The sequence below is a fragment of the Streptomyces sp. MCA2 genome (assembly GCF_023544705.1).
GTDB lineage: Bacteria > Actinomycetota > Actinomycetes > Streptomycetales > Streptomycetaceae > Streptomyces > Streptomyces decoyicus.
In genome coordinates this window covers 1-115,343 of sequence record NZ_JAMJFM010000015.1, presented here as the reverse complement: position 1 = coordinate 115,343, position 115,343 = coordinate 1, and the positions used below count along the sequence as shown (strand labels likewise).

Here is a 115,343-nt window from a genome sequence, read left to right as displayed (position 1 = left end):
GCTTGACGTCGATCCGCTCGAAGACGGCCTCGACGACGATATCGGCGTCGGCGGCGGCCTCCAGGTCGGTCGTGGTGGTGATCCGGGCCAGCGACTGCTCGGCGTCGGCCGCCGACAGCTTGCCCTTGGCGACGAACTTCTCGAACGACGCCTCGATGCCACCCTTGCCCCGGGCCAGCGCCCCCTCCGTCACATCGCGAAGAACCACGTCCCAGCCCGCCTGGGCCGAGACCTGCGCGATACCGGACCCCATGAGTCCGGCCCCGATGACGGCGAGCTTCTTTGCCACTGCTTGTCCCCTCACACCCTGTGCATTTGACGGTCCTGGGTGACGTTAGCGGTCGTGAGCGATCGTTTGGAGGGTAAGAGATGCGCGTCACGTCTCACATGACGGACGTCACACCGACGGGGCGCCCGGGGCGGGCCGCGATCCGGACAGCCCGCCGTCAGTCGGTCGTCCGTACGGCGTAGTTGAGGACCTTTTCGCCGAGCAGCTCTTCCATCTCGTCGAGGAGGACGAGGGCATCCCGCGAGGCCTCGGCGGGCTTGCGGCCGGCGAGCATCTCGTGCGCGATCCAGCCCATCAGGCTCTGGTGCACCCAGCCGATCTGTCCGGCCATCAGGCCCGGCATCGGGTCGTCGGCCGCCGCGCCGGTCTCCTCCCGGAGCGTTTCCTCCAGGTTGAGGTGGATCTCCTGCTGCATGTACCAGAGGCGGGCCTTGAGGGTGGGCGCCCCGTGCACCACGCGCATGAACTGGTCGTAACCCTCCATCAGTCCGACCCGCGGGGAGACCGCCTCGACCTCCTCGCGCAGCTCCCGCAGCACGGCGGCGGCCGCGGACTCCCCGGCCGGCCGGCCACGCACGAAGCGCGAGAGCCGGTCCACGACGCCCTTGCTCCGGTCGAAGAAGAGGTCCTCCTTGGCCGGGAAGTAGTTGTAGACGGTGTTGACGGAGACATCCGCGGCCTCGGCGACCTCCGCGATGGTCACCGCATCGAAGCCGCGCGCCATGAACAGGCCGGTGGCCACGTCCGAGATGTACTGCCGGGTCTGCCGCTTCTTCCGCTCCCTGAGCCCCTCTGCCATGCCCTCACCCTACCTTTCATTGGGCTCAGTGAAATTTTGGGGGCATTGCAATTTTTCATTCGCTCTGTTTTTCTGTGGGCATGCCAGTCCTCCACGCGTCCGGACTCGCCCGGACCTTCACCACCGAACGCGGCACCGTCGAGGCCGTACGGGGCATCGATCTCACCGCCGAGCGCGGCGAGATCCTCGGCTTCCTCGGGCCCAACGGCGCCGGGAAGACCACCACCCTGCGGATGCTCACGACCCTGCTGGCGCCCACCGGCGGCACCGCGACCGTCGCCGGCTGCGACCTCGTCCGCGACCCGGCAGGCGTACGCCGCGCCTCCGGTTACGTCGCCCAGTCCGGCGGCATCGACCCCCATGTCCCGGTACGCGAGGAGCTGGTCACCCAGGCCCGCCTCTACCGCCTCGGCAGGGCCGAAGCCCTCGCCCGTGCCGAGGAGTTGGCCGACGGGCTGGGCCTGGACGGGCTGCTCGACCGCAGGACCGCCACGCTCTCCGGCGGCCAGCGGCGCCGGCTGGACCTCGCGATGGGCCTCACCCACCGCCCCCAGGTGCTGTTCCTCGACGAGCCGACCACCGGGCTCGACCCGGGCAGCCGCGCCGGTCTGTGGGAGCTGATCCGCCGCATCCGCGCCGAGCACGGCACCACCGTCTTCCTGACCACGCACTACCTCGACGAGGCCGATGCGCTGGCCGACCGGCTGGTGATCATCGACAAGGGCGTGGTGGTCGCGGAGGGCACACCGGAGGCCCTCAAGCGCGCCCATGCCGGCTCCCCCGGCGCGTCCCTCCAGGACGCCTTCCTCGCCCTCACCGGGAGCACCCCCGCGCCGCGGGACCCGTCCCCCCTCGCCATTCACAACAGGCCCTAGGAGCCCTCCTTGTCCCCGTTCCTCTCCGACACCGCGCTGGTCTTCGGGCGGTACGCCCGCCAGACGCTGCGCTCCAGGCTCCAGATGCTGTTCGGCGTGCTGATGCCGCTGCTGTACCTGCTCTTCTTCGGCCCGCTGCTGACCGATCTGCCGCTGTCCTCGTCCGGCAGCTCCTGGCAGGTGCTGGTGCCCGGTCTGCTGCTCCAACTCGGCCTGTTCGGGGCCTCGTTCTGCGGTTTCGGCATCATCGTCGAGAAGCAGTACGGGGTGGTGGAGCGGATGCGGGTGACGCCGGTGAGCCGGCTGGCGCTGCTGCTGGGGCGGGTGCTGCGGGACGCCGTGCTGTTCGTGTTCCAGGCGGTGCTGCTGGTGCTGGCCGCGCTGGTGATGGGGCTGCGCGCACCGCTGCCCGGCATCCTCATCGGCCTGGCGTTCGTCGCCGTGCTGACCGTGGCACTGGCCTCGCTGTCGTACGCGCTGGCGCTGAGGGTCGGTACTCCGCAGGAGTTCGGCCCGGTCATCAACGCCGTCACCATGCCCTCGATGCTGCTGTCCGGGCTGATGCTGCCGATGGCACTGGGGCCCAAGTGGCTCGATGTGCTCTCGCACTTCATGCCGTTCCGCTACCTCGTGGACGCGGTGCGCGCGGCGTTCGTCGGCGCCTACGCCTCCTCGGCCATGCTCTACGGCGTGCTGGTGGCGGTCGCGTTCGCCGCGCTGTCCGTGACCTATTGCACCCGGGCCTTCCGCAGGTCCGCGGCGTAGGCTCGCCCATATGGTGAATCTGACGCGCATCTACACCCGCACCGGCGACAAGGGCACCACCGCCCTCGGCGACATGAGCCGCACCGCCAAGACCGACCCGCGGATCTCGGCGTACGCGGACGCCAACGAGGCCAATGCGGCGATCGGCGTGGCCCTGGCGCTCGGCTCGCTCCCCGAGGACGTCGCCGCGGTGCTGCTGCGGGTGCAGAACGACCTGTTCGATGTCGGCGCGGACCTGTCGACGCCGGTGGCGGAGAACCCGGAATTCCCGCCGCTGCGCGTCGAGCAGAGCTATATCGACAAGCTGGAGGCGGACTGCGACCGCTTCCTGGCGGAGCTGGAGAAGCTGCGCAGCTTCATCCTCCCCGGTGGTACGGCCGGCGCCGCGCTGCTGCACCAGGCGTGCACGGTCGTCCGCCGTGCGGAGCGCTCGACCTGGGCCGCCTTCGAGGAGCACGGCGAGACCATGAACCCGCTGACCGCCACCTACCTCAACCGCCTCTCCGACCTCCTGTTCATCCTGGCCCGTACGGCCAACAAGGAGGTCGGGGACGTGCTGTGGGTGCCGGGCGGAGAGCGCTGACCTGCCGCCGGGCCGGGGGCGCTCCGAAAGACCGGCCCTCGCCGCCGTCGCCCTAGCGCAGCGTCTTCTGCTCCGGCCGGGCCGCTTCCTCGGGGGCGGCGGCGGTCCGGCCCGGGTCCTTCTTCTGCCAGATGAGGTAGGTCAGCGCGATCACCGCGTGGATGCTGACGATCTTCAGCGCGGTGCCCTGCCACTCGTGCAGCGACGTGGTGTCGCCGCCGTCACCGACGTACCAGATCGCGGCCTGGAGCAGCCCGCACGCGACCACCGCCATCAGCACCGTGCGCACCCACAGCTTCCCCTCGTGCTTGGCACGGGCCAGGCCGTAGTGCTTGACCGGGGGCGGGCCGCCCGCGAAGCGGTGCGCGAAGTGCCCGTCGACCCACTTGATCGTGTAGTGGCCATAGGCGACCGTGAAGCCGATATAGACGGCGGCCAGGCCGTGTTTCCAGTCCGCCGCGGCCCCGTTCTTCAGGTCGACCGCCGTGACGATCAACAAGATCAGCTCCAGCAACGGCTCCATCAGGAGCACCGCCGCTCCGGTACGCGGCATCTTGGCCAGGTAGCGCAGCGCCAGACCGGCGACCAGCAGCACCCAGAAACCGACCTCACAGGCGATGATCAGGGCGACGATCACGGCTGTCTCCTTTCAGGTCTCTCCACCGAACACCTCAAGCCTTCCAGCGGCCGCCGCCCGGCACGTCGTCGCACGCGATGATCCGGCACTGCATCTTTCGATGTAGCACGCGCCGTACGGGGATGACCCGGACGTGGAGGCAGCGGGCCCCGGCGCCGTGTTTGATGGAGGGGTGACCGCCAGATCCCTCGCCGCCCCCGGCCGGCCGCACCGCCTCGATGTGCTCATCGCGGGCGGCGGGCTGCTCGGCGGGCTGCTGCTCTGGGCGCTGAATCTGCACGGCGGTCCCTCGCTCCTGGGGCTGCCCCCCTCCCTCACCCTGGTCGCGCTCGCCGCCATGTCGGTGGCCGAACTGATGCGCCGTACGGCCCCGATGGCGGCGCTGGGCCTCGCGGTGCCGGCCCTGGCACTGGACATCTCCGCCGGCACCCTGGTCGCCACCGTCCTGATGTTCACGGACGTGGTCTACGCGGCGGTGCTCTACGGCCCGCCCGGCGCGGCCCGCCGGATCCCGCTGCACTCCGTCCTGGTGACGGTCCTGGCGGCCATCGCACTGACCGCGGTCTGGCAGACCCCGCAGGTCGTCATGGCCATCATCGGCATCGCGCTGGTCACCATCACCCCCGCCTGGACCGGCATCATCCTCCGCAACCACCGCGACGCCGCGCAGGCCGCCCAGCTGCGGGCCGAGCAGATCGCGCTGCTGGCCGAGATCGACCGGACGCAGGCGGTGGCCGGCGAGCGGGCACGGATGGCACGGGAGCTGCACGACATGGTCGCCAACCACCTGTCCGCCATCGCGATCCATTCGACCGCGGCCCAGTCCATCGACGACCCCGCGGCGACCCGCGAGGCGCTCGGGGTGATCCGGGAGAACAGCGTGCAAGGTCTGGCCGAAATGCGCCGTCTCATCGGGCTGTTGCGGAGCCCGAAGGCGGACGACGAGGACGAGGAGCCCGCCGCGACCCCCACGCTCGACGGACTGGACGCGCTGATCGACCAGGCCCGTACGAGCGGCCGGAGCAGCGGACTGACCTTCGTGCTGGACGACGCCCGGAACCCGGACGGCCCGGGGGCGGGGCCGGAACCGGCGGCCCCCGTGGAACTGGCCGCCTACCGCATCGTCCAGGAGTCGCTGACCAACGCCCTCAAGCACGCCGCGCCCGGCGAGGTGCTGGTGCGCCTGGCCCATGACCGCGGCGGGGCGCTCACCGTCGCCGTCCGCAGTCCGTTCGCCGCCCGCCCCGGCCCCCGTGCGCCCGGCTCCGGCACGGGGCTGGTCGGGATGCGTGAGCGGATCGCCCTGCTGGGCGGAGCATTCGAGGCCGGCCCGGAGAGCGGGCCGGCCGGCACAGTCTGGCTGGTGCGGGCAGCATTGCCCGCCGCCGAGGAGGAAGAGCAACGATGACAGGCGCCGACGCGCAGCCGATCCGGGTTCTCGTCGCCGAGGACCAGTCCGCCGTACGGGCCGGGCTGGTCCTCATCCTGCGCTCCGCCCCCGACATCGAGGTCGTCGGGGAGGCGGAGGACGGTGAGGAGGCGGTACGGCTCGCCCGCGAGCTGCGACCCGCCCTCGTCCTCATGGACATCCAGATGCCCCGCCTCGACGGGGTCTCCGCCACCCGGCAGGTGGTCTCCGAGAAGCTGGCGGATGTGCTGGTGCTGACCACCTTCGACCTGGACGAATACGTCTTCGGGGCGCTACGGGCGGGAGCGGCAGGTTTTCTCCTCAAGGACAGCGACGCGGCCGCGCTGCTGACCGCGGTGCGCACCGTGGCGTCCGGCGAGGGGCTGATCGCTCCGGCGGTGACCCGGCGGCTGATCGCGGAGTTCGCGAGCCCGCGCACGCCGGTGCGGCGTTCTGCCCGGGAGGGCGAGGCGCCGGATCCGGCGGTCCTGGACGCGCTGACGCCACGCGAGCGGGAGGTACTGGGGTGTCTGGGGCGGGGGCTGTCGAACGCCGATATCGCGCTCCGCCTGGCCATGGCGGAGGCCACCGTGAAAACACACGTCAGCAGGCTGCTGGCGAAGCTGGACCTGCGCAGCCGGGTGCAAGCGGCCGTGCTGGCACAGGAGTTGGGGGTGGACGGGCCTTAGGGGGCGGGGGCGTGGGCGGGAGCCGTAGTCCTTGAACCGCCCGTAGGACGTGGACCGCCCGTAGGACATGGACCGGCCGTAGGACGTGGACGGCCCCGTAGGGCGTCGTCGAACACGTCCCGTAGGGGGTGGACAGCCCCCCTGCGGGGCCAGAACGCAATGGGCTCGGGGGTTGTTCCCCCGGGCCGCGCGATCAGGCCACGTTCACCCGCTGTCCGGGCGGAGCCGCCTCCAGCCAGGCGAGGAAGCCGGTGAGCGCGTCCTCGCTCATCGCCAGTTCCAGGTGGGTGCCACGGTGCCGGCAGGCCAGCACGATGGAGTCGGAGAGCAGCGCCAGCTCCTCCTCGCCCTGAGGGGTGCGGCGCTCCAGGACCTCGATGGCGGAGCGCTCCAGGAGACGGCGTGGCCGGGGCGCGTACGAGAACACCCGGAACCATTCGATCCGGTCGCCGTTGTAGCGGGCCACACCGTAGATCCAGCCCTTGCCGCCGGTCTCGTTCTCCGGCACGTTCCAGCGCAGGCTGCAATCGAAGGTGCCACCGGACCGCTGGATCAGCCGCCGCCTCAGTCCGAAGACGAACAGCCCCAGCAGCACCAGTACCACGACCGCGCCGCTCACAAGCAGAGCGAGGACCATCTCGACCGACCTCCTCGCCTCGGTGGGGGTGCCCCCGCGTCGTTCCGGCGTGGGGGAGGGAAACGCACCTGCATTGCCTCAGCCGCGGGCCGCTCCGGACAACTCCGGGCAGCCCGCGGCTGAGGATCGATCTCGTCGGTGACGGGGCTCAGTGAACGCCCGTCACCGCACGCAGCCGGACATCGGCGCGACGCTCGGCGGCCGCGTCAGCGTCCGACTTCGCTCGCTCCAGGGCCCGCTCCGCGCGCTGGACATCGATCTCGTCCGACAGTTCGGCCACCTCTGCGAGCAGAGACAGCTTGTTGTCGGCGAAAGAGATGAAGCCGCCGTGCACTGCGGCGACGACGGTGCCGTCCCCGCTCTCGCCGGTCGTACGAATCGTCACCGGGCCCGACTGCAGCACGCCGAGCAGCGGCTGGTGTCCGGGCATGACTCCGATGTCGCCCGACGAGGTGCGCGCGACGACCAGGCTGGCCTCGCCGGACCAGACCTGACGGTCCGCGGCGACCAACTCGACGTGCAGCTCAGCCACGATGGCTCCTCGGGTCTCCACCTGCCTGGCTCGGCAGATGTTGGGTCAAATACTAGTGGTCGTACGGGCCGGGGGCGGCCAGGGCCGCCCCCGGGACCGGTACCGGGGTCAGGAGACGCCCAGCTCCTTGGCATTGGCCTTCAGGTCCTCGATGCCACCGCACATGAAGAACGCCTGCTCGGGGAAGTGGTCGTAGTCGCCGTCCGCGATCGCGTTGAACGCGGTGATCGACTCGTCGAGCGGCACGTCCGAGCCGTCGACACCGGTGAACTGCTTCGCCACGTGGGTGTTCTGCGACAGGAACCGCTCGATACGACGGGCGCGGTGGACGGTGAGCTTGTCCTCCTCGCCGAGCTCGTCGATACCCAGAATCGCGATGATGTCCTGGAGGTCCTTGTACTTCTGCAGGATCGTCTTGACGCGCGAGGCGCAGTCGTAGTGCTCCTGCGTGATGTAGCGGGGGTCCAGGATCCGGGACGTCGAGTCCAGCGGGTCGACCGCCGGGTAGATGCCCTTCTCCGAGATCGGACGCGACAGAACGGTCGTCGCGTCCAGGTGGGCGAAGGTGGTGGCCGGCGCCGGGTCGGTCAGGTCGTCCGCGGGGACGTAGATCGCCTGCATCGAGGTGATCGAGTGACCACGGGTCGAGGTGATGCGCTCCTGGAGGAGACCCATCTCGTCGGCCAGGTTCGGCTGGTAACCCACCGCGGAGGGCATACGGCCGAGCAGGGTCGACACCTCGGAACCCGCCTGGGTGTACCGGAAGATGTTGTCGATGAAGAAGAGGACGTCCTGCTTCTGCACATCGCGGAAGTACTCCGCCATGGTCAGACCGGCCAGGGCGACGCGCAGACGGGTGCCCGGGGGCTCGTCCATCTGACCGAAGACCAGTGCGGTCTTGTCGATGACGCCGGACTCCGTCATTTCCTCGATGAGGTCGTTGCCCTCACGGGTGCGCTCGCCGACACCGGCGAACACCGACACACCGTCGTGGTTGTTGGCCACGCGGTAGATCATTTCCTGGATCAGAACGGTCTTGCCGACACCGGCACCACCGAACAGACCGATCTTGCCGCCCTTGACGTACGGGGTCAGCAGGTCGATGACCTTGACGCCGGTCTCGAACATCTCGGTCTTGGACTCGAGCTGGTCGAAGGTCGGGGCCTTGCGGTGGATGGGCCAGCGCTCGGTGACCTCGACCGTGGACGGGTCCACGTTCAGGATCTCGCCGAGGGTGTTGAACACCTTGCCCTTGGTGACGTCGCCGACCGGGACGGTGATCCCGGCGCCGGTGTCGGTCACCGCGGCCTGGCGGACCAGACCGTCGGTGGGCTGCATGGAGATCGCACGGACCAGGCCTTCGCCCAGGTGCTGGGCGACCTCGAGGGTCAGCGTCTTGAGCTTGCCCTGCTCGGCCGGGTCGGCGACCTCGACGGTCAGCGCGTTGTAGATCTCCGGCATGGCGTCGACGGGGAACTCCACGTCGACGACCGGGCCGATGACCCGGGCGACGCGGCCCGTTGCCGTGGCCGTTTCAACAGTGGTGGTCATAGTGGTCAGTCACTCCCCGCGGTCGCGTCGGCCAGAGCACTGGCACCACCGACGATCTCGCTGATTTCCTGGGTGATTTCGGCCTGTCGGGCCGCGTTGGCAAGCCGCGAGAGCGACTTGATGAGGTCTTCCGCATTGTCGGTCGCCGACTTCATCGCACGACGCGTGGCGGCGTGCTTGGAGGCGGCGGCCTGCAGAAGCGCGTTGTAGATCCGCGACTCGACATACCGCGGAAGCAGGGCGTCGAGGACGTCCTCGGCCGACGGCTCGAACTCGAAGAGCGGAAGGATCTCGCCCTTGGACGGCTCCTCCGACTCCTCCGCCTTGCCGAGGCTGAGCGGCAGCAGCCGGTCGTCGATCGCCGTCTGCGTCATCATCGAGAGGAACTCGGTGGTGACGATGTGGAGTTCGTCCACCCCGCCCTCGGCCGTGTCCCGCTGGACGGCCTCGATCAGCGGTGCGGCGACCGCCTTGGCGTCCGCGTACGTCGGGCTGTCGGTGAAACCGGTCCACGACTCCACGACCTTGCGCTCGCGGAAGCTGTAGTACGACACACCCTTGCGCCCGACGATGTAGGCGTCGACCTCCTTGCCCTCGGCCTTGAGCCGCTCGGTGAGCTGCTCCGCGGCCTTGATGACATTGGAGGAGTAGCCGCCGGCCAGACCGCGGTCGCTCGTGATGAGCAGCAGCGCGGCCCGGGTGGGCTGCTCCACCTCGGTCGTCAGCGGGTGCTTGGTGTTCGAGCCCGTGGCAACCGCCGTCACCGCGCGGGTCAGTTCACTCGCGTACGGCGTCGACGCCGCCACCTGGCGCTGCGCCTTGACGACGCGCGAGGCGGCGATCATCTCCATCGCCTTGGTGATCTTCTTGGTCGCGGTGACGGAGCGGATGCGACGCTTGTAGACCCGGAGCTTGGCTCCCATGGATCAGGTCCCTTCCGTCGTCACTTGCTGGTGCCGGCCGGGGCGTCCTCGCCGAGCAGCTTGCCGTCCGAGGTCTCGAACTGCCGCTTGAAGCCTTCGACGGCCTCGGCGATCGCACCGATGGTGTCGTCGGACATCTTGCCGCCCTCGACGATGCTGGTCAGCAGGTCCTTCTTCTCCCGGTGGAGGTGGTCCAGGAGCTCCCGCTCGAAGCGGCGGATGTCCTCGACCGGCACGTCGTCCATCTTGCCGTTGGTACCGGCCCAGATGGAGATGACCTGGTCCTCGGTGGAGTACGGGGCGTACTGACCCTGCTTGAGCAGCTCGGTCATCCGCTTACCGCGCTCCAGCTGCGCCTTGGAGGCCGCGTCCAGGTCGGAACCGAAGGCGGCGAACGCCTCCAGCTCGCGGTACTGGGCGAGGTCCACGCGAAGCCGGCCGGAGACCTGCTTCATGGCCTTGTGCTGGGCGGAGCCACCGACACGGGAGACGGAGATACCGACGTTCAGCGCCGGGCGCTGGCCCGCGTTGAACAGGTCGGACTCCAGGAAGCACTGGCCGTCGGTGATGGAGATGACGTTGGTCGGAATGAAGGCCGACACGTCGTTCGCCTTGGTCTCGACGATCGGGAGACCGGTCATCGAGCCGGCGCCCATGTCGTCGGAGAGCTTGGCGCAGCGCTCCAGCAGACGCGAGTGCAGGTAGAAGACGTCGCCCGGGTAGGCCTCACGGCCCGGCGGACGGCGCAGCAGCAGCGACACGGCGCGGTAGGCGTCGGCCTGCTTCGAGAGGTCATCGAAGATGATCAGGACGTGCTTGCCCTGGTACATCCAGTGCTGGCCGATGGCCGAGCCGGTGTAGGGCGCCAGGTACTTGAAGCCCGCCGGGTCGGACGCCGGGGCGGCGACGATGGTGGTGTACTCCAGGGCGCCGGCCTCCTCCAGCGCACCGCGCACGGACGCGATGGTGGAGCCCTTCTGGCCGATGGCGACGTAGATGCAGCGGACCTGCTTCTTCGGGTCGCCGGTGCGCCAGTTGTCGCGCTGGTTGATGATCGTGTCGACGGCCAGGGCGGTCTTGCCGGTCTGGCGGTCACCGATGATCAGCTGACGCTGGCCACGGCCGATCGGCACCATGGAGTCGACGGCCTTGTAGCCGGTCTCCATGGGCTCGTGGACCGACTTACGGACCATGACGCCCGGAGCCTGAAGCTCCAGGGCGCGGCGGCCCTCGGACTCGATCTCGCCGAGGCCGTCGATCGGGTTGCCCAGCGGGTCGACGACGCGGCCGAGGTAGCCCTCGCCCACGGCGACCGAGAGCACCTCACCGGTGCGCTGCACCGGCTGGCCCTCCTCGATGCCGCTGAACTCGCCGAGGACGACCGCACCGATCTCGCGCTCTTCCAGGTTCAGCGCAAGACCGAGGGTGCCGTCCTCGAACTTCAGCAGTTCGTTCGCCATCGCCGAGGGAAGGCCCTCGACATGCGCGATGCCGTCTCCGGCATCGCTGACCGTGCCGACCTCCTCGCGCGAGGCCGCGTCCGGCTTGTACGCCTGGACGAAGTTCTCCAGCGCGTCCCGGATCTCCTCCGGCCGGATCGTGAGCTCCGCCATCTGGGTTCCCTGCTCTCCTTGTTGGGCCCGAAGTTACTTGCGGGTGTCCGGGGGTCTGTCCCCCGGGGGGTTTCCGCTTACGGCCCAACTCGGGCCGCCGTCGTGCTTGTGCTGGTCCCCGGGGCTTCTTCCGGACCGCAGCCGGACCTCTCGGTCCGGCCGGCTGGTCCGGCGCCTGACCGCCGGTTGTGCAGCTCTTGAGTTGGTGGCTGGGTCAGCCGGCCATCCGCCGGGCCGCCTCGTCGAGGCGCTCCGCGATGGTCCCGTTGATGACCTCGTCGCCGATCCGGACCTGCACTCCGCCGAGGACCTCGGGGTCCACGTCGAGGTTCAGGTGGATCTGCCGTCCGTACAGCTGCGCCAGGGAAGCGCCCAGGCGCTGCCGCTGCCCTTCGCTGAGGGGCACCGCGGAGGTGACCACCGCGACCATCCGGTCCCGGCGGCTCGCCGCCAGCTTGGAGAGGGCATCGAGCCCCGCCTCCAGGCTACGACCCCGCGGCTGTACGACAAGGCGGATCACGACGCGCTCGGTGACCGGGTTCGCCCGGCCGCCCAGCAGCGTGTGCAACAGCTCCGTCTTCGCCGCGACCGTCGCGTTCCGGTCGGTCAGCGCACGCCGCAGCTCGCCGTTGGAGCTGACGATCCGGCCGAACCGGAACAGCTCGTCCTCGACGTCGTCGAGCTGGCCGGCCCGCTGCGCGGCGACGAGGTCGGCGCTGTAGGCCAGCTCCTCGAGCGCGTCCGTGAGGTCGCGCGAGCGCGACCAGCGGGACCGGACCATGCCGCGCACCAGGTCGACGGCGGGGCCGCCGACCTGGCTGCCCAGCAGCCGCCCGGCCAGTTCGGCCCGCGCCTCGCCGGGCTGCGCCGGGTCGGTCAGAACCCGACGCAGCGACACCTCGCGGTCGAGCAGAGCGGTGACGGCAGCCAGCTCCTCGGCGAGCTTCGCCGCGTCGACGGAGGTGTCGTCCGTCAGCGCGTCGAAACGCTCGCGTGTGGAGGCGAGTGCCTCGCGGCTCGCTCCGTTCATCGGCCGGCCTCAGCCTTCGTCGAGCCCGCGGCCGCCTTGCCCTCGACCTCGTCGAGGAAGCGGTCGATGGTCCGGCTCTGCCGGGCGTGCTCCTCGAGGGACTCGCCGACGATCTTGCCGGCCAGGTCGACGGCGAGCGTGCCGACGTCCCGGCGCAGCGCCTGCGCGGCCTGCTTACGGTCCGCCTCGATCTGGGCGTGACCGGCAGCGATGATCTCCTCGCGCTGCCGCTGACCCTCGGCGCGCATCTCAGCAATGAGAGTCGCGCCCTGCTCCTGCGCCTCCTGGCGCAGTCGCGCGGCCTCGTGGCGGGCGTCGGCCAGCTGCGCGCGGTAGTCCGCGAGCACCTGCTGGGCCTCGGCCTGAGTCGCCTCGGCGTCCTCCATCCGGCCTTCGATCAGCTTCCGACGCTCGTCCAGAACCTTGTTGATGTTCGGGAGGAGCTTCTTGGCCAGGAAGCCGAAAACGATGAAGAAAGCGATCAGGCCGATGACCAGCTCTGGAATCGGCGGGATCAGGGGGTTCTCAGGAACCTCCGCCGCCATGTTGAAGCCCAGGGCGTTCACATCAATGCCTTCCGTCTGTCGGTGATTGCAGCAGTCCGTCAGGCCTTGAAGAGGAAGCCCATGACGATGCCGATCAGGGCGAGCGCCTCACAGAAGGCGAAACCCATGATCTGGTTGGTGCGGATCAGGCCGGCAGCCTCGGGCTGGCGGGCGAGGGCCTGGGTGCCGTTACCGAAGATGATGCCGACGCCGACGCCGGGGCCGATCGCGGCGAGGCCGTAACCGATCGAGCCGAGGTTGCCGGTGACGCCGGCGGCGAGGTTGACAGTCTCGAGAGCAGCGGACATGCCGTTACTTCCTTCTCTTTCACGGACCGGTGGGGGTTGGCCACCGGGCGTCTATAGGGGCTGGGGAAACAGGGGCTCAGTGGTGCTCGGCGAGCGCGCCCTGGAGGTAGTTCGCGGTCAGGAGCACGAAGACGTACGCCTGCACGGCCTGGATGAACAGCTCGAACGCGGTCAGCAGGATGGTCATGACGAACGAGGCGCCGGCGTAGACCACGCCGAATCCGTTCAGCAGGTACCAGGTGGCGATCGTGAACATCAGCAGCAGGAGGTGACCGGCGAACATGTTCGCGAAGAGCCGGACCGCGTGGGTGAAGGGCCGGATGATCAGGTTCGAGAGGAGCTCGATGACGATCAGCATCGGCAGGACCGCGCCGAGCGACTTGTCGTAGCCGCTGAAGTTCTTCAGCGCGCCGACGAAGCCGTGCCTCTTGAAGGTCAGGGTGACCCACGTGACGTAGACGATCGCGGCGAGGCCGGCGGGGAACGCGATGATCGAGGTCACCGGGAACTGGGCGATCGGCACGATCGACCACAGATTCATGATCCAGACGAAGAAGAACAGCGAGACCATGAAGGGGACGTACTTCTCGCCCTCCTTCTTGCCGAGCGCGTCGTAGACAATCCCGCGGCGCACGAAGTCATAACCCGCTTCGCCGATCATCTGCAGCTTGCCCGGGACCACCTTGGCCTTGCCGAACGCCGCCCAGAAGAACCACACGACCACGACGGTGCTGAGCAGCGCCAGCAGCATGACCTTGTTGAACTCGAAGCCGTTGATGGTGAACAGCGGCTTGAAGACGAACGAATGAAGCCCGGGAGCAGGGAAGCCGCACCCGGAAAAGATGTGGCAGTCGGTCTCGAAGGCGAGCATCGTTTCAGCACTCACCGCGAGCTCCTTCAGCGTGGCGCATGGGTACGGCAACCTCGTTGTGTCGGCGCGGCGTTGAGCCACGGAGCGGCACTGGACTGGTCTTACGGATTAGGGGGCGGCTGGCGGGCGCTGGGCCCGGCCACATCACAGGCATCGGCCGCGAGAACCGCCGGTTCCATCGAGTGGAACCTGGGAGTTCAGCCGCCTGCGCCAACTGTGCCGCAGTTGGCACCGGACGATAGCAGGCCCGCAAGTGGGCTTTTATCTCGGCCCTACGTGTCACGTCGGCGACCCCGCCGTCTCCGCCTTCTTCGTCTCGGCGGAGTCGGGGTCCACGTACAGAATCTTCGCCTTCATATGACCGCGGGTCTGTGCCGCGATCCATACGAGGGTGGCGCCGAGCAAGGTGAACGCAAATGCCTTGGTGTCGAAAAACGTTGTGTCCTTGAACGCGATCAGGAAGACCGCCACGAAGAGGATCTGCACCGTGTACAGCAGCAGTCCCATCATCTGGAACAGCTGCGGGTGGTTCTTCGCGGTCTTCTGTAGGACCACCAGACCTGCACCCATGACGAGCAGCACCAGCACGGTGCCGACGACAGCGCCGAGCGCTCCTGTCGCGCCGGCGACCGCAGCGCTCACGGCAACGGCGATGGCGCCGATGGCGAGCGTGGGCACAACGGCGTGCAGAAGTAGTCGGGCGTCATTCGACTGCATGGCGGCGCTCCGGCAAAAGGTGGGGGTTGTGTCGTCAGGGACGAGCGTAGACCCGGCCTGAGGCGGAACCTGAGGCAGAAGAAGCGTCGCACTACGCTCCCTCGGCTCTATCGCCGGGTTTCGTGAACGGTATCACAAACTATTTGATGAGGTCTTTACCTGGTTCGTGTGGACCCTGTCACACCTGAGCGTGAACGTGCGCGTTGGTGCACTGACGGCCAGCTTTTTGTCTGGTATGGGGTCAACCGACCCGATTCGTGTCCCGCGTTCGGGCGATCAAGACGGCGGATCAGCGGTGACTGCCCGCCCTCCGGTGTTCCACGAAGCGTGAGCGGTCGCCGATCGCGGTGGCCCCGTTGATGCCCGCCGGGACCGGTTCGCGCTCCTCCTCCGGCTCGGCGGCGCTCTCGCCGTCCGTCTCCGCGGCCGGCGCCGTCGCATGGGCGGCCCGGCGGTAGCGAGGCGGCACCATCCACTCCGCCCAGCGCGGCGTGCGCGGCGTGAAGCGCGGCAGCAGGAGCAGCACCAGTCCCACCGCGCTCAGCAGCACGATGCCCAGCACGATCCACATGCTGGCGTTGTTCACCGAGTACGCGACCGCACCGAACGCGATCAGGGCCGACCAGAAGTACATGATCAGCACGGCCCGGCTGTGCGAGTGCCCGATCTCCAGCAGCCGGTGGTGCAGATGCCCGCGGTCGGCCGCGAACGGCGACTGGCCCTGCCACGTACGCCGCACGATCGCCAGGACCAGGTCGGCGACCGGCACCGCGATGACCGTCAGCGGCAGCAGCAGCGGGATGTAGACGGGCACCATCGCGTGGGTCGCCTCACGCAGACCGCCCGCCTTCACGTTGAGCAGGTCCGGGTCCACCTGGCCGGTCACCGAGACCGCGCCCGCGGCCATCACCAGACCGATCAGCATCGAGCCCGAGTCGCCCATGAAGATCCGCGCCGGGTGCATGTTGTGCGGCAGGAAGCCCAGGCACATGCCCATCAGAACGACCGAGAACAGCGTGGCCGGCGCGGCCGCTTCGATGCCGTAGCCGAACCACATCCGGTACGCGTACATGAAGAACGCCGCGGCGGCGATGCACACCATGCCGGAGGCGAGGCCGTCCAGGCCGTCGACGAAGTTCACCGCGTTGATGGTGATCACGACGAGGGCGACGGTCAGCAGGGTGCCCTGCATCGGGGTCAGCGAGACCGTGCCGACGCCGGGGATCGGGATCCAGAGGATCGTCAGGCCCTGAAGGACCATCACGCCCGCGGCGATCATCTGACCGCCGAGCTTGACCAGCGCGTCCACGCCCCACTTGTCGTCCAGGACGCCGAGGATCCAGATCAGGGCGGCGCCGGACAGCAGCGCCCTGGGCTCGTTGGAGTTCTCGAAGACGCTCTTGAGGTTGGTCAGATGCGAGGCGACCAGCAGACCGGCGCACAGCCCGCCGAACATCGCGATACCGCCGAGCCGTGGCGTCGGCTCGCGGTGCACATCACGCGCGCGGATCTCCGGCATCGCCCCGGCCGCGATGGCGAACTTCCGCACCGGGCCGGTCAGCAGGTAGGTCACCGCGGCCGTGACGCACAGCGTCAGCAGGTATTCACGCACGGGCTGCCCCATTGGTATAGCTGGCCATCACAGCCCCACACCCTATGCGTGTCTGCCCCCTGGCCGTGAATACAGGAGTAGACGCCTCGTGTCAGCGGGTGGTTCCCGCCCTCATCCGTGATCGGGATAAGGCGGAAAGCCGCGGACCAAAGCGACGGCCCGGGAGCGGGTCGAGCTGTCCTCCTCCAGCGCCGCCACGATCAGCTCGGCGACCGCCTTCATCTCGGCCTCGCCCATCCCCTGCGTCGTCACCGCGGCGGTGCCCAGCCGGACGCCGGTCCGGCGGGCCGCGAGGTCGTCGGGGGCCTCGACGCACGGCAGTGCGCAGGTGTCCAGCACGATCCCGGCGGCGGCCAGCCGGCCCCGCGCGGTGCGTGCGTCCAGGCCGAGCGGGGCGGTATCGGCGGTGATCAGATGGGTGTCGGTGCCGCCGGTGGTGATCGTCAGCCCGTGTCCGGCCAGTGCCCCGGCGAGCGCGCGGGCATTGGCGACGACCTGGTGCGCGTACGCGCCGAAGGCGGGCGTGGCGGCCTCCCCGAAGGCGACGGCCTTGGCCGCGACGGCGTTCATCTGGGCACCGCCCTGGGTGAAGGGGAACACCGCCCGGTCGATGCGCTCGGCCAGCTTCGCGCCGCACAGGATCAGCCCGCCGCGCGGCCCGCGCAGCACCTTGTGTGTGGTTCCGCACACCACATGGGCGTACGGGACGGGGCTGGGCGCCGCTCCCCCGGCGATCAGGCCGAGCGGATGCGCGACATCCGCGATCAGATAGGCGCCGGTCTCGTCGGCGATGTCGCGGAAGGCGGCGTAGTCGATGTGCCGGGGGTAGGAGATCGAGCCACAGACGATGGCCTTGGGCCGGCGGGCGCGGGCCAGCTCGCGGATCGCGTCGTAGTCCAGCAGCCCGGTCTGCTCGTCGACCCCGTAGCCGACGAAGTCGAACCAGCGGCCGGAGAAGTTGGCGGGCGATCCGTGGGTGAGGTGTCCGCCGTGCGGGAGGGACATGGCCAGGACGGTGTCACCGGGGCGCAGCAGGGCGGCGTAGGCGGCCAGAACGGCCGAAGACCCGGAGTGTGCCTGGACGTTGGCGTGTTCGGCGCCGAACAGGGCCTTGGCGCGTTCCACCGCGATCCGCTCGGCGAGGTCGACGATCTCGCAGCCGCCGTGGTGCCGGGCGCCCGGATAGCCCTCGGCGTATTTGTTGCCCAGCAGGGAGCCGAGGGTGGCGAGGACGGCCGGTGAGGTGAAGTTCTCCGCGGCGATCAGCTGGAGCCCGTCGCTCTGCCGGGTGCTCTCACCGAACAGCACGCCGGCGATCTCGGGGTCCTGGCGCAGCAGGGCGTCGAAGTCCGGGGCGCCGGCCGGCCGGGTGACGGCGTCACGGGCGGCGGCCCGTGCGGGGTCCGCCGCGCTCTCGGCGGGCCCGGCCGGCGCGGGCTCCGCGGCCCGGGAAGGGGCGGCCGGGGTCTCGTTACGGGGTGACGCGGTGGTGGCAGGCATCGCTTGCTCCGGGCCTCGTACGGGGACGTAGTCCCAATGTAGGCGCGGCGGGGCGATCGGGCGCGGTGTGCGGGCCGACAGGGTCCACACCCCCGCACAGGGGCCCTCAGGGGGCCTGTCTCCCCGGTCTGGGGGAGACAGGCCTCAGGCTCGCGCCGGGACCCCTGTGAGGGCGGTGACGACCGGGTCGAGCGCCTGGTTGATCTCGTCGCCGATGGAGCGGAAGAAGGTGATGGGGGCCCCGTAGGGGTCGTAGACCTCGTCGGACTCCGGGTTGGGCGCCAGCAGCCAGCCGCGCAGCGCGGCGGCGGCGCCGACCAGTGCGCGGGCGCGCTCGACCAGCCCGCCGTCCGGCCGGTCCGGGTCGGGCTCGGGCAGCGTGGCGGGGTCTATGGCCCGCACCAGCCGGTTGAACTCCTTGAGCGTGAACGTGCGCAGCCCCGCGGAGTGGCCCATCGAGATGACCTGGGCGCGGTGGTCACGGGTGGCGGTGAGCACCAGGTCGGCGCGGATGACGTGCTCGTCGAGCAGCTCACGGCCGATGAAGCCGGCCGGGTCGGCGCCGTAGTCGGTGAGCACCGTCGCGGCGTGGGTCTCCATCGGGGCGCCCTCATGGCCCCAGGTGCCGGCGCTCTCCACGAGCAGCCCGCCGCTGCGGGCCTCGCCCAGGCGCAGCTCCAGGGCATGGCGGTGCAGCCGCTCGGTGATCGGCGAGCGGCAGACGTTGCCGGTGCTGACGTGGAGAATCCGAAAAGGGGGTGAGGGGGGTACAGGGGGGTGGGTGCCTGGTCCCGCTATGCCACGCCCCAGGGGCGCCATCAATTGGCCACCTCGAGCTCGGGTACCACCTTGCGCAGCTCCTCCGCGGTGATCGCGCCTTCGCGCAGCAGCACCGGGGTCTTGCCGGTGACATCGACGATCGAGGAGGGCACGGCGGCGGGCGTGGGGCCGCCGTCGAGGTAGACGGAGACCGAGTCGCCCAGCATTTCCTGTGCGGCGTCGCAGTCCTGCGGGGACGGGTGGCCGGTGAGGTTGGCGCTGGAGACCGCCATCGGGCCGAAGTCGGTGAGCAGCTCGATCGCGACGGGGTGCAGCGGCATCCGCACCGCGACCGTGCCACGGGTCTCGCCCAGGTCCCAGGTCAGCGACGGCTGGTGCTTGGCGACGAGGGTGAGCGCACCGGGCCAGAAGGCGTCGACCAGCTCCCAGGCCTGCTCGGAGAAGTCGGTGACCAGGCCGTGCAGGGTGTTGGGGGACCCGACGAGGACCGGGGAGGGCATACCGCGGCCGCGGCCCTTGGCCTCCAGCAGGTCGCCGACGGCCTCGGCGCTGAAGGCGTCCGCGCCGATGCCGTAGACGGTGTCGGTCGGCAGCACGACCAGCTCACCGCGGCGGACGGCCGAGGCGGCCTCGCGCAGACCGGTGGTGCGGTCGGTCGCGTCGCTGCAGTCGTATCGCCGTGCCATTACGGGACCTCCTCGTGCGAAACGAATACTTCGGATGCATCGGCTGCATCAGGCGCCGAAGCGGGACGCGTCATGGCGTCGCCCGGCGCGCGGTGGCGAAACGGGGCCTGTTGTTGAGGTCCGGGTGGTCGGCCGCATCGGCCCAGCCCCGCTCCTCGGTGAAGATCCACGGCACCTGCCCGCCCTGGGTGTCGGCATGCTCGATGACGACGACACCGCCGGGGCGCAGCAGTCGGTGTGCGGTCCGCTCGATGCCCCGGATCGTGTCCAGGCCGTCCTGCCCCGAGAACAGCGCGAGCTCGGGGTCGTGGTCGCGGGCCTCGGGTGCGACGTACTCCCACTCGGTCAGCGGGATGTACGGCGGGTTGGAGACGACCAGGTCGACCTGCCCGTCCAGTTCGGGAAGCGCGGTCAGCGCGTCGCCGTGATGGAGAACGACGCGGGACCCCTCGACGTTCTTGCGGGCGTAGTCAAGGGCTTCTTCGGACAGCTCCACGGCGTGCACCCGCGAGCGGGGCACCTCCTGCGCGAGGGCGAGGGCGATGGCCCCCGAGCCGGTGCACAGGTCGACGATCAGCGGCTCGACGACGTCCATGGCCCGTACGGCGTCTATCGCCCAGCCGACCACCGACTCGGTCTCCGGGCGGGGCACGAACACCCCTGGCCCGACGGCGAGTTCGAGGTAGCGGAAGAACGCCCGGCCGGTGATGTGCTGGAGCGGCTCGCGCGCCTCGCGGCGGGCGACGGCCTCCCAGTAGCGGGCGTCGAAGTCCGCGTCCTTGACGTGGTGCAGCTCACCCCGTTTGACGCCGTGCACGAACGAGGCGAGTTCCTCGGCGTCGAAGCGCGGCGAGGGCACACCGGCGTCGGCCAGCCGCTGGGTGGCCTGGGCCACCTCGGCGAGCAGAAGGTTCACGGGGCCTTCCTCCTAGTGCGCTGCGTCTTCATTGGTGCGGGTCCGCCGTCGGTCGGCCGGGGTCCGGGGGCTGTCCCCGGGAAGTGCGGTCCCGGTCCGGTACGTACCGGACCGTGCGGGCTTACTGGGCGGCGGCGAGCTTGGCGGCCGAGTCGGCATCGACACACGCCTGGATGACCGGGTCGAGTTCGCCGTCGAGCACCTGGTCCAAGTTGTACGCCTTGAAGCCGACCCGGTGGTCCGAGATGCGGTTTTCCGGGAAGTTGTACGTACGGATGCGCTCCGAGCGGTCAACCGTACGAACCTGGCTGCGCCGGGCGTCCGACGCCTCCCGCTCGGCCTCTTCCTGCGCGGCGGCCAGCAGCCGGGAGCGCAGGATGCGCATCGCCTGCTCCTTGTTCTGGAGCTGGCTCTTCTCGTTCTGGCAGGAGACGACGATGCCGGTGGGCAGGTGCGTGATGCGCACCGCGGAGTCGGTGGTGTTGACGGACTGGCCGCCGGGCCCGGAGGAGCGGTAGACGTCGATCCGCAGGTCGTTGGGGCCGATCTCGACCTCGACCTCCTCGGCCTCGGGCGTGACCAGCACGCCGGCCGCGGAGGTGTGGATCCGGCCCTGCGATTCGGTGGCGGGCACGCGCTGTACGCGGTGCACTCCGCCTTCGTACTTCAGCCGCGCCCAGACGCCCTGTCCCGGCTCGGTGGCACCGTTCCCGCCCTTGGTCTTCACGGCGACCTGGACGTCCTTGTAGCCGCCGAGGTCGGACTCGTTGGCCTCCAGGATCTCGGTCTTCCAGCCGGCCCGCTCGGCGTAGCGCAGATACATCCGCAGCAGGTCGCCGGCGAACAGCGCGGACTCCTCGCCGCCCTCGCCGGCCTTGACCTCGAGGATGACGTCCTTGTCGTCGCTGGGGTCCCGCGGGACGAGCAGCAGCCGCAGCTTTTCGGTCAGCTCATCGCGCCGGGCGTCGAGCTCCTTGACCTCGTCGGCGAAGTCCGGGTCGTCCGCGGCGAATTCGCGCGCGGTCTCCATGTCCTCGCCGGTCTGCTTCCAGTCGCGGTACGTCGCGATGATCGGGGTCAGTTCGGCGTAGCGCTTGTTGAGCCGCATGGCCTCGCGCTGGTCGGCGTGGACCGCGGGGTCGGCCAGCCGCTTCTCGAGATCGGCGTGCTCGCCGATCAGTTCCTCGACCGCCTCGAACATCGTGGGGTTCCTCTACTGGCTGCTGTGGTGACCCGGGTACCGGGGCGCTGGCACATCTGCGGCTGCGCCGCGGGCCCCGGCCCCGAACGGGAGCCAAGGGCCAGGACGACAAAACGCCGGTCCGGTCACCCCTGGGCAGGGGCGACCGGAGACCGGCGCCTTGCGGGTCGCTACTTCTTGGCGGCGGCAGCGCCCTTGCCGAAGCGGGCCTCGAAGCGGGCCACGCGGCCGCCCGTGTCCATGATCTTCTGCTTGCCGGTGTAGAACGGGTGGCACTCGGAGCAGACGTCGGCGCGGATGTTTCCGCCGGCGACCGTGCTACGGGTGGTGAAGGACGCGCCACAGGTGCAGCTGACCTGGGTCTCGACGTACTCCGGGTGGATGTCGCGCTTCAAGGGATTCTCCTAGGTTCGGGAGTGCACCGGGTCGTGTCGCGGATTGCGTCACGTGAACCGGGGCCGACGGTCCAGTCTGCCAGGACTAGGCGTATCTCCCAAAACCGGGGTGGGGCCGCATCTATTCCCGGCCGGTTCCGGGGCCGCCGGACCCCGGAACCCTGCCGTCCGGCTACTTCACGTATTTGTCCGTGCCGCCCTGGTCACCGGCCGAGCCCTTGATCGCGGACTTGGGGATCTCCTTGTCCTGGCGCAGCGCGTCCCAGACCTGCCCGCTCTTCTTCTCCAGCGGCACCACACGGTCCGGGTTGGCCGGGTCGTACGTCACCGGCAGCGTCACCATGTCGATGTTCTCCGATCCGATGCCGCCCAGGCTCTTGGCCAGGCCGGCCAGCTCGCTGACCGAGTTGAGGTCGGTGTCGGTGGTGATGGCCTTGGTGGCCGTGTCGGCGATGTCGTAGAGCTTGGTGGGGTTGGTGAACACCCCGACGTTCTTGACCTGGTTCATCAGGGCCTTGATGAACGTCTGCTGCAACTGGATGCGGCCCAGGTCGCTGCCGTCGCCGCCGGGCACGCCGTGCCGGGTCCGGACGAGGCCGAGCGACTGCTCGCCGTTGAGGGTGTGCTTGCCGGGCTGGAGATGCAGATGGCTGTGGTCGTCGTCGATCGCCTTGCTGGTGGTGACGTCCACCCCGCCCAGCGCGTCGATGAGCTTCTTGAAGCCGGTGAAGTCGACCTCGACGAAGTGGTTCATACGGACATTGCTGATCGACTCGACGGTCCTGACCGCGCAGGTCGGCCCGCCGACCTCGAACGCCGTGTTGAACATCGCCCGCTGCGCGCCGGGGACGTTCTTGCCGTTCTTGGTGGTGCAGTCGGGGCGCTTGATCATGGTGTCCCGGGGGACGCTGACCACGCTGGCCTTCTTGTGGCCCTTGTACACGTGCACGATCATCGCCGTGTCGGACCGCGCGGCACCCTCGTCCTTGCCGTACTCCCCGTTCTTGCCGGCGCGGGAGTCGGACCCCATCACGAGGATGTTCATCGAGCCGTCGTCGACCGCCTTCGGCCGGTCATGTCCGAGGGCGGCGTTGATGTCGACGCCCTTCAGATTGCCGTTGAGCTTGAAGTAGACGTAGCCGAGTCCGGCCCCACCCAGGAGTACGACGCTGGTCAGCGTGCACAGGGTGATGGTCAGCGCTCGGCGCCGTCGGGTCGGGCCCTTGCGCCGGCGGCCCGTGGCACGTATGCCGCGGGCACGGCTTTCGGCCGTCTTCGCGGTCCCGTTGCTGTCCGCCATCTGCTCCTCAGTCCTCGTTCGCTCGGCTGCCCCTCGCCGCCGCCGTGCCGTGCTGTGCGCCGCCACGGCCCGTTGCTCCTTGTCAGACGGGAGGTCGACGGGAAGGGTTGCACAGCGAGTCATGAGCGATTTCTTAGAAATCTGCGGCGGCCCGGCCCACCGGCTCGGGACCTTGGTCCTCCCCACCTGGGCTTTCGGCCCTTTTCCCGGCATGGCTGGAACCATGCGGGTTGCACTGATCTGTGCGGAACGTCTCAAGCGCGTCGTGTGTACCGCCCGCGGAACGCGGACCGGCTCACACGACGCCGTCCGCGGACCCCGCCCGTAACGGACAACGCAGTGCAAAGCCCCCCTCGCCTACAGCGGCGAGGGGGGCTCTGCGGTACGGCGCCAGGACGCGCCCGACGGGCGTCAGTCGTTGCCGTTGCCCGCGGTCGGCGTCGTCTTCTGGATCTGGAGCAGGAACTCCGCGTTGGACTTCGTCTGCTTCATCTTGTCCAGCAGCAGCTCGATGGCCTGCTGCTGGTCCAGGGCGTGCAGCACCCGGCGCAGCTTCCAGACGACCGCGAGCTCGTCGCTGCCCATCAGGATCTCTTCCTTACGGGTGCTGGACGCGTCCACGTCCACCGCCGGGAAGATGCGCTTGTCCGAGAGCTTGCGGTCGAGCTTGAGCTCCAGGTTGCCGGTGCCCTTGAACTCCTCGAAGATCACCTCGTCCATCCGCGAGCCGGTCTCGACCAGCGCGGTGGCCAGGATGGTCAGCGAGCCGCCGTCCTCGATGTTGCGCGCCGCACCGAAGAAGCGCTTCGGCGGGTAGAGCGCGGTCGAGTCGACACCACCGGACAGGATGCGGCCGGAGGCCGGGGCGGCGAGGTTGTACGCACGTCCCAGACGGGTGATCGAGTCCAGCAGGACGACCACGTCGTGACCCAGCTCGACGAGGCGCTTGGCACGCTCGATGGCCAGCTCGGCGACGGTGGTGTGGTCCTCGGCCGGGCGGTCGAAGGTCGAGGAGATGACCTCGCCCTTGACCGACCGCTGCATGTCGGTGACCTCTTCCGGACGCTCGTCGACCAGGACGACCATCAGGTGGCACTCGGGGTTGTTGCGGGTGATCGAGTTGGCGACCGCCTGCATGATCATGGTCTTGCCGGTCTTCGGCGGGGCCACGATCAGGCCACGCTGGCCCTTGCCGATCGGCGTGACCAGGTCGATGATCCGGGTCGTCAGGCCGCCCGACTCACCCTCCAGGCGCAGTCGCTCCTGCGGGTAAAGGGGCGTCAGCTTCCCGAACTCCGGCCGTCCGCGGCCCTGTTCGGGCGCCACGCTGTTGACGGTGTCGAGCCGGACCAGCGCGTTGAACTTCTCGCGGCGCTCGCCGTCCTTGGGCTGGCGGACCGCGCCGGTGACGTGGTCGCCCTTGCGCAGGCCGTTCTTACGGACCTGGGCGAGCGAGACGTACACGTCGTTCGGGCCGGGCAGGTAGCCGGAGGTCCGGATGAACGCGTAGTTGTCGAGGATGTCGAGGATGCCCGCGACCGGGATCAGGACGTCGTCCTCGGACACCTGCGGCTCGTTGCCGAAGTCCTCACGGCCCCCGCGACGGCCCCGGCGGTCGCGGTAGCGGCCGCGACGGCCCCGGCGGCCGCCCTCGAAGTCGTCGTCGTCATCGGTACGGCGGTCGCGCTGACGCTGGCCGCCCTGACCACCCTGACCACCCTGGCCGCCGCCGTCGCCGGCGTCACCCTTGCGGCGGTCACCACGGTCACCACGGTCACCGCGGTCGCCACGGTCACGCTGGCGCTGGCCGCGCTCACCGCGGTCGCCCTTCTGCCCGCGGTCCTGGCGGTCGCCGCGGTCCTGGCGCTCGCCGCCCTTGCTGGGCCGGCCCTCGCCGGTCTCCTGCGGGGAGGTCGCGGTGTCGGTCTTGGCATCCGCCTTGACCTCGGTCTTCGCCTCGACCCTGGTCTCGGTCTTGACGTCGCCCGAGGCGCCCTCGGGGCTGCCCGCGGCGGCGGTGGCGCGGCGCCGGCGGCGCTCACCGGCCGGCTGCTCGTCGCTGACCGGCTGGCCGGGGATGTCGATCTGCTGCTGGGCCCCGGACTTGTCCGCGGCCTTGTCGCCCTTGTCGGACTTGGCGGCCTTGCCGGCGGCCTGCTCCGCGCTGTCGTCGCCGGTACGGGCCTTGGAGGTCGTACGGCGCTTGGGCTTGGTCTCGGTGTCGGCGGACGCGTCGGCCTTGGCGGCGGCGCCCGAGCTGCCGGCCTGCTTCTCCTTGATGACCTCGATCAGCTGGCTCTTGCGCATCCGCGCGGTGCCCTTGATACCGAGGCCGGAGGCGACCTGCTGAAGCTCTGCCAGGACCATGCCGTCAAGGCCGGTGCCGGAACGGCGGCGCCGCGTGCTAGCAGGCGCGGCGGGAGCGTCCGTGGCGGGCGCGGTGGCACTGCCATCGGTGCGCGCGCCCATCAGATCGGTGGTGTCGCTCACGAAGGGTCCTTCCCTGGAGCGGGCGTCGGCCTGTCTGGCTCGGCGACCGGTTGTGCTGTCCGGCTTGGGTCCTTGGTCTCATGGACCGGGCCGGGGCGGTGGTCCCGCCGGAAGTGGCGGTGGGAATCAGTTCATGGCTCCGGCGTGAAGAGATGCAGACTGGCCATGTCGTCACGCCGATTCCGGAGCGTGCTCACTTCTGCTCAGGCCATTGCTCCAAGCAGTTTGGGAGGCTCCCGGAAGAAAGTGGTCCCTATGGGGGACACGAAGCACCGCGCCACTCAGGCGTCGAGTACTGACTTGAGGTTAACACTACCGGGTCCAACAAACATTCCCCCTCTCAAAGACCGGCAATCGTCGATCACCCGCGTGATCACCCGGCGAGCGGCAGTACGCAGGTGCCTGCCGCGTCGAGGGCCAGCCGGTTGGCCGCCCACCCCTCTCCCGCCAGTGCCGCGACCTTCTCGGCCGCCGCGTCCTCGACCAGCGCGAGCACCGTCGGGCCCGCACCGGACACAACTGCGGGGACGCCGTCCGCGCGCAGTCGGTTCACCAGGGCCACGCTCTCCGGCATCGCGGGGGCGCGGTATTCCTGGTGGAGTCGGTCCTCGGTCGCGGCGAGCAGCAGCTCGGGGCGCCTGGTCAGGGCCTCGACGAGCAGTGCGGCGCGGCCGGCGTTGGCCGCGGCGTCCACATGCGGGACGGTACGCGGCAGCAGTCCACGGGCGGTCTCGGTCAGCACCGGCTTTCCGGGCACGAAGACCACCGGAACGATGGAATCCGCGGGATCCATCCGGATCGCGCGGGCGGTTCCGGTGTCCATCCAGGCGAGGGTGAATCCGCCCAGCAGACAGGCGGCGACGTTGTCGGGGTGGCCCTCGATCTCGGTGGCCAGCTCCAGCAGCGCGGTGTCGTCGAGCTTTTGCTCACCGCCTATCGTCACCGCGCGGGCTGCGACGATGCCGGCGCAGATGGCGGCGGAGGAGGACCCCAGGCCGCGGCCGTGCGGAATGCGGTTGGCGCAGACGATTTCCAGGCCGCGCGGCTGTCCGCCGAGCAGCTCGAAGGCGGTGCGCATCGACCGTACGAGCAGATGGCTCTCGTCGCGCGGCAGGGACTCGGCGCCCTCACCTGCGATGTCGATGTGCAGTCCGGAGTCTGCGACACGCACCACGACGTCGTCGTACAGGCCCAGGGAAAGACCCAGGGCATCGAAGCCGGGACCGAGATTGGCGCTGGTAGCGGGGGTGCGCACCCGGACGGCGGCGGCGCGGAACGCGGGACCGGCCATCGCTCGATGACTCTCCTTGATTGATGCTGCGGTACTGCCCCGGAGCGCCGCGGCACCGAGGTGCCCGGCCGGCTCATGGGGTCTGTTCTGACCTGCCCTGCACGCCACTGCGTTATGCCGTGGGGAGGGGAGTTGGTGCCAGCCTATCGAAGGAAGGTTCTGTCGCGACATAGGGCGCACAGGAGGCGCACGATGCGTGTCGCGCGCCTTCCTGTGCCCCGACGCTGCCTTCCCTCTGGCTTTGCACCCTTTGCACACTTTGCTCTGCAAGGGTTGACGGAACGTTCACCGTCCCGTCACCGGGTGCCGTACGCGCACGTCCGCCCGTACGGCTGCGCCCCGCGCGGGGGCGCCGGCGGTCCTAGGCGAGACCGAGGCGCTCGGCCGCGGCGTCCGCGTCGATCGGGACCGTGACCGGCTGCGGCGCTCCGGCCACCGCCCAGTCCGGGTCCTTGAGGCCGTTGCCGGTCACCGTGCAGACGATGCGCTGGCCGGGGTCGACCTTGCCCTCCTCGGCGGCCTTGAGCAGACCGGCGACGGACGCGGCCGAGGCGGGCTCCACGAAGACCCCCTCCTGCGCGGCCAACAGGCGGTAGGCAGCCAGGATTTGACGGTCGGTCACGGAGTCGATGGCGCCGCCGGACTCGTCCCGCGCCTGCTCCGCGTACGACCACGAGGCGGGGTTGCCGATGCGGATGGCGGTGGCGATGGTGTGCGGGTCCTTGACGACCTCGCCGCGCACGATCGGCGCACTGCCGGAGGCCTGGAAGCCCCACATGCGCGGCGTGTGCGAGGCGATGCCGTCGGCCGCGTACTCCTTGTAGCCCCGCCAGTACGCCGTGATGTTGCCGGCGTTGCCGACGGGCAGCACATGGATGTCGGGCGCATCGCCGAGCATGTCGACGATTTCGAAGGCGGCGGTCTTCTGACCCTCGATGCGCACCGGGTTGACGGAGTTCACAAGTGCGACCGGGTAGTTGTCGGACAGGCTCCGGGCCAGTGTCAGACAGTCGTCGAAATTTCCCTCGACCTGGAGGATCTTCGCGCCGTGGACCAGTGCCTGGCCCATCTTGCCCAGCGCGATCTTGCCCTGCGGGACGAGCACGGCGCAGACCATGCCGGCGCGGACCGCGTAGGCGGCGGCCGAGGCGGAGGTGTTGCCGGTGGAGGCGCAGATGACCGCCTTGGCGCCCTCCTCCTTGGCGCGGGTGATCGCCATCGTCATGCCACGGTCCTTGAAGGAGCCGGTGGGGTTGGCACCCTCGACCTTGAGGTGCACCTCGCAGCCGGTGCGCTCGGAGAGCACCTGGGCCGGTACGAGCGGCGTGCCGCCCTCGCGGAGGGTGACGACCTCGGTCGTGTCGCTGACCGGGAGCCGGTCGCGGTATTCCTCGATGATTCCGCGCCACTGGCTGCTCGCCGTGGTCACAGTGGAATTGGCAGACATGGGTTCCTTTACTCCCCTTCGACCCGCATGATGCTGGCGACACCACGGACGGTGTCGAGCTCGCGCAGTGCCCCGACGGTCGACGACAGGGCCGCGTCCGCCGCTCGGTGGGTGACGATGACGAGGGATGCCTCGCCGTCCTTGCCCGACTGACGGACCGTATCGATCGATACGCCGTGCTCCGCGAAGATCGTGGCGACCTGGGCGAGAACACCGGGCTTGTCGGCCACGTCGAGGCTGATGTGGTACCGCGTGACGACCGCGCCCATGGGGCTGACGGGCAGCCGTGTGTAGGCGGACTCACCCGGTCCGGTGGCGCCGGCGAGCTTGTTGCGGCAGACCGCGACGAGGTCGCCGAGCACCGCGGAGGCGGTCGGCGCGCCACCCGCGCCCGGCCCGTAGAACATCAGCTGACCGGCCGCCTCGGCCTCGACGAAGACCGCGTTGTACGCCTCGCGGACGGAGGCGAGCGGATGCGTCAGCGGAATCATCGCGGGGTGCACCCGCGCGGTCACGGACGCACCGTCCGCGGCCCGCTCGCAGATGGCCAGCAGCTTGACCGTGCACCCCATGCGCTTGGCGGAGGCGATATCGGCCGCGGTGACCTCCGTGAGGCCCTCGCGGTGCACATCGTCGATGGTCACGCGGGTGTGGAAGGCGATACCGGCCAGGATCGCGGCCTTGGCGGCGGCGTCGAAGCCCTCGACGTCGGCGGTCGGGTCGGCCTCGGCGTAACCGAGCGCGGTCGCCTCGTCCAGCGCCTCGCTGTAGCCGGCCCCGGTCGAGTCCATCTTGTCGAGGATGAAGTTGGTGGTGCCGTTGACGATGCCGAGCACCCGGTTGACCTTGTCGCCGGCCAGGGACTCGCGCAGCGGCCGTACCAGCGGGATCGCGCCCGCGACGGCGGCCTCGTAATACAGGTCCGCACCGTTGGCCTCGGCCGCCGCGTGCAGCGCCGCGCCGTCCGCCGCGACCAGCGCCTTGTTGGCGGACACCACGCTGGCGCCGTGCTCGAAAGCGGTGGTGATGAGCGTACGGGCCGGCTCGATACCGCCGATGACCTCGATCACGACATCAATGTCGCCGCGTTTGACGAGCGCGGTCGCATCGGTGGTGACCAGGTGGGCCGGGACTCCCTCGCGCACCTTGTCGGGGCGGCGGACGGCGATCCCGGCGAGTTCCACGGGCGCACCGATGCGGGCGGCGAGGTCGTCGGCGTGCGTCGTCATGATGCGCGTCACCTCTGAGCCGACAACACCACAGCCCAGGAGCGCCACCTTCAGCGGACGCGTACGCATCATTCGACCTCTGCTTCTCATCGATCAGCGAATTCCAGCTTGCTCATGCACAAGTCTCACGCACCGGACGGCGGTTTCCGTCCATCGTCCAGATGCCGAGACATTTATTTCATCCGGGAGCGGAACCCGGCGATCCGGCCCTAGCCGACATCCAGCCGCAGGAGATCTTCCTCCGTCTCCCGCCGGACGATCACCCTGGCCGCACCATCCTTCACCGCCACCACCGGCGGCCGCAGCGAGTGGTTGTAGTTGCTCGCCATGGAACGGCAGTACGCGCCGGTGGCCGGCACCGCGAGCAGGTCCCCGGGCGCCACATCGGCCGGCAGGAAGGCATCGCGGACGACGATGTCCCCGCTCTCGCAGTGCTTGCCGACCACGCGCGAGAGCATCGGCGCGGCCTGGGAGGTGCGCGACACCAGCGCCACGCTGTACTCCGCGTCGTAGAGCGCCGTGCGGATGTTGTCCGACATCCCGCCGTCCACGGACACATACGTCCGCAGGCCCTCCAGCTCCTTGACCGTGCCGACCTCGTACAGCGTGAAGGCCGTGGGCCCCACGATCGCCCGTCCCGGCTCGACCGACAGCCGCGGCACACCCAGCCCCGCCGCCGCACACTCCTTGCTCACGATGTCGCCCAGCGCCGCCGCGATCTCGTGCGGCTCCCGCGGATCGTCGTCCGAGGTGTACGCGATGCCGAGCCCGCCGCCCAGGTCGATCTCGGGCAGCTCGATCCCGTGCTCGTCACGCACTTCGGTCAGCAGCTGCACCACGCGGCGCGCGGACACCTCGAATCCCGCCATATCGAAAATCTGCGAGCCGATGTGGCTGTGGATGCCGATGAGTTCCAGCCCGTCCAGCTTCAGCGCACGGCGCACGGCCTCCGCCGCCTGGCCGTCCGCGAGCGCAATGCCGAACTTCTGGTCCTCGTGTGCGGTCGCGATGAACTCATGCGTATGCGCCTCGACACCGACCGTGACCCGGATCTGCACGCGCTGCCGCTTGCCCAGCCGCTCCGCGATATGCGCGACCCGCACGATTTCCTGGAACGAGTCGAGCACGATCCGTCCGACCCCCGCCTCCACGGCGCGGGTGATTTCCTCGGTGCTCTTGTTGTTGCCGTGCAGGGCGATCCGCTCGGCCGGCATTCCCGCCGCCAGCGCCGTGGCCAGCTCGCCCCCGGAGCAGACGTCGAGATTCAGCCCTTCTTCGTTCAGCCACCGCACGATGGCCCGGGACAGGAACGCCTTCCCGGCGTAGAACACATCGGCCCCCGGACCGAAGGCGTCCTTCCAGGCCCGGCAGCGGGCCCGGAAGTCGTCCTCGTCCAGGAAGTACGCCGGTGTGCCGAACTCCTCGGCGAGCGCGGCGACGTCCAGCCCGCCGACGGTGACCACACCGTCGGCATTGCGCGAGACCGTACGGGACCAGACCCGCGGGTCGAGGGTGTTGAGATCGGCGGGCGGCCCGGCGTAGTGCCCCTCGGGCAGTACGTCAGCGTGCCGGGGCCCGGCGGGATGCGCGGAGCGACTCATGACTGTGGAGTTCCCCTCAAAATCGTTCAGAGGTGTTCGGGAGCGGAGATGCCGAGCAGACGCAGGCCGTTGGCGAGCACCGTCCCGCCGGCCTCGGCAAGGGCCAGCCGGGCGCGGTGCACGGCCAAGGGTTTCTGCTCCCCGACGGGCAGCGGCGGAAAGAGGTCATGCCACCGGAAGAACGCGTCCGCCGTCGCCTCCAGATGGCGCACCACCCGGTCCGGCGCCCGCAGCCGCGCGGCGACTTCGATGACGGAGGGGAAGGTGGCGAGAAGGGTCTCCAGAGCATGGAGGCTCTGGAGGGAGTGGGCGGGGGGCGCGGGGTGCTGCGACATGGGCTGACCAGTTGGGGCGGACCGCTCCCCGGGCGAAGACGAGGAGCCGCCATCCGTCAGCGGACGCCCCACCTCCCCCGGCTCGCTCACAAACCCCAGCTCACCCGCGTTCCGCACCAGCGCCCGCACCCGCGCGTACGCATACTGCACCCGGAACCGCGGATTGCTCTCCCGCTGCACGGGCCGCTCGGGCACCCGCACCGGATCATGCGCGGCCGGCCGCAACAGGATCCAGCGTGCCTCGTCGGAGCCGAGGCGGGCGATGAGTGCGGCGAGGTCGTACGGAACGGGCGCGAGCGCCGGGTGGCCTCCGCCCCGGCGCCCACCGGGCCCGGCCGCCGCGTCGATCCGCGCCAGCACCTCGTCGATCACGGCCTCACGGGCGCCGCCCGCCGCGGAACCGTCCACCGGACCGAAGGCATCAGGGTCTTGCCCCGCCCTCGACCCGCCGTAGCCGTCCCCCTGCGCCAGCACCTCCCGTACGAGCGCGACCTGCGCCCCGTCCCCCAGGGTGAAGTTCAAAAAACCCGGCCCGGCGATCTCGACGCGGGCGATCCCGGCGCTCCCGACCAGCCGCTTCCGCAGAATCTCGGCGACCTCCCGGGCCGGCCGCCCCGCCGGTCCCGCGAGTTGCAGCGCGACATGGGAGGCGTAGTCCCCACACCCGGGCCGCGGCGGCGGCTGCACCACGATCCGCGCCGGCACAGGCACGGAGAGCTCCTGCTCCTCCACTGCACCACGCACGGAGCGCAGGACGGTGCGGGAGAGCTCAGCGGGGGTCACAGGACAAGCGTATGGGAGACCAGGGGCATCCACGCGACCCGGTTTCGCCCTGTGGACACTCCGCCCGCGGATCCGGGGCGGGTCCGGGACTCACCTGAGCGCGGCATCGGGGCGACGGGCTTCCGGCGTGCCCGCGCACAGCACCGGGGCTCGCCTACTCCCCACCCGCATCCACCATGCCGACCCCACCGGACGTCGCGACCCCGCCGGACGGAGCGCCACGCTCCGCCGCGCCCCCGCCCCCGTCGCTCTCCCCGTCCTCTTCCTCGGCCCCACCCGCGGCCCCACGCTGCCGCTGGCGCGCCTCGCGCACCAGCATCCCCACGGTCCGCACCAGCTCCGTCGGCTCGAACGGCTTCGCGAGAAAGGCGTCCACGCCCACCGTCTCGCCGTTGTCCACCTCGCCCTGCGTGCAGGCGCTGACGATGGCGATCGGGATGTCCCACGTCCGCGGATCGGACCGCAACCGCGCCGCGGTGTGCAGTCCGTTGAGCCGTGGCATCACCACATCGAGGGTCACGACATCAGGTCTCACGTGGTGCACCACGTCCAGACATTCGGCACCATCAGCCGCGGTCACGACCTCGAAGCCCTCCAGCTCGAGATTGACCCTGATCAACTGCCGGATCACCTTGTTGTCGTCGACAACGAGGATCCGACCGGACAAGCCAGGCACACCTTGAGACTAGGACCCCGCCTGTGACTGCGTCCCGGTTTTCCCCACTTCCGCCCCCGTGTGAGGGACCTTTCCCCGACCCTCACCGCCGCGCCCCTCACATGCGCTAGAGACCCGGCCACCGCCGCCGCGCCCCCTCCCCCACCTCCCACGAAACCTGTTCATGAACACCCCATCAGAGCTGGTAGGGTTCTACCCGTCGCCACGAGAACACAGGCGGCAACGCCCCCGTAGCTCAGGGGATAGAGCAACGGCCTCCGGAGCCGTGTGCGCAGGTTCGAATCCTGCCGGGGGCACTCCAGCCAGACAGCGTGATCAATCCGCTGGACTGCTGAAGTGCCAGACTTCGAGAGCCGGACCCAGTTCCACTGGGTCCGGCTCTTTGTTGTGCGCTGCCGCTGCTCGCGTAGGGGTCTGTAGGGGCGTCGGCCGGGGCTCGGCCGGCCGTCGCGGGCCGTCTCTCAGCGGCGGCCCGACGGGCTGAACCGGACCGCGGTCTGCCACGCCTTGTCGCCCCTTCGGGCCGGGCAGGCGCGGTGGTAGCAGCGCCAGTACCAGGTCCCGTTGCCGCGGCGGCGCAGGTCCACCTCGTCGCCGTGGCAGGCCCCGCAGCTGGGCGGCCGGGCGAAGTCCTCCGCGTGCTCATGGGTGAGGATCTTGCGTGCGAAGTGGCCGCCCTTGATGGTGAGCATGACCTCGCGCGAGCGGCTCTGGGAAAGGGAGTTGAGGCTGCCGAGCAATACCGTGCGTTCGTCGATGACGACGATCTTCTGGTGCATGACGTTGACGGGGACGACGGTCGGCACCACCGCGCGCAGCCGTTTGACCAGGTCGGCCTGCTTCTTCTGGCCCGTGTCGTAGGGGTCTCGGACGAAGACCGTCACCCGGACTCCGCGTCGTACGGCCTCGCCGAGTACCGGGAGCAGACCGGTCAGCCGTTTCGCCGTCCACGGGGACCAGATCCACAGGGACGTCGTGGCCTCGGCGAGGCGGGCGGCGAAGGTCTCGTAGAAGGAGATCTCGTCGTCGATGTCGGAGATCTGGACGTGCCGGGAGAGGACGTCGGCGAGGCGGGCGCCGAACTGGCCGAGTCCGGGGTCGAGGTGACCGCCCGGCGCGATGAGCTGGGTGGCGGGGACCGAGCGGGCGCGCTGGGCGCGGATGAGCGTGGCCAGTTTGCCCAGGGCGGTGTCCTCGCCTGCCGCGAGGATGCGGCCGCGGCTTCCGAGTACGTACAGCCTGGTCTGTACGCGGGTGACGGCGACGTTGAAGAGGCGTACGCCGTTGCGGGCCCACGAGGTCGCTTCGGGGCCGCGGGAGGCATGGGCCATCCAGAGGCCGTCGCCGTAGTCGTCCTCCACGGTGTCGAAGACGGCCACCGGGAACTCGCGGCCCTGGAAGCGGTGGGCGGTGCCGACCTCGGCGAGCTGACCGCCGCTGCCCTCGGTGTCCCGCAGCGCCTCCAGGGTGGCTTCCGCCTGTACGGGGTACGGCGTGACGACGCCGGCCGACTCGCCCTCCTCACGGTGCAGGTCGATCAGGGCGCGGGCGAGCAGCGGTCCGGCCGGCCACCAGCCCTTGCGGCGGCCGGTGAGGTGGGCCCGGGCCAGGCTCTGGAGCCCGTCGGTGTCGATGATCACCACCTCGGGGTCGCCCGGCTCACGCAGCGCGGCCCGACGCCGCACCCCCGGGCCCGGCTTCAGCACCCCGTCGTACGCGAGGGTGTTCGCCAGGCCCATGACGTCCGGGCCGAAGCGGTGCTGGACGTCCAGCACGACACAGCCCGGGTGGTGCACGGCCGCCGCGGGCGACTCGATACCGAAGTGCTCGAAGACCTCGCGGAGCACCCATCGGGCGACATCGGGCCGCTTCTTGCCGTCCAGGGCGGGGAGTACGGGGCCGAGCTGCATGAAGTCCCCGAGCAGTACGGCCGTGGTCCTCGCCTTGCCCACGGCGAGGAGGACCTCGGGCAAGGTGGCCGCGCCGGCCTCGTCGACGAGGCCGACGTCGTACTCCCCCTCGAAGACCGCCTTGTTGGTCCGGAACCGCGCGAGCGTGGTGGCCACCACGCTCGCCCCCCGGATGATCTCGCCCTGGGCATCGCGCGAGAGCTTGTCGTACTGCTCCTGTAGCTCGCGGTGGCGGCGTTCGAGAGCGGGACGCTGCTGCTCGTCCTGGGCGACCTGGGGCCTCGCCGCTGCTGCCAGCGCATGGCGTCGAGGGTGGCCGAGCCGGTCGGCCTCCGCGACGCGCGCCTCGGCCGCCTTCGCCAGGCCGATCTCCTTGCCGAGGGGGACGAGCAGGGCGCTCGCGGCGTTCGCCGCCCGTCCGGCCTTCCGGAGCTCTCCCTCCACGGAGCACAGGGTTTCCTGCCTGAGCGCGATCTCCTGCCTGCTGAAGGGGATCCGGGCGCGAAGGCCGGCGAGGCGCCGCGCGAGCTTCTCCTGGCCGCGGTCGCGTACGGCGCGGGCGTCCGCCGCCCGCTTCTCGGCTTTCCCGGCCTCCTCGCGCGCCGCCTCGAGCCGGGAACGTGCCGCCTCCCTGTCGTGCTTGGCCCGGCGTTTCGCCCATCCCTTGAGCTGGTCGAGGTCGTCGAGCCGTCGCTCCGCCTTGCCGCGTTCGGCCTCGGCGAGCAGCGCCTTCGTCTCCACTTCGGTTACTGCGTCGTGCAGTTCCGCGGCGAGGGCCTGCTCCTTGTCGTACGTCGCCCAGTCGGCCTGCGCCTGCTCGGTCGCGGCGAGGTTCTGCGCGGCGGCCGCATACTCCTGTTCCAGGCGGGCGGACCGCTCCTCCGCCTCCCGCGCCGAGCGGTGGGATCGTTCGAGCGTGTGCGTCAGGGCGGCGGAGGTGCGGGCGGGATCGTCGAGGCGGGTGCGGTCGGCCGCGTACGCCACCGCGTCGGAATCCGTGAGGCTCCCTTCCAGTTCCGCTAGATGTCGCGCTCGTTCCCGGGCCGCCAGGAGCTGCGCGGCGACCGCCCGGCGCTGTGCATCGGTGTCGGCGAGCCGCTCACGCACCATGAGGGTCAGGCAGACGTGGCGGTCCTCCGCGATCTCGCGCAGGTGGGGCGGGCCCACCCGGACGATCTGGCCATCGGTGTGCCGGCGTTCCTTCACCACGCCCCACAGAGCGTTGTCCACAGCGATGTTGGTCGCCGAGACCAGCAGGATCCGCTTGCCCCGTGCGACCAGGTCACCGATGGCCCGTTTCAGTACCGTCGTCTTGCCTGTGCCGGGCGGGCCCCACACCAGCCACAGGCCTTCGCCGGTACAGGCGCGGTACGCGAGGCCCTGGGCCGGCATGAGGACGTCGCCCGGCACACCGGTCGGTGCCAGCCGTCCCGCCCCCGCCTCGCCGCGCGCCATGAGGTGCGCCAGCGGGGCTTCGGTGAGCCCGGCCATGCCCTCGCGCAGCGCCTTCACCAGGAAGCCTGTGGGCTGCGGCTTCATCCACAGATGAGGGTCGGGGGGATCCGCGAACTCGGCCACGCGCACCCGCAACGCCGTACCGTCCTTGAACACGTCGAGCACGGCGTGGCCCGCGTCGACGCCGTTCTCCTCCGCTCCGGCCAGCCGCAGTCCGTCGCCGTGGAGCTGGTCCGTCCCGGCGTCGGAGCCACGGACGTCGATGACGAATTCCCCGGGCGTCCGGCCCCGTACCGCCCGGCCCAGCGGGCGCCAGCGTGGCTCCCGCGCCGGTACGCCCTCATGCGCCACCCAGGCGTCGAGTGCCGAGACGACTTCTTCCTGCCAGCCCACTGTCCCCCGCTACGACGGCGTCGCCCAGATCTTGATCCCGTCCTACCAGCGGAGCCGAGCGGCCACTACACCCGTTCTCGCCAAGGTCGGCGCATTCCGCCCGCATCACCGGCCGGGCTCCCCGCAGGCATCGCCCGCCGGCCCGCGGCACGGTCCGGGAGCGCGGCCCGACACAGAAGACCGGGCATCCGGGCCCATCGGCCAAATGCCCGGTCAGCGGGGGTGTGGAGCAGGGGTTGTGGTCAGTTGTCCAGCCGGACCGGCAGGGATTCGATTCCGTAGACGATCGAGAGTTTGCGGAATTCCAGGTCCTCCGGTTTGGCGGCGAGGCGCATGTTCGGGAAGCGGCGTGCCAGGGCGGGGTAGGCGGCGCGGAGTTCCATGCGGGCGAGTTCCGCGCCTACGCAGCGGTGGATTCCGTAGCCGAAAGCGAGGTGGGAGGGGACGTTGCGGGTGGGGTCGAACTGTTCCATTTCCGGGCCCAGTTTGCCGTCCCGGTCCGCACCGCTCAGTGAGCACAGCACCACATCTCCGGAGGCGATCTGGACGCCGCCGATTTCCAGGTCCTCGCGGGCGAAGCGCGGGAAAGCGACCTGCACGACGGTCAAGTAGCGGAGGAGTTCCTCGACATAGCCGTCGACGGCGTCGTCACCGTCCTGGAGGGCCGCGAAGTGCTTGGGGTCCTGGAGGAGGACGAGGGCGCCGAGGGCCAGCATGCTCGCGGTGGTTTCGAAACCGCCGGTGAGGACGCCGTCGGCGAGGCCCGCCAGCTCTTCGTCGCTGACCGAGTCGCCGTGTTCCTTCACGATCATGCCGAGCAAGCCGTCGCCCGGGTTTTCGCGCTGCTTCTTGACGATGTCCCGGAAATAGGAAAGCGATTCGGATATGGCGCCGAAGGAGGCGTTTGCACCACTGAAAAGGTCGAAGCGGGCGGCACTGAGCCGCTCGAAGTCGGCGCGGTCCTCGTAGGGGACGCCAAGGAGTTCGCAAATGACGAGGGAGGGGATGGGGAGGGCGAAGGCGTGGACGATGTCGACCGGGTCGCCGTCTTTGCCCGCCTTTTCCATGGCGTCGAGACGTTCCTCGACGATCTCGTGGATGCGGGGGGTGAGCCGCCCGAGACGCCGCATGGTGAATTCGGGCGTCAGCAGCCGACGGAGGCGGGTGTGCACGGGCGGGTCGGCGAATCCGAGTCCACCGGGGTTCTGTTCGGCACCGGCACCGGCCTTGCCGACGAGGTTGGTGAAGTCCGAACTGAAGGCATTGGCCTTTCCCAGCACCGCCTTGACCTCGTCGTAGCCGGTGACCAGCCAGACGTTGGCGGCTATCGGCACGGGGAGCTTGCTGACGGGCTCCCGCTCCCTGACGGCGGCCAGATCACCCACAGGGTTGAGCCCCTCGCGCCGCAGCGGCATCAGGACGGACTCGGGCAAGAAAGACATTCGAGACAGGTCGAAGCCCTTCTTCTGAGTTCTCGCCAGATACATACGGCCGGCCCAGGCGATGATCCGGGAACGGAGAGTCGTCATGACGCTAATACTGCCTTTCGTCGAGGGGGTCGGTCATCCGCGCTCCGCGGCCCAAGTCGGCCGGGACGGCACGGAACCTCCACTCGGCGTGCACGGGTGTGATGTACGCCATAGCCCCTCGCTTACGGTGGTCATGGCACAGGTCCATGCCATCGACCGATGTCTTCGGTCGTCCGCACCAGCGTGACGAGCTCGGCCTCGGCCTTCTTCTTCTATTCGGTCTGGACGAGTTTACAAAGTGCCATTGGGCGCGTTCACAGAACAACCCGGATCGACCCTGAGCGGCCCCTGGGGCGCCCCTGATTCTTCCCTTAGACATGGCCGTCGCCGCGGGCGCCCGTCACCCCGCATCGCCCCGGACCGCCCCGCGCCACCCCGCACTTCCCTGTACGCCGCCCTGCCGTTGCGGAAGGCGCGGGCGCGTGGGTCGGAGGAGCCCCGGCGAGCCCGAGGGAGCGAGGGGCGCAGCCGGGCGGACGGGCCGATGGGGCGGCGGGGCGACGGGGTGGCGTGTCAATGCCGCTTTGCGAGGGGTGAGTTGGGGTGGGGTGGCCCCGGTGCCCCGTAGTGGCCTCCCCTGACCCGGATCGCCGGGAGCCGCCCGCCCGCCGTCGTCACGGATTGTGATGAGTTGCGGACTCTCCGGGGCCTCTCTAGCGTGAGAAGGGAGCGAGACAAGCGGCACGGTGCGGCGCCGGAGAGCGGCGCACGGTTGCGGAAGCCGCACTCGCGGCCGGGGAAGGGTGCGACAGGCACCGCACCGGCGGGGCACAGGCCCCGACCCGTCCGTAGGTGACGCCCGGCACCTCACCCCGCAGGGACTCCCCTGAGACTCACCCCTTCGCAGGAGGAAGCACATGTTTCCGCAGTCGAAGTCCGCCATATTCGGTTCGTTCGCCCTTTGTGTTCTGTCCGGTGTGCTGGCCGGGGCCGTCACGGCCGGCCCCGCCCTGGCCTCCGACGACGGTGGGGGCGAAACCTTCGCCGCACACGAGGCCCGTGTCGTCGCCGAGGAGGGGCTGGTGCTGCGAGCGGGGCCCAGCACCCAGTACCGCGCGATCGGTTCGCAGGAGTACGGGACGGTGGTGGGGATCGTCTGCCGGGTCAAGGGGGAGAGCATCGAGGGCAACCCGGTCTGGTACAAGCTCGGCGATGCCTCGTACGTCTGGTCCTCGGCGCGGGACATCGTGAACGACGGGGAGGAGCCCCGCTGGTGCTGAGGCGGGCCGTACGAGCCCGCGGAGGCCCGCCACGGGGGCTCGTACGCCGCGCCTCGGGCCCCCGCGCCAAGCCCCTCGCGCCTCAGCCCGTCGCGAACTTGGCGACGTACTCGTCGAAGGGCTCGATGCCCGCCGCCACCCGCATGTCGTCCATGCGCGCGGGGTCTTCACACGGCCACGGCACCGGAGAACCCTCCTTGATGCCGGCGATCTGTGTGCCATAGATCTGCTTGCGGCCCTCGTTGACCAGCGTCCGGTCGCGCAGGAAGGCCAGCTCGCGCGGAGCGGCCGAGCCTGCCGCCACCGCCTGTTCCATGAGCCGGAGGGCACGCCGCTGCACATCGAGCTGCCGGTCGGCGTGCTGCGCGATCAGCCATGCGCCGCGTGCGGCGTCCTCGCCGACGAGCTCCGCCGTCGGCCAGCCGTACTCGTCCATGATCTGGTGCAGCCGGTCGCCGTGCTGGGCGGTGAGGCGGCGCCAGGCCAATTGTTCCGCGGGGTTCTCGCTGTTCGCACCGGGGGAGGTCTTCTGGTCCGCCTGAGCCATGCGGATGAGTTCCGCCGCTAATGCCGCCGTGCCGTTGTTGTGCGTCACTTTCGCTCCATGGTCTGCGCCGGTTCGGACTCCTCACGCTAGGGGCTCTTCGCGCCACGAAGATCATTCCGAAGAACGGTGACAGGCGGGGCCGTGAGCGGCGATACTGGATCTACGCCGAAAAGAATGCCGAGAGAATGCGGCGCGGCGCGGCGACTCGGCCCGCAGCCCGCCGGTGGCGTCCTCACAGGACTTTGCGCGTACGGGATACGCCCCCCGACGCCCCGAACGTCGTATCCGACATAACGGAAATACCGGCTGCCGCTTGCTACGTTGCCAGGCATGACGGCAATGGCAAGGGCGACGGTCGCCGCGCGCCCGGCGGACACTCCCCCACCCTTGCCGCCACTGCCCAAGCGACGGGGCGTCGAACTGGCCCTCCTCGTAGGTGCCGTCTTCATCAGCGTCTGCGGGTATGTCGTCGTGGGGCTGGCCCGATGGCATGCCCTGCCGGGTGGTGCGATCCGCTACGGCGCCGGGCTCGGCGGGCTGGCGCTGCTCGCGCACCTCGCCGTGCGCTTCCGCGCCCCGTACGCCGATCCGCTGCTGCTGCCCACGGCGGTGCTGCTCAACGGGCTCGGGCTGGTGCTGATCTTCCGGCTCGACCAGGACACCCCCGCCGACCACGCCGCACCCACCCAGCTGCTGTGGTCGACCGTCGGCGTCGCGCTGTTCACCGCGGTTGTGGTGCTGCTGCGCGACCACCGCATGCTCCAGCGGTACGCCTATGTCTGTGCGGCCCTCGCGCTGGTGCTGATGGCGGCGCCGATTCTCTTTCCCGCCGTCAACGGGGCGAAGATCTGGATCCGTTTCGCCGGCTTCTCGCTTCAGCCGGGCGAGTTCGCCAAGGTTCTGATCACCGTCTTCTTCGCGGGCTACCTGGCCGCGAACCGCGCCGCGCTGGCGCACACCGGGCGCCGGATGTGGCGGCTACGGCTGCCGACCGGCCGGGTGCTCGGGCCGATCGTCGCGGTCTGGCTGATCAGCGTCGCCGTGCTGGTGCTCGAACGCGATCTGGGCACCTCGCTGCTCTTCTTCGGGATCTTCGTCGTCCTGTTGTACGTGGCCACCGGGCGGACCGGCTGGCTCGCGATCGGGCTGGTCCTGGCGGGCATCGGAGCGGTTGCCGTCGGCACGCTGGAGCCGCATGTGCACAGCCGGGTCGAGGACTGGCAGCATCCGTTCGCCGGCATCGCGGCGGGCAAGGGGCCCGGTCAGCTCGCCCAGTCGCTGTTCGCGTTCGCCGCCGGCGGGATGTTCGGCACCGGCCTCGGCCAGGGCCACTCGTATCTGATCGGCTTCGCCATGAAGTCCGACTTCATCCTGGCGACCTACGGCGAGGAGCTGGGGCTGGCCGGGCTGACCGCCCTGTTTCTGCTGTACGCACTGCTGGTGGCCTGTGGCTATCGTGCCGCGGTCGCGTTGCGGGACCCGTTCGGCAGTCTGCTGGCCGTGGGCCTCGCGGCGCTGCCCGCCCTCCAGGTCTTTGTGATCGCGGGCGGGGTGATGGGGCTGATTCCGCTGACGGGGATGGCGATGCCGTTTCTCGCGCAGGGCGGTTCCTCCGTCGTCACGAACTGGATCATCGTCGCGCTGCTGCTGCGGATCAGTAACCGGGCGCGGATGCCACGGCCGGAGGGCGGCAATACGGAGGGGAGCGGTACGGAGGGGAGTGCCGGTCCGGGCCACCGTGCGCACGGCACCGGGGGCAGTCCGGCGCACGCTGCCGGGGGCGGTGCCGCCGGCGACGGCAGGAGCAGTGCGGCGGATCTTCCCGCACATGGCACCGGGCTGGGGGCAGGGAGCTGGGTGGTCGGCTTCATGAAGCCGGCCCCGCCCCAGGCGCCCGATACGCCCGATACGCAGGGCAGGCCACGGGCGCAGAACGCGTCGGCCCAGGCGCAGACCCACCCCCCGGGGGCCCCGCCGACGGCCCCCGCCGATGACGCCCCCGCCCCGGAGGCCGGCCGTTGATCCGCTGCATTCGGCTGACCGCCGCCTTCTCCTTCCTTCTCCTGCTGGCGCTGCTGGTCAACGCCGCCCGGGTGCAGGTCTTCGAGGCGGAGGACTACGGCGCCAGTCCGGCCAACCGCCGGGGGCCGATCGTCCGTTACGCACAGCCGCGCGGTGCCGTGCTCGTGGCGGGCCGCCCGGTCACCGGCTCCCGGGACAGCGGGGGACGGCTGCGCTACGAGCGCACGTACACCGAGGGACCGCTGTATGCGCCGGTCACCGGCTACTCCTCGCAGACCTACGGGACCTCCCTGCTGGAGAGCGCCGAGGACGGCATCCTCTCCGGCGCCGACGACCGGCTCGCCACCTTCCCCTGGTGGGACCGGCTGACCCGCGCCCACCGGCGGGGCGGCAGCGTCCACACCACCATCAGCCCCCGGATGCAGCGCGCCGCGTTCGACGGGCTGGGCGACAAGAAGGGCGCGGTGGCCGCGATCGAGCCGCGTACGGGGCGGATCCTGGCGCTGGTCAGCACGCCCTCGTACGACCCGGGTGAGCTGTCCGGCAACGGCGCCGCGGTCGGCGCGGCCTGGCACCGGCTGAACGGCGCCGAGCGGCAGCCGATGCTCAACCGGGCCCTGCGGCAGACCTATCCGCCGGGCTCCACCTTCAAGGTCGTCACCGCGGCGGCCGCGCTGGAGAGCGGCAAGGTCACGGATATCGAGGCCCCCACGGACTCGCCCGACCCCTACCTCCTGCCCGGCACCGACACCCTGCTCGGCAATGCCGCGAAGGGCTGCGAGGACGCGCCGCTCAAGGACGCCTTCCGGGCCTCGTGCAACACCGTCTTCGCGCGGCTGGGCGCCGGGATCGGGCTCGACGGCATGGCCGATACGGCCCGGAGGTTCGGCTTCAACGACCGTCGGCTGCGCATCCCCTCGCCCGTCGCGCCGAGCAACTTCGATACCCGGATGGACGTCTCACAGGTCGCGCTGTCCGCCATCGGGCAGTACGACACCGCCGCCACACCGCTCCAGATGGCGATGGTCGCGGCGGTGGTCGCCAACGACGGCCGGCTGACCGCGCCGTCGCTCGTGGACAAGGAGACCGATGCCCGGGGGGTGATGGTCGCGGGCGGTCCGCACCGCCCCACGCGCGAGGTAACCGGTCCCGGTACGGCCCAGCGGCTCCAGGAGATGATGGTCGACGTCGTCGAGCACGGCAGCGGGCAGCACGCCGCGATCAAGGGTGTCACGGTCGGCGGCAAGACCGGCACCGCGCAGCACGGGGTGCACAACGAGGGCACGCCGTATGCCTGGTTCATCTCCTGGGCCAGGGCGAAGGACAGTTATGAGCCGGCCGTGGCGGTGGCCGTGGTGGTCGAGGACGCGGCGGCCGACCGTGCGGACATCAGCGGTGGCGGGAGTGCGGCGCCGATCGCGCGGGCGGTGATGGCGGCGGCGCTGGGCTGAGCTCTTGGCCCCGGGTCCGGGCGTGGGGTCACAATGGCCGTATGGCTGATGCGATCCCGTCCATGGAACCTGCTCCGCCCCCGTTGTTGTCCCTGGCCGAGGTGGAGGCGCTGGCCCGGCGCGCGCACTCGGGGCAGACCGACAAGGCGGGCCGCCCGTATGCCGAGCATCTGGCCGCGGTCGCGGCGGGGGTGCGCGAGCGGGGCGGCAGTGACGAGCAGATTGCCGCGGCCTGGCTGCACGACGCGGTCGAGGACGGGGCGCTGAGCCGGGAGTGGCTGGCGGGTGCGGCGCTGAGCGAGGCGGCCAAGGCGATGATCCTGGCGGTCACCAAGCGGGCGGACGAACCGGTCGAGGAGTACACGGCGCGCATCCTGGCCACGCCCGGGGCGCTGCTGGTCAAGGAGTCCGATCTCGCGCACAACGCCGATCCGGAGCGGCTGGCCGTACTGGATGTGCCGACGCGGGAGCGGCTGACGGCGAAGTACGCGCGGGTGCGGGCGCTGTTGGGGCTGGCCGCGCCGTAACGGCCGCGGGGCCCCGGCCCGTCGGCGCCCCGCCCCCAGGGTCCGCACACCGGACACCTCCGCAGAAAGGTGTCGTACACACCTACTGTGCGGCGATGAGCGCTACGCAGCCTTCGCAGCCCTGGGAGCCCTCGCCGTCCGTGCCCCCTCCCGCGCGAACCGCACCGCAGCCGGCCCCCGAAACGACCGGCGTGATCGCCGCCCTGGAGGGCGTCGGCATCCGCCGGTACACCACCGGCCAGGTCATCCTCGACGCCGTCGACTGGAGCGTACGGTCCGGTGAGCACTGGGCGCTGCTCGGTGCGAACGGCGCCGGCAAGACCACCATCCTGCGTCTCGTCGGGGCGCTGATGTTCCCCACCGTCGGCACCGTCGAGGTGCTCGGCCACCGGCTCGGATCGGTGGACGTCCGCAAGCTGCGCGCCGTCATCGGTCTGGTCTCCGGCGCGCAGAAGGTGCCGCAGGACGCGACGGGCCACACGGTCGTCCTGACCGGCGCGACCGGCACCGTGCAGCCGCTGTGGCGCAAGTACCACGAGGCGGCCCGTGAGCGGGCCCATGAGCTGCTCGCCGAGCTGGACTGCAAGGAGCTGGCGGAGCGGCCGTTCGGGGTGTGTTCGGGCGGCCAGCGGGCCCGGATCCTGATCGCCCGCGCGCTGATGGCCGATCCCCGGCTGCTGCTGCTCGACGAGCCGTTCAACGCGCTCGATCTGCCCTCCCGGGAGGATCTGATCGATGCGCTGCACCGGCTGGCCCTGGACCGCCCGGAGTTGGCGACCGTGACGGTCACCCACCATCTGGAGGAGCTGTCCCCGTCCATCGGCCACGCCCTGCTGCTGCGCGACGGCCGGGTGCAGGCGCGCGGCCCGGTGGACGAGGTGCTCACCGGAGAGCGGATGACCGCCTGTTTCGGCCGCCCCATCGAGGTGTCCCGGCACGAGGGACGGTGGCTGGCCCGGTCCGGCAGGCGGTAGCTTCCGGGGCCTGGTCCGGCAGGCGGTGGCTCCCAGAACCCGGCTTGCTCCTCGGGGCGTCCTGCGTCCGCCGCCGAGGCCGCGGCGGACGCCCGCTACGCCTCCCCGACGGCGTCCCGCACTCCATCCAGGAACCGCCGGATCGCCGCCTGTTCCCCGGCCTCGAAGGTGGCCAGCAGGGCGATCGTGCGGTCGATCAGCGGGCCGAAGAACGCCTGCCCCAGGGCGACCGCACGCGCGTCGACCTCCAGCAGGACACGGCGCCGGTCGCGGGTGTCGCGGACCCGCCGGATCAGGCCGAGCCGCTCCAGACGGTCGACGAGTGCCGTGGTGCCGGCGGAGTTCAGGCCCAGCCGCTCACCGAGCCGGCCGGGGGTCGACTCGTCGCCGGCGCGGGCCGCGTCCAGCAGGCTGATCAGGGCCCGGAGGTCGGTGGGATGCAGGCCGTTGCGGCCCGCGAACCGCGCACCCGCGAGGTCGAGTCGCAAGGTCACCTCACGCAGCAGATGGACCAGGTCCATCCCCTCCGGTTCGCTCGTTTCCTGCCGATCCGCCATGCGCCGTCGCCTCTCTCCGGGATTCCCTGTCCGGGCTCGGGAAGTTCCTTCCCGGACTCCCGCTCTTTCCCGGACACCCGCATTATTACCTCGCTGAGCGAGATACTTGCCGAACGAGCTGTGGTGACCGTGCCTCGCTCGCCGCCCGTTCCCGTTCCCGTTCCGGAGGTGCACCATGACAGCAGACTTTTCTCCGCACCCTCCCGGGTCCGGCCCCACCGCCGCCTTTCGTGACGCCTATGAGCGGGCCATGGCGCTGTGGCCGGTTCCGGTGGAACGGCTCGATCTGGCCTCGGAGTTCGGCAGCACCCGGGTCACCGTCTGCGGCCCTGCCGACGCCCCGCCGCTGGTACTGCTGCACGGCGGAGGCGCGACCTCGGCCATCTGGTACGCCCATGTCGCCGCGCTCGCCCGTGCGCACCGGGTCCATGCCGTGGACCAGATCGGCGCGCCGGGGCTCAGCGTGCACGCCGGGCGTCCGCTGCGGCGGCCGGAGGATCTGTTCGCCTGGCTCGACGGCGTGCTCGGCGGGCTCGGCCTGGAGTCGGCCACGCTGCTCGGGCACTCGTACGGCGGCTGGCTCGCACTGAGTTACGCGGTGCATGCCGCCGGCGGGAGCGCCCGCCCCTCCGGACGGCCGTGGGTGAGGGTGGAGCGGCTGGTGCTGCTCGATCCGACCCAGTGTTTCGCCGGGTACCGGCCGTCGTACCTGCTGCGTGCGCTGCCGTTGTTCGTACGGCCCGGCGAGCGGAGCACCCGGCGGTTCCTGGCGTGGGAGACGCGGGGTACGCCGCCCGCACCGGAACTGGTGCGGCTGATGGGCCTGGGCGCCGCCGAGTTCCACGCGGCGAAAGTGATCACGGGGCCGCGCCCGGACGTCACGGGGACGGCGGGAGCGGCGGTACCGGCCCTGGTGCTGCTGGCGGAGCACAGCCGGGCGCACGACCTGCCGCGGGTCGCCGCGCGGGCCGCGCGGACGCCGGGCGTACGGATCGGGACCGTGCCGGGCGTCGGCCACCACTCCATGCCGTACAGCCGCACCGACGAGCTCGGCCGCCAGGTGCTCGGCTTCCTGTGTCCATGACCGGGGCCCTCCGGGCGGCGGCGTCCGGCGGCCCGGTGGCCCGCCCCGTCGCTCAGTCCCCGTCGGCGCCCTCCGCGACGGCGGCCGCGACCTCCGCCGTACGGGCCTCCTCCTCGGCCGCGAAGCGCTCCGCGTCGAGCTGTTCGGCGAGCTCCTCGTCCTGGGCCATCAGCAGATCGAGGTTGGAGTCGCCCATCTCGAAGACGCCCATGTCCACATAGGCGCGCTGGAGGCGTTCGCCCCACAGGCCGATGTCCTTCACACAGGGCACGATCCGGCTGAAGAGCAGCTTGCGGAAGAGGTGCAGGAATTCGGAGTTCTCGGTGAATTCGGCGGCTTCGTCGTGCGGTATGCCGAAGTTCTCCAGGACTTCCAGGCCGCGCAGCCGGTCGCGCATCAAATAGCAGCCCTCGATCACGAACTCCTCGCGTTCGCGCAGTTCGGCGTCGGTGAGCTGCTTGTAGTAGTCGCGCAGCGCCATGCGGCCGAAGGCGACATGGCGTGCCTCGTCCTGCATGACGTACGCGAGGATCTGCTTCGGCAACGGCTTGGTGGTGGTGTCGCGGATCATGCCGAAGGCCGCCAGCGCCAGGCCCTCGATCAGCACCTGCATGCCGAGGTACGGCATGTCCCAGCGGGAATCCTTGAGGGTGTCGGAGAGCAGCGCCTGGAGATTGTCGTTGACCGGGTAGAGCATCCCGATCTTCTCCTGGAGGAAGCGGCTGTATATCTCGGCGTGCCGCGCCTCGTCCATGGTCTGGGTGGCGGAGTAGAACTTCGCGTCGAGGTCGGGGACGGATTCGACGATCCGCGCCGCACAGACCATGGCGCCCTGTTCCCCGTGCAGAAACTGGCTGAACTGCCAGGAGGTGTAGTGCTGGCGCAGTTCGCCGCGGTCCTTCTCGGTCATCTTGTCCCAGTACTTGGTGCCGTACAGGGACATGGACTCGTCGGGGGTGCCGAGCGGATCGTGGGGGTCGACCTCCTGACCCCAGTCGATCCGCAGGTTGGCGTCCCACTGCTTGTCCTTGCCCTTCTGGTAGAGGGCCAGCAGCCGGTCGCGTCCGTCGTCGTAGTCCCAGCTGAAGCGTGCCGCACCGGACGCGGGCACCTTCCACACGCGGTCGCCTGGGTCCTGCACATAGAGATCTCGGATCGACACGGACGCCTCCTCGGCTCGCCAAACGCCTTGTCATGGGCGGTCGTTGGCAGGCTCACACGCTTCTTACCGACGGGTCAATAAGTCGTGCACAGGGGATTGACGTCCTTGCTGACACGCAGTCTCATAAGAGATGACCGCGGGCAGGCCCTGACCACGAGCGAGGTAGCCACAGCCATGACGAGCGCGCCCACCGCAATGACCGTGCCGGACACCGAAGTCCTGCGGGACGCCCTCGGTCTGCTCAAGGACCGGGAACAGGTCGCCGAGCGGTTGCTCGACTCCTCCGCCAAGCACTCCTTCGACCCCGACACCGAACTCGACTGGGACGCGCCCCTCGAAGAGGGCAAGTGGTTCTGGCCGCCGGAGCTGGTCTCGCTCTACGACACCCCGCTGTGGCGGAAGATGTCGACGGAGCAGCAGCAGGACCTCTCCCGCCACGAGGCCGCCTCGCTCGCCTCGCTGGGCATCTGGTTCGAGATCATCCTGATGCAGCTGCTCGTACGGCACATCTACGACAAGCCGGTGACCAGCGCGCACGTCCGCTACGCGCTCACCGAGATAGCCGACGAGTGCCGGCACTCCAAGATGTTCGCGCGCATGATCCAGAAGGGCGGCGCACCGGCGTACCCGGTCTCCCGGCTCAACCACAACCTCGCCCGCGTCCTCAAGACCATCTCCACCACTCCGGGTTCGTTCGCCTGCACCCTGCTCGGCGAGGAGATCCTCGACTGGATGCAGCGGCTGACGTTCCCGGACGAGCGGGTGCAGACGATCGTGCGCGGAGTGACCCGCATCCACGTCGTCGAGGAGGCCCGGCATGTGCGCTACGCCCGCGAGGAGCTGCGCCGCCAGATGGTCACCGCGCCGCGCTGGGAGCAGGAGCTGACCCGTATCAGCTCCGGCGAAGCGGCCCGGGTCTTCTCCGTCGCCTTCGTCAATCCGGACGTCTACGCCCATGTGGGCCTGGACAGGCGCGAGGCCGTCGCCCAGGTCAAGGCCAGCGGCCACCGCCGCGAGGTGATGCAGTCCGGCGCCCGGAAGCTGACCGACTTCCTGGACGAGATCGGCGTACTGCGCGGGATGGGCCGCAGGTTGTGGCGCAGCTCGGGACTGCTGGCCTGAAGCCCCCGGCACGGATCCCCTACGCCCCGAGCACCTGTGCGAGGCGGAACCCGGGGCGGTTACGCTGCTGTTCATGAACGGCAGCGGCACCGCCCCAGCAGTACCCCGACCCGCCTACCGCAGGCTGAGCGTCGAGCAGCGCCGCAGCCAACTCCTGACCGCCGCGCTGAACCTGTTCGCCCACCGCGCGCCCGAGGACGTCTCCCTGGACGATGTCGCCCTCGCCGCCGGGGTCTCGCGGCCGCTGGTCTACCGCTACTTCCCCGGCGGCAAGCAGCAGTTGTACGAGGCCGCGCTGCGCAGCGCGGCCGACGTCCTGGAGCGCTGCTTCGCCGAGCCGGAGACCGGACCGCTCACCCGGCGGCTGTCGCGCGCACTGGACCGCTATCTGGCCTTCGTCGACGAGCACGACGCGGGGTTCAGCGCGCTGCTCCAGGGCGGCAGCGTCGTGGAGACCACCCGTACGTCCGCGATCGTGGACGAGGTGCGGCGCGCCGCGGCCGACCAGATCCTGCGGCATCTGGGCGAGCCGGAGCCGGGCCTGCGGCTGCGGATGACCGTCCGCATGTGGATCACCGCCGTCGAGGCCGCCTCGCTGATCTGGCTCGACGAGGACAAGCAGCCGGCCCTGGACGAGCTGCGGGACTGGCTGGTCGACCACTTCGTCGCGCTGCTGACCGCCACCGCGGCCACGGACCCGCAGACCGCGCGGGTGACCCGGGCGGCGCTGAAGCTGGAGACCGCCGACGGCCCGGCCGGCGAGCTGGCCCGCCGCATCCTGCCCGTCGTGAGCGACGCCGCGCATCTGCTGTGACCGGCCGCCCGGCCGTGGTGGTGTGACACTGAGGGCGTGAGAAGCGAGAACACCCTCTTCGTCGGCGGCCCGCTGGACGGCCGGGTACTGCCCGTACTGGTCGGCATGACCGGCCAGCCGCCGAAGACGTACGAGGTCCCGGTACCGCACGACGACGACCGGCCGCCGACGGTGCATGTCTACCGGCGCGTCCCCGGACGGGTGGGCCGCCTGGGCCTGCCGAGCGGCTGGAAGTACGAGTACGACCCCGAGGGGAAGACACCGCGCGCCGTCCTCAAGTGGCCCTGGCGCAAGCCCCGTTGACCACCGGAGAGCCGCAGAGACTCACCGGCCGCCACCACATCACCCAATCCCCCACCAGGGACAGCCGCGGCAACCACGTGAGGGGGCGGGCCGTAGGGGGTGGGTTGTGGGGCTTTGCTTCCGAAGGCTCCGAGAAAGAGCAAAGGCGGAGCGCAGCGGAGCGTAAAGCGAAGCAGTCCCGCACCCCACCGCCGGAGGTCCGTCACCGCCACCACGACGAACCACGCGCCGCGGCGGCAGCCCGAAAAAACACCCCTCCCCACCGAAGGTGGGGAGGGGACACCCACGGCGGTGCCACCCGACCACGTGGGGGCAACGGCAACGCCGCAAACGGTTTTCAGCCCGTAAACGACCCCAGATACGCGTTCGTCTTCTCCGGGTCGTAGAAGAAGTTCTCGAAGTCGGACGGGTCGTTGAAGCCGTTGGCGAAGCGGTCGGCGACGGGCTGGAGCTGGCCGGCCGCGCCGATGAGGTTCAGGATGTGCTCCGGCGGCGGCGCCAGCATCGCGTTCGTCCACTTGGTGACGTGCTGGGCGGTGTTCCAGTAGCGGTCGAAGGCGGTCTGCATCCAGTCCGCGTCGAAGGGCTGGTCACCGCGCTCGACGATGGAGGCCAGGTAGGAGGCGGCGCACTTGGAGGCCGAGTTGGAGCCCTGGCCGGTGATCGGGTCGTTGGCGACCACGACATCGGCGACGCCGAGGACCAGACCGCCGGAGGGCAGCCGCCCGATGGGGTTGCGCACGGTGGGGGCGTAGCGGCCGGCCAGCGTGCCGTTGGCGTCGGTCAGTTCGACCTTGGTGGCGCGGGCGTACTCCCAGGGCAGGAACTTCTCCATCAGCTCCAGCGTCAGGGCGAGGTGCTCGTTGGGGTCCTTGACGCCCTGGAAAACGTCCAGCGGACCGCCGGGGATGCCCTCCCAGAAGAGGATGTCGGCGCGGCCGGAGTTGGTGAGGGTCGGCATGACGAACAGCTCGCCGACGCCGGGCACCAGGTTGCAGCGCACCGCATCGAACTCGGGGTGCTCGGGGCGCGGGCCCATGCCGTGCACGTAGGAGACGGCGAGCGCGCGCTGCGGAGCGTCGTACGGGGAACGGGAGGCGTCCCGGCCGAACATCGACACCAGCTCGCCCTTGCCGGCCGAGACCAGCGTCAGGTCGTAGCGGCTCGCGAAGAAGTCCAGGTCGGAGACGGCAACGCCGTGGATGACGAGCTGGCCGCCGCGCTGCGCGAAGGTCTCCATCCAGCCGGCCATCTTCACCCGCTGGTCGACGGACTGGGCGTAGCCGTCCAGCTTGCCGACCCAGTCGATGGCGCGCTGCGAACCCTCGGGCGCCTCGTGGCTGCCGGGCGCGGCGACCGAGACGCCGAGGCCCTCGATGCGCGGGGCCTGGTTCTCCCAGAAGTTGATCTGGAGGTCGCGCTCGTGCTGGAGCGCGGTGTCGAACATGCACTGCGTCGACATGACCCGGCCGGCGCGGATCTCGTCCGCGGTGCGGTTGGACATGAGGGTGACCTCATAGCCCTGGGTCTGGAGGCCGAGGGCGAGCTGGAGACCGGACTGGCCGGCTCCCACGATGAGTATTTTCCGCATGGCGGCACTCTTCTCTGCTACTGCTACTGCTGGTTGTTCGGGGTGAAGTGGGGGGGGCGGGGCAGCCCCTGTGAGGGGTGAGGGGGCGGCCCCTGGGGGCCGGGCCCCCCAACAGGGGCCGGTTACTCGGGCGTGGTCTCCAGGGCGTGGCCGACCAGCGCGAGCAGCGACTCGATCACCGTGACCCGCTTCCGCGCGTCCATGATCACTACGGGCACGTGCGGCGGCACGGTCAGCGCGTCGCGGACGTGCTCGACGGCGAAGGCCTCGGTCCCCTCGAAGTGGTTGACCGCGACGACATACGGCAGCCCGCAGCTCTCGAAGTAGTCCAGTGCCGGGAAACAGTCCTCCAGACGCCGGGTGTCGGCCATCACGATCGCGCCGATCGCCCCGCGCACCAGGTCGTCCCACATGAACCAGAACCGCTGCTGTCCGGGCGTGCCGAACAGGTACAGCACCAGCTCCTGGTCGAGGGTGATCCGCCCGAAGTCCATCGCGACCGTGGTCGTGGTCTTCTCCGGGGTGGCGGTCAGATCGTCCGTGTCCGCGCTGGCCTGTGTCATCACCGCCTCGGTCTGGAGCGGGGTGATCTCCGAGACCGATCCGACGAACGTGGTCTTGCCGACGCCGAAGCCGCCCGCCACCACGATCTTGGTGGCGATCGGCGCCCGCGAACGGTCGGTCTGCCAGCTCTGTAGCCCCGCGTCGGTGGCCGTGGCCACCGGGTCGGACGGGCTCACGGAACCAGGGGGCGCCGTCGGCCCGGCCGATATCGTGTCAGAGCCTGTGAAGTCCACTCAGCACCCTTTCGAGCAGCGCGCGGTCGGGCCGGCCGGAGCCGTGCCCGGTGCCGTAGACGCGAATCTTTCCCTGGTCGGCGAGGTCGCTGAGCAGTACGCGGACCACGCCCAGCGGCATCTTGAGGAGCGCGGAGATCTCCGCGACCGAGCGCATCCGGCGGCACAGTTCGACGATCGCGCGCATCTCCGGCATCACGCGGTCGCCCCAGCCGCCGGACGTCAGCTCACGCCGCTCCTCGGGCGCCTCCAGCGCGGCCACGAACGTCTCGACGAGCAGGACATGGCCGAATCGCGTGCGGCCGCCGGTGAGCGAGTACGGCCGCACGCGCGAGGGTTTCCGGTCCCCGCCGCGTACCGGGAGTTTGCGGGTGCTGCTCATGCCGAAACCTCGCTTCGCCCGCCCTCGCACGCGCGCGACGCGTACCTCTCAAGGGCTCGCTCACTACGTTCGTTCACTGGGCGCTCTCCATCGACTTGCGCAATTCACTGCGGAGTTCGGGGGTGAGGACGTGGCCGGCCCGGCCGACGAACAGCGCCATGTGGTAGGCGATGACGCTCATATCGCAATCCGGAGTGGCATGCACCCCGAGCAGCGAGCCGTCGCTGATCGACATGACGAACAGACTGCCCTCGTCCATCGTGATCATCGTCTGCTTGACCGACCCGCCGTCCATCAGCTTCGCGGCACCGTTGGTGAGGCTGCCGAGCCCGGAGACGATGGTGGCCAGGTCGGCGCTGGAGCCGCGCGGACCGTCACTCCCGCCCGGCCGTGCCGCTTCTTCCGCCTGGTCCGGGTCGGAGGACAGCAGCAGCAGGCCGTCGGAGGAGACCACCGCGACCGAGCGGATGCCGGGCACCTCTTCGACCAGGTTGGTCAGCAGCCAATGCAGATTTTGAGCCTGACTGCTCAGTCCTTGACCGTAAGCAGTGGGCGCTTGCGCCTTCAATCGCGTGCCTCCTCGACAACGTGGCTCTCTCCCGGGGCCCCCGCTCCGTCGGTGTCCGTCTGTGGGATGGTCAGCTCCGCTGTACGTTCCGCGATCTCGGCTTCGACCTCGCGCCGGCCGTCTCGCGCTCCCGACTGAAATCCGCCGAGCCTGCGCCGCAGCGCCTCGGCGTTGGCCGCACCGCTCTTGCGCGGAGCGGCCGGCGCCTCTTGCTGCGCCACGACCTTGGGGGTGCGCTTGGGCAGCCCCATGGAGGTCGTCCGCCGCTCCCCCGCGGACGGGGCGGCGGCGGTCTGTGGGTCGGCCGGTGCCTCGGCCGGGGACGCGTCGGTGGGTGCCGCGTCGGTGGGTGCCGCGTCCGTCCCGGCGTGCGTGTGCGCGTCCGGGCCGATGGCGTACGGGTCGGACGAGGGCGCACCGGCGGGCTCGGGGTCCGGAGCGGCAGGCCGGCCGCTGCCGGCGGGCGCCGGGTCCGCGGCCGGGCGGACGTCGTCCTCGGTCCTGAGGTGCTCGCCGGGGCCGCTGGTGGTGGCGGCGTAGGGGCCGGGCGACTGCGGGCCGTACGGGCTCGGTTCGGACGCGGAGTGCGTGGTGGGGCCGGCCGGCTGCGCGTCGCCCGGTGCCGGGGCGCCGAGGCCGGCCGCGTCGATCGCGCGCTCCGCGGCGGCGACGAGCGGGTCGGCGGCGGGTGCCGGGTCCGCGTCCGGGGTGCCGTCGGGTGCGGGAGCCGGTGCGGCTCCGTTGCCGGCGGGCGGCCCGGCGGGCGCGGGGGTGTCCTGGGCCGGGCCCTGGCCGGTCTCCTGGGCCGGGATCGCGGCGGGGGCGGGGGTGCCGCCCACCGCTGCCGGGTCCCTGCGGGCCGCCCGCGTCGGCAGTGCGTTGGAGTTCGCCTCGGCGACCGAGCCGGGCAGGACCGGGGTGTGCGCCGCGCTCTGGGGCGCACTGGCCGGGGAGCCCGTGGGGGCGGGACGGGTGGGCAGGATCGAGCCGGGCAGCACGATGACGGCGGTGACGCCGCCCTGCTTGGCATCCCGCAGCTGGACCCGGACACCGTGCCGGGCGGCCAGCCGCACCACCACGTACAGCCCCAGCCCCAGCGCCTCGTCGACGGTCTCGGAGAACGAGGCGGCTTCGACGTCCGTCAGCCGCTCGTTGAGCTCGGCCATCCGCTCCGAGGTCATTCCTATGCCCTCGTCCTGGACCGAGAGCATGACCTCGCCGCTCTCCAGCAGCCAGCCGGACAGCTCGACATGGGCGTCCGGCGGCGAGAACGCGGTGGCGTTCTCCAGCAGTTCGGCGACCAGGTGGCTGATGTCGTCGGCGGCGAACCCGGCGACCTGGGAGTGCGGCGGCAGCGACTGGATGCGCACCCGCTCGTAGCGCTCGATCTCGCTGATCGCGGCGCGCATCACGTCCAGCAGCGGTACCGGGCCCTGGTGGTTGGTGCCGTACTGTTCCGCGCCCGCCAGGACGAGGAGGTTCTCGCTGTTGCGGCGCATCCGCGCGGCGAAGTGGTCCAGCTTGAAGAGGGTTTCCAGCCGCTCCGGGTCGTGCTCGCTCTCCTCCAGCGACTCGATGACCCCGAGCTGACGCTCCACGAGGCCGAGGGTGCGCAGCGAGAGATTGACGAACCGGCCGTGCACTCCGGCGTGCAGGGCCGCCAGCCGCTCGGTGAGATCGGCGATCTCCTCCTTGAGCGCCTCGCCCTGCTCCTGGAGCACCTCGCGCTCGGCGACCAGCCGCTGGCGGCCGCCGACCAGCCGCTTGCGCTCGCCCTCCAGTTCGGCGGTGCGCCGCGCCAGCTCACCGACCTGGGTGTGCAGCGCGTTGACGGACTGCACGGCGGTGGCGAATTCGTCGTTGCGGCCCTTGTAGGTGATGGGCTCCTCGTGCGCGGGGTCGGCGGCCAGCCGCCTGGCGCCGATCCGCAGCGCGGCGAGCGGCTGGGTCAGGGAGCGGGCGGCCCAGATGCCGGCGCCGACGGCCAGCAGCAGGCACAGCCCCTCCAGGCCGATGCGGATCTCCAGCTCCGTGACCTCGTCGTCGCGCAGCACGCCGAGGCGCTGGATGTCGGCGGTGGCCATGGCGGATTCGACGCCGCGCATCAGCGAGATGCGGCTGGTGAAGGTCTCCTGGACCCGCTGGCGGTTGAGCCGCAGATCGGTGGCGTCCAGACGGGGCTGGTCGGTCAGCCGGGTCAGATAGCGCTCGGCGGTGTTGACGTCCGCGCCGTTGACGGTGCGGACATAACGGTCCCGGGCGCCCTGGCTCGCGGCCTGCTGGAAGTCGCCCAGCGCGCCCTGTTCGCGCAGACGGGAGACCTGGGCGAGGGCCGTCAGCCGGGGCTGGCTGCCGCCCGCCTTGAGCCCGGCGAGCAGCAGGGCACGGGTGCCGGCGGCCTGTTCGATGGCGCGGCCGAGGGCGGGCAGCGCGCGGGTGTCGGCTCCGGTGGACTCCGCGCGGGCGGGCAGTCCACGGGCGATGTCGTCGCCGATCGCACCGAGTGCCTGGAGTGCCTGGGTGTAGGCGCTATGGATCTGCTCGGCCGATCCGGCCCCGGACAGCGCCTTTTGACGGGTTTGCGGGAGCGTGTCCAGGAGTTTGGCGGCGGCCTTGTACGCGGCGGTGCCGCCCGAGCCGTCCCGGGCCTCGGTGCGCAGCTCGTCGATCTGCCGGTCCACGCGGGCGCGCTGGGCCTTGGAGGCCGTGGCGTCGTCGGCCCGCGCCGCGTTGGTGGCGGCGTTGCCCAGCCCCGCGGCCGTATGGCTGCCGCGTCCCGTGGCGACGTATGCGGTCATACCGTCGCGCTCGTCGGCGAGGGAGTGCGCCAGTGCGATGGCGCGGGCGTTCAGCTCGGCGAGGCCGACCAGTTGCTGGCTGTGGGTGGCGTTGTCGGCCGTGGCCATCAGCCCGGGGGCACCGGCGCCCAGCACGGCGGCGGCGACAACGGCCACCGCCCCGACGAGCCGGTTGCGCACCCGCGCGGGGCGCCCTCCCGGGCGGTCCTCGCCGCCCTCCGTCATGCCCGGTCCCTTACCAGGACCCGAGCCCGTGGTCGGTCCCGAGACCGAACCGGCCGGTGATCCCGGCTTCCTTGCGCCGCCTCGAAGCCGCATCTTCCGCACCGCTGCTCGCATTCCTGTCTCGCCTGTCCACGCCATCCGGCGTCGCGGACCCGGCTCGCTCTCCGCTCACGGGGCGGACCTGCGCGAAGACCGCAGCAGCACACACTTCCGCGAGGGGAAACAGCCCGGCTCTGCGCGTCGCGACGAACGTCCTGGCCGCACCCCATGATCCGGGCAACGACCATTCCACCGGCGCCGCGCAGTGGCTCGGCAACACATGCCCGGCCACCTGAAGGAGTGAACATCAATCGGAGTTTGGCCATCAACTTCCGTGCGCCAATGTTTTCGGCCGCAACCGTGCGCGGCCCCGAACGGGTTTGGAGATGCGGACCGCTCCTGGAAGGATGCGCGCCCGCATGCCGCCGGCCCCGCGGTCCTTACCTCCGGTACGCCGCCGCCCGGCCACTCTCCGGCACCGCCGCGGCCTCCCGCCACCGGGGGCGGGAGCGGTGCCTCCGGCAGACTTGCGGCCATGCGCATCGAACTCGCCACCGAGCCGGGCGACCCCCAACGCCCAAACGAGGACTACGCATCGGTCGCCCTGCCGGCCTCCGGCCAGGGCGGCGCCCTCGTCCTGCTGGACGGCGTGACGCCTCCCGAGGGGGACTACGGCTGCCTCCATTCGGTGCCGTGGTTCACCGCGCGGCTCGGGGGCGCAATGCTGGAACTGTCGGTTTCACACCGGGATATGACACTCCCTGAGGTTCTCGCCGCGGCCATCTCCCGCACGGCTGATATCCATCGGGCGACCTGTGACCTTTCTCACCCTCGCACTCCGCAGGCAACCGTGGTCGCCGCACGGTGGTCCGGGGACACGGTCGAACACCTCGTCCTGTCCGATTCGGTGCTGCTCCTGGAGCGGCCGGACGGCTCGGTGCACCCGGTGCTCGACCCGCGGCTGGACGACATGCCCCCCGCGGTCCGGGAACGCCGCGCCGCCGTACGGGCGCTGCCCCGCGGCTCGGCGGAACGGGCCGCCGCGGTCCGCAAGTACGTCCGCGCGGTCGAGTCGCTGCGCAATGCGGAGGGCGGGTTCTTCACCGCGGCCGCCGACCCGGCGGTGGCCGCCCGTGCGGTGTCCGGCAGCACCCCGCGCTCCGGTCTGCGCTCCCTGACAGCACTCAGCGACGGGGCGGGCCGCTGGGCGGAGGTCTTCCACGAGGGCTCCTGGGCCGACTGCGTGGCCCTGGTGGCCGCACAGGGCCCCCAGGCGCTGATCGACCGGGTGCGGGCGTCGGAGGCGGCGGACCCGGAAGGTGCGGCCTATCCGCGCGGCAAGGCGCGGGATGACGCGGCGGTGATTTTTGTGGCTCCGTGACAATCACCGGCGGGCGGCGAAATTCTCCCGCCGCGACGGAACGGCACCACGACGGCGGCGGTCCGGGGCCATGACGGCGCCGGACACCGCGCCCGGCCCGGATGCCCCCTACGCCTCGTCCCCCTCCTGCTCCGCGTTCAGCCGGTGCAGCAGCCGGGCCAGTTCGGCGACCTCGGCGCGGTCCCAGGAGGCGAGACGGCGGGCGTACTGGGCGCGGCGGCCGGTGCGGACGCGGGTGAAGCGCTCGCGGCCCTCGTCGGTGATACGGACCAGGACCGCGCGGCCGTCCGCCGGGTCCGGCTCACGGGCGACGAGCCCGAGCCTCTCCAGGGCGTGCAGCTGACGGCTCATCGTGGCCTTGCCGACACCGAAGAAGCCGGCGAGGGCGGTGGCCCGCTGGGTGCCGGCGTCGGCCAGCCGGACGAGGAGGCCGTATGCGGCGGGTTCCAGATCGGGATGCACCTCTCGTGCCAATTCGCCGGAAGAGGCACGGGCCCGGCGGAGAAATACCGCCAATTCGCGTTCCAGGGCGAGAAATACGTGGTCCACACCAATCGGTTCGCCGTCCGCCGTCGAACCGTCGGCTCCGGTGTCGTGCACGTCAGCGCCCATTCCCGCTTTCCCTCACCTGAAAGTTTCCGCCATCGGCGGCCGAAGCCGCAGCTCGGCCAGTATTTCGCAGGATTAGACCAACGGCAGCCCCGCGACCCTCTTTTGTCACGTCGTTCTACGCGCGTATCGTCATTTGTGGCATGGCCATACCAAGCGGCCCCCGCTGTCAGCGGTTCCGCCGCGCGTCATGCACGTCGCACTTCCGTGTCCACACGCCTGCGTCATGCCGTCAGCTCCTCCCCCCTCAGGTCATCCACCGAGATCTTCGGAGGCACGTATGTCCGTGCTCAGATCCGGCTCCCCCCACCGACCCGCACGCTCCCTCGCGAGCGTGGCCGGGGTCCTTCTCGCGGTCCTCTCCCTCCTCCTCGGGCTGCCGGGCACCGCCGGCGCCGCGGCCACACGGTACGCACCGGAGCCCAGCCACCCCGGCCAGGACTGGGCCGGGTCCCAGATCGCCCGGCACGAAGGCACCGCGGCCGGCACCGCACCGTCGGCGTCCTCGCTCGCCGCGTCCGTCGAGGGCGTGGACGTCAGCAGCCACAACGGCAATGTGGCCTGGTCGACGCTCTGGAACAGCGGCGTCCGCTTCGCCTATGTGAAGGCGACCGAGTCCACCAGCTACACCAACCCGTACTTCGCGCAGCAGTACAACGGCTCGTACAACGCCGGGATGATCCGCGGCGCGTACCACTTCGCCACGCCCAACACCTCCAGCGGTGCCGCCCAGGCCACCTACTTCGTCAACCACGGCGGCGGCTGGTCGAAGGACGGGCGGACGCTGCCCGGCGCGCTCGACATGGAGTACAACCCCTACGGGGCGACCTGCTACGGGCTGAGCGCGGCCGGGCTGGTCAACTGGATGAAGGACTGGTTCGCCACCTACAAGGCCCGTACCGGCCGGGATGCGGTGATCTACACCTCCACGAGCTGGTGGAAGCAGTGCACCGGCAACTCCGCCGCCTTCGGCTCCGTCAACCCGCTGTGGATACCGCGCTACGGCTCCTCGGCCGGCGAACTCCCGGCCGGCTGGGGCTTCCACACCATCTGGCAGTACACCTCGTCCGGCCCGACGGTCGGTGACCACAACCGCTTCAACGGCGCGCTGGACCGCCTCCGGGCGCTCGCCAACGGCTAGGGACTGTCTTCGAAGCCCCGTCTGCCACGCGGCGGCCGGCCCGGCCCCTCTGCGGGAGCCGGGCCGGTCGCCGTTGCCCTCACGCCGCGACCGGCACCTCGGGAGCGGCCCCGTTCGACGCCGGGGTCAGCGCCAGCTCCAGCACCTGGCGGACGTCCGCGACCGGGTGGACCTCCAGGGCTTCGAGGATCTCGGCCGGCACATCGTCCAGGTCCGGTTCATTGCGCTGGGGGATGATCACGGTGGTGATCCCCGCCCGGTGCGCCGCCAGCAGCTTCTGCTTCACGCCGCCGATCGGCAGCACCCGCCCGGTCAGCGAGACCTCGCCGGTCATCGCCACGTCCGGCCGGACCTGGCGGCCCGACAGCAGCGAGGCCAGTGCCGTCGTCATCGTCACGCCCGCGCTCGGACCGTCCTTGGGGACGGCGCCCGCCGGTACGTGCAGATGCACTCCGCGCTCCTTCAGGTCGGCGACCGGAAGTTCCAGTTCCGCGCCGTGCGAACGCAGGAAGGACAGCGCGATGTGTGCGGACTCCTTCATGACGTCGCCGAGCTGGCCGGTCAGCTGGAGCCCGGACGCCCCGGTCTCCGGATCGGCGAGCGAGGCCTCCACATAGAGCACGTCGCCGCCGGCGCCGGTGACCGCGAGGCCGGTGACCACACCGGGCACCGCGGTGCGCCGCTCGGCCGGGTCCTGCGCCGACTCGGGGGTGTGGTGCGGCCGCCCGATCAGCGGGCGCAGCTGCTCCGCACCGACCGTGAACGGCAGCTCCTGCTGCCCGAGTTCGTGCTGTGCGGCGACCTTGCGCAGCAGCCTGGCGACCGCACGCTCCAGATTCCGTACGCCCGCCTCGCGGGTGTACTCGCCCGCCAGCTTGCGCAGCGCGTCGTCCTCCAGGGCCACCTCGCCGGCCTCCAGACCGGCCCGCTCCAGCTGGCGCGGCAGCAGGTGGTCCCGGGCGATGACGACCTTCTCGTCCTCGGTGTAGCCGTCCAGCCGGACCAGCTCCATCCGGTCGAGCAGCGGCTCGGGGATGGCTTCGAGGACGTTGGCGGTGGCCAGGAAGACCACATCGCTGAGGTCGAGTTCGACCTCCAGGTAGTGGTCGCGGAAGGTGTGGTTCTGCGCCGGGTCCAGGACCTCCAGGAGGGCGGCTGCCGGGTCGCCCCGGAAGTCGGAACCCACCTTGTCGATCTCGTCGAGCAGCACCACCGGGTTCATCGACCCGGCCTCCTTGACGGCCCGGACGATCCGGCCGGGCAGCGCGCCGACGTACGTCCGGCGGTGGCCGCGGATCTCCGCCTCGTCCCGGACGCCGCCGAGCGCGACCCGGACGAACTTGCGTCCCATGGCCCGCGCGACGGACTCACCGAGCGAGGTCTTGCCGACACCGGGCGGCCCGACGAGCGCCAGTACGGCCCCGCCGCGGCGGCCGCCGACCAGGCCGAGCCCGCGCTCGCCCCGCCGCTTGCGGACGGCCAGGTATTCGGTGATCCGCTCCTTGACGTCCTCCAGTCCGGAGTGGTCGGCGTCCAGGATCTCCTTGGCGCCGGCGATGTCGTAGGCGTCCTCGGTCCGTTCGTTCCACGGCAGTTCCAGGACGGTGTCCAGCCAGGTGCGGATCCAGGAGCCCTCGGGGTTCTGGTCGCTGGACCGCTCCAGCTTGTCGACCTCCTTGAGGGCGGCCTTGCGGACGTCCTCGGGCAGATCGGCGGCCTCGACCCGGGCGCGGTAGTCGTCGCCCTCGTCCTCCGGATCGCCGTTGAGCCCGGCGAGTTCCTTGCGGACCGCCTCCAGCTGCCGCCGCAGCAGGAACTCCCGCTGCTGCTTGTCGACGCCTTCCTGGACGTCCTTGGCGATGGATTCGGCGACATCCTGCTCGGCGAGGTGCTCGCGCAGCGCCTCGGTGGCGGCCTTCAGCCGGGCGACCGGATCGACGGTCTCCAGCAGCTGGACCTTCTGTTCGGTGGTCAGGAACGGCGAGTAGCCGGAGTTGTCGGCCAGCGTCGGTACGTCCTCGATCTGCTGGACGCGGTCGACGACCTGCCAGGCACCCCGCTTGCGCAGCCAGCTGGTGGCCAGCGCCTTGTACTCCGTGACGAGTTCGGCCACCGCACCGGGCAGCGGGTCGGGGACCGTCTCCTCGACGGTCGTGCCCTCCACCCAGAGGGCGGCTCCGGGCCCGGTCGTGCCGGAACCGATCCGTACCCGGCCCAGGCCCCGGATCAGCGCCCCGGGGTCGCCGTCGGACAGCCGCCCGACCTGCTCGATCCGCCCGAGCGTGCCGATGCCGGCGTATGTCCCGTCGACGCGGGGAACGAGCAGCACCCGCGGCTTGTTACCCGTGGTGGCGGCGGCGGCCTGCGCGGCCTCCACCGCGGCCCGGACGTCCGTGTCGGACAGGTCCAGGGGCACCACCATGCCGGGGAGCACGACCTCGTCATCGAGGGGCAGCACGGGCAGAGTGAGCGATGTGGACGTCGAAGCCATGATCTCCCCTTCGGCAAACAAGTTGAGCTTTACCCACTCAATGCAGCCGGCCCTGAAGATGTTCCCCGGTGTGCGTTCGCTGTCAGCGATCGGCCGGCGGCGAGCGAAGGCGGCGCTACCAGTGGGCGGGGCGGGACAGCGCCTCCGGCAGCCTGGTGGCGGCGTCGCCCTTGGCCGCGTTGAGCTGCGACTGGGTGAGGAAGAGGGCACCCGTGAGGTCGGCGCCGCGCAGGTCCGCGTCCCGCAGATCGGCACCGATCAGGTCCGCCGTGCGCAGATCGGCGCCCTTGAGGTCGGCGGCGATGAGGTAGGCCCCGCGGAGATTGGCGCCCCGGAGGTCGGCGCCCTTGAGGCGGGCCCCCATGAGATCGGCACCCCGCCGCTCCTTCTTGCGGCCCGGCACCGCGGCCCGTACGAGTTCGCTGGTGCGCAGCAGCAGGGCGTTGACCTCGCCCCGGTGGGCCGGGACGTCGAGCTCCGTGAGCTCCTGGGCGCTGCCGCGGGTGAAGCGCTCGGTCTTCTCCAGCGCGGTGCGCAGGTCGGCGTGCACCGGGCGGGCCGCAGGCAGGGTCAGCGCCTCGGCCAGGTACCAGAGGAGTTCGTGCAGCTGCCGCATGACGGGAAAGACGTCGAACATCTGCCGGGCGGTCCCCGGGGCCTGCCGCCAGTCCTGTCCGCCGAAGGTGACCTGGGAGACCTTCTGCCCGGCGCCGAAGCAGTCGAAGACGGTGCAGCCGGAGAAGCCCCGTGTGCGGAGGTCGCTGTGGATGCCGCAGCGGAAGTCCGTCCGGAGGTTCGGGCAGGGGCGCCCGGCGTCCTTGTCGATCGCGAAGTCCGCCGAGGCCGCGAACGGCAGCGCGACACAGCAGAGCCCGAAACAGCTTCCGCAGTCGGACTGGAGCCCGAGGTCGACGGTGTCCGGAATCGGTTGCTTGCGGTCTGAGGACAAGATGCGTGCACTCCTGCGGCCGGCGAGCACCGCACCAGGCCGCGCTCGGAACGAGCCCCCATTCTCCCAGGCGGCCAGGGCCCGGAGGGCCTCGCCGAGGCGGAGGTGTATCCGACCGATCGCCTGGGAGCGGGGCGAGCCCCTGGACTGTGTGAGCGGGCGTGCCGAGCTGCTGCGGCCGTTCTTCCGCGCGGCGGCGGACGAGGGGGACGGCATGCTGAGGTGGCTCGGACAGCGGCGGGACGCGGTCCGGCCGGGCCGCGCGGAAAAGCCCTGCCGCTTCCTCCCTCACACCTCGTCATGACTGCTACCTTCACGGCATGTTGCAGCGGATGTCCGGAGTTTTCATCGGCGCTCTCTTCGGGACGATCTTCGTGGTCGCCAACGCGCACGACCCGCTGAATCCCGCTGTCGGTATCGCCCTGCGGGTGCTCGCGGTGCTCACCTTCGCCGGGCTGCTGGCGCTCGCACTGCGGGCCGGGCGCCACGGCCGGCCCGCCGAGGCGGACGCCGAGGGTCCGCAAGCCGACTGGTTCCGGGGGAAGTTCGCGTTCGTCGTGGGCGCCGAGGTGGTGCTGCTGATCGGCGGCAATCTCGCGCTGCGGGCGGCGGGCGCCCCGCAGGAGACCGCCGTGGCCTGGATCGCGCTGATCGTCGGCCTGCACTTCGTCGCGCTGATGGCGGTCTGGAAGCGGCGCAGCATCGCCGTTCCCGGCGTCGCGCTGACCGCGCTCGGCCTGATCGGGCTGGGCATGGCGGCGACCTCGGCGGTGGCCTGGGTGCCGTTCGTCAGCGGCGTGCTGTCCGGTGTGGCGCTGCTGGGCGGCTGCGCCTACGCCATCACCCATACGTACCGGGCGACCGTCCGGTCGTAGGCGCGCGGCCCCGGAACGCTCAGTAGGTCCGCACGCCCCGCAGCGCCGGGTGGCCCAGGTCGCCCAGGAGCGGTGCGGGCCGGGCACGGCGGGCGCGCCGGCGGCGCAGCAGCGGCCAGCTCGCCGCGCCCAGGGCGAGCGAGAGCAGATGGCCCCAGTCGGACACCGGGTCGGCGTAGGCGAGCAGACCGGTCACGGCCAGGTAGCCGGCGCCGGCCAGCAGCGGCCAGCGCAGCCAGGCCGGCAGCAGGCCCGCAAGGGCTCCGATGCTGGTCATCACGCCGAAGCTGATGCCGTAGTCGAGGCGGTGCAGCGAGCTCTCCGGCAGCCGTCCCGCGGCGACCGAGAAGGCGACGGGCAGTTCGGTGGCGAGGGTGGCCAGCGCATGGCCGCCGAAGAAGACGGCGGCGGTCCACAGCCCGCCGATCCGCCGTTCCAGCGCCGTCAGGACGAAGAGAAAGCCGATGGCGTACGCGGAGGTCATGCCGCCCGCGATCCACAGGGCGCTGGCGACGAGCACCAGCAGCGGGGCCTGCGCGAGGTGGACGACGTCCGTACTGGAGCCCTGGAGCAGTCCGGAGACCAGTGCCGGGTCGGCGTACTCGGTGAAGAGCGAGGTGGCCACGAGAAGGAGGGCGTAGCCGAAGGTGAAGGGGGTGTCGGCGGGAGTGGGCAGCAGCCGCCACGGCCGCGCCCGGGGGGACATCCGAGGGCCTCTGGGCACCGCCTCCGCCGCGACGCCCCCGGCCTGCCGGGGCTCGCGTGGCCGCGGAATCCCCGGCAGCAGGTCCGGCACCGCGCCCGTCCCGTTACCCGGCCCCGGTATGACGGACGGCGCACGGCCGGCCCGTCCCTTCTCGGCGGTTCCCAGCCAGCTCACTTGTCCGAGACCCCTTCCGTCCATGGCACATCCGGTCAGCCACGCCCGTCCCCCCGGCCGTGATTCCTCTGCCTCGCCCTACGTTCCGGACCACCCTGCATGCTCAACCCATGAAGAAGCTGTGTGAGTGACATCCCTCACATCAGGCAACCGTCGTCACAGGAGGCACGTCCGTGCCACCGGCGGCGGATTCCTGTCCAAAGCGTTGGACCGGCACGGCCCGTATTGGCCACCATGACGCCATGGCTCCCGTTACTCCGACGCAGGCAACGACCGGGCTCCCCGAGACCCCGCGCACGCTCGACCGCCGCGAGGGCCCGTACGGCGAGGTGGTGCTGCGACAACGGGGCGGGCCCCTCGAAGGCCCGGGAGCGGACGGCCGCGGGACCCCCGGCCAGCCCGTGGTCTACGAGATCATCGCCAACGGCTGCTTCCTGATGGACACCTCCGACGGCCGCTCCGAACGGCTGCTGATCGACGCCGCGCTGGCCGCGCTGCCGCCCGGCCGCGCACGGCCCTCCGTGCTGATCGGAGGCCTCGGCGTCGGCTTCTCGCTGGCCCGCGCGGCCGGGCAGCCGCGCTGGGGCCGGATCGTCGTCGTCGAGCGCGAGGAAGCCGTCATCGACTGGCACCGCACGGGCCCGCTGTCGGCGGTCTCGGCGGCCGCGCTGGCCGATCCGCGCAGCGAGATCCTGCACACCGACCTGGTCGCGCACCTGCGGACGGACGCGGACCAAGTCGCCTACGACGCCCTGTGCCTGGACATCGACAACGGCCCCGACTGGACCGTCACCGAGGACAACGGCAGCCTCTACTCCCCCACCGGACTCGCCGCCTGCCGTGACCGTCTGACATCCGGCGGAGTGCTCGCCGTCTGGTCCGCGCAGCCCTCGCCGGCATTCGAGGAAGCACTACGAAATGCCGGTTTCAGCGGGGTACATACGGAAGAGATCCCCGTTGTCCGAGGCGTCCCTGACGTGGTCCATCTTGCGCGGAAGGGCGCGTAGCCGACAGTCACACCATGCCCGTACGCTGCTGCCCAGCAATACGCGACCACGCAGGGGATGCAGGGGCGGGCGATGGACCAGACTCAGACAACGCAGGGCGGCACCGCCGCCACGCCGGGCGCCCAGCGCCGGGTACTGGTCGTGGAGGACGACCCGACGATCGTCGAGGCCATCGCGGCGCGGCTGCGCGCCGAGGGCTTCCAGGTGCAGACGGCCACCGACGGCCCGGCCGCGGTGGAGACCGCCGAGGCCTGGCAGCCGGATCTGCTGGTCCTCGATGTGATGCTGCCGGGCTTCGACGGCCTGGAGGTGTGCCGCCGGGTCCAGGCCCAGCGGCCGGTGCCGGTGATGATGCTCACCGCCCGGGACGACGAGACCGACATGCTGGTGGGCCTCGGCGTCGGCGCGGACGACTACATGACCAAGCCGTTCTCGATGCGCGAGCTGGCCGCCCGGGTGCATGTGCTGCTGCGCCGGGTCGAGCGCGCCGCGCTGGCCGCGCACACCCCGCGCACCGGCATTCTGCGGCTGGGCGAGCTGGAGATCGACCACGCCCAGCGCCGGGTGCGGGTGCGCGGCTCGGACGTCCATCTGACGCCCACCGAGTTCGATCTGCTGGTCTGCCTGGCGAACACCCCGCGCGCGGTGCTCTCCCGTGAGCAGCTGCTGGCCGAGGTGTGGGACTGGGCGGACGCCTCCGGGACCCGTACGGTCGACAGCCACATCAAGGCGCTGCGCCGCAAGATCGGCGCCGAGCGCATCCGTACGGTCCATGGTGTCGGCTACGCCCTGGAGACCCCGGCCGCATGACGCGGCGGTGGTGGCGGACGCCCGCGCAGGCACTGTGGCAGCGGGTCTGGGAGGGCCTGCGCCCGCTGGACCCGTACCGCTCGGTGAAGGCCGCGCTCGGGGCGCTGGTCAGCGTCTCGGTGATCATCACGACGCTGCTGGTGTTCGTCGCCATGCACTCGGCGACCGAGCTGCGGGTGATCACGATCTTCTCGATCATCGCCTCGCTGCTGATCACCCAGTTCGTGGCCAACAGCCTGACCGCTCCGCTCGACGAGATGACCGATGTCACCCGGTCGATGGCGCACGGCAACTACAGCCGCCGGGTCCGCTCGGAGCGCCGGGACGAGTTCGGTGACCTGGCGAACGCCTTCAACCGGATGGCGGCCGACCTGGAAGCGGTGGACACCCATCGCAAGGAGCTGGTCGCCAATGTCTCGCACGAGCTGCGCACCCCGATCGCGGCACTCCGGGCCGTCCTGGAGAACGTCGTCGACGGGGTCAGCGAGCCGGACCCGGAGACGATGCGGACGGCGCTGAAGCAGACGGAGCGGCTGGGCCGCCTCGTCGAGCACCTCCTGGACCTGTCCCGGCTGGACAACGGGGTGGTGCCGCTGCACGCCCGGCGCTTCGAGGTCTGGCCGTACCTGTCCGGGGTGCTCAAGGAGGCCAATATGAGCCGCGGCGCCTCCACGCTGTCGGGGCTGTCGGGGGCCGCCGGCTCCGGCACCCACACCCGTACGGACGTCCACCTCCACCTCGATGTCTCGCCGCCGGAGCTGACCGCGCACGCGGACGCCGAGCGGCTGCACCAGGTCGTGGCCAACCTCATCGACAACGCGATCAAGCACAGCCCGCGGCACGGCCGGGTCACGGTGCATGCGCGGCGCGGCGAGGGGCCGGGGAGCCTGGAGCTGGACGTACAGGACGAGGGGCCCGGCATCCCCGAGTCGGAGCGCTACCGGGTCTTCGAACGGTTCAACCGTGGCGGCCCGGCGCCCTCGGGCCCCGGCTCCGACGGCGGGACGGGCCTGGGCCTGGCGATCGCGCGCTGGGCGGTGGATCTGCACGGCGGACGCATCGGCGTGGCCGAATCTGCACGTGGTTGCCGGATCCGGGTCACTCTTCCGGGGTTGGAGTCAGCTCGAAGCTGACGGCCGCTGACGTAGGGTCGGTAGTGGAAGCACTCACTCCGCGGGTGCCACGGCGATGCCCCCTACCCGCGTGCAGGCAAACATCGTGTGTTTCCCGCCAAGTCATGCCCCGAAACCCCTCCGGGAATGTGACGTACACGACGAGTGCCCCTCCCGGCCTGCATCCGGGGTCACAACAGGCGTAGCCTTTATTCCCGCTGTCCACCACCTTAGGAAGCGGAAGAGGGCGGTTGCCGCCGTGTCGCTACAGTCCCCCAACAGCTCGAGCATCTCGACCGACCAAGAGGGGCAGGGAAAGAACCCTGCCGCCGCGTTCGGTCCCAATGAGTGGCTCGTCGACGAGATCTACCAGCAGTACCTCCAGGACCCGAACTCGGTAGACCGAGCCTGGTGGGACTTCTTCGCCGACTACAAGCCGGGCGGCGCCACCGCGCCGAGCCAGCCGGCGGAGGGCTCCGCCCCCGCTCCGGCGGCTCCGGCGCAGTCGTCCCCGGCGGCGCCCGCCGCAGCCGAGCCGAAGCCAGCCGCCGAGCCGGCCACCCCGGCGAAGCCGGCCGCGAGTGCTCCGGCCCCGGCCAAGGCCGCGCCGGCGAAGTCCGCGCCGGCCAAGCCGGCCGCCAAGGCCCCTCAGAAGGCCGACGGCGAGGTCACTGCCGGTCCTGAGTTCGTCACCCTGCGCGGCCCGTCGGCCGCCGTTGCGAAGAACATGAACGCCTCCCTGGAGCTGCCGACGGCCACGTCCGTCCGCGCGGTCCCGGTGAAGCTGCTCTTCGACAACCGCATCGTGATCAACAACCACCTCAAGCGCGCCCGTGGCGGGAAGGTCTCCTTCACCCACCTCATCGGGTACGCGATGGTGCAGGCCCTCAAGGCCATGCCGTCGATGAACCACTCCTTCGCGGAGAAGGACGGCAAGCCGACGCTGGTCAAGCCCGAGCACATCAACCTCGGTCTGGCCATCGACCTGGTGAAGCCGAACGGCGACCGCCAGCTCGTCGTCGCCGCCATCAAGAAGGCCGAGACGCTGACCTTCTTCGAGTTCTGGCAGGCCTACGAGGACATCGTCCGCCGGGCCCGCGACAACAAGCTGACGATGGACGACTTCACCGGAGTCACCGCGTCGCTGACGAACCCGGGCGGCATCGGCACCGTGCACTCCGTGCCGCGCCTGATGCCCGGCCAGTCCATGATCATGGGCGTCGGCGCGATGGACTACCCCGCGGAGTTCCAGGGCACCTCCCAGGACGCCCTGAACAAGCTGGGTGTCTCCAAGGTCATGACGCTGACCAGCACCTATGACCACCGCGTGATCCAGGGCGCCGCCTCCGGCGAGTTCCTGCGCATCATGAGCCAGCTGCTGCTCGGCGGCAACGAATTCTTCGACGACATCTTCAAGTCGCTGCGGATTCCGTACGAGCCGGTCCGCTGGCTGCGCGACATCGACGCCTCGCACGACGACGACGTCACCAAGGCCGCGCGGGTCTTCGAGCTGATCCACTCCTACCGGGTCCGCGGCCACGTCATGGCCGACACCGACCCGCTGGAGTACCACCAGCGCAAGCACCCCGACCTCGACATCACCGAGCACGGGCTCACCCTGTGGGACCTGGAGCGCGAGTTCGCGGTCGGCGGCTTCTCCGGCAAGTCCATGATGAAGCTGCGCGACATCCTGGGCGTGCTGCGCGACTCGTACTGCCGCACCACCGGCATCGAGTTCATGCACATCCAGGACCCCAAGCAGCGCCAGTGGATCCAGGACCGGGTCGAGCGCTCGCACAAGTCGCCCGAGCGCGAGGAGCAGCTGCGCATCCTGCGCCGACTGAACTCCGCCGAGGCGTTCGAGACGTTCCTCCAGACGAAGTACGTCGGCCAGAAGCGCTTCTCGCTGGAGGGCGGCGAGTCCGTCATCCCGCTGCTGGACGCGGTCATCGACTCCGCGGCCGAGTCGCGCCTGGACGAGGTCGTCATCGGCATGGCCCACCGCGGCCGCCTCAACGTCCTCGCCAACATCGTCGGCAAGTCGTACGCGCAGATCTTCCGCGAGTTCGAGGGCAACCTCGACCCGAAGTCGATGCACGGCTCCGGCGACGTGAAGTACCACCTGGGCGCCGAGGGCACCTTCACCGGTCTCGACGGCGAGCAGATCAAGGTCTCGCTGGCCGCGAACCCCTCCCACCTGGAGGCCGTCGACCCGATCGTCGAGGGCATCGCGCGCGCCAAGCAGGACATCATCAACAAGGGCGGCACGGACTTCACGGTCCTGCCGATCCAGCTGCACGGTGACGCGGCGTTCGCCGGCCAGGGCGTGGTCGCGGAGACGCTGAACATGTCCCAGCTGCGCGGCTACCGCACCGGCGGCACGGTGCACGTCGTCATCAACAACCAGGTCGGCTTCACCGCCGCCCCGGAGTCGTCGCGTTCGTCCATGTACGCCACCGACGTGGCCCGCATGATCGAGGCGCCGATCTTCCACGTGAACGGCGACGACCCCGAGGCCGTCGTCCGCGTTGCCCGTCTGGCTTTCGAATTCCGCCAGGCGTTCAACAAGGACGTCGTCATCGACCTGATCTGCTACCGCCGCCGCGGTCACAACGAGTCCGACAACCCGGCCTTCACCCAGCCGCTGATGTACGACCTGATCGACAAGAAGCGCTCGGTGCGCAAGCTTTACACCGAGTCCCTCATCGGTCGCGGCGACATCACGCTGGAAGAGGCCGAGCAGGCGCTCCAGGACTTCCAGGGCCAGCTGGAGAAGGTCTTCACCGAGGTCCGCGACGCCACGACGGCCCCGGTGGCCCCCGAGGTGCCGCAGCCCAAGGCCGAGTTCCCGGTCTACGTGGACACCGCGATCTCCCAGGAGGTCGTCAAGCGGATCGCCGAGTCGCAGGTCAACATCCCCGAGCGGGTCACCGTCCACCCGCGGCTGCTGCCCCAGCTCCAGCGCCGCGCGGCCCAGGTCGAGGACAACACCATCGACTGGGGCATGGGCGAGACCCTCGCCGTCGGCTCGCTGCTGATGGAGGGCACCCCGGTCCGGCTCGCCGGCCAGGACTCCCGCCGCGGCACGTTCGGCCAGCGTCACGCGGTCCTGATCGACCGTGCGACCGGCGACGACTACACCCCGCTGCTCTACCTCTCCGAGGACCAGGCCCGCTTCAACGTCTACGACTCGCTGCTCAGCGAGTACGCGGCGATGGGCTTCGAGTACGGCTACTCGCTGGCCCGCCCGGAGGCGCTGGTCATGTGGGAGGCGCAGTTCGGTGACTTCGTCAACGGCGCCCAGACGGTCGTCGACGAGTTCATCTCCTCGGCGGAGCAGAAGTGGGGCCAGACGTCCGGCGTCACCCTGCTGCTCCCGCACGGCTACGAGGGCCAGGGCCCGGACCACTCCTCGGCCCGGATCGAGCGCTTCCTCCAGCTGTGCGCGCAGAACAACATGACGGTCGCCGCGCCGACCCTGCCGTCGAACTACTTCCACCTGCTGCGCTGGCAGGTCCACAACCCGCACCACAAGCCGCTGGTCGTCTTCACCCCGAAGTCGATGCTGCGTCTGAAGGCCGCGGCGTCGAAGACGGAAGAGTTCACGACGGGCGGCTTCCGCCCCGTCATCGGCGACTCCACGGTCAAGGCCGAGGATGTCCGCAAGGTCATCTTCTGCTCCGGCAAGGTCTACTACGACCTGGAGGCCGAGCGCGAGAAGCGCGGCGCGAACGACACCGCGATCGTCCGCATCGAGCGTCTCTACCCGCTTCCCGGCAAGGAGCTCCAGGCGGAGATCGCCAAGTTCCCGAACGCCGAGAAGTACCTGTGGACCCAGGAAGAGCCGGCGAACCAGGGTGCGTGGCCGTTCCTCGGCCTCAACCTGATCGACCACCTCGACCTGGCCGTCGGCGCCGATGTCCCGCACGGCGAGCGCCTGCGCCGCATCTCGCGGCCGCACTCCTCGTCGCCGGCCGTCGGCTCCGCCAAGCGCCACCAGGCAGAGCAGGCACAGCTGGTCGCGGAGGCCTTCGACGCGTAGGCGTCCGGGCCGCCGGAGCACCGGTGGATAGGTGAAGTGAAGGGCCTGTTCCCGCGGTTGCGGGGACAGGCCCTTCGCCGTGCCGGTGGCAGCTCGGCGGGGCTGCGGTCAGAAGGGCTGCGGCTCGAAGTCCCAGGTGGGGCGCCGGCGCCGGCGGGCGGACAGCGTCTGCGGGTGTGCCCCGCCCAGGGTCTCGGCCAGCTGCCGCAGCACCTCCTCCTCCAGCTTCGCGGCCCGTGGGGTGTCGCGCAGCGCGCGCAGATCGTCCGCGAGCGCCACTTTGGCCGCCAGGGTCAACGGATGGGTCTCACCCAGCGCTTCCCTTGCCCGCCGCAGGGTGTCCTCGCCCAGGGCCGCCGCGCTTTCCGCCTCACCGGTGAGGCGGAAAGCGCCACCCGCGTTCAGGGCACAGCCCAGGGCCCACGGGTGGGCGGGGCCCATGGCCCGTTCCATGCCGCTCAGCGCCCGCTCCGTCATCTGAAGCCCCGCACGGTGGTCTCCGGTCTCCCCCAGTACGAGGCCGAGGTTGCCCAGGGTGCCCACCGTGTAGGGGTGATCCTCACCGAGCAGGTCACGGTAGCTGGTGGCGACCGTCTCAGCGGCCTCCAGCGCCGGCTCCAGGTCCGCGCCCTCCCGCAGTGACACCACACGGTCCGCCTCCACCATCAGCGTCTCCGGGTGTCTCGCTCCGTGCACCAGGCGGCAGCGCCCCGCGACGTCCGCGAGCAGGGCGTCGGCCCGGCCCCCGCCATGGAGGCGCCGCAGGCACAGCGCAAGCCCGTGCTCGGCGCGCAGGGTCTGCGGATGATGCAGACCCATCACCTGCTCGTGCAGCCGTGCGGTCACCTCCTGCCGGGACGCGGCCTCCTGGTACCGGCCGACGAGGCGCAGCGCATGCGCATGGGACGTGGCGGCGTTGAGGGTCAGCGGATCGGTGGCCTGGAGCTCGCGCTCCCTGATCTCCAGCACCTCGTGGTGGGTGGCCAGGGACTCCTGGTAGCGGCCCAGCAGCCCCAGTGCGACCCCGTAGTTGCTGCGCGAGGACACCGCGCGCGGAGCCCGTGCGCCCAGCAGCACCGCGTACGACTGCCAGACCTCGGCGAAGAGTGCACAGGCCCTGTCGTACGAGCCCAGCGCCATGAGGGTGCCGGCCAGTCCGTCCTTGGCCCGCAGCAGATCGGCGTCATCGTCGGCCCGCTCGGCAGTCAGCTCGTCCACGATCGCGCCGCCGACCGCCTCCGCCTCGCGATATCGGCCCAACCGCCGCAGCATATTGGCGTGTTGATGGGTCAGCACCAGCATCGTGCGCTGCATCGGTGCCGGCCTGCTCCGCCAATGGGCCATGAACCGCTCGCACAGCCGCAGCCCCATGTCGTACTCGCCGCGCACCCGGAGGTACTCGACGCAGTTGACGACCAGCCCCTGGACCGAGGGCTCCGATGTCTCCAGGGCCCCGGCCGGCTCCAGATGCTCGATCAGGTCGGCATAACGCTCCCAGGTCAGGGTGTCGCCGGGGTTCTGCGGATCGGCGGAGACCAGCACCCGGCAGGCCGCCGCGGACAGCGCGTCCCGCTCCTCCTCCACCAAGTCGCTGCGCAGGAAGCGGTGGTAGAGCCGGTGCATCTGCACGGTCACCACTCCGGGCCGCGACGCCTGTCCCTCCGTCAGGCGTACGGCGGTGGATTCGGTCAGCCGCCGCAGGGCCGTGTTCCAGCTGATCGGCTCGGCCGCGAGATCGGCCAGATACCCGGGCAGATCGGTACGCCGGGCCTTGATCAGCAGCGACACGGGGATCGCGTCGGGAGCGAAGAAAGCGAACAGCTTGAGCAGTTCGACAGCGGCGGGGCTGCGCTCGCGCAGGGTGTTGAGGGTGATGGCCCAACTGGTCTGGAAGGCCATCGGGTAGTCGGTGGAGATGCGGATCCCGACCAGACTCGGCTCGCCCCGGCGGATCAGCTCGATGTACTCCCGCGGCGACAACGGGTTGGCGTCCAGCCAGGCCGCGGTCTGGGCCAGCAGCAGCGGCAGGTCCTGCACGGCCGCCGAGAGGTCGTCCGCGTCCCTCGGCGTCAGCCGCGGGGCCCGCCGCCGCGCGTAGCCGACGCTCTCGAAGCGGGTGAACGACGGCACCTCGATCTCCTGGGCGCCGCCGGAGCCCGACCAGTCCCGGCTCAGCGTCGTGATCAGGACATGGCCCGGGCCGCCGGGGACCAGTTCCTCGATCTGCTCCATGTCGTCGGCGCTGTCGAAGATCAGCAGCCAGCGGCGGTAGGGGCGCCCCGCACGCAGCGCCTCGTGCACCGCCCGGATCCGGTCACCGATCCCCTGCCCCACGGGCAGCCCGAGCCGGGAGGCCAGCTCCGCCAGCTGCTCGCGCGCCGCACCGCGGTTCGTGGCGCTGATCCACCACACCACGTCGTAGTCGTTGCCGAACCGGTGGGCGTACTCGGCCGCGATCTGGCTCTTGCCGACACCGGAGATGCCGTACAGCGCGAGACGGGTCTCCACCAGGGGCGAGCGTCCGGCGGAGCGCGCCAGCTTCCCGTACATCTCCTCCAGCACACCGTCGCGGCCGGTGAAACGGTTGTTGCGGCGGGGGATGTTCCAGACCTCGGGGGGATCGTCCGGGAAACGTGGTGCGCTGGACGCCTCCTCGTCGACGGCCCGGCCGGACGGGGCGATGCCCAGCCGGTCCAGCACCCGGCGGCCGGCCTCGTCGGCGTCCACGGCCCGCAGGTCGACAGGGCGCAGCACGGCGGCCGTGGTGGGCAAGGGCTGGGTGGCCACGCTCACCGCCGCGAACCGGTCGGCGTGCGGTGGGACCACCTCGCGCAGTGCGGCCGTCCACTCCTCCTGCGAGCGGGTCCCCAGCCGGAAATACCAGTCGTCCAGCACCATCAGCAGCCGGCCCTCGGCGCTCAGCAGCCCCGACAGCTCGTCCACCAGGGCGGCGTCCGGCTGTGGATCCCAGCGCAGCATCGTCGTGACCTGCCCCCGCCGCTCCAGCTGATGGGCGAGCCAGGCCGCCCACGGCCTGGCGAAGCCCGCATAGCTGATCGTGATGTCGCTGCGGGCCGCGCGGAGGTCAGGGGCTCCGGACGTACGGGTGGCACCGGGCGTCCGCGCGGCCCCGGGCACCGCCGCGGACCGCTCCGTGGCCGCCGGGATCTCGTAGACCGCCCCGTCGCCGCCGACCAGCTGCACACTGTGCTGTCCGACCCAGGCGCGGACCGTCTCCCCGGCACCGATGAGCAGGGTGCGGGTGCCGTACGCGGTGACCAGGTCGACCACCCGTGGCTCACTGTCCGGAACCGTGACGGCGCAGGCGCCCGGCCGGTCGGCGACCGCGCCCAACAGCAGGTGGGTGCTGGTCCGGACGAGATGCAGCCGGGTCTCCGGAAGGTGGTCCGCGATGATCTCCACATCGGAGCGGGTGAGCTGCCGGGGCCTCGGGGGCTGCGGCCCGCCGTCCGTCAGCTGCGCGGCGGAGACCGACGCGAGCTGCCAGGCCGTCGTCGTCCGGCGCACCTCCTCCGGGAGGCGCTCCCAGGCCCCCGCGAACCAGCGCGCGATGCCGCCGCGGCCCTCCTCGACGAGCGCCCGTAGCGCGGGGCGCAGCGTACGGTCGATCCCTTCCTCGGCATCGGCCCCGCCGCGCAGCGCCTGCCAGACGGCATGCTCCTCGGCGAGCAGCGCGGGCGAGAGATCACGGTGGACCCGCTCGACGACGTCCCAGAGGCCGTGCACCGCGCTGCCCGGCGCAGCAGCATCCAGCCGCTGCGCGAGGTCCGCCCGCAGACCGGGCAGCAGATCCTCCCGCAGCGTGATGGAGCCGAAGCTGCGGTTGCCGACCAGCCCGCCGAACCACAGGTCGGTCTCGGCGCCGACGTCCAGCCGCGGGGCGACGGTCAGCCGTACGGCCCGCAGGAGTTCGGGTTCGATACGGGTCGCGATGCTCAGCAGCACGGCGAGTTCGCGGGCGGGCCGCCGCGGGCCGCTCACCGCCGCGCTCCCATCACCTTGCTGACGGTCGTACCGCGGTCCCAGGCGACGACGGGGAGGAGAGGGCGCCGACTCCTGGACCACAGGCGCTCGGGCAGCGGGACGAAGGCGATCGCCTCGCACCCGCCCCGGCGGATGGCGCCGACGGTCGCCTCCCATTCCGCGCCGGTCCCCCGCCAGGGGTTGAAGAGCGGGCCGCCCGCCCCGAGGTCGGACAGGATCAGTACCTGCGTACCGGGCCGTGGCGGGCGGTACGGCTGCCAGCTGCCGCGGGAGCCGGTCCCGGCACCGCGGGCCGGCACGTCTGCAAAACGCAGCACCTGTGTGCCCGCGGCGCCGACAACCGCCCGCACCCGGGCGATCACATCCTCGACGTCCCGGGCGAACGGCTCCATGGAGACCGAGACGTCGGCGAGGATCTGCACGCCGTGGCGCAGTGTGGGCAGCGGCCGGCGGGGGATCTCCGTCAGCGGACGGGCCTGCGCGATCTGTTCCGCGGCCCGGTCGAAGTCCAGCTCGCCCTCCATGGCGATCCTGGCCAGTGCCGTGCGCAGCAGGGCCGCCGTGGAGCGCGGCGCGAACAACGGCATATGGGGCGGCGGTTCGGACCGGCCGGCGTCCCGGGGCGCGGCTAAGGCGTCGACCGTCCAGCTGAAGGCGCGCGGAGCGGTCCGCTCCACCGGGGCCAGCAGTCGCACCTCGCCCTCGCCGGCCGGTGCCGCACCACGGCCGGCGGGATCGGCGGCGGGGTTGCCGGGTTCGGCGGTGGCCTCCTCGTCGTCGACGGGCTCCTCGTCCGCGGCCGGGGGCGGCTGCGGCGCACGGCGGTGCCCCACGGGCGGCGCCGTGGTGGCCGCGCCGCCCAGACCCAGCAGGGCGGCGAGCCTCTCCCATTCCTCGTCGGTGGACACCCCGAGCTCCCGCGCGGCCCGCACCAGGTCCCCCAGCCAGGCCTCGCCCCTCACACCAGGCCCCCGGTGGCCTGTTGCCGCTTGACCAGGAGCAGGGGGACCAGCCGCCGCCATGATGCCGAGCCGGGGCGGATGTCCAGGGCGCGGCAGGCACGGACGGCATCGAGGTATTCGGCGGTGCTCGGACTGCGGACGCCGTCGGCGGCCGCCTGCGCCCGTACCTTCATCAGCTCGTGCGCAATGGTCTCCGCCAGCTCCCGGTCCTTGCTGCCGACGCCGCCGGGCCATTGCGCGATATGCGCGGTGGCGATGCGCACCAGCAGGTCCTCGCCGTGCTCGGTGAGGGTGAGGTCGACACACCGGCGCTTGAAGGCGTGCGGCAGCTCCCTCTCCTCGTTGGTGGTGATGACGATGAGGTGCCGTGCCCGCTCCGTCTCCACCGGCCGCCGGGGAGCCTCCGTGCTGATCTCCGCGCCCGTCTCGATCACCCTGAACCGGTGCGAACCGAGCGGTACGAGCAGACTGTTGGGAACGTCGGGCTCGGCCTTGTCGATCTCGTCGATGAGGACGACGGCACAGTCCGGGTCGCGTCCCTGGTTGACCTCTTCGAACGGGTCCTTGCAGTCGGCGCCCCGTCGGCCGCCGGCCGCACGTCCGCGGCGGCGGGCGGACTCCGGCGCCAGCGCCCACCAGAGCACCCCCGGCTGGACGTAGGCGGCGTCGTCGCGTACCTGTCCACGGGGCCGCGGCACCTGGGCATCGCCCAGGCGTCGCACGCTGTCGTAGCTCCACAGCAGGTCCCGGGGCTGGGTGCGGTAGGTGACGACGTGTTCGTAGTAGCGCCAGTTGCGCAGCCGGGCCACCCGGGGCGCGAGCGAGGACTTCCCCGAGCCGGGCAGGCCGCTCAGCAGCAGTGGCCTGCCGGTGGCCAGCGCCACCTCGACGGCGAACTCGATCTCCTCCGACATCACATAGACCAGGCCGTCGCTGCGGTCCGGTGTGTCGAGCCCGCCCGCCATGTCGGCCGGGCGCTCTTCGGGCATATCCGTCACGGTCTTCTCCAGCCTCCGGAGACGGACGGGCCGGTGTCCCGTCGCTCGGTCATCCGCCGCGCTTCGCGCACGGCGAGCTGCTCATCATCGGCTCCGAACGGAGGGTCCAGCAGGAACGCCTCCCGCAGCCTGCCGGGCCACTGCTCGCGCGGGGCGATGGGCTGCGGCGGAATGAGCAGGATGTGCAGCCAGGCGATCCGGTCGTGCATCCAGGAGACGACCCGCTCGGCCTGCTCCAGGGTGCAGCGCCGGGCGTCGAGGATCAGATACGAGCTGCGCCCCCGTTCCTCGACCGCGTCCTCCCACCGGTCCTGCTGATGCATGCCCAGCAGATGCTTCACAGCCCGCTCGCACTCCGCCCGCAGGGCGGCCTCCTCGTCCTCCTCCCCCAGGTTCCCCAGGCCTGCCACGGTGTAGAGGTACTTGCTGGAGTCCACGCAGTAGGCACGGCTGAGGTAGTACGTCCCGGTGTCGGGGTTGCGGACGTTCAGCACCACGGTCCGTCGGCCCGCCGGCTCCCCGGTCGGCAGCACATGCCGTGCGGAGTCCGCGTCCACCCACACCGGCAGGGTCAGGGTGACCAGGTGCCCGAGGGGCACCTCGTCCATGTGGTACCTGATCGTTTCGATGACCCTGCCGAGGCGGACGACTTCGTGGGTATGGAGCATCTGGGCGGCGAGGAAACCGTGACCGGCCACCGGCGCGGCGATCCTTGCCACGTCCTCCGGTGGCAGATCGAGCGCCTCCCCGAACTTCGTCAGCCGCTCCGGCGTCCAGACCTGTCTCAGCTGGGCCGCGATGTTGTCCACCCAGTCACCGACCACATCACCGCCCCAACGCTCGGACACCTCGGGGAAGTTGGCGGTGATCGCCGCCGCCTCCTGGGCGGGCGCCACGCCCTGCCGCGGCGGCCGCGCCGCCTGGAGCGCGCCCAGTTCACGCAGCCGTGAGGTGCTCAGCTCCCGTGCCGTCACCCCGCCCACGAGAGCCGGCACCACGTGCAGCGACGGGTTGAAAAAGCGCCGCCACATGAGGAGCGAGGCTTCCTTGTGCACCCAGTCCGACGCGAGAGCATCCCGGTTCACCAGGAAGATGGCGGCCTTGCACTCCGCCAGCCAGTGATAGACCCGCGCCCGCCACTCCTCGCCGTCCGCGAGTCCCTCGACATCCACGAGCACGTCATAGCCACGCTGCCGGAGGTCCGCGGCCACCCGCTGCCTGACCTCACGGGTGTAGGGGTCGGCCTTGGAGCTGTGGCTGATGAAGACTTTGATCACCCTTGGTTCTGCCCCTGTTCCACCGTCCACTTCGCCATCCAGCCCTCGTTCTGGATCGAAATGATGTGTTCTCCGCGCTCCGCGAGGCGCTGCGCCTCCTCCTCCGTACGCCCGCCGTCGGTCCATTGTTGGATCAGCCGGTCGAGTTCGGCAGCGGTACGCGAGAACTCCATCTCCTGATAGGCGTAATTCGCCGCGGCCGCATGCGCCGTCACGGCTCCGCCCGCGGTGGCCAGAACGGGGATCCAGGCGGCGGCCTCGTCCACGGCGAAGGCGGCCGCGGCGGCCGCCAGGACGGCGGAGAGCAGCGCCAGCCCGTTCTGCGCCCGCTCCGTGGTGCGCACCTTCCGCGCCATGGCGTGCGCCTTCGGCCGGTAGTACGTGTCGAGTTGGGAGGCCAGCCGCCCGGTGACATAGGAGTCGGCTCCGGATACGGCCGGCAGCTCGCGCCGCACGGGGTCGATGTCGCGGGTGTGGCGCGCCAGGTCCGGTGCCGCGTCCAGGAGGTGCCGGGTGCGACGGGTCAGTTCCGCCGCGTCGTCAGCACCGCCGTCCTGCCCGTACGGCCCCAGGCCGGCGAGATACAGGTAGGTCTCGCTCTTGAGCGCTTCCGAGACCGAGCGCACCCGCACCCACTCGGCCAGCCGCTGGGCCGATGTCCGTCTCAGGGTGTACGGAATGAGCGCCGCCGCGACGAGCGAAAGGAACGCGGTGACTCTGCCCAACTCCAGCAGGACCGGCATGAGTTGTGAGGAGCCCACACCGAGGACGGCAGCCGTGAGACCGAGCAGCAGGCCTTGGCTGCGGGACCGGTCCACCGAGGCCTTGAGGGCATTCGCCGTCTGTGACCAGATGCTCTGCGTCCGCCAGACACGGGACACCGCCGTTCTGTCGCCTGTTCCCCCGGACACGGCCATCCCATGATGATGAGGGCACTTCACATGCTAGGCAATAAGGGCTTGTTGGAGCTTGTTGTCGACATGGCGGATAAAGGCCGCCAGGTCCGCGCAGTACACCGAGCGGTGCCGGAATCCGGTCCCCGGGCGGTAGCGATGGGCATAGTTCCCGCCACCGCACACACCGACGACCGGACATGACCGGCATGACTCCGAGAGCGCACTCAGGCCCAGCTGCCGGGCCGCCGTGCCCGGGTGGTCCAGAGCGTCGTCGAAGCTGTGGTGGGCCACATCGAGGCCCATGACCGGTGCTCCTTCATAGGCCGTCTTGAGCGAGTCGACCTGTTCCATGGCGCCGTCGGTGTCGACCACCACCGCGGCAAGGGGGGAGACGCCCATCGCCTCGGCCGCGCTCGGCACCCCGAGCAACAGCCCGATGACCTCGGTGAACAGCCGCACCCGCACGGCCGCGCGGTCGGCATCGAACCAGGAGTCGAACGCCCGGGCCAGCCAGTCGGCGTACGGGGTGGCCCGGTCGTGGGCGTGCGGGTCGGTGAGTCCCGGCGGCGGGGCCTCCCAGTTGGCATGCGGCAACAGCAGATCGAGGGCCGGCGGGGCGAAGTCCAGCAGCGAGGCGTACGTCTCGGCCGGGTCGTGCGCCAGGTCGATCGTGCACAGGATTCCCGCGTAGGCCTCCGGCCGCCCGGCCAGCAGCCGCAGCCCCCGGGTCACCGCGGTCCAGGAGGGGCGGCCGGCGTGGTCGACCCGGCTGCCGTTGTGGTGCGGCAGCCCGCCGTCGAGGCTGACACCGATGCCGATCCGGGCCGCGGCGAGTTGCTCGACGGTCCGCTCGGTGAGCAGCGTGCCGTTCGTCTGGACGCTCACCCGTACCCGGCACCGGTCCCCGACCACGTCATGGACCGCTCGCCGGACCACCGAGGCCATGTGCGTCACCGTCCGTGGACCGGACAACAGCGGTTCGCCGCCGTGCAGTTCGATCCGGATCTCGCGCAGGTCATGCGTGGCGACATGCTCCGCGATCCGGTGTGCAGTGCGCCGCAGCACCTCGTCGGTGACCCGGTTGGGCCGCGTCCGCCAGCTGCTGTCCGCACCGTTGTAGATGTAGCAGTAGGTGCACGCCAGGTTGCACCGGCTGTGCACCTTGAGCACGAACTGCCGGAACGGCACCGGCCGGACCCCGTCGCGGCGCAGGCCGGCCACGTCCAGGAGGGCGTGCGGCCATGGCGCACAGCCGTGCGGATCGGTCACGGCCCCCGTCACAAGACGATGCCCGGCCCGTCCTCGTAGTACGCGACGGCGACGGCATCGCCACGGGCCCGGTCGCTGAGCACGCTCAGCACATCCGCCAGCACCGGGTGCTCCACCCGCTGCCGCAGGGCCATCAGATCGAGCGCGCTCCGGTCGGACAGCGCGACTCCCCCGGGACCGGGCTCCGGCCGGCCGCCGTCACGAGGATCCGACACAACGCTCCCTCCAGGGAGACCAGTAGGGTCCCCTCGCCGCAGTCCTCATCCTGCGGCGACGAGACCCCCATCGTAGTACGGAGCCTTTACACGGGTTGCGGCTCGAAGTCCCAGTAGGGGCGGCGCCGGCGGCGGGCCGAGACCGTATGGGGATGCTCGGCGCCGAGGGTGTCGGTGAGCTGCTGTACGGCCTCCTGCTCCAGCTTCGAGGCGTCCCTGGCACGGCGCAGCGCCCGCAGGTCGTCGGCGAGCGCGGTCTTCGCCGACAGGGTCAGCGGATGTGTGTCGCCCAGTACCTCGGCGGCGCGCTGCATGGTGTCCCGGCCCAGTTCGACGGCGCCTTCCTCGTCGTCGGCGCGGTTGCGGGCCGCGGCGGCGTTCAGCGCACAGCCCAGTGTCCAGGGGTGGTCGGCGCCCACGGCCGTGGTCATCCCTTCGAGCGCCTGTGCCGCCAGGGCCAGCGCCTGTGCGTGCTCGCCGAATTCCGAGCGCACCAGACCCGCGTTGGCGAGCGTCCCCAGGGCGTACGGATGCTTCTCCCCGACCAGCGTGCGGTAGCGCTCGGCGACCTCTTCGGCCAGTTCACGGGCGCGGCCGAGGTCGCCGTGTTCGCGCAGGAACGTGGCGTGGTCCGCCTGCATCATGAAGGTGTCCGGGTGCCGCACGCCCAGCACCCGCTTGCTGCGCTCGACGACATCCGCCATCAGCGCGCCCGCCTGTGCGGTGTCGCCCATGCGGCGCATGCACAGCGCGAGATTGTGCTCGGCGCGCAGGGTCTGCGGGGTGTGCAGGCCCATCACCTGGCGGTGCAGCCGCGCGTTCAGTTCCTGGCGCGAGAGGGCGTCGCGGTACTCGCCGGTCAGCCGCAGCATCCGGGCATAGCCCGTGCCGGTGCCGAGGGTCAGGTGGTGGCGGGCGCGCAGCTCGCGCTCCCGGATCGTGACCACCTCGCGCAGCAGGGCCAGCGCTTCCGGGTAGCGTCCGAGCAGCCCCAGCGCGATGGCGAGGTTGTTGCGTGACGCGACGGTGCGCGGGGCTTCGGGGCCGAGCAGTTCGGTGTAGTGCGCGGCGACCTCTTCGAAAAGGTCGCACGCCCGTTGGTAGGCCCCCAGCGTCATCAGGGTCCCGGCCAGTCCGTCCTTGGCCCGCAGCAGATCCGCGTCGGCCTCGACGCGTCCGGCCTCGCCGTCCCCCGCGCGCTCGGCACGCTCGGACTCCAGCTCGTCCACGATGGCGCTGCCGACCGCCTCCGCCTCGCGGTAACGGCCCAGCCGCCGCAGCATGTTGGCGTGCTGGTGGGTCAGCACCAGCATCGTGCGCTGTGTCGGTGCCAGCCTGGTCTTCCACCGGAACATGAACTGTTCGCACAGCCGCAGCCCCATGCGGTACTCGCCGCGCACCCGGAGGTACTCGACGCAGTTGACGACCAGCCCCTGCACCGACGGGTCCGCGCTGTCCAGCGCACCGGCCGGCTCCAGATGCGGGATGAGCTCGGCGTAGCGGTCCCACTCCCGGGTGTCGAAGGGGTTCTGCGGATCGGCGGAGACCAGCACCCGGCAGGCCGCCGCGGACAGCGCGTCCCGCTCCTCCTCGGTCATGTCGCTGCGCAGGAAGCGGTGGTAGAGCCGGTGCATCTGGGCGGTTTCGACGGCCGGGTCCTGCCCCGAGGAGACCTGGTAGTCCAGGCGTACCGCGGTGGATTCGGTCAGCCGCCGCAGGGCCGTGTTCCAGCTGATCGGCTCGGCCGCGAGATCGGCGAGGTGCTCGGGCAGGTCACCGCGGCGGGCCTTGGCCAGCTTGGGAACGGGGATCGCGTCGGGGGCGAAGAAGGCGAACAGCTTGAGCAGTTCGACGGCGGCGGGGCTGCGCTCGCGCAGGGTGTTGAGGGTTATGGCCCAACTGGTCTGGAAGGCCATCGGGTAGTCGGTGGAGATGCGGATCCCGACCAGGCTCGGCTCGCCCCGGCGGATCAGCTCGATGTACTCCCGCGGCGGCATCGGGTTGGCGTCCAGCCAGGCCGCGGTCTGGGCCAGCAGCAGCGGCAGGTCCTGCACCGCGTCGGAGAGGTCGTCCGCGTCCCTCGACGTCAGCCGCGGGGCCCGCCGCCGCGCGTAGGCGACGCTCTCGATGCGGGTGAAGGGGAGGACCTCGATCTCCTGGGCACTGCCGGAGCCCGACCAGTCGCGGGTGAGGGTGGTGATCAGGACGTGGCCGCGGCCGTCGGGGACCAGGTCCTCGATCTGCTCCATGTCGTCGGCGCTGTCGAAGATCAGCAGCCAGCGGCGGTAGGGGCGGCCGGTACGCAGCGCCTCGTGCACCGCCCGGATCCGGTCGCCGATCTCCTGCCCCACGGGCAGCCCGAGGCGGGAGGCCAGCTCCGCCAGCTGCTCGCGCGCCGCACCTCGGTTCGTGGCGCTGATCCACCACACCACGTCGTAGTCGTTGCCGAACCGGTGGGCGTACTCGGCGGCGATCTGGCTCTTGCCGACGCCGGAGATGCCGTACAGCGCGAGACGGGTCTCCAGGGGCGGACCGGAGTTCCCCCCGGAGCCCGCCAGCTTGCCGTACAGCTCTTCCAGTGCGTCGTCGCGGCCGGTGAAGCGGTTGTTGCGGCGGGGGATGTTCCAGATCTCGGGGGGATCGTTGGGGAAGCGCGGTGCGCCGGGCGCGTCCTCGTTCCCGGCCGGGCCGGTCACCGGGATGCCCAGCCGGTTCAGCACCCGGCGGTTGGCTTCGGTCGCGTCCAGGTCGCGCAGGTCGGCGGGGCGCAACAGGGAGGCCGTGGCGGGCAGGGACTGGGTGGCCACGCTCACCGCCGCGAACCGCTCGGCGTGCGGGGAGACCACCTCGCGCAGTGCGGCCGTCCACTCCTCCTGCGTCTTGGGGCCCAGCCGGAAATACCAGTCGTCCAGCACCATCAGCAGCCGGCCCTCGGCGGTGAGGAGTCCCGACAGCTCCTCGGCCAGGGCGGTGTCCGCCTGCGGATCCCAGCGGAGCATCGTCGTGTGGTGCCCCAGCTGCTCCAGCTGATGGGAGAGCCAGGCCGCCCACGGCCGGGCGAAGCCCGCATAGCTGATCGTGATGTGGTCGGCGGCGCCGGCGGAACTGGACTGATCGGCCATGCGACCGTCTCCCTGCGATGCGGTGGGTCAAGCGTGCTCAGCTGCCTGGCTGGCTGGCACGATAACCCAAGTGTGCCCCGATATGACGACAGTGCGTCAGGTCATCTCGGGAGCCGTGCGGTTGGGTCCAGGGACGCCTTCAGGCGTCGTGCGATGTGCCGGATCAGTCTCTCCAGATCCCCGCAGTACACGGACGGGTTACGGAAACCGCTGCCGGCGTCGCGGTAGCGGTGGGCGTAGTTCCCGCCACCGCAGACCTCCACCAGCGCACAGGAGCGGCACCGGTCGCCGAGCCCGTCCCTGCCCTGTCTGCGGGCGGCCATGCCCGGGTGCGCGAGGGCTTCGTCGAAGCTGTGCCGGAAGACGTCCAGGCCGGTCGCGGCCGCTCCGTCGTAGGCGGACTTGAGCGAGTCCACCTGCTCGATGGCGCCGTCGGTGTCCACCACCAGGGCGACGACGGGTGAGAGTCCGACCGCTTCCGTGGAACTGGGCCGCCCCAGGAGCAGGCCGATGATCTCGGTGAACAGCCGGACCCGCAGCCCCTGTCCCGGACCGTCCCACCAGAGGTCGAACGCGGTGCACAGCCAGTCTCCGTACGGGGTGGAGCTCGCCGCGCCCACGGGGGCCGGGGGCGGGCTGGACCAGTTGGCGTGCGGGAGGAGGAAGTCGAGCATGGGCGGGCCCATCGCCCGCAGGCTCCGGTAGACCTGTGCCGGATCGGCCGTGAGATCGATGGTGCACAGGATGCCCGCGAACGTTCCGGGGTGCCCGGACAGCAGCCGTGCGGCGCGGGAGGCCGCGGGCCAGGAGGACCGGCCCGCGTGATCGGTCCGGCGGCGGTTGAGCCCGGCGGTGCCGCCGTCCAGGCTCAGCCCGATCCGGAACCCCGCGTCGGCCAGCGCCCCGAGCGACGCGGCGGTGAGGAGGGTGCCGTTGGTCTGCACCCCGAAGTGCACCGCGCACTGCACGGGGACCGCCGCCCGGATGGCCTGCGCCTGGTCGAGAAGCGGGCCGGGCCCGGTGAGCAGGGGTTCTCCGCCGTGCAGGTCGATGCGGATCTCACGCAGCCGGTGGGCGCTGACGTGTTCGGCGATGCGCAGGGCGGTCTGGCGTACGGTGCCCGGCGGGGCGGCCCGCGGGCGGTGGCGCCAACTGCGGTCAGGGCTGGTGTAGATGTAGCAGTAGGTGCAGGCGAGGTTGCAGCGGCTGTGCAGCTTCAGGACGAACTGCCGGAAGGGGACCGCGGCGGCCCGGTCGGTCTCGCACACCACGACGTCGCCCCCCGCCTCCGTCGACGTCCGGACACCCGGCCGACGCCCGCTGCTCCATACATGGCTCGCCCCTCGACGAGGCAACCGAAGTCGGTCGACAGCTGGCCGAATTCATTAACCTATTGCCCAAATTCAGTCGTTCAGGACGGGTCGGCGGAAACCCACATGCCCGGCCCGTCGTCGTAGTAGGCCACCGCTTCGCCCGCCGGCACCCAATTGCGCACCAGCAGCGCCGCCACCTCCCGGAGCATCGGATGCCCGGTCCTCTCGGCCAGCGCAGCCACATCGACCCCGTCGAAGACCGGCAGCCGCTCGGCCGACGGCACCGGCGGGTCGGCGACCACCGGTTCGGTGCGGGGGGTAGTCGCCACGCTGCTCTCCTCTGGCCGGCTGGACGTGTGTGTTCCCGAACTCCCGTCCACAGAAACACGTTCCGGTGAGGACTGCCAGGCAGCCGGACGGGGGCGCGGGGCGGTCAGGCGGTGGTTTCGAGGGCGCGCATCCGGGCGCGGGTGCGCTGGGCCTCGTCGCCGGTGTCCTCGGCGGCGCGCTGCCACTGCTCCCAGCTCTCGCGGTAGGCGTGCAGCGCGGAACGGGGGCCCGCGGTGACCTCCAGGACCTCGCCGCGGCGGTGGTGGGCGCGGGCGGCCAGCAGCGGGCTGTCGGCCCGCCGGGCGGCCGCGGCGGCGCGGCGGAAGCAGGCGGCGGCCCGGTCGTGGCGCTCGCGGGAGTCGAAGCGGCGGTCCAACAGCAGCTGGACATCGCCCACTTCGAGCCAGGCCTCGGCCGAGACCGCGTCCGGTACGTCCACACCGCGGGCGGCCAGCTCCAGGATCCAGTCGGCCTCGTGCAGATCGGCGAGCGAGGGCTGGCGTTCGTAGCGCAGCCGCAGGGCACGGCCGAACAGCAGGCGGTGGTTGCCGAGGTCGGGGTCCTGCGGCCCGACCCGGCCCAGTGCCTCGCGCAGGACGTGCACCGCCTCGTTCGCCAGCCGTTTGCCCGGTCCGTCGGCCGGTTCCAGCCGGGCGCGCAGCAGCAGCGCCGCGCCGCGTTCGGCGAGCAGCGAGCTGTGCTCGGGCGAATCGGGGGTGGTCAGACGCAGCGCGGCGGCCAGCGCGGCAATGGCGGCGTCCAGGGCGGTCAGTGCACCGGTACGGGTGTGCACGGCGCGCTGCACGGCGGCCGTACGGCGCAGACTGGCCGCTTCCAGCGCCCGGTCGTCGAGTTCACGGGCCATCGCACGGGCGCGGTCGAGGGTGGGCAGCACGGACGGCAGCCCCGCGCCGCCGTTCAGCTGGCGGGCCGCCGCGAGATCGAGCAGCGTCTCGCAGACCAGCCGGTCGGCGGTGCTGCCGCGGCGGCGCAGCAGGACGGCGGCGGTGTCGAGGTCGTCGGCGGCGCGGACGGCGAGCGCCTCGACGGGGCGCGGCCCTTCGCCCTGGCCGCGGGCGGCCCGGCGGGCCTGGTCGAGCAGGACGCCGCCCCGGGCCGCATAGACCTCGCCGGGCACCTGCTCGCCGCTGGGCCATTGGTCGAGGAGGGTGGTGAGGGAGCGTTCCGCCTCGTCCAGGGGGTCGTCGGCCGCCATGTCGCCGTCCTGCGGAGGGTCGGCGGCGGGCAGGGCGGCCAGTCGGCGCAGGACCTCGGTGCGGAGCACGATGCTCTCCAGGACGCGGGGGTCGAGCAGGCTCATCAGCCCGCAGGCGGCGTGCAGATGGCGGGCGGCGTCGGCGAGCGCGGCGCGCTCCTCGGCGGGTGCGCCGGCGCTGCGGCGTTCCTGGGCGCGGGCGTGGCCGACCCGGCCGAGCACGATCAGCGCCCGGGTGCGCTCGGCCTCCCGGCCGGTGGCGGCCTCCTGGTCGTCGGCGGCGCCCTCGGCCGTGGCCCGTTCCGCGGCGCGTCCCGCGCGCTCCGCCTCCTCCAGGGCGTCCGGCTGGCGCCACTTGGCCCAGGCGTGCAGCAGGGCGCGGGCGAGGTCCGTACCGGCCACGGGCAGTCGTTCGGTGGCGGCGCGCAGCAGCCGGACGGCCTCGATCAGGTCCCGGACGGCGCGGTCCTGTTCGTAGCGCTCCAGGAGGGCCGCGCCCTCCGCGGCGGGGCCGTCGGACACATACGGCTGCCGGGCGGGCGGGCGCAGGGCCGGTTCGAAGCGGCGCAGCACACGTTCCGAGACCCGGGCGAAGGGTTCGGGGACGGCGCGCTGGCCGGTCTCGGGCTCACGGCCGCTGCCGGAGAGCATGGCGACCGCGACGGCCGGGAAGTTGCGGGCGCTGCGGCCGAAGGTGCGCTCGACGTAGAGCGAGCAGTGCTTGAGGACCAGGGCGGCCTCGCCCGCACTGAGCCGGCCGAGGAGTTCGTCGCGCACGCCGGGCACGAAGTCGTACCAGGGCCCGCTCGCCCCGGCCTGCTCGCCCGACGGCCGTTCGTCCGCGGGGAGTTGCGTGACCAGGCCGCTGAGCAGCACCTCGGCCAGCTCGGCCGGGCCGGTCTGCGGCAGCATCGCGCGCTGGACGAGCTGGATGACGGGGAGGGCGAGCGGGACGGCCGAGAGGTGGACGGCGAGCAGCCGGGCGGCCGGGGAGGCCTGCTGGTCGAACTCGCGGACCATACGGGCCGGTGCGGCGGGCCCGGACACCGGCGGCGGTCCGGCCGGATGCCCTTCGCCGTGCTCGGCCCGGACGACGGAGGCCGCGCCGCGCAGCGAGAGACCGGCGTCGGCGGCGGCCAGCCGGGCCCAGGAGCCGAGCGCGGAGGGGGTGGCGGAGAGGACCGGGATGGCGCGTTCGCGGGGCGCTTCGGACGGGGCGCCCGGTGCCCCGGCGGGACGCCGGCGACGGCGGGCCGGCCGGAAGTCGAGGGCCTGGTAGGGGCCCTGGCGGCGGACGAGGGTGCCGGCGACGGCGGGCAGCAGGGTGCGCGCCCACATCCGCTGCGGCAGCGGCTGGACCACGGCGAGCGGGGCGTCGGCCGCCCAGCGGTAGAGCAGCCGCTGCATCCGCCCGTCCCGCCACAGGGGGCCGGCGCAGTCGCTGACGACGAGGGTGAGGTGGTGGCCCGTCGGGTCGTGCAGCTGGTCGGCGGGGCGCAGCGGGCGGCCGGGGCCGGGGGCCGCCGCGACGCCGATGTCCGCACCGTGCGGGTGGAGGTAATGGACCGTCACATCGCGGAAGGCGCCGACCCGTTCACAGACCTGGCGCAGGTCGTGCAGCATCTGCTCCCAGACGGCCATCGAGGACGAGCCGTCCATCAGCAGCCGCAGCGCGGCCGCCCGGCGGTGCACCCCGCGCAGCACCGGGATGATCATTTCGGCGTGGGCGGAGAGCTCGGCGGTGGCGGGCTCGTCGAGTGTGCGCCGGACCGGGGCGACCGGGGGGCGGTAGCGCTGGATGGGCCGCAGCGCGCGCTGGAGCGGCAGCAGCCCGGGGAACGCGGAGGCGATCGGGACGGCGACCTCGCCCAGGCGCTGCCGGTCCGGGTCGGGGAGCCGCTCGTCCCGGGTGGGCAGCAGCTCCGCGACGCGGCGCCGGGCGCTGTCCCGGAGGGCGGACGAGGACGGGTCGGCATCGGAGGGACCGGCGCCGCCGCCCGCCGGCAATGCACCAGCGGGAGCCACGGATACGGCCGATCCCACCCGGAAAGTGGCCGGATCTGTACTGTCGTGACCCTTCGCGCGGAGCGGCCCGGCGTCCGCGGGGCCCTCCGCCCGTGACCCGTCCGGGGTGATCCACTGGGCGAGCCAGAGGGCATCGGCCATCCCGCGGGCATCGGCCGGCAGCCCCGCCGCCGTCAACCGGGCGACGAGTTCGTCGAGGGGGCCTGGGCCGGGCTCCCCGAGGGGCACCGCACTCACCTCGTCCGATCAAGAGGCCGCATCAGCTCCGCCGTCAGACGCCGTCGGGTCTCCTCCTCGTCCTCGTCCGTCCAGCCCGCCTTCTGTGTGAGGTGGATGGCGTTGAACAGCTGGTCGACGGCGCGCACATCGCCGGGCTCACGGTCCAGGAAGCGGTCGATCACCGCTTCGTAGCGCTCGGCGGCCCCCTCGCCGAAGTGGGCCCGCACCATGGCCGCGAGCCGCTCCTTGTCGGGGGCCGGGATGTGCAGGTGGATACAGCGGCGCAACAGGGGTGCCGGGAAGTCGCGCTCGCCGTTGCTGGTGAGGACGATGAAGGGGAAGGCATGGCAGCGCACCCGGCCGTCGCGCACCGTCACCCGCGCGCCGTCGTCGCTGAGCACCTCCACCTCGGGGGCGGATCCGGCCAGCCGCTCCAGCTCCGGAATCCGGAACTCCCCTTCCTCCAGCACGTTCAGGAGGTCGTTGGGCAGATCGATATCGCTTTTGTCGAGCTCGTCGACGAGCAGCACACGGGGCCGGGCCGCGGGCAGCAGGGCCGTACCGAGCGGGCCGAGGCGGATATAGCGGCCGATGCCGCCGCCGGGCTCGTCGGTGGGGTCCGCGTCCGCCGCCGTCGCGCCGTCCGCGGCGGCCGGGTCGGCGCGGGCGATCTGGAGGTCCTGGAGGCGGCCGATGGCGTCGTAGTCGTACAGGCCGTCGCGGAGCGTGCTGCGGCTGACGACCGGCCAGCCGAGCACCCGGCCGAGGCCGAGTTCATAGGCGACCGAATGTGCCAGGGTGCTCTTGCCGCTGCCCGGAGCGCCGGTCACCAGCAGCGGCCGGCGCAGATAGAGGGCGGCATTGACCAGCTCGCGCTCGGTCTCGCCGGGGCGGTGGTGGCTGGCTTCCCGGTGCTGCACGCCGAGCCTGCGCTCGGAGGAGGGGTCGAGGGCGGCCGGCGGCGCCACGAGGGGGCCGCCGTCGAAATCACGCCATGGTGGTGGCGGCGGAAGGTGCTCAATTCCGTCGTGCGGTGCCCCCGCGCCACGGTAGATGAGCCAGTCGCTCACGTCGGAACTCCTCGTCGCCGGCCAGGCCTCGGTCAGGAGCGATGGTCATGGCGGATCGCCGGAGACGTCGGCATCGTCCACCCCGGCCTCCCCCACGTCCGCCACCCACGATCACGCACGTGCGCAATCACGAACTCGTCTTCCACGACGCTATGACAGTACCCAGCCGGACGGAAGCGCACGGGGCGGTTTCCGGTCTCACCCGAGGGCATCACAGGCGGCCAAGTGCCCTGACCGGGGCGCGACTTGCCGCACGAGGGGCGGAAACGGCCGGGGCGGGCACCGGGCGTGTGCGAGGTGTAGGGGGCGTGCGCGGCGCCCGAACCGCTCCGGGGGCGGCTCCCCGGTCCGTTCATCGCGGAGAGAGCTGCGGGCGGTCCGTGAAGAGCGGCGGAATCGGGTCCTCCGGGTCGTCGTAGAGGAGCACCAGATCGCGGGCCCAGTGCGCGCCCTCCTCCGCGGCCTCGGCGGCCTTGGCCCGCAGCTGCCGGACCAGCTCGGGGAGCCGGGCCGCCCCGCCCGAGCCCTGGAGCAGCTCCCGCACCCCGCGGTGGAACTCCTCGCAGCCGGCATCGCAGTCCCGCTCCTCGCCGTGGCCGGCGGCCGGCCACAGCCCGGCCGGGAAGCCGGTGTCCAGGGCGACGCCGACCGCGTCCCGGCCGAACCCGTCGGCGACCGTATGGCACAGCGTGGGCAGCACACCCTCGCCGGCCGTCTCCAGCAGCCGCCAGATCGCCTCCACGGAGCCGGGCCGTGCGCCGTCGCCCGTGCGCGGCGCGAGGCGCAGCGCCTGGAGTTCCCGGGCCGCGGCCAGGCCCTGCCAGCGGCGCAGCCACGCCGGGTCGACCTGCTCGCGCCGTCCCTGGTCGCGCAGGATCACGGCGCGCCCGGGGCCCACCGGCCGCAGCCTGGCGGTGCGCCGGGTCGAGGCCGCGACCTCCCACTGGCCGGCGGCGGTGTGCCAGTGGCCTTCGGGGACGGCGACCTCCAGGCGTACCCGGGCGCCCGGCCCGGCGTCGCTGTCGGCCCGCAGCAGCCGTCCGCCGAGCCGTCGCAGCACCTGCTCCCGCGCCTGCTCGAAGGGCACCCCGCCGGCCGACTCCTGGACGTCCACCCGCAGCCACTGCCCTTGGCCGTAGCCCTCGCTGACCGACCAGTTGAACAGCTCCTGTCCGCCCTCGTCGTAGAACAGCGGCTCGAACTCGACGAGCACGGAGCGCGGGCGGCGCCGTACCGGACCTATCCTGCGGCGGTCCTGCGGCAGCAGCACCACCGCCTTGGCCTGCACGAACTCCGCGAGGCGGGTGGCCTGCCCGCGTACCGCGGCGGCCTGTTCGCCCGGTACGTCGCGCACCTCGTCGGCGGTCAGCTGCGCCACGATCCGCAGGTAGTGCACAAAGGCGCGCAGCTCCGTGTACGGGTCGCTGCCCTGGTAGAGCGCGCCATGGCCGTCCCGCCAGGTGCGCAGCGACCAGGCCCCGGGCCGGTCCCCGCGGTCCAGCACCTCGCCGACCGCGGCCTCCACGACCAGCGGATCGCGCGGTGCGGGCAGGTGGGCGAGCAGGTCCAGCGCCTGGAGCCGCTCCTGTACGCCCCACAGGCGGCCACGGCCCGCCATGATCGCGTGCTGGGCGTCGAACCAGGTGGGCCCGACGGCACGGCCGAGGTCCTGACCGGCCCAGTGCCAGCGGTCGTGCAGGCTCATCAGCGCGTGATACGGGTCGGGGCCGAGGCCCTCGGCGCCCGGGACCAGGTGTTCGGGGCCCAGCCCGCGCAGCGCGGCGACCGGCACCGCGAGCCCGACGTGGTCCTGTTGATGGCGGCCCTTGACGATGCCGACCACCTCGCCGCGGTCACAGTCGATCAGCGGCCCGCCCGAGGCGCCGGGCATGACCCGGACATCGCTGCCGAACTGAAGCCCCCGGGCGTCGCGGGCCCCGAAGCGGACCGCGATGAAGGTGTCGACGGGGGTGAGGGGAGCGCGCGGGGCGGCGGGCGCGCCGTGCACACCGCGCCCGTCGCGCGACTCGCGCACACCACGACCGCCGTCGGGCCCGTGCAGGCCCTGCTCGCCGTCCGAGCCGCTCCGGCCGGGCCCGCCGTCCGCCTCAGGGGCACCGCGGCCCTCGCCCGCCCCGTGGCCGCGGCGTCCGTCGCGTGGCTTTCCTGCGCCGCCTGCGCCACCCGTGTCACCTGTGTCGCCTGTGTCACATGCGTCACGCATGGCGCGTTCCCGGGACCGACCCGCGGCCGCGCCCTCGTCCGCACCACCGCCCCGGCGGCCCCGCCCGGCACCGTCCGCATCCTCGCGCCCTTCCTCGCTCCCGCCCGCGCCCGCGCCCCCGCCGGCCTGCTCGTGCCCGCGGAAGATGTACGCGTCCTCCAGGAGCGTGGCCGGCTGATCGCTGAGCCAGGCGCAGGGGTGGTCGGTCTCCGGGTCGAGCAGCCGGACCAGGGCGAGGTCGGCGCGGGCGGCGGCGGGGCCGGCTTCCGGGGCGGGGCGGCTCAGGTCGTACGCCAGCCGCGCGGGCACCACCCGGCCGCCGAACACGACCCCGAAGACGCCGTCCGGGCCGGTGTCGCGGCGTCGCCCATCGCTCGCCGCCAGCACATGGGCGCAGGTCAGCACCCATCCCGGGGCGATCAGCACCCCGCTGCCCCAGGACCGGGTGGCGGTCGCGCCCGGTGCGGCGCGCAGTCCGACGGTGGTGCGTCCGGCGTGGTCGAGGAGCTGTGCGTAGTGGGCGCGGTCACCGCGGACGGCGGACCGGCCCTCGGATGTCGTCATCAGCGGCTCGCATCATCCGGCTCCCGGCGGACGGCCGCGGGTCCCCCGTGCGCCTCCTCCGGTGACGACGTCCCGTCCTCGCGGCGCCAGGTGAGCGTGATGGAGAGGTTGGCCTTGGCCTCGCCGTCCGCGAGCAGGGCGACGGCCTTGCCCGGCTTGGCCGAGAGCTCCACGCCGAAGGTCACGCTCGTCTCGTGCGGGGCGACCCGCTCGGTCGCCCGGCGGACGCTGGCGGCGACCCCGCCGATCACCTCGCGGAGCCCCTCGACCCGGGCGCCGAGCGCGTCCCAGGCGCCGACGTCCTCGAATTCGCCGTCGGTCCCGTCCATGTCGTCCGGGCCGTCGAGCCCCGGGGCGTCGAGCCGGGAGACCCGGGCCCAGACTTCCGTACCGTCCGGCAGCTCGATCCGCTGCGCGCGATCTTGCATCACGGCCTCCTGCTCCCCGTGGGCGGCAATTCCCCCATTGCCGCAGGACCGTTGACAGGTGATCAGGCTAGCCTTCGGGCGCCTGTGGCGCGAGAGGTCCGTGAGCCTGCCTATCCTGGCCGGGAATAGCCCATGACCCCTGGTGGAGAGCGCGTGTATTTCACTGACCGTGGCATCGAGGAACTGGAGAACCGACGCGGCGAGGAGGAGGTCACCCTCGGGTGGGTGGCCGAGCAGCTGCGTACGTTCGTCGATCTGAACCCGGACTTCGAGGTGCCGGTGGAGCGGCTGGCCACCTGGCTGGCCCGGCTGGACGACGAGGACGAGGACGAGTAGCGGGCCGGGCCTGCCCCGGCGTACGGCGGGGCGGGTGCCGGCACGGGCCCCGGCCCCGGGCGGCAGGTGCCGCACGGTCCGTGCGGTCCGCACGGACCGTGCGGCGTTCCCGGAGCGGGAACGGCCCGCCGCGCGGGCGGCGGACCGTTCACGAAGGGACCTGGATCAGGCGTATCAGGAGTAGTGGAGCGCGATGCGCAGCCGCGCCTTCACGTTGCGTTCGGCGTCGGCCGCCGCGCGCCCGGCCCGCGAGTCGTGCTCGACGTAGGCCCGCTTGTTGTAGTGCTCAGCCGCCTGCGCTCCATCCTGGGCACCGTCGAGCGAGCGCCGGATCTCCGCCGCGTGCCGCGCGCGCCGGCAGGCCGCCTTCGCCTGGTCGGCGTACTTCTGGGTCGCCTTGTTGTGGCCGATGGCCTTCTTGTAGCTGTGGCGGTTGTCGGCCGACAGCGCCTTGTTGTTCGACGAGTTCGCCTTGACCACCAGGCGGTGACAGGCGGAGGCCGCGGAAGCGGTGGCGGGCGCGGCGTGTGCCGACGCGACCGGCCCGGCCACTGCGGCACCGAGCACCAGAACCGAGAGCAACCCCGTTGTCTTACGCATGTGTTCGACTCCTTCATGGCATGCGCCACGACGTCAACTGACACCGCTGAAGACTGCGCCACGGCACCGGACGGTTCCCCCTTTTCGCGCCCGAGACGACCGAGGACGCAAGGAACGGCGCACCCCGGACACACTCCCCCGAACGAGGCACTTGACTTCACTCATCCGCGATATATCGTGTCTGAAAGAGACGCGATATGTTGCGTTGCAGCAAGGCAGGGGAGGCAGGCATGTCAGCCGGGACCGAGTGGTCGCACCAACCGACGCAGGTGACCTCACCACGCACTCTGGAGGTCACCGAACCCGTCGACGCCGTGAACGTGCGCGTGGTCAACGGCACCGTCAACGTCGTCGGCACCACGGACGGCGGCCCGGCCCGCCTGGAGATCAGCGAGCTGCACGGCCCGCCGCTGACCGTCTCGTGCACCGACGGCACACTCTCGATCGCCTATGAGGACCTCCCCTGGAAGGGCTTCTTGAAGCTCCTCGACCGCAAGGGGTGGAACCGCAGCGCGGTGGTGTCGGTGACGGTGCCGGCCGGCACCCGGGTCGAGGTCGGCGTGGTCGGGGCCGGCGCGGTGGTCTCCGGCATCTCGGGGCGTACGGACGTCCGCGGCGTCTCCGGTGACAGCACGCTCGTCGGGCTGACCGGCGGGGTGCGGGCCGACACCGTTTCCGGCAATGTCGAGGTGCAGTCGGTCAGCGGCGATCTGCGCTTCCACTCCGTCTCGGGGGATCTGACGGTCATCGACGGTGCGGGCGGCGCGGTGCGCGCCGACTCCGTCAGCGGCGACATGGTTCTCGATCTGGACCCCGCGAAGGGCGCCGACATCACCTTGACGACGGTCTCCGGGGAGGTCGCCATCCGGCTGCCCGATCCGGCGGACGCCACGGTCGACGCCAATACCGCGAGCGGCACGGTCTCCAACGCCTTCGATGATCTGCGGGTCAGCGGCCAGTGGGGCGCGAAGAAGATCACCGGCTCATTGGGCGCGGGCACCGGCAGACTCAAGGTCACCACCGTTTCCGGCGCTCTGGCCCTGCTGCGCCGCCCCTCCTTCGGGGACGAGGACGGTCGGCACGGCGCCCCCGGCGGCGGCCCGGCCCCCGGTCCGCACGAGGACTCCCCCACCGACCCGCCCGCCGAGAAGAAGGTGCTCTGAGCATGCCCCCCGTCTTCGCCCATGGCCGCCTGCGTCTCTACCTCCTCAAGCTGCTGGACGAGGCCCCGCGGCACGGCTACGAGATCATCCGCCTCCTGGAGGAACGCTTCCAGGGCCTCTACGCCCCCTCCGCCGGCACGGTCTACCCCCGGCTGGCCAAGCTGGAGGCCGAGGGCCTGGTGACCCATGCGACCGAGGGCGGCCGCAAGGTCTACTCGATCACCGATGCCGGACGGGCCGAACTCGCCGACCGTGGCGGCGAGTTGGCGGACCTGGAACTGGAGATCCGGGAGTCGGTCGCCGCGCTCGCCTCCGACATCCGGGAAGACGTGAGCGGTTCGGCGCGGGACCTGCGCCGCGAGATCCGGGAGGCCGCCCAGCAGGCCCGCAAGGACGCGCGAGGAAGCGGGAAGACCGGGCGGAACGGCGACGGGACGACGGACGCCCAGGACGACGCGGCCGGGCGGCCCTTCCCGGAGGCCTCCGACTACTTCGACGCCGCGTTCGGCGACAAGGAGTCCTGGCGGCAGACGAAGGAGGAGTTCCGGCGCGCCAAGGAGGAGTGGAAGGAGCAGGCCCGGCGGGCCAAGGAGGAGAGCCGGCGCGCCCGGCAGGACGCCCAGCGGGCCCGTAAGCAGGCCAGGGACGCCCAGGTGTTCGCGCGCGAGGAGGTCCAGCGGGTCATCAAGCGCGTACAGGAGCAGACCCAGGGGGCGGTGCGGTCGGGCGACTGGTCGGGCGCGGTGCGCGAGGCACTGTCCGAGGTGTCCCGCGAGGTCGGCCGCTTCACCGGCGGCCAGTCCGGCGCCGGGCACGGCGGCGCACCGGACGGGGCCGGGCGCGGCGGCGCGGAGAACGGGACCCGGGTGACGGTCGAGCGCGTCGACCTGGCCGAGGAGGGCGCCGAGGAGGGCCCGGCAGCCGGGGCTCCGCCGGCCCCGGAGTGGGCGCGGGAACCGGCCGGCGACAACCCGGCCCGCGACTTCGACCGGCTGCTGGATCGTTTCCGCGACGATCTGCGGGACGCGGCACGTGACCACGGCGTCACCGCCGAGCAGCTGAAGGAGTCCCGCCGCCGGCTGTCGACGGCCGCCGCCCATATCGGCGCACTGCTGCGTCATCCGGAGCAGTACGCGTCCTCCACGGACCGGGACGACTGAGCGGCCGCGTCCCCCGCGGACCGGGACGAACTGAGCAGTACGCGTCCCCGCGGACAAGGGCGAACTGAGCGATCCGGGGCCGTGCCGGGGTGGGGCGAACCGAGCGGTCCGGGGCCGTGCCGGGGCGGGTGCGCCGCATGTGCGCCCGTCCCGGCACGGCCGCCCCGTTCAGCCCCCGGCGCCCGGGAGCTCCGGGGCCCCGACGCAGCTCCGCAGCGCCCCGATGAGCCGCTCGGCCCGCTGGTCACCACTGACGCCCATCCGGTTGGCGGTATAGGCGAAGCCGACGCCGAACTCATCGTCCCCGAAGGCGAATTGGCCGCCCGCGCCGCTGTGCGCGAAGGAGCGCGGGCCGAGCAGCCGGCGGAACGCCGAGTCGAGGAGGACGCCGGTACCCCAGCGCGCGCCGAGGTCCGGGAAGCCGGACCACGAAGGGCCGCCCGACAGCGGGACGAGCGCGTCGGTGACGGTGTCCTCGGACAGCAGTCGCGGCCCGCCGTCCACGCCGGTCGCGACCGCCGCGTACAGGGCCGCCGGCCCGCACGCCGACGACACCGCGCCCCCACCGGGGAATTCAGCGGTCAGCAGGGCAGGTGAGTTGTAGCCGTGCGGATCGTCCAGTCCGGGGAAGGGCAGTACGCCGTTCATCGTCAGGGCCCGTACGGGCAGCAGGTCGAGGTTCGTCATCGGGGCCCGCCCCTCGGCCTCCACGAGCCGGGCCAGCCGCGGCACTTCCTCCTGCGGCATCCCGATCCAGGTCCGGAGCCCCAGGGCGTCGCCGATGGCCGTACGGAAGTAGGCACCGGGTGTGTGGCCGGTCAGGCGCCGGATCACCTCGCCGACGAGGAAACCGAAGACGTGGGCGTGGTACTCGTGCGCGGTCCCGGGCTCCCAGAGGGGCTTCTGCTCCTCCAGGGCACGGATCACCGGCGTCCAGGCGGTCAGTTCCTCGAATGTCAACTGCCGCTCGACGAGCGGGATTCCGGCGGTGTGGGCGAGCACCATCCGGGTGGTGATCCCCTCCTTGCCGTGCCGGGCGAACTCGGGCCAGTAGCGGGCCACCGGGGCGTCGAGGTCCAGCGTCCCCTGCTGTGCGAGGAGATGGGCCGAGAAGCTGACGACGGCCTTGGCCAGGGACATGACGGGAAGGACCGTGTCCTCCTGCCACTCCCGCCCGTCCGGTCGTCGGCGATCCCGCCCCACAGGTCGACGACCTTGCGCCCGCCCACGAACACGGCTGCGGCGGCGCCGAGTTCACCGCGCTCGGCGAAGTTGCGGGCGCATTCGTCCGCGAAGGCTCCGTACCCCTCGTCGGCCCATCCGTGGCACGTCATCCGCGCTTCCTCTCAACGGGCACCTCGCCCCCCGTGGGCCGTCGGCCGGGTCACCCTACGTACGGGGCCACCCGGACACGATCGAATATCCGGGGCCCGGAGGAATCCGGCCACCGGGCCGCGACGGCCGAAAGCGGTGGGGCCCCAACCCGGCCCCGGCTACGCACAGTTGCCATCCGCGGCCTGGATTCACGCCGCGTAATCGGGGAAGTCACTACTTCGCACGGCTTTTCGCCCGGCACCGGGTTCCAGGGAGCCCCGACTGCCCGATTCCGCGGACCGACAGCCGTGTTCCCGACCCCGGTCTCCCCTCTGTCTGCGCACGCATCGTGAAGGCCATGAGGTAAAGCGATGTCGGAATACCTTTCGGTCGCCCGCCGGATGTGGCACCTGCTGGAGCCACTGCACGCCACGCTGTACTTCGCCCCCGAGGCCCGCCAGGTCGCCGCCGACCTCGGTCATGACGTGTCCTCCCGCTGGCCCAGCTATTTCGCCTGGCGTACGGCTCCGCTGGGCGCCGCCGGGCCCGAGCTGGTGGCCGCGACGTACTACTCCTTCAGCCCGCGGATGATCGCCCGCCACCTCCCGCGGATCTGGACCGTCGCGGACCCGGCCAAGGTGCTGGACGCGCGACTGCTTGCCATGGACCGTGCGCTGACCGCCCTGACCGACGGCCGGCTGAGCGCCGCGCAGCTCGCCGAGGCCGCCCGGCTGGCCCGCCAGGCCGCCGAGAACGCCGGGACGGCCGCCCGCCCGCTGGCCGCCGCCAATCGCGATCTGCCCTGGCCGGACGCGCCGCATCTGGTGCTCTGGCAGGCCGCCACGGTCCTCCGTGAACACCGCGGCGACGGCCATCTGGCGGCCCTGCTGACCTGCGAACTCGACCCCTGTGAGGCCCTGGTGTCGTTCGCCGCGATCGGTGCCGCGCCGGCCGCCGCCTTCGTGGGGCGCGGCTGGAGCGCCCAGGAGTGGAGCGACGCCCGGCACCGCCTCGCCGCCCGCGGCTGGATCGCTCCGGACGGTACCGCCACCGAGCGCGCCCGCAAGGAACGCGAGGCGATCGAGCGGACGACGGACCGGCTGGCGGCCGGCCCGTGGCGGGCACTGGGCCACTCCCGCGCCGAACGGCTGGCGCACCTGCTCCACCCCGTCCTCGGCGCGGTCTTCGAGGCCGGATATCTGCCCCGGCACGGCACGCTGGGAATCGGGACGGTGAAGGTCGGCTACCCGTAGGGGCGCGCCTTGCCGGGGCGGCGGTAGGGGCGCGCCCTTCCGGGGCGCCGTAGGGCACACCCTGCCTGGGCAGCCGTAGGGGGCACCTACCGGACAGGCCTGCCTCAGGGGCGCACTGCCGGACAGCCCGGGGGCGCGCCCTCGCCTACGGACCCGCCCCCGGCCGCCTCAACTCGCGCGCCTGCCCCGGGCCTCGTCGAGCACCCGCATCACATCTCCGTACGTCACCCCGTGATCGGCGAGCACCGCGGCGGCCGGTCCGGGCCTGGCGGTCAGCGCCATCAGCAGATGCTCGTCGCCGATGTAGCGCTCGCCGCGGCCGACCGCGATCCGCAGGGCACGCTCCAGCACCGACTTCGCCTCCGCGGTGAACGACCGGCGCGTCCGCTTCCGGCGCCCGGCCCGCCCGTCGTCGGCCAGCGCGCCCTCCCCGTGCGCCTCCTCCACCCGCGCCACGACCGCGTCGATGTCGATCCCGAGCCCGGCCAGCGCCTCCGCGTCGGCCGTCGACACCCCGCCGCGCCGGCGCACCGCCGCAAGGGCGTCCGTCACCGACTCCCGCCGCTCATGGACACCGAGTGCGGCGAGCACCCCGGCGGCCGGTGAATCCGTACGGTCCAGCAGCGCGACCAGCAGCTCCGGTTCGCCGATCGTGCCGCTGCCCATACGGTCCGCCTGCTGCACGGCGCCGCGTACCACCGCACGCGCCTCGGCCGTGAACTTCTCGAACATCAGCGCCTCCCGTGCTTCTTGTGCACTGCCTGCCTGCTGATACCCAGCTCCGCCGCGATCTCCTGCCACGACCAGCCCTTCGCACGGGCGCTGCGCACCTGTACGGCTTCGAGCTGCTCCAGCAGCCGACGGAGCGCGGCCACGGCGCGGAGCCCGATCCTGGGGTCCCGGTCGCCGGCCCGCTCGGCGAGATCCGTTGCTTCGGTCATGGATGTCAATTTACGTTGACACTCCGAACAGTGTCAACCATCATTGACACCCAGATCCCCGGATCCCCAGATCCCCGGATCCCCAGTTCCCCGGCTCCCCCACTCCCCTTGACCTCAACCGCACTTGACGATGCAGGCTCCCGCACACGCACCGCCCTCCCCACACGGAACGGAGCCCCGATGCCCCGCACCACCGACTTCCCCGACGCCCGCCGGGGCGACGCGGCGACCGTCCTCGTCAGCCCCTGGCTCGTGCCCGCCGCCGCGCTCCAGCGCGCCGCGGCCGACTCCGTGCTCGCCGAGTGGGAGCGCCAGAAGCGCCCGGACGCCATGCTCGCGCTCACCACCTTCCTGAGCACCGACGGCAGCCACGTCCTCAACTACGCGCAGTGGACGGATGACGGCGCCCACCGGGAATGGGCGCGCACCGTACGGCCCGCGGCCGTCGGCCGGATCGACGCGGCGGTCACCGGCATCCGGCGGCCCGGCCTGACCCGCTACCGCCGCCACCGCAGCCATGTCCCGGAAGGGCCCGGCCCGCGCCCCGCCCTCCTGGTCACCCCCGCCTTCGCCACGACCGGCCCGGATGCCCAACGCGCCCTCGCCGACACCGTCGTAGGGACGCTGGACCGCGAACCGGTGCCGGGGCTGCTCGGCGTTCATGTGCACCTGAGCCAGGACGGTGCACGGGTGCTCCTCTACCAGGAGTGGGCCGGCGCTTCGGCGTGGCGGGAATCCACCGGCCACGGAGCGTCCGCGCGCCTGAGGGCAACGATCGAGGCCCTGGAGGGCGTATCGCCCACTCCGGCCGTATCCGCGGCGCCCGCATCAGCGGATCCCCCAACGGGCGAACACCCCGACGCGCCCGAGACGCGCGACGTGCCCGACGCGCCCGGCCTACCCGACGTGCCGCAGTACCGCCTGCACGCCTCCCTGCTCAACATCCCCGCAACGGCCGCCGGGACCGCAGCCACAGACGGGCGGCAGCCCTAGGGGCGCCCCTCCCCTTGGGTCTGGAGGCGCCTCCCCCTAGAGGGGCTCGGGACCGGCGGCCGACAAGGCGATCACCGCCGCGGTGCCGTCCGTCCACAGGTCGGCGGCGGCCGCGTCCGGCCCCGTCAGCAGCGCCGCGTCGAACCGCTCCAGCTGCGCCCGGTGCGCACCGTCCTCCGCGAGCCGGGTACGTCCCTCGGCCGCCACCACCAGAACCTCCTGCGGACCGTCGGCTCCCTCGGCACAACCGTCAGCCGGCCGCCGCCGCGGCCACACCACCCGGCTTCCCCGCACCATCTCCACGGTCGCCGCCGCCCGCCCCTCCCGGAGCATCACATTGAGGTTGACCACGGGACCGTCCAGCAGCCGGGAGTCGGTGGCGGCGGCGCCGGGGAAGGCGAACGGGCGGCAGCGGTCCGGGAGGAGCCGCGGGGCGCCGTCCACCGTCAGCTCCAGCCCGGCGCCGTCGACGACGGTGAGGATCCGGCGGACGCCGGGCAGCGGCGAGTACGGCCCGTCCCGGGTGACGTCCGCCAGGCTGACCCGCCAGGCGAAGGCGTCCCAGCCGGCGCCCGGCGGATGGACGGCGATCTCCCGGGTCACCCCGCCGCCGTTGCTCCACGGCATGGCGGAGCGCCCTTCCGCCCGCAGGATCCGCACCGTTCCGCCCCCTCGATAATTGACGAACCGTCAGCCGTCACCCACCACCGTCAGACCGTCAGTACGACCTTGCCGAACAGCTCGCCCGCCGCCATCTTCGTGAAGCCCTCTCGCGCCCGGTCCAGCGGCAGCGTCGAGTCGATGACCGGCCGGATGCCCTTGGCCGCGCAGAAGCTGAGCAGCGACGCCAGCTCCTCCTTGCTGCCCATCGTGGAGCCGACGATCTTCAGCTCCAGGAAGAAGATCCGGTTGAGCTCCCCGCTCTTCGGGGTGAAGCCGCTGGTGGCGCCCGAGATGACCAGAGTGCCGCCGGGGCGCAGCGACTTGATGGAGTGCGACCAGGTGGCGGCGCCGACCGTCTCGATCACCGCGTCCACCCGCTGCGGCAGCCGCTCGCCGGTCGCGAACACCGCCTCGGCGCCCAGCTCCAGCGCCCGCTTGCGCTTGGCCTCGTCCCGGCTGGTGGCGAAGATCCGCAGGCCCGCGGCCGCGCCCAGCACGATGGCGGCCGTCGCGACGCCGCCGCCGGCGCCCTGCACCAGCACGCTGTCCCCGGGCCGTACGCCCGCGTTGGTGAACAGCATCCGGTACGCGGTCAGCCAGGCGGTCGGCAGACAGGCGGCCTCCGCGAAGGACAGCTCCTTCGGCTTGGGCAGCACATTCCAGGCCGGGACGGTGACCTGCTCCGCGAAGGTGCCCTGGTAGCGCTCGGTGAGGATGGAGGGCTTCTCCTTGGGGCCGACGCCGTGGCCGGTCTGCCCGATGACGGAGTGCAGCACGACCTCGTTGCCGTCCGCGTCCACTCCGGCGGCATCGCAGCCGAGGATCATCGGCAGGCTGTCGTCGGTGATCCCCACTCCGCGCAGCGACCACAGGTCGTGGTGGTTGAGGGAGGCGGCCTTGACGTTGACGGTCGTCCAGCCGGGGCGTACGTCGGGGGCGGGGCGCTCCCCCAATTCGAGGCCGTTCAGCGGCTGGTCAGGGTCGATGCGGGCGGCATAGGCAGCAAACATGATCCCAACGTAGGCCGCGGACGGGCGCTGCGGTACCGCGTACGGGTGTGACACGCACCGCGCCCGCGCGATCACCGGCCACGGGCCACACGCCACACGCCATCGGCCACCGGCCACCGGCCACCGGCCACCGGCCACCGGCACCACAACGGGCCGGGCCCGCACCGGTGAGGGTGCGGGCCCGGCCCGTTGGCGTACGACACCTGGCGCCGCGGTCAGCGGCGCGCCACGCCTTCCGCACGGGCGGCGGCCGCGACGGCGGCGGTGACGGCCGGGGCGACCCGCTCGTCGAACGGCGAGGGGATGACCCGGTCGGCGCTGAGTTCGTCGGCGACGACGGCGGCCAGCGCCTCGGCGGCGGCGAGCTTCATGCCCTCCGTGATCCGCGTGGCCCGCACCTGCATGGCGCCGGCGAAGATGCCCGGGAAGGCCAGCACGTTGTTGATCTGGTTCGGGTAGTCGCTGCGCCCGGTGGCGACCACGGCCGCGTACTTGTGCGCGACGTCCGGGTGGATCTCCGGGGTCGGGTTGGCCATCGCGAAGATCAGCGAGTCCTTCGCCATCTTCGCCACCGCCTCCTCCGGCACCGTGCCGCCGGAGACACCGATGAAGACATCGGCGCCCTCCAGTGCCTCCTCCAGCGAGCCGGTCAGCCGGCCCTTGTTGGTGAAGCCGGCCACCTCGCGCTTGACGTCCGTGAGGTCGCTGCGGTCGGCGGAGACGACGCCCTTGCGGTCACAGACCGCGACGTCTCCGATGCCCGCCTCGATGAGGATCTTGGCGATGGCGACCCCGGCCGCGCCGGCACCCGAGATGACCGCCCGCAGCTGGCCGAGCGACCGGTCGGTGAGCTTGGCCGCGTTGCGCAGCGCGGCCAGCGTGACCACGGCGGTGCCGTGCTGGTCGTCGTGGAAGACCGGGATGTCCAGCTGCTCCTGGAGCCGGCGCTCGATCTCGAAGCACCGGGGCGCCGAGATGTCCTCCAGATTGACTCCGCCGAAGGACGGGGCCATCCGGACCACGGTCTCGATGATCTCGTCGGTGTCGGTGGTGCCGAGCGCGATCGGCACGGCGTCCACACCACCGAACTGCTTGAAGAGAATGGCCTTGCCCTCCATCACGGGGAGGGAGGCCTCCGGGCCGATGTCGCCCAGGCCCAGCACCGCGGTGCCGTCCGTGACCACGGCGACGACCTGGGACTTCCAGGTGTAGTCGTAGACCAGCTCGGGCTGTTCGGCGATGGCGCTGCACACCTTGGCGACGCCCGGTGTGTACGCGAGGGACAGGTCGTCCTTGTCGCGGACCGGCACCGTCGCCTGGATGGCCATCTTGCCGCCGCGATGCAGCGCGAAAGCCGGATCGAAGGCGTCGGGCGCACTGCCCGCACCCGCACCGGTATTGCTGTCGCTGCGAGGATTGACGATCTCCGCTGCCACTTGTCTTACCCCTTTAATCGTAAATCTGCTGAGGGTGGCCACTCCCTGGTTGAGGGGTGGGCGGGCACCGCGTCCGCGCCGTGCGCAGCAGATGGCCGCCGCGCGCGGGGAGGTACGGACGCCGGGCGCGCCGCACACGCGCCCTGAGCCCCGGATGAGGGGTGTAACGCACCTTTCTACCGGACGGGCGCGGGGCCCGACGAGTCAGATTGCCCACCCTCGGCTTCAGAGTTCCGACAATAACCGCGAAATGCGCAAAAAACTCAGAAGAGCTATCCCTCGCCAGTCCGGACTTCGAGACACCCGGAGCCGCCGGACGGCCCGGGACATACCGCGGCACGGAGGATCCCCTTGCGGCACAAGGCCGCTGCCCCCGCCACTCCGTCCGTTATCCGATTTTGACCATAACGACAGTCCGCATTCCGGAGTACGGATGGCAGGATTCCGTCACCAACCGAGGTCACGACGCTCGAAGGTGTGCCTCCGGCCCTTTTGTCACGTCTTTGTCACGTCGGCTTCTCCATCCGCAGGAGGATCAGCATGACCGCAAGCACCACCCGTCGCTCGGCCGTCGGCAGGTCTCGCACAGCCGTGGCCGCGGCGACCGCGGTCGCCGCCTCGCTGCTGTTGCTCAGCGCCTGCGGCGACCAGACGGACGCGGCCATCGCCAAACGTGAAGCGAAGAAGAACCGCAACGTCAATGCGCCGCTGTTCAAGAAGCTGCCCAAGGACGTCCAGGAAAAGGCCATGCTCCAGGTCGGTTCGGACATCACGTATAAGCCGGTGGAATTCCGCTCCAACGGCAAGGTCGAGGGCATCGATCCGGATCTGGCCGAGGCGATGAGCAAGGAGCTGGGCATCAAGCTCAACTTCAACAACGCCACCTTCGACACCCTCATGGGCGGCTTGAAGTCCAAGCGCTACGACATCGCGATGTCGGCGATGACGGACACCAAGGAGCGCCAGGAGGGCATCGACAGCAACAACGGCCAGAAGATCGGCGAGGGCGTCGACTTCATCGACTACCTCAACGTCGGCGTCTCGCTCTACGTCCAGAAGGGCAAGGCCAACGGCGTCGACGGCTGGGAAACCCTGTGCGGCAAGAAGATCGCGGTGCAGCGCGGCACCGTCTCGCACGACCTGGCCAAGGACAAGTCGAAGGCCTGTGAGAAGAACGGCGAGCAGCCGATCGCGATCGAGGCGTTCGACAACGACTCCGAGGCCCAGACCCGGCTGCGCACCGCCGGTGTGGACGCCGTCTCCAGCGACTACCCGGTCGCGGCGTACGCGGTGAAGGTCTCCGGTGGCGGCAAGGATTTCGAGATGGTCGGCGGCGCGCCGCTCAAGGCGGCCCCGTACGGCATCGCGGTTCCCAAGGGCAAGCAGCAGCTGCGTGATGCGCTCCAGGCCGCGCTGGAACTCACGATCAAGAACGGCTCGTACGCCAAGGTCCTGGACAAGTGGGACGTCAAGGATGCCGCGGTCAAGAAGGTCGAGCTCAATGGCGGCTCCTGAGCCGCCGGAAGCCGTCCCGTCCCCTCCGCGCCCCTCCCGCCGAATGCTGAAAGGCAACACCCGTGTCAGTTGACGTCGACAAGTCGCCGGCGGACGCTCCGCCGCCCCAGCCCGAGCCGATCAAAGCCATCCCGGTCCGCCATTACGGCCGGTGGGTGGCGGCGATCGTCGTCATCGGGCTGGTCGCCCTGCTCGGCCGGGCCTTCGCCTCCGGGAACGTCAACTGGGACGCCATCCCCGAGTACATGTTCAACGCGGACATCCTCAAGGGCCTGCGCAACACCCTGCTGATCACCGTGCTGTCGATGATCATCGGTGTCGTCCTCGGTGTGATCCTGGCCGTGATGCGCCAGTCCAAGAACCCGGTGACCTCGACCGTGGCCTGGTTCTACGTCTGGTTCTTCCGCGGTACGCCGGTCTATGTCCAGCTGTTCCTGTGGTTCAACCTGGGCCTCGTCTTCCAGTACATCGACATCATGCCGATCTACAAGGACGAGTGGTCGGACTTCATGACCCCGTTCCTGTGCGCGCTGCTGGGCCTCGGCCTCAACGAGGCGGCGTACATGGCGGAGATCTGCCGGGCCGGCCTCAACGCCGTCGACGAGGGCCAGACCGAGGCGGCGCACGCGCTGGGCATGAGCCACGCCAAGACGCTGCGCCGGATCGTGGTGCCGCAGGCGATGCGGGTGATCGTGCCGCCGACCGGCAACGAGGTCATCAACATGCTCAAGACGTCCTCGCTGGTCATCGCCGTCCAGTACTACGATTTGCTACAGGCCGCGCAGAACGTCGGACGGGACTCCGGTGTCGTCGTGGAGATGCTGATCCTCGCCGCCGTCTGGTACCTGATCGCCACCACGGTGCTGAGCATCGGCCAGTACTACCTCGAGCGCTACTACGCTCGCGGCTCCAGCCGCCAGCTCCCGCTCACCCCGTTGCAACGCGCCAAGTCGAAGCTGTCCGGCGGCTTCAACCGCCCCGGAGGTATGGGATGACCAGCAAGATCACGACGAGCAAGGCCGCCGGCACGAGCGGCGGTCCGATGGTCAAGGCCGAGGGCGTCCACAAGTCCTTCGGCGCGGCCCACATCCTCAAGGGCATCGACCTGGAGGTCGCGCCGCGGGAGGTCTTCTGCCTGATCGGCCCGTCCGGCTCCGGCAAGTCGACGTTCCTGCGCTGCATCAACCACCTGGAGAAGGTCAACGCCGGCCGGCTGTCCGTCGACGGCGAACTGGTCGGCTACCGCGAGCACCACGGCAAGCTCTACGAGCTGCGCGACAGGGAGGTCGCCGCCCGCCGCCGCGATATCGGCATGGTCTTCCAGCGCTTCAACCTCTTCCCGCACATGACCGCGGTGGAGAACATCATGGAGGCGCCGATCCAGGTCAAGGGCGAGTCGAAGTCCGCCGCCCGGGAGCGGGCGGTCAAGCTCCTGGACCGCGTCGGACTGTCCGACAAGGCCGCGAACTACCCCTCGCAGCTCTCCGGCGGCCAGCAGCAGCGCGTCGCCATCGCCCGTGCGCTGGCGATGGAGCCCAAGCTGATGCTCTTCGACGAGCCGACCTCGGCCCTCGACCCGGAGCTGGTCGGTGACGTCCTGGACGTCATGAAGGATCTGGCCGCGGACGGTATGACGATGATCGTCGTGACCCATGAGATGGGCTTCGCCCGCGAGGTCGGCGACTCGCTGGTCTTCATGGACGACGGTGTGGTCGTCGAATCCGGCCACCCGCGCGAGGTCCTCGGCAATCCGCAGCACGACCGGACGAAGTCGTTCCTGTCGAAGGTGCTGTAGGAAGGCGACGGCCCGGGACGAGCCGCGGCGGGACCTCTCCTTCCGGAGAGCGTCCCGCCGCGGTTCGTCGTTCCCGTTCCGCCCCGGCGCCGCCGCGGCGCGTCATGGCCCTACTTCAGGCCCAGCACCAGCCCGTCCGTGGGCGAGGCCCAGACCGGCCGGGCCTCCGCGAAGCCGGATTCGCGCAGGACGGCCGCGTGCCATGCCGCCGAGGGGGTGTCGCCGTCCGCGTGCTCGCCGTAGATCTCGAAGCGCTCGGCGGTCGGCGCGGCCAGCCGCGGGTCGGCAGCGGCCAACTGCCACCACTCGGCCCAGTCGACGGCGCCGGACGCCTTCGCCTCTTCCCTGCGCGCATGCCGGAAGGCCCGCTCGGCGGCGTTGATCCGCGGGGTGCCCTCCTCGGGCATGTGGTCGGCGTTCATGAAGACCCCGCCGTCCCGCACCAGGGTGCCGAGCTGCCCGTACAGCCCCCGGAGGTCCTCGGTGTACAGCCAGTGCAGTGCGGTGGCGGTGAGCACCGCGTCGTACGAGTCGTGCGGCAGCTTCTCCGTCCACCGGGGGTCCTTGAGATCGGCCCGTACGAAGCGGACCCGGGACTCGCCTTCGAAGTACCCTTCCGCGATGGCCAGCAGCGCGGGATCCAGATCGACGCCCACACTCTCGGCCTTGGGGAACCGCTTCAGCAGCCGGTCGGAGATACTTCCCGTGCCGCACGCGAGGTCCAGAACCCGGGGCTCGGGGCCCACCAGCGCCTCGACCATGTCCAGCATCACCCGGAACCGCTCCTCGCGGTCGGGGAGGTACCACTCCTGCTGGCGGTCCCAACTGTTCTGCCACGCCTGCCAATCGGCGCCGACGACGGTCTCGGTCATCGCTTCCCCTCCAGGCCGTAATACCCTCGTACTAAGGACACCCCTTACTACGAGCAAGTACCCGTACCTTAGCCCCCGCCCGTAAGGACTACAAGTGGAACTGGCCTATTACTCGGACTATGCCGTGCGACTGGTCAACACCGAGCAGCCCGAGCGCGGCACCGACAGCCTCACCTCGGTCGAGGTCGTACGGGAACTCTTCGGCCCCGCCCAGCAGGCCGCCCGGCGCGCGACCGACAGCGACGTGACCCGGCTGCGCACGGTCCGCGCCCGGCTGCGCGCCGTCTTCGAGGCCGCCGACGCCGGCGACGAGGTGCTGGCCGTGGACCTGCTCAACGCCCTGATGATGGAGTTCCCCGTCAGCCCGCAGATCTCCGGCCACGAATACCGGGACGACAACGGCCGCCCCGACTGGCACATGCACATCGCCGACCACGCCGCCAACGCGACCGCCGGCTTCACCGCGACCGCCTGTATGGGACTGGCCTTCCACCTCACCGAGCTGGGCGTGGACCGGCTGGGCCTCTGCGAGGCACGGCCGTGCCGCAACGTCTACCTGGACACCTCGACCAACCGCTCCCGGCGCTACTGCTCCGACCGCTGCGCGACCCGCGCCAATGTCGCCGCCTACCGCGCCCGCAAGCGCCTGGAGAGCGAGCGCTCGGCCCTCACCGGCCGGACCGCCGACACCACCCAGGACAGCACCCCGGCGACCGACCGCTGAATCCCCCGCGGCGGCCGCACCCGCACCCAGGCACGGGCGAGGACCAGTTCGTCCGGAACCACCCCGAATTCCCGGCTGTCGTTCTCGACGAACGGATTGTCCCCCTGCACCCACCAGCCGCCGTCACGCCGCTGCACGGCCCGCTTGACGATCAGCAGATCCTGCCGGAACGGATGCCGCAGCACGACCACGTCACCGGGCCGCACCGCCGCCCCGTACTGCACCACCAGCTGATCGCCGGGCCGCAGCGTCGGCACCATCGACGGGTTGTAGACCTCGGCCAGCCCGAAGGCGCGAAGGAGCCCGCCCCGCTCGTGCCCCGCCTCCGGGTCCTCGCCCCGCTCCGGCCCACGCTCATGTACCCGCTCCGGCATCCCGTACCTCCCGGCCCAGCCCCGGTCCGACCCGCTCACCGGTCCATCCTCCATCAGTCCCGCCCCGGCCCCGGACTTTTGCCCTAAGACCCCCGGGCCGACCACGAAAAGCCTTCCCGCACCGAGTAATCTCGCACCTGAGAAGACGATCACGAGGAAGGACTGAACATGCTTTCCCGCCTGTTCGCCCCCAAGGTGAAGGTCAGCGCCCACTGCGACCTGCCCTGCGGCGTGTACGACCCTGCCCAGGCCCGCATCGAGGCCGAGTCCGTCAAGGCCGTCCAGGAGAAGTACCAGGCCAACGAGGACGCGGACTTCCGCACCCGCGCCGTCCTGATCAAGGAGCAGCGCGCCGAGCTGGCCAAGCACCACGTCTCGGTGCTGTGGAGCGACTACTTCAAGCCGCCGCACTTCGAGAAGTACCCGGAGCTGCACCAGCTGATCAACGACACCCTCAAGGCCCTCAGCGCCGCCAAGGGGTCCCACGACCCGGCGACCGGCCAGAAGGCCCTGGACTACATCGCCCAGATCGACAAGATCTTCTGGGAGACCAAGAAGGCCTGATCTCCGGCTGGGCGGCCTGACCCGCACTTTCACGGGCGTCGCCGCCACCTGTCCGCACCCGGTCCGCATGCCGCCCCACAGGGCGTCCGTGACGGAGCGGGTGCGGTCTTCTTTTGTGGCATGGGTGCGAAGGCCGGGGCACTCGGGCCTGGCGGCTCCTCGAACGGCGACTCGGGGCCTCCATGGGCCTCTTCGACGCTCACACTTAAAATCTCTAAGTTGCCGCAGCGTTCTACGCATGTGAAGTCACGAAGGTCGAGCGAGTGCCGCTTCCTCTGCTCCCTTCAAGCCTGTACGGCTTACTCGAACTCTGGGTCCGTGCGGCGTGCACAGTCAGACGCTTACGCCGAGCGGACAGAAAAAGCCAGAAAGCGATCACACAGTGGGTGAATTCTGACACCATTGCGCGAATCTCACTTTCTGCGGGCACCTCGCAATGTTTTGTCACATCATGTGTCTCGACGAGGTCGCACGCATCAGGGCACCCGTCAAGGCTCGACGATCTCCGTCGCGCCGTGAGCAAGGGGAGCCGTGCGTGGCGACATCCACAGAGGGCAGGGACGAGGACTCGGCACCTTTGAGTAATTCGAAAGGCTTGGAGTCCATCCTGAAGCAGCTGACGGAGATTCAGCAGGCCCAGGAGCAACAGATTAGGAAGTCTAAACTGGAGCGGGTGCCGGCTTTCTTCTCAGCCGCCGTCCAGGGCCTTAAATTCCTGATCGATATTCTGCGCACCTGATTTTGACGACCGGAAAAATGCGAGGTAGCGAGATGACTGGAATTCCTGACGGGCCGTTTCCCATTCCTGCCCCACCAGATGAACAGCGGGAATGGGTCGATGCCGGCCTGAATACCCCGGGCGTGAATACGGCACGCGAGGCCCTGGAAAGCTTTGCTCCCTTCGTTGTCGACTTGAAGGGTATGCTCACCGCACCCGACAGAGACGGCAAGCGACGGTTCACCGAGAGCGCACTGCGAAATGTGCACACAGAAGCCGGAGAAATGCTTGTAGCCGTCGTACGCATGCACGGCGCCGGTGGCAGCGTCTGGGAGTACAACGAGAGGATCAGCTCATCCTGGCATTCTCTCGCCAACCCCGCGGCGCTGCGCGAGGAGGAACGCTCGCTCTCCCATGTGCGCCCGTACACGCGGGTGAAGAGCGACGGCAGTGCGGAGATACTGGCCGCCGTGGAGAGTGTGACGGCGAGCCGTGAAGTGCTGGTCGCAAACCTGGAGAAAGCCGCGAAGGAGCTGTCCCAGAGGGAAGGGTCGCGCCCCTACGACCTGGAGCAAGACCTCATCCTGAACGGACAGCAGGAGCCCGGCCTCTACCTCGCCCAGCACGTACGCATTGAGGAACCCCCTTTGCGGGACTCCGAGGGTAATTTCCGGCATCCCACGGAACACTGGCACTGGATGGCCGTGCGAGGAAACAACAGGACGGAGCGGCGCCAGCGAATCTACGGAGTGACGTCCGCCGAAGTTCTCGCCGGAATGCCGGTCAAGCACATCGGCGGCGACGGCGAGCAAATCATCTTTGATCCCAACATCTGGCTGACTCGCTTGTCCGAGTTACTCAACGCGGAATATGCGATGCACTTGAAGACCGCGGGCGCGAAGGAAATGGACGAAGTTCCCCGAGCCGTCCGTGCCTCCAAGGTGGCGGTCGTGGAATCCCATCTGGTCGTCGGATGCCCTACGCCTCGCAGGCTCTATCGCATCGTGCAGATGAGCAACAGGCGGGACCACGTCCATCCTCCACTGGAATTCACCCCCAACGACCGCGGACGTGCCCTGGGGCGCAGCACACTGGGTATTTACGTGGCCGAGGGGGCCCTTGACGAGGAAATGGCCGCGGTCCTCTCAGGCAGCGCCCCCATCTCGGACGTTCCCGGCATTCCGTCGGATGCCAAGGTATCCGAAATGCGAGATATCCGGTCGATGCAGCTCCTGAGGGAACTGTTCCCCGTCGATCGGCGCAAACGCCTGCTGATCCGGCGCGCCCTCAGCGAGTCTCCGCCGTCCCAGTTGAGCGCACCAGAGGTCAATAGGCGCGCACGCGCCTGGTCCGCCCTCACGTCCGAAAGCTATCCCAATCCGTGGAATCCACGCATTGCGGAGGTATTTCAGCTCGCCGATATCCGCGATGGCTTGGACCCCTCACGGAGGCGGCTGCCGGAACTGCTCGCCGCGGCAGAGGATGATGACGGAGCGTTTGAAGAGCTGATCGCTTTCCGCGCCGCACACTGGCTCGCCGCCTTCGACATCATCGACGCAGACCGGGGGTCTTTGACCGGTCAGAAGACCGACGACGAGGGGACGCAGGCCGCCCGAGTGCGGCGAACGGTCAAAAACAACCTGATGGCCATGCGGAACCACCGGCGGAAGGCCGTCGGCGTACTGCGGGAGCTGGCATCCGCGATGGACGAGGGCGACCGGAGGCCGCGGAAGGTGGCGGAGTCCGGGGAGCCTCTCGTCGAGCCGATGAACCGCGCCTGGTTCAACCGCGAGTTCCCGAAGGAGTCGGGCGCACGAACCCGAGGATCCTCCGTGGCGCGCACCCGGGGCAGCGGCTCGGGCGGCCCTGCGCCCACCGCGTCGACCGGCAGTTCGCCGTCCCCTGGGACACCGGCCGGCACCGGGAGAGACGCGGCGGGGGGCCACGAAACAGCGGGCCAGAATGCCTCGGCCACGGGACAGGACAGCGGACCCCACACGTCCGGGGAGCCGATGGGCCTCGCCGCTGCCGACAACCTGTCCGGGGATGCCCCTTCTGCGGGGAGCCCTGGCGCGCACGGTTCCGCTCCCCAGGGCGACGGCGTCTCGGGCCTTCCTGCGTTGGCCGAGGAACTCGAGCGGAAGGTCAGGCTCCTGGTCGAGGAGGTATCCGCGCTCCGGACGGTCACCGTGCGTCTCGCAGACCGTGCCCGGGAGGAGTCCGTGGCTCACCCCCTCAGCCGCCAGAAAGCGGACGGGGCGGGACTGGGGATGATGACGGCCGAAGTCGAGCTGCGCCGGCTGCGATCCGTGCTGGACGGTATGGCCGAGCCTCTCTGAACTTCTGGCGGGTGGGCGGCGGAGCGGGGGCGGTCCTCCTCTACCCGTAAGCGGGCGGGAGAAGAGGGAGCAGCGGGTGGGCAACGCTCACGACGGCGCCGGGCCGCCGCCCCGTCGCCACCCCCGGTGCAGACCCCCCGCCGCCATCCCCCTCACGGGCAGCTCGTCCTGTGTGGTTCCGGCCGGGCCGTGGTCCTTGGTTGTTGCTGCTTTGCCGTAGCGGTTCGCCAGGGGGGCGGAGGTGAGGCCGTGGGCGAGGACGCTGAGCAGGACGGTGCAGGCGACGACCGGGACCACCGCCTGGGTGTCGGGGGTCTTGAGTTCCTCGACCGCCAGCAGGCCGAAGATGATCGAGGCCAGGCCGCGGGGGCCGAACCAGCCCACGAACAGCACCGTTCTGGCGTCCAGACCGCTGCCGATCAGGCACAGCGCGACGGGCAGCATGCGGATCACCGTGAGGCTCAGTACGGCGTAGACCACGGTGTGCCAGGTGAAGTGGCCGAATGCCTCCGGAAGCAGGAGGGCGCCGAAGACCAGCCAGACCAGCACGGAGAACAGCGAGGCGGTCTGCTCGACGTAGAGCAGCACCCGTTGGGGGGCACCGTGCGTCGATCCGAAGGCCAGGCCGGCGACGAAGGCGGCGACGAAGCCGTTGCCGCCGATCGCGAGGGCGGAGGTGTAGCCGAGGAGGGCCAGGGCCAGTACGCCCGCGCCGGCGAAGTCCTCGGCCGCCCAGCCGTTGCGGAGGGTGGTCCGCAGCAGCCATCCGGCGGCCAGTCCGACCACCGCCCCGTATGCCGCACCGACGGCGAGCTGCACCAGGGCATGGCCGGTGGCATCCGGTCCGGCGGCACCCTCGGCCGCGGACACTCCGGCCAGGGCGAGCACCACCAGGGGTGTGGCGATGCCGTCGTTCAGGCCGCTCTCCACGTTGATGAGCCGGCGGATCCTCGCGGGCACCACGGGGTTGACCATCATCGTGGCGCCGAGCGCGGCGTCCGTCGGGGCGAGCGCGGCCCCGACGTACAGCGCGGCCCATCCCGAGACGCCGGGGAGCAGGACGGCCGCCACCAGTGTGCCCAGGCATACACACAGGGGCAGCCCGATGCCCAGCAGCCGTGCGTAGAGGCCGAGTTCCGGGCGCAGGGCGCGGAAGGAGAGCCGGGAGGCATCGGTGAAGAGCACCCAGACCAGGGTGATCTCCGCGAGTACCTTCACGGTCTCGTGCGGAAGCGGCAGGTCGAGGACGCCGGTGCCCTCGCCCAGCAGCAGCCCCAGCAGGACGAACGCGGCCGGAGCGGTCAGCTCGAAGCGCTCCATCCGCCGTGAACACAGGCACCACAGGAACAGCAGGAGCAGGACCAGGGAAAAGGTGCCATCCACGCGGGTCTCCAGGGGCTCGGCCGCACCGGCTTTCGGGCACCCCCACTCTCGGCCCTCGGCCCCTCGGCCGACCGGTCCCCGAGAGGCACGACGGCGGCTTTCACACGGTTGGTGGACGGACCCGGCCGCCCTGCCCCGCACACGCCGCCGCACCGGCCCGTCGGTCCCATGAGCGGGCGCGTTCAGAAGCCTCCCAGGCCGTTTCCGCAAAGTCCCGTCCGCCTCGCGGCGTCCGGCGCGCCCTACGGGCGAACGACCAGACGTTGAAGCCAGGCC

The 115,343-nt window shown here is 71.2% G+C and carries 99 protein-coding genes and 1 tRNA gene (1 of these 100 running past the window's edge); 34 read left to right on the top strand and 66 right to left on the bottom strand.

Annotated features, from left to right (window positions below; genetic code table 11):
* Positions 1 to 289 carry the beginning of a 3-hydroxyacyl-CoA dehydrogenase family protein gene (locus tag M8I34_RS15165; RefSeq protein ID WP_030081289.1) on the bottom strand. It extends 560 nt beyond the left edge of the window, so only the first 289 of its 849 coding nucleotides appear in the window; the start codon lies at positions 287 to 289; its stop codon lies off the left edge, out of view.
* A gap of 157 nt (positions 290 to 446) precedes the next feature.
* Positions 447 to 1,088, bottom strand: a complete 642-nt coding sequence (locus M8I34_RS15160; RefSeq protein ID WP_250050002.1) for a TetR/AcrR family transcriptional regulator — start codon at positions 1,086 to 1,088, stop codon at positions 447 to 449.
* A gap of 80 nt (positions 1,089 to 1,168) precedes the next feature.
* On the opposite strand from M8I34_RS15160, the gene M8I34_RS15155 reads away from it, so the two are divergent.
* Genes M8I34_RS15155 through M8I34_RS15145 form a run of 3 tightly spaced genes read left to right on the top strand, consistent with a single transcriptional unit; the run spans position 1,169 to position 3,311 of the window.
* Positions 1,169 to 1,963 (top strand): ABC transporter ATP-binding protein, encoded by a 795-nt coding sequence (locus M8I34_RS15155; protein ID WP_250050001.1) that lies wholly within the window; start codon positions 1,169 to 1,171, stop codon positions 1,961 to 1,963.
* Between the two features lie 9 nt (positions 1,964 to 1,972).
* The gene (locus tag M8I34_RS15150) at positions 1,973 to 2,728 is read left to right on the top strand and encodes an ABC transporter permease (protein ID WP_250050000.1); all 756 of its coding nucleotides are present in this window, start codon (positions 1,973 to 1,975) and stop codon (positions 2,726 to 2,728) included.
* Positions 2,729 to 2,738: 10 nt separating this feature from the next.
* Positions 2,739 to 3,311: a cob(I)yrinic acid a,c-diamide adenosyltransferase gene (locus tag M8I34_RS15145; RefSeq protein ID WP_250049999.1), complete on the top strand. Its 573-nt coding sequence runs from the start codon at positions 2,739 to 2,741 to the stop codon at positions 3,309 to 3,311.
* A 52-nt stretch (positions 3,312 to 3,363) separates the two neighbouring features.
* On the opposite strand, the gene M8I34_RS15140 is transcribed toward M8I34_RS15145, so the two are convergent.
* Positions 3,364 to 3,948, bottom strand: a complete 585-nt coding sequence (locus M8I34_RS15140; RefSeq protein WP_250049998.1) for a hypothetical protein — start codon at positions 3,946 to 3,948, stop codon at positions 3,364 to 3,366.
* A 172-nt stretch (positions 3,949 to 4,120) separates the two neighbouring features.
* On the opposite strand from M8I34_RS15140, the gene M8I34_RS15135 reads away from it, so the two are divergent.
* A complete protein-coding gene (locus M8I34_RS15135; protein ID WP_250049997.1) occupies positions 4,121 to 5,356 on the top strand; it encodes a sensor histidine kinase in 1,236 nt (411 codons plus the stop codon).
* Positions 5,353 to 6,045, top strand: a complete 693-nt coding sequence (locus tag M8I34_RS15130; RefSeq protein WP_250049996.1) for a response regulator transcription factor — start codon at positions 5,353 to 5,355, stop codon at positions 6,043 to 6,045. Before M8I34_RS15135 ends, M8I34_RS15130 begins: the two co-directional genes overlap by 4 nt.
* A 193-nt stretch (positions 6,046 to 6,238) precedes the next feature.
* Here the strand turns inward: M8I34_RS15130 and M8I34_RS15125 are convergent, their stop codons facing one another.
* From M8I34_RS15125 to M8I34_RS15005, 25 genes are all read right to left on the bottom strand, one after another.
* On the bottom strand, positions 6,239 to 6,682 hold the full coding sequence (locus M8I34_RS15125) for a DUF2550 domain-containing protein (RefSeq protein ID WP_030981913.1): 444 nt from the start codon (positions 6,680 to 6,682) through the stop codon (positions 6,239 to 6,241).
* Positions 6,683 to 6,830: 148 nt separating this feature from the next.
* On the bottom strand, positions 6,831 to 7,214 hold the full coding sequence (locus tag M8I34_RS15120; RefSeq protein WP_030981912.1) for a F0F1 ATP synthase subunit epsilon: 384 nt from the start codon (positions 7,212 to 7,214) through the stop codon (positions 6,831 to 6,833).
* A gap of 108 nt (positions 7,215 to 7,322) precedes the next feature.
* A complete protein-coding gene (gene atpD / locus M8I34_RS15115; protein ID WP_250049995.1) occupies positions 7,323 to 8,765 on the bottom strand; it encodes a F0F1 ATP synthase subunit beta in 1,443 nt (480 codons plus the stop codon).
* Positions 8,766 to 8,770: 5 nt separating this feature from the next.
* Positions 8,771 to 9,688, bottom strand: a complete 918-nt coding sequence (locus tag M8I34_RS15110; RefSeq protein ID WP_250049994.1) for a F0F1 ATP synthase subunit gamma — start codon at positions 9,686 to 9,688, stop codon at positions 8,771 to 8,773.
* A 20-nt stretch (positions 9,689 to 9,708) separates the two neighbouring features.
* Positions 9,709 to 11,301 carry a F0F1 ATP synthase subunit alpha gene (atpA, locus tag M8I34_RS15105; protein ID WP_030081265.1) on the bottom strand — a complete coding sequence of 531 codons (1,593 nt, stop codon included), beginning with the start codon at positions 11,299 to 11,301 and terminating at the stop codon, positions 9,709 to 9,711.
* A 214-nt stretch (positions 11,302 to 11,515) separates the two neighbouring features.
* On the bottom strand, positions 11,516 to 12,331 hold the full coding sequence (locus tag M8I34_RS15100) for a F0F1 ATP synthase subunit delta (protein WP_250049993.1): 816 nt from the start codon (positions 12,329 to 12,331) through the stop codon (positions 11,516 to 11,518).
* On the bottom strand, positions 12,328 to 12,897 hold the full coding sequence (locus M8I34_RS15095; protein ID WP_030081257.1) for a F0F1 ATP synthase subunit B: 570 nt from the start codon (positions 12,895 to 12,897) through the stop codon (positions 12,328 to 12,330). The genes M8I34_RS15100 and M8I34_RS15095 overlap by 4 nt, the downstream gene beginning before the upstream one ends.
* Before the next feature lie 38 nt (positions 12,898 to 12,935).
* A complete protein-coding gene (atpE, locus tag M8I34_RS15090; protein WP_018087389.1) occupies positions 12,936 to 13,184 on the bottom strand; it encodes an ATP synthase F0 subunit C in 249 nt (82 codons plus the stop codon).
* A gap of 76 nt (positions 13,185 to 13,260) precedes the next feature.
* Positions 13,261 to 14,055 (bottom strand): F0F1 ATP synthase subunit A, encoded by a 795-nt coding sequence (gene atpB / locus M8I34_RS15085; protein ID WP_250050035.1) that lies wholly within the window; start codon positions 14,053 to 14,055, stop codon positions 13,261 to 13,263.
* A 279-nt stretch (positions 14,056 to 14,334) separates the two neighbouring features.
* Positions 14,335 to 14,772 (bottom strand): hypothetical protein, encoded by a 438-nt coding sequence (locus M8I34_RS15080; protein ID WP_250049992.1) that lies wholly within the window; start codon positions 14,770 to 14,772, stop codon positions 14,335 to 14,337.
* Positions 14,773 to 15,061: 289 nt separating this feature from the next.
* On the bottom strand, positions 15,062 to 16,396 hold the full coding sequence (locus M8I34_RS15075) for an MraY family glycosyltransferase (RefSeq protein WP_244418688.1): 1,335 nt from the start codon (positions 16,394 to 16,396) through the stop codon (positions 15,062 to 15,064).
* A gap of 99 nt (positions 16,397 to 16,495) precedes the next feature.
* Positions 16,496 to 17,884 (bottom strand): serine hydroxymethyltransferase, encoded by a 1,389-nt coding sequence (gene glyA, locus M8I34_RS15070; protein WP_250049991.1) that lies wholly within the window; start codon positions 17,882 to 17,884, stop codon positions 16,496 to 16,498.
* Positions 17,885 to 18,028: 144 nt separating this feature from the next.
* Positions 18,029 to 18,706, bottom strand: coding sequence for a protein-tyrosine-phosphatase (locus M8I34_RS15065; RefSeq protein WP_374210912.1), 678 nt, complete (start codon positions 18,704 to 18,706; stop codon positions 18,029 to 18,031).
* Positions 18,703 to 19,350 carry an L-threonylcarbamoyladenylate synthase gene (locus M8I34_RS15060; RefSeq protein ID WP_030081247.1) on the bottom strand — a complete coding sequence of 216 codons (648 nt, stop codon included), beginning with the start codon at positions 19,348 to 19,350 and terminating at the stop codon, positions 18,703 to 18,705. Before M8I34_RS15060 ends, M8I34_RS15065 begins: the two co-directional genes overlap by 4 nt.
* 70 nt (positions 19,351 to 19,420) lie before the next feature.
* Positions 19,421 to 20,266 carry a peptide chain release factor N(5)-glutamine methyltransferase gene (prmC, locus tag M8I34_RS15055; RefSeq protein WP_030081245.1) on the bottom strand — a complete coding sequence of 282 codons (846 nt, stop codon included), beginning with the start codon at positions 20,264 to 20,266 and terminating at the stop codon, positions 19,421 to 19,423.
* A 121-nt stretch (positions 20,267 to 20,387) separates the two neighbouring features.
* Positions 20,388 to 21,467 carry a peptide chain release factor 1 gene (prfA, locus tag M8I34_RS15050; protein WP_244418692.1) on the bottom strand — a complete coding sequence of 360 codons (1,080 nt, stop codon included), beginning with the start codon at positions 21,465 to 21,467 and terminating at the stop codon, positions 20,388 to 20,390.
* A gap of 170 nt (positions 21,468 to 21,637) precedes the next feature.
* Entirely contained in the window at positions 21,638 to 21,862 is a 225-nt protein-coding gene (gene rpmE, locus M8I34_RS15045; protein WP_030081241.1) for a 50S ribosomal protein L31, read from the bottom strand.
* 172 nt (positions 21,863 to 22,034) lie between these two features.
* Entirely contained in the window at positions 22,035 to 23,162 is a 1,128-nt protein-coding gene (locus tag M8I34_RS15040; RefSeq protein ID WP_250049989.1) for an LCP family protein, read from the bottom strand.
* A gap of 411 nt (positions 23,163 to 23,573) precedes the next feature.
* Complete coding sequence (rho, locus tag M8I34_RS15035; protein ID WP_244418694.1) at positions 23,574 to 25,652, bottom strand: transcription termination factor Rho; 2,079 nt, start codon at positions 25,650 to 25,652, stop codon at positions 23,574 to 23,576.
* A 373-nt stretch (positions 25,653 to 26,025) separates the two neighbouring features.
* Positions 26,026 to 26,943 (bottom strand): homoserine kinase, encoded by a 918-nt coding sequence (gene thrB / locus M8I34_RS15030; RefSeq protein ID WP_250049988.1) that lies wholly within the window; start codon positions 26,941 to 26,943, stop codon positions 26,026 to 26,028.
* Positions 26,944 to 27,304: 361 nt separating this feature from the next.
* A complete protein-coding gene (gene thrC / locus M8I34_RS15025) occupies positions 27,305 to 28,390 on the bottom strand; it encodes a threonine synthase (RefSeq protein ID WP_250049987.1) in 1,086 nt (361 codons plus the stop codon).
* An 8-nt stretch (positions 28,391 to 28,398) separates the two neighbouring features.
* Positions 28,399 to 29,691, bottom strand: coding sequence for a homoserine dehydrogenase (locus M8I34_RS15020; protein ID WP_030081230.1), 1,293 nt, complete (start codon positions 29,689 to 29,691; stop codon positions 28,399 to 28,401).
* A 137-nt stretch (positions 29,692 to 29,828) separates the two neighbouring features.
* Positions 29,829 to 31,220: a diaminopimelate decarboxylase gene (gene lysA / locus M8I34_RS15015; RefSeq protein ID WP_030981879.1), complete on the bottom strand. Its 1,392-nt coding sequence runs from the start codon at positions 31,218 to 31,220 to the stop codon at positions 29,829 to 29,831.
* A gap of 26 nt (positions 31,221 to 31,246) precedes the next feature.
* Complete coding sequence (gene nrtL, locus M8I34_RS15010; RefSeq protein WP_250049986.1) at positions 31,247 to 32,338, bottom strand: ArgS-related anticodon-binding protein NrtL; 1,092 nt, start codon at positions 32,336 to 32,338, stop codon at positions 31,247 to 31,249.
* A 154-nt stretch (positions 32,339 to 32,492) separates the two neighbouring features.
* Positions 32,493 to 33,014, bottom strand: a complete 522-nt coding sequence (locus tag M8I34_RS15005) for a PleD family two-component system response regulator (protein WP_374210911.1) — start codon at positions 33,012 to 33,014, stop codon at positions 32,493 to 32,495.
* 224 nt (positions 33,015 to 33,238) lie between these two features.
* Here M8I34_RS15005 and M8I34_RS15000 point away from each other — a divergent pair.
* A tRNA-Arg gene (locus M8I34_RS15000) sits at positions 33,239 to 33,310 on the top strand.
* A 165-nt stretch (positions 33,311 to 33,475) separates the two neighbouring features.
* Here the strand turns inward: M8I34_RS15000 and M8I34_RS14995 are convergent.
* Both M8I34_RS14995 and M8I34_RS14990 read right to left on the bottom strand, forming a co-directional pair.
* Complete coding sequence (locus M8I34_RS14995; protein ID WP_250049984.1) at positions 33,476 to 36,772, bottom strand: AAA domain-containing protein; 3,297 nt, start codon at positions 36,770 to 36,772, stop codon at positions 33,476 to 33,478.
* Positions 36,773 to 37,014: 242 nt separating this feature from the next.
* The gene (locus tag M8I34_RS14990; protein ID WP_244418708.1) at positions 37,015 to 38,301 is read right to left on the bottom strand and encodes a cytochrome P450; all 1,287 of its coding nucleotides are present in this window, start codon (positions 38,299 to 38,301) and stop codon (positions 37,015 to 37,017) included.
* An 857-nt stretch (positions 38,302 to 39,158) separates the two neighbouring features.
* On the opposite strand from M8I34_RS14990, the gene M8I34_RS14985 reads away from it, so the two are divergent.
* A complete protein-coding gene (locus M8I34_RS14985; protein WP_250049983.1) occupies positions 39,159 to 39,521 on the top strand; it encodes an SH3 domain-containing protein in 363 nt (120 codons plus the stop codon).
* Positions 39,522 to 39,603: 82 nt separating this feature from the next.
* Here M8I34_RS14985 and M8I34_RS14980 read toward each other — a convergent pair whose 3' ends face one another.
* Positions 39,604 to 40,116: a DUF6624 domain-containing protein gene (locus M8I34_RS14980; protein ID WP_308372309.1), complete on the bottom strand. Its 513-nt coding sequence runs from the start codon at positions 40,114 to 40,116 to the stop codon at positions 39,604 to 39,606.
* A 291-nt stretch (positions 40,117 to 40,407) separates the two neighbouring features.
* Between M8I34_RS14980 and M8I34_RS14975 the strand changes: the two genes are divergently transcribed.
* The 4 genes from M8I34_RS14975 to M8I34_RS14960 all read left to right on the top strand — a co-directional run bounded on the left by M8I34_RS14975 (position 40,408) and on the right by M8I34_RS14960 (position 45,042).
* Entirely contained in the window at positions 40,408 to 42,090 is a 1,683-nt protein-coding gene (locus tag M8I34_RS14975) for an FtsW/RodA/SpoVE family cell cycle protein (protein ID WP_374210914.1), read from the top strand.
* The gene (locus M8I34_RS14970) at positions 42,087 to 43,541 is read left to right on the top strand and encodes a penicillin-binding transpeptidase domain-containing protein (protein WP_250049982.1); all 1,455 of its coding nucleotides are present in this window, start codon (positions 42,087 to 42,089) and stop codon (positions 43,539 to 43,541) included. Before M8I34_RS14975 ends, M8I34_RS14970 begins: the two co-directional genes overlap by 4 nt.
* Before the next feature lie 41 nt (positions 43,542 to 43,582).
* The gene (locus M8I34_RS14965) at positions 43,583 to 44,068 is read left to right on the top strand and encodes an HD domain-containing protein (protein ID WP_250049981.1); all 486 of its coding nucleotides are present in this window, start codon (positions 43,583 to 43,585) and stop codon (positions 44,066 to 44,068) included.
* Positions 44,069 to 44,259: 191 nt separating this feature from the next.
* On the top strand, positions 44,260 to 45,042 hold the full coding sequence (locus tag M8I34_RS14960) for an ABC transporter ATP-binding protein (RefSeq protein WP_250050033.1): 783 nt from the start codon (positions 44,260 to 44,262) through the stop codon (positions 45,040 to 45,042).
* A gap of 95 nt (positions 45,043 to 45,137) precedes the next feature.
* Here the strand turns inward: M8I34_RS14960 and M8I34_RS14955 are convergent, their stop codons facing one another.
* Positions 45,138 to 45,599, bottom strand: coding sequence for a MarR family winged helix-turn-helix transcriptional regulator (locus M8I34_RS14955; protein ID WP_250049980.1), 462 nt, complete (start codon positions 45,597 to 45,599; stop codon positions 45,138 to 45,140).
* Positions 45,600 to 45,774: 175 nt separating this feature from the next.
* Between M8I34_RS14955 and M8I34_RS14950 the strand changes: the two genes are divergently transcribed.
* Positions 45,775 to 46,683, top strand: a complete 909-nt coding sequence (locus M8I34_RS14950; RefSeq protein ID WP_250049979.1) for an alpha/beta fold hydrolase — start codon at positions 45,775 to 45,777, stop codon at positions 46,681 to 46,683.
* Between the two features lie 52 nt (positions 46,684 to 46,735).
* On the opposite strand, the gene M8I34_RS14945 is transcribed toward M8I34_RS14950, so the two are convergent.
* A complete protein-coding gene (locus M8I34_RS14945; protein WP_250049978.1) occupies positions 46,736 to 47,845 on the bottom strand; it encodes a ferritin-like domain-containing protein in 1,110 nt (369 codons plus the stop codon).
* 174 nt (positions 47,846 to 48,019) lie between these two features.
* On the opposite strand from M8I34_RS14945, the gene M8I34_RS14940 reads away from it, so the two are divergent.
* The 3 genes from M8I34_RS14940 (at position 48,020) to M8I34_RS14930 (ending at position 50,084) form a co-directional block, all read left to right on the top strand.
* A complete protein-coding gene (locus M8I34_RS14940) occupies positions 48,020 to 48,967 on the top strand; it encodes a diiron oxygenase (RefSeq protein WP_374210910.1) in 948 nt (315 codons plus the stop codon).
* 73 nt (positions 48,968 to 49,040) lie between these two features.
* A complete protein-coding gene (locus M8I34_RS14935; RefSeq protein WP_250049977.1) occupies positions 49,041 to 49,781 on the top strand; it encodes a TetR/AcrR family transcriptional regulator in 741 nt (246 codons plus the stop codon).
* A gap of 36 nt (positions 49,782 to 49,817) precedes the next feature.
* On the top strand, positions 49,818 to 50,084 hold the full coding sequence (locus M8I34_RS14930; protein ID WP_250049976.1) for a hypothetical protein: 267 nt from the start codon (positions 49,818 to 49,820) through the stop codon (positions 50,082 to 50,084).
* A 337-nt stretch (positions 50,085 to 50,421) separates the two neighbouring features.
* On the opposite strand, the gene M8I34_RS14925 is transcribed toward M8I34_RS14930, so the two are convergent.
* From M8I34_RS14925 to M8I34_RS14905, 5 genes are all read right to left on the bottom strand, one after another.
* Entirely contained in the window at positions 50,422 to 51,675 is a 1,254-nt protein-coding gene (locus tag M8I34_RS14925; RefSeq protein ID WP_250049975.1) for a styrene monooxygenase/indole monooxygenase family protein, read from the bottom strand.
* A 122-nt stretch (positions 51,676 to 51,797) separates the two neighbouring features.
* Positions 51,798 to 52,415, bottom strand: coding sequence for an ATP/GTP-binding protein (locus tag M8I34_RS14920; protein WP_037838625.1), 618 nt, complete (start codon positions 52,413 to 52,415; stop codon positions 51,798 to 51,800).
* Between the two features lie 37 nt (positions 52,416 to 52,452).
* Positions 52,453 to 52,854 (bottom strand): DUF742 domain-containing protein, encoded by a 402-nt coding sequence (locus M8I34_RS14915; RefSeq protein WP_030081174.1) that lies wholly within the window; start codon positions 52,852 to 52,854, stop codon positions 52,453 to 52,455.
* 73 nt (positions 52,855 to 52,927) lie between these two features.
* Positions 52,928 to 53,422, bottom strand: a complete 495-nt coding sequence (locus M8I34_RS14910; protein WP_250049974.1) for a roadblock/LC7 domain-containing protein — start codon at positions 53,420 to 53,422, stop codon at positions 52,928 to 52,930.
* The gene (locus tag M8I34_RS14905) at positions 53,419 to 56,445 is read right to left on the bottom strand and encodes a nitrate- and nitrite sensing domain-containing protein (protein WP_250049973.1); all 3,027 of its coding nucleotides are present in this window, start codon (positions 56,443 to 56,445) and stop codon (positions 53,419 to 53,421) included. The genes M8I34_RS14910 and M8I34_RS14905 overlap by 4 nt, the downstream gene beginning before the upstream one ends.
* A 574-nt stretch (positions 56,446 to 57,019) precedes the next feature.
* On the opposite strand from M8I34_RS14905, the gene M8I34_RS14900 reads away from it, so the two are divergent.
* Positions 57,020 to 57,865: a hypothetical protein gene (locus tag M8I34_RS14900; protein ID WP_250049972.1), complete on the top strand. Its 846-nt coding sequence runs from the start codon at positions 57,020 to 57,022 to the stop codon at positions 57,863 to 57,865.
* Positions 57,866 to 57,973: 108 nt separating this feature from the next.
* Here M8I34_RS14900 and M8I34_RS14895 read toward each other — a convergent pair whose 3' ends face one another.
* Positions 57,974 to 58,477: a MarR family winged helix-turn-helix transcriptional regulator gene (locus M8I34_RS14895; RefSeq protein ID WP_250049971.1), complete on the bottom strand. Its 504-nt coding sequence runs from the start codon at positions 58,475 to 58,477 to the stop codon at positions 57,974 to 57,976.
* 277 nt (positions 58,478 to 58,754) lie between these two features.
* Here M8I34_RS14895 and M8I34_RS14890 point away from each other — a divergent pair, with 277 nt between their 5' ends.
* Positions 58,755 to 59,615 (top strand): lysozyme, encoded by an 861-nt coding sequence (locus M8I34_RS14890; RefSeq protein ID WP_250049970.1) that lies wholly within the window; start codon positions 58,755 to 58,757, stop codon positions 59,613 to 59,615.
* Between the two features lie 79 nt (positions 59,616 to 59,694).
* Here the strand turns inward: M8I34_RS14890 and lon are convergent, their stop codons facing one another.
* Together lon and M8I34_RS14880 are read right to left on the bottom strand one after the other, a co-directional pair.
* Positions 59,695 to 62,106: an endopeptidase La gene (lon, locus tag M8I34_RS14885; RefSeq protein WP_250049969.1), complete on the bottom strand. Its 2,412-nt coding sequence runs from the start codon at positions 62,104 to 62,106 to the stop codon at positions 59,695 to 59,697.
* Between the two features lie 115 nt (positions 62,107 to 62,221).
* Positions 62,222 to 63,055, bottom strand: a complete 834-nt coding sequence (locus M8I34_RS14880) for a pentapeptide repeat-containing protein (protein ID WP_250049968.1) — start codon at positions 63,053 to 63,055, stop codon at positions 62,222 to 62,224.
* A gap of 320 nt (positions 63,056 to 63,375) precedes the next feature.
* On the opposite strand from M8I34_RS14880, the gene M8I34_RS14875 reads away from it, so the two are divergent.
* Positions 63,376 to 63,930, top strand: a complete 555-nt coding sequence (locus tag M8I34_RS14875; RefSeq protein WP_250049967.1) for a hypothetical protein — start codon at positions 63,376 to 63,378, stop codon at positions 63,928 to 63,930.
* Positions 63,931 to 63,949: 19 nt separating this feature from the next.
* On the opposite strand, the gene M8I34_RS14870 is transcribed toward M8I34_RS14875, so the two are convergent.
* Positions 63,950 to 64,810, bottom strand: coding sequence for a rhomboid-like protein (locus M8I34_RS14870; RefSeq protein WP_250049966.1), 861 nt, complete (start codon positions 64,808 to 64,810; stop codon positions 63,950 to 63,952).
* A gap of 242 nt (positions 64,811 to 65,052) precedes the next feature.
* Here M8I34_RS14870 and M8I34_RS14865 point away from each other — a divergent pair, with 242 nt between their 5' ends.
* The 4 genes from M8I34_RS14865 to M8I34_RS14850 all read left to right on the top strand — a co-directional run bounded on the left by M8I34_RS14865 (position 65,053) and on the right by M8I34_RS14850 (position 71,781).
* A complete protein-coding gene (locus M8I34_RS14865; RefSeq protein WP_250049965.1) occupies positions 65,053 to 65,817 on the top strand; it encodes a spermidine synthase in 765 nt (254 codons plus the stop codon).
* Positions 65,818 to 65,889: 72 nt separating this feature from the next.
* Positions 65,890 to 66,627 carry a response regulator transcription factor gene (locus M8I34_RS14860; protein WP_030981810.1) on the top strand — a complete coding sequence of 246 codons (738 nt, stop codon included), beginning with the start codon at positions 65,890 to 65,892 and terminating at the stop codon, positions 66,625 to 66,627.
* Complete coding sequence (locus M8I34_RS14855; protein WP_250049964.1) at positions 66,624 to 67,760, top strand: ATP-binding protein; 1,137 nt, start codon at positions 66,624 to 66,626, stop codon at positions 67,758 to 67,760. Before M8I34_RS14860 ends, M8I34_RS14855 begins: the two co-directional genes overlap by 4 nt.
* Positions 67,761 to 67,998: 238 nt before the next feature.
* Positions 67,999 to 71,781: a multifunctional oxoglutarate decarboxylase/oxoglutarate dehydrogenase thiamine pyrophosphate-binding subunit/dihydrolipoyllysine-residue succinyltransferase subunit gene (locus M8I34_RS14850; RefSeq protein ID WP_250049963.1), complete on the top strand. Its 3,783-nt coding sequence runs from the start codon at positions 67,999 to 68,001 to the stop codon at positions 71,779 to 71,781.
* A gap of 108 nt (positions 71,782 to 71,889) precedes the next feature.
* Here M8I34_RS14850 and fxsT (M8I34_RS14845) read toward each other — a convergent pair whose 3' ends face one another.
* The 14 genes from fxsT (M8I34_RS14845) to M8I34_RS14780 all read right to left on the bottom strand — a co-directional run bounded on the left by fxsT (M8I34_RS14845) (position 71,890) and on the right by M8I34_RS14780 (position 93,914).
* On the bottom strand, positions 71,890 to 74,844 hold the full coding sequence (gene fxsT / locus M8I34_RS14845; RefSeq protein WP_250050031.1) for an FxSxx-COOH system tetratricopeptide repeat protein: 2,955 nt from the start codon (positions 74,842 to 74,844) through the stop codon (positions 71,890 to 71,892).
* Positions 74,845 to 75,779: 935 nt separating this feature from the next.
* On the bottom strand, positions 75,780 to 76,748 hold the full coding sequence (locus M8I34_RS14840) for a hypothetical protein (RefSeq protein ID WP_250049962.1): 969 nt from the start codon (positions 76,746 to 76,748) through the stop codon (positions 75,780 to 75,782).
* A complete protein-coding gene (locus M8I34_RS14835; protein WP_250049961.1) occupies positions 76,745 to 77,737 on the bottom strand; it encodes an AAA family ATPase in 993 nt (330 codons plus the stop codon). The genes M8I34_RS14840 and M8I34_RS14835 overlap by 4 nt, the downstream gene beginning before the upstream one ends.
* 5 nt (positions 77,738 to 77,742) lie before the next feature.
* Positions 77,743 to 79,023 (bottom strand): toll/interleukin-1 receptor domain-containing protein, encoded by a 1,281-nt coding sequence (locus tag M8I34_RS14830; RefSeq protein ID WP_250049960.1) that lies wholly within the window; start codon positions 79,021 to 79,023, stop codon positions 77,743 to 77,745.
* Positions 79,020 to 79,904 (bottom strand): DUF4231 domain-containing protein, encoded by an 885-nt coding sequence (locus M8I34_RS14825; RefSeq protein WP_250049959.1) that lies wholly within the window; start codon positions 79,902 to 79,904, stop codon positions 79,020 to 79,022. The genes M8I34_RS14830 and M8I34_RS14825 overlap by 4 nt, the downstream gene beginning before the upstream one ends.
* Before the next feature lie 63 nt (positions 79,905 to 79,967).
* Positions 79,968 to 81,188: an FxsB family cyclophane-forming radical SAM/SPASM peptide maturase gene (locus M8I34_RS14820; protein WP_250049958.1), complete on the bottom strand. Its 1,221-nt coding sequence runs from the start codon at positions 81,186 to 81,188 to the stop codon at positions 79,968 to 79,970.
* An 8-nt stretch (positions 81,189 to 81,196) separates the two neighbouring features.
* A complete protein-coding gene (locus M8I34_RS14815) occupies positions 81,197 to 81,403 on the bottom strand; it encodes a YxD-tail cyclophane-containing RiPP peptide (protein WP_250049957.1) in 207 nt (68 codons plus the stop codon).
* Positions 81,404 to 81,489: 86 nt separating this feature from the next.
* Positions 81,490 to 84,525, bottom strand: a complete 3,036-nt coding sequence (gene fxsT, locus M8I34_RS14810) for an FxSxx-COOH system tetratricopeptide repeat protein (protein WP_250049956.1) — start codon at positions 84,523 to 84,525, stop codon at positions 81,490 to 81,492.
* Between the two features lie 101 nt (positions 84,526 to 84,626).
* Complete coding sequence (locus tag M8I34_RS14805) at positions 84,627 to 85,796, bottom strand: FxsB family cyclophane-forming radical SAM/SPASM peptide maturase (protein ID WP_250049955.1); 1,170 nt, start codon at positions 85,794 to 85,796, stop codon at positions 84,627 to 84,629.
* A gap of 140 nt (positions 85,797 to 85,936) precedes the next feature.
* Positions 85,937 to 86,167, bottom strand: coding sequence for a YxD-tail cyclophane-containing RiPP peptide (locus tag M8I34_RS14800; protein WP_030981805.1), 231 nt, complete (start codon positions 86,165 to 86,167; stop codon positions 85,937 to 85,939).
* Positions 86,168 to 86,271: 104 nt separating this feature from the next.
* The gene (locus M8I34_RS14795; protein WP_250049954.1) at positions 86,272 to 89,637 is read right to left on the bottom strand and encodes an SAV_2336 N-terminal domain-related protein; all 3,366 of its coding nucleotides are present in this window, start codon (positions 89,635 to 89,637) and stop codon (positions 86,272 to 86,274) included.
* Between the two features lie 5 nt (positions 89,638 to 89,642).
* Entirely contained in the window at positions 89,643 to 90,698 is a 1,056-nt protein-coding gene (locus tag M8I34_RS14790) for a MoxR family ATPase (RefSeq protein WP_250049953.1), read from the bottom strand.
* Positions 90,699 to 91,050: 352 nt separating this feature from the next.
* Positions 91,051 to 93,486, bottom strand: a complete 2,436-nt coding sequence (locus M8I34_RS14785; protein ID WP_250049952.1) for a trypsin-like peptidase domain-containing protein — start codon at positions 93,484 to 93,486, stop codon at positions 91,051 to 91,053.
* Positions 93,486 to 93,914, bottom strand: a complete 429-nt coding sequence (locus M8I34_RS14780) for a CU044_2847 family protein (protein WP_250049951.1) — start codon at positions 93,912 to 93,914, stop codon at positions 93,486 to 93,488. Before M8I34_RS14780 ends, M8I34_RS14785 begins: the two co-directional genes overlap by 1 nt.
* Positions 93,915 to 94,067: 153 nt before the next feature.
* Here M8I34_RS14780 and M8I34_RS14775 point away from each other — a divergent pair, with 153 nt between their 5' ends.
* Positions 94,068 to 94,250 (top strand): DUF6104 family protein, encoded by a 183-nt coding sequence (locus tag M8I34_RS14775; protein ID WP_030981799.1) that lies wholly within the window; start codon positions 94,068 to 94,070, stop codon positions 94,248 to 94,250.
* A 174-nt stretch (positions 94,251 to 94,424) separates the two neighbouring features.
* Here M8I34_RS14775 and M8I34_RS14770 read toward each other — a convergent pair whose 3' ends face one another.
* Positions 94,425 to 94,850, bottom strand: coding sequence for a hypothetical protein (locus tag M8I34_RS14770; protein ID WP_250049950.1), 426 nt, complete (start codon positions 94,848 to 94,850; stop codon positions 94,425 to 94,427).
* A gap of 230 nt (positions 94,851 to 95,080) precedes the next feature.
* Here M8I34_RS14770 and M8I34_RS14765 point away from each other — a divergent pair, with 230 nt between their 5' ends.
* Both M8I34_RS14765 and M8I34_RS14760 read left to right on the top strand, forming a co-directional pair.
* Positions 95,081 to 96,013: a DUF4097 family beta strand repeat-containing protein gene (locus tag M8I34_RS14765; RefSeq protein ID WP_250049949.1), complete on the top strand. Its 933-nt coding sequence runs from the start codon at positions 95,081 to 95,083 to the stop codon at positions 96,011 to 96,013.
* Between the two features lie 2 nt (positions 96,014 to 96,015).
* Positions 96,016 to 97,173, top strand: coding sequence for a PadR family transcriptional regulator (locus M8I34_RS14760; RefSeq protein ID WP_250049948.1), 1,158 nt, complete (start codon positions 96,016 to 96,018; stop codon positions 97,171 to 97,173).
* Positions 97,174 to 97,341: 168 nt separating this feature from the next.
* Here the strand turns inward: M8I34_RS14760 and M8I34_RS14755 are convergent, their stop codons facing one another.
* Entirely contained in the window at positions 97,342 to 98,313 is a 972-nt protein-coding gene (locus tag M8I34_RS14755) for a serine hydrolase domain-containing protein (RefSeq protein WP_308372301.1), read from the bottom strand.
* Between the two features lie 545 nt (positions 98,314 to 98,858).
* Between M8I34_RS14755 and M8I34_RS14750 the strand changes: the two genes are divergently transcribed.
* Positions 98,859 to 99,740, top strand: a complete 882-nt coding sequence (locus M8I34_RS14750) for a hypothetical protein (RefSeq protein WP_250049947.1) — start codon at positions 98,859 to 98,861, stop codon at positions 99,738 to 99,740.
* Between the two features lie 168 nt (positions 99,741 to 99,908).
* On the opposite strand, the gene M8I34_RS14745 is transcribed toward M8I34_RS14750, so the two are convergent.
* Entirely contained in the window at positions 99,909 to 100,472 is a 564-nt protein-coding gene (locus tag M8I34_RS14745; RefSeq protein ID WP_250049946.1) for a Clp protease N-terminal domain-containing protein, read from the bottom strand.
* Complete coding sequence (locus M8I34_RS14740; protein ID WP_244418743.1) at positions 100,472 to 100,681, bottom strand: helix-turn-helix domain-containing protein; 210 nt, start codon at positions 100,679 to 100,681, stop codon at positions 100,472 to 100,474. Before M8I34_RS14740 ends, M8I34_RS14745 begins: the two co-directional genes overlap by 1 nt.
* Before the next feature lie 180 nt (positions 100,682 to 100,861).
* Here M8I34_RS14740 and M8I34_RS14735 point away from each other — a divergent pair, with 180 nt between their 5' ends.
* Positions 100,862 to 101,674, top strand: a complete 813-nt coding sequence (locus tag M8I34_RS14735; RefSeq protein ID WP_250049945.1) for an antibiotic biosynthesis monooxygenase — start codon at positions 100,862 to 100,864, stop codon at positions 101,672 to 101,674.
* A 36-nt stretch (positions 101,675 to 101,710) separates the two neighbouring features.
* Here the strand turns inward: M8I34_RS14735 and M8I34_RS14730 are convergent, their stop codons facing one another.
* From M8I34_RS14730 to M8I34_RS14720, 3 genes are all read right to left on the bottom strand, one after another.
* Positions 101,711 to 102,301 (bottom strand): HutD family protein, encoded by a 591-nt coding sequence (locus M8I34_RS14730; RefSeq protein WP_250049944.1) that lies wholly within the window; start codon positions 102,299 to 102,301, stop codon positions 101,711 to 101,713.
* 83 nt (positions 102,302 to 102,384) lie between these two features.
* Positions 102,385 to 103,347, bottom strand: a complete 963-nt coding sequence (locus M8I34_RS14725) for a zinc-binding dehydrogenase (RefSeq protein ID WP_250049943.1) — start codon at positions 103,345 to 103,347, stop codon at positions 102,385 to 102,387.
* 215 nt (positions 103,348 to 103,562) lie between these two features.
* Positions 103,563 to 104,783: an NADP-dependent malic enzyme gene (locus M8I34_RS14720; RefSeq protein ID WP_030981781.1), complete on the bottom strand. Its 1,221-nt coding sequence runs from the start codon at positions 104,781 to 104,783 to the stop codon at positions 103,563 to 103,565.
* Positions 104,784 to 105,323: 540 nt separating this feature from the next.
* Here M8I34_RS14720 and M8I34_RS14715 point away from each other — a divergent pair.
* The 3 genes from M8I34_RS14715 to M8I34_RS14705 all read left to right on the top strand — a co-directional run bounded on the left by M8I34_RS14715 (position 105,324) and on the right by M8I34_RS14705 (position 108,093).
* The gene (locus tag M8I34_RS14715; protein ID WP_250049942.1) at positions 105,324 to 106,298 is read left to right on the top strand and encodes an ABC transporter substrate-binding protein; all 975 of its coding nucleotides are present in this window, start codon (positions 105,324 to 105,326) and stop codon (positions 106,296 to 106,298) included.
* 62 nt (positions 106,299 to 106,360) lie between these two features.
* The gene (locus M8I34_RS14710; protein ID WP_250049941.1) at positions 106,361 to 107,293 is read left to right on the top strand and encodes an amino acid ABC transporter permease; all 933 of its coding nucleotides are present in this window, start codon (positions 106,361 to 106,363) and stop codon (positions 107,291 to 107,293) included.
* Positions 107,294 to 107,340: 47 nt separating this feature from the next.
* Positions 107,341 to 108,093 (top strand): amino acid ABC transporter ATP-binding protein, encoded by a 753-nt coding sequence (locus M8I34_RS14705; protein WP_030981774.1) that lies wholly within the window; start codon positions 107,341 to 107,343, stop codon positions 108,091 to 108,093.
* A 110-nt stretch (positions 108,094 to 108,203) separates the two neighbouring features.
* Here M8I34_RS14705 and M8I34_RS14700 read toward each other — a convergent pair whose 3' ends face one another.
* Positions 108,204 to 108,965, bottom strand: coding sequence for a trans-aconitate 2-methyltransferase (locus M8I34_RS14700; RefSeq protein WP_244418749.1), 762 nt, complete (start codon positions 108,963 to 108,965; stop codon positions 108,204 to 108,206).
* A gap of 94 nt (positions 108,966 to 109,059) precedes the next feature.
* On the opposite strand from M8I34_RS14700, the gene M8I34_RS14695 reads away from it, so the two are divergent.
* Positions 109,060 to 109,689 (top strand): CGNR zinc finger domain-containing protein, encoded by a 630-nt coding sequence (locus M8I34_RS14695; RefSeq protein ID WP_244418750.1) that lies wholly within the window; start codon positions 109,060 to 109,062, stop codon positions 109,687 to 109,689.
* Here M8I34_RS14695 and sodX read toward each other — a convergent pair.
* Positions 109,593 to 110,063 (bottom strand): nickel-type superoxide dismutase maturation protease, encoded by a 471-nt coding sequence (gene sodX, locus M8I34_RS14690; protein WP_250049940.1) that lies wholly within the window; start codon positions 110,061 to 110,063, stop codon positions 109,593 to 109,595. The genes M8I34_RS14695 and sodX overlap by 97 nt on opposite strands.
* A 168-nt stretch (positions 110,064 to 110,231) precedes the next feature.
* Here sodX and sodN point away from each other — a divergent pair, with 168 nt between their 5' ends.
* The 3 genes from sodN (at position 110,232) to M8I34_RS14675 (ending at position 113,684) form a co-directional block, all read left to right on the top strand.
* Complete coding sequence (sodN, locus tag M8I34_RS14685; RefSeq protein WP_018087486.1) at positions 110,232 to 110,627, top strand: superoxide dismutase, Ni; 396 nt, start codon at positions 110,232 to 110,234, stop codon at positions 110,625 to 110,627.
* A 535-nt stretch (positions 110,628 to 111,162) separates the two neighbouring features.
* The gene (locus M8I34_RS14680; protein WP_250049939.1) at positions 111,163 to 111,366 is read left to right on the top strand and encodes a hypothetical protein; all 204 of its coding nucleotides are present in this window, start codon (positions 111,163 to 111,165) and stop codon (positions 111,364 to 111,366) included.
* Positions 111,367 to 111,398: 32 nt separating this feature from the next.
* Positions 111,399 to 113,684 (top strand): hypothetical protein, encoded by a 2,286-nt coding sequence (locus tag M8I34_RS14675; RefSeq protein WP_250049938.1) that lies wholly within the window; start codon positions 111,399 to 111,401, stop codon positions 113,682 to 113,684.
* Positions 113,685 to 113,771: 87 nt separating this feature from the next.
* Here M8I34_RS14675 and M8I34_RS14670 read toward each other — a convergent pair whose 3' ends face one another.
* Positions 113,772 to 115,067, bottom strand: coding sequence for a sodium:proton antiporter (locus M8I34_RS14670; protein ID WP_250049937.1), 1,296 nt, complete (start codon positions 115,065 to 115,067; stop codon positions 113,772 to 113,774).
* Positions 115,068 to 115,343 lie beyond the last annotated feature (276 nt).

Coding starts and splice junctions, on each gene's coding strand:
- M8I34_RS14750 (WP_250049947.1), top strand. CDS start 98,859: ATGTCGGAATACCTTTCGGTCGCCCGCCGGATGTGGCACCTGCTGGAG.
- M8I34_RS14905 (WP_250049973.1), bottom strand. CDS start 56,445: ATGACGGAGGGCGGCGAGGACCGCCCGGGAGGGCGCCCCGCGCGGGTG.
- M8I34_RS14950 (WP_250049979.1), top strand. CDS start 45,775: ATGACAGCAGACTTTTCTCCGCACCCTCCCGGGTCCGGCCCCACCGCC.
- M8I34_RS15160 (WP_250050002.1), bottom strand. CDS start 1,088: ATGGCAGAGGGGCTCAGGGAGCGGAAGAAGCGGCAGACCCGGCAGTAC.
- M8I34_RS14785 (WP_250049952.1), bottom strand. CDS start 93,486: ATGACGACATCCGAGGGCCGGTCCGCCGTCCGCGGTGACCGCGCCCAC.
- atpA (WP_030081265.1), bottom strand. CDS start 11,301: ATGGCGGAGCTCACGATCCGGCCGGAGGAGATCCGGGACGCGCTGGAG.
- M8I34_RS14955 (WP_250049980.1), bottom strand. CDS start 45,599: ATGGCGGATCGGCAGGAAACGAGCGAACCGGAGGGGATGGACCTGGTC.
- M8I34_RS14725 (WP_250049943.1), bottom strand. CDS start 103,347: ATGTTTGCTGCCTATGCCGCCCGCATCGACCCTGACCAGCCGCTGAAC.
- M8I34_RS15080 (WP_250049992.1), bottom strand. CDS start 14,772: ATGCAGTCGAATGACGCCCGACTACTTCTGCACGCCGTTGTGCCCACG.
- M8I34_RS14770 (WP_250049950.1), bottom strand. CDS start 94,850: ATGCGTAAGACAACGGGGTTGCTCTCGGTTCTGGTGCTCGGTGCCGCA.
- atpE (WP_018087389.1), bottom strand. CDS start 13,184: ATGTCCGCTGCTCTCGAGACTGTCAACCTCGCCGCCGGCGTCACCGGC.
- M8I34_RS14740 (WP_244418743.1), bottom strand. CDS start 100,681: ATGACCGAAGCAACGGATCTCGCCGAGCGGGCCGGCGACCGGGACCCC.
- M8I34_RS15100 (WP_250049993.1), bottom strand. CDS start 12,331: ATGAACGGAGCGAGCCGCGAGGCACTCGCCTCCACACGCGAGCGTTTC.
- M8I34_RS14675 (WP_250049938.1), top strand. CDS start 111,399: ATGACTGGAATTCCTGACGGGCCGTTTCCCATTCCTGCCCCACCAGAT.
- M8I34_RS14895 (WP_250049971.1), bottom strand. CDS start 58,477: ATGGGCGCTGACGTGCACGACACCGGAGCCGACGGTTCGACGGCGGAC.
- M8I34_RS14890 (WP_250049970.1), top strand. CDS start 58,755: ATGTCCGTGCTCAGATCCGGCTCCCCCCACCGACCCGCACGCTCCCTC.
- lysA (WP_030981879.1), bottom strand. CDS start 31,220: ATGAGTCGCTCCGCGCATCCCGCCGGGCCCCGGCACGCTGACGTACTG.
- M8I34_RS15020 (WP_030081230.1), bottom strand. CDS start 29,691: ATGATGCGTACGCGTCCGCTGAAGGTGGCGCTCCTGGGCTGTGGTGTT.
- M8I34_RS15060 (WP_030081247.1), bottom strand. CDS start 19,350: ATGGCACGGCGATACGACTGCAGCGACGCGACCGACCGCACCACCGGT.
- fxsT (WP_250049956.1), bottom strand. CDS start 84,525: ATGGCCGATCAGTCCAGTTCCGCCGGCGCCGCCGACCACATCACGATC.
- M8I34_RS15155 (WP_250050001.1), top strand. CDS start 1,169: ATGCCAGTCCTCCACGCGTCCGGACTCGCCCGGACCTTCACCACCGAA.
- M8I34_RS14705 (WP_030981774.1), top strand. CDS start 107,341: ATGGTCAAGGCCGAGGGCGTCCACAAGTCCTTCGGCGCGGCCCACATC.
- M8I34_RS14700 (WP_244418749.1), bottom strand. CDS start 108,965: ATGACCGAGACCGTCGTCGGCGCCGATTGGCAGGCGTGGCAGAACAGT.
- M8I34_RS14780 (WP_250049951.1), bottom strand. CDS start 93,914: ATGCAAGATCGCGCGCAGCGGATCGAGCTGCCGGACGGTACGGAAGTC.
- thrB (WP_250049988.1), bottom strand. CDS start 26,943: ATGGCCGGTCCCGCGTTCCGCGCCGCCGCCGTCCGGGTGCGCACCCCC.
- M8I34_RS14755 (WP_308372301.1), bottom strand. CDS start 98,313: ATGTCCCTGGCCAAGGCCGTCGTCAGCTTCTCGGCCCATCTCCTCGCA.
- M8I34_RS14985 (WP_250049983.1), top strand. CDS start 39,159: ATGTTTCCGCAGTCGAAGTCCGCCATATTCGGTTCGTTCGCCCTTTGT.
- M8I34_RS15110 (WP_250049994.1), bottom strand. CDS start 9,688: ATGGGAGCCAAGCTCCGGGTCTACAAGCGTCGCATCCGCTCCGTCACC.
- M8I34_RS14940 (WP_374210910.1), top strand. CDS start 48,020: ATGACGAGCGCGCCCACCGCAATGACCGTGCCGGACACCGAAGTCCTG.
- M8I34_RS15125 (WP_030981913.1), bottom strand. CDS start 6,682: ATGGTCCTCGCTCTGCTTGTGAGCGGCGCGGTCGTGGTACTGGTGCTG.
- M8I34_RS15075 (WP_244418688.1), bottom strand. CDS start 16,396: ATGGGGCAGCCCGTGCGTGAATACCTGCTGACGCTGTGCGTCACGGCC.
- M8I34_RS14975 (WP_374210914.1), top strand. CDS start 40,408: ATGGCAAGGGCGACGGTCGCCGCGCGCCCGGCGGACACTCCCCCACCC.
- M8I34_RS15130 (WP_250049996.1), top strand. CDS start 5,353: ATGACAGGCGCCGACGCGCAGCCGATCCGGGTTCTCGTCGCCGAGGAC.
- M8I34_RS14935 (WP_250049977.1), top strand. CDS start 49,041: ATGAACGGCAGCGGCACCGCCCCAGCAGTACCCCGACCCGCCTACCGC.
- atpB (WP_250050035.1), bottom strand. CDS start 14,055: ATGCTCGCCTTCGAGACCGACTGCCACATCTTTTCCGGGTGCGGCTTC.
- M8I34_RS14925 (WP_250049975.1), bottom strand. CDS start 51,675: ATGCGGAAAATACTCATCGTGGGAGCCGGCCAGTCCGGTCTCCAGCTC.
- M8I34_RS14835 (WP_250049961.1), bottom strand. CDS start 77,737: ATGCCCGAAGAGCGCCCGGCCGACATGGCGGGCGGGCTCGACACACCG.
- sodX (WP_250049940.1), bottom strand. CDS start 110,063: ATGCCGGAGCGGGTACATGAGCGTGGGCCGGAGCGGGGCGAGGACCCG.
- M8I34_RS14730 (WP_250049944.1), bottom strand. CDS start 102,301: ATGCCGTGGAGCAACGGCGGCGGGGTGACCCGGGAGATCGCCGTCCAT.
- atpD (WP_250049995.1), bottom strand. CDS start 8,765: ATGACCACCACTGTTGAAACGGCCACGGCAACGGGCCGCGTCGCCCGG.
- M8I34_RS14875 (WP_250049967.1), top strand. CDS start 63,376: ATGTTGCAGCGGATGTCCGGAGTTTTCATCGGCGCTCTCTTCGGGACG.
- M8I34_RS14915 (WP_030081174.1), bottom strand. CDS start 52,854: ATGAGCAGCACCCGCAAACTCCCGGTACGCGGCGGGGACCGGAAACCC.
- prfA (WP_244418692.1), bottom strand. CDS start 21,467: ATGTTCGAGGCGGTCGAGGAACTGATCGGCGAGCACGCCGATCTCGAG.
- M8I34_RS14965 (WP_250049981.1), top strand. CDS start 43,583: ATGGCTGATGCGATCCCGTCCATGGAACCTGCTCCGCCCCCGTTGTTG.
- M8I34_RS15145 (WP_250049999.1), top strand. CDS start 2,739: ATGGTGAATCTGACGCGCATCTACACCCGCACCGGCGACAAGGGCACC.
- M8I34_RS14900 (WP_250049972.1), top strand. CDS start 57,020: ATGCGCATCGAACTCGCCACCGAGCCGGGCGACCCCCAACGCCCAAAC.
- M8I34_RS14765 (WP_250049949.1), top strand. CDS start 95,081: ATGTCAGCCGGGACCGAGTGGTCGCACCAACCGACGCAGGTGACCTCA.
- M8I34_RS14990 (WP_244418708.1), bottom strand. CDS start 38,301: ATGACGACTCTCCGTTCCCGGATCATCGCCTGGGCCGGCCGTATGTAT.
- lon (WP_250049969.1), bottom strand. CDS start 62,106: ATGGCTTCGACGTCCACATCGCTCACTCTGCCCGTGCTGCCCCTCGAT.
- M8I34_RS14715 (WP_250049942.1), top strand. CDS start 105,324: ATGACCGCAAGCACCACCCGTCGCTCGGCCGTCGGCAGGTCTCGCACA.
- M8I34_RS14865 (WP_250049965.1), top strand. CDS start 65,053: ATGGCTCCCGTTACTCCGACGCAGGCAACGACCGGGCTCCCCGAGACC.
- M8I34_RS14860 (WP_030981810.1), top strand. CDS start 65,890: ATGGACCAGACTCAGACAACGCAGGGCGGCACCGCCGCCACGCCGGGC.
- M8I34_RS14760 (WP_250049948.1), top strand. CDS start 96,016: ATGCCCCCCGTCTTCGCCCATGGCCGCCTGCGTCTCTACCTCCTCAAG.
- M8I34_RS14855 (WP_250049964.1), top strand. CDS start 66,624: ATGACGCGGCGGTGGTGGCGGACGCCCGCGCAGGCACTGTGGCAGCGG.
- M8I34_RS15040 (WP_250049989.1), bottom strand. CDS start 23,162: ATGGCGGACAGCAACGGGACCGCGAAGACGGCCGAAAGCCGTGCCCGC.
- glyA (WP_250049991.1), bottom strand. CDS start 17,884: ATGCCTGCCACCACCGCGTCACCCCGTAACGAGACCCCGGCCGCCCCT.
- thrC (WP_250049987.1), bottom strand. CDS start 28,390: ATGTCTGCCAATTCCACTGTGACCACGGCGAGCAGCCAGTGGCGCGGA.
- M8I34_RS14735 (WP_250049945.1), top strand. CDS start 100,862: ATGCCCCGCACCACCGACTTCCCCGACGCCCGCCGGGGCGACGCGGCG.
- sodN (WP_018087486.1), top strand. CDS start 110,232: ATGCTTTCCCGCCTGTTCGCCCCCAAGGTGAAGGTCAGCGCCCACTGC.
- M8I34_RS14745 (WP_250049946.1), bottom strand. CDS start 100,472: ATGTTCGAGAAGTTCACGGCCGAGGCGCGTGCGGTGGTACGCGGCGCC.